The sequence below is a fragment of the Vibrio sp. 661 genome (genome assembly GCF_033339315.1).
Taxonomy (GTDB): domain Bacteria; phylum Pseudomonadota; class Gammaproteobacteria; order Enterobacterales; family Vibrionaceae; genus Vibrio; species Vibrio alginolyticus.
This window is the reverse complement of record NZ_JAWOUJ010000008.1, coordinates 1-115,343: the sequence shown is the minus strand read 5'-3', so window position 1 is coordinate 115,343 and position 115,343 is coordinate 1. Positions and strand designations below refer to the sequence as shown.

The following is a 115,343-nucleotide window of genomic DNA, read 5'->3' as shown; positions in this document are numbered from 1 at the left end:
TTTGCTTGATAGTGTACTTAGTTTTTTCTGCGCCGTCAGAATACGCTTTGTTTGCCAGAACTTGAGCTTGCGATGCCAAGTTGTCATTTTTTAAATGTGGGTAGCCTGCAATACTAAAACACAAAGAAGCAGTGAAGAGTTCATCCGCTGCCTCTTCTCCTTGCATTTCATTTGCTCGCTTCTGATGATCCATACCAAGCTTGATCCACTCAAATGTCCAGTTACCACTGTGATAACCCATTACAGTGTCTAACCAATCATCATTGGTTCGCGAGTGAGAAGATGAAGCAATTTTGGACAGTACGCCTTCCATTTCGATCGGAGACAATCCTTGCCAAGCCCATTGCAAGCGACGCAAATGACGATACCAAGCACGATCACCTTGCGCTTCTCGTTCATCAAGTATTTTTTTACTGGTCGGCATGTACTGGGTAAGCGCGGAAGTTTCTTTTGCTTGCTTATGTTTCACGAACAAAGTTTCGGAAAGATTTTTACTGACGTCTTCAGACATAGGAAGAACCCTAGGCTATTAGCATGATTTAATATCATAATAAAAAAAATGCCCCTATAAAGGGGCATTTCTCAATATTCTTTAACCGCGCTTATTTTTGCTTGCGGTTTACTGGCTCAGCATACTGGATTGACATATCCCAAGGCTGCTCGATCCAAGTGTCTTGAGCAATATCTACAACGTAATCATCCAGCAGCTCTTTGCCTGATGGTTTCGCACACACAGCGATCATTTTCGCTTTTGGATACATCTCACGTAGTTTGCGCGCTGTATCACCACTGTCTACTAGGTCTTCAACGATTAGGTAACCTTCGCCATCACCTTCAGGTGCTTTTAGTACCGTCATGTCGCGCTGATGATCATGGTCGTAGCTTGAAATACAGATTGTATCAACGTAACGAATACCCAGTTCACGAGCCAAAATAGCGCCAGGAACCAAACCGCCGCGGCTTACCGCCCAAATTCCTTTCCATTGCTCAGCTGGCATTTGTTTTTCAGCCAGTTCACGGCAGTAAGTCTGCATTGCATCCCAAGTGATAATGAATTTTTTACTCATTGTAATAACCTAATAATTTGAAAATATGCATCCTCAAAATCTAGCGAAGTCACTCAAAAGCGGAATGCTCACTAACTTCTCCAAAATGTTTGGAGACGAGGATTTCAAGCTGCGCAAACGATTATTCTACCGAAACACACCGCTAATACCAACGGTGATATCAAAATTCTCTGCCTATTCCGCAGAAAAACCGTCTTCTGTGAACAACGTAAAAAAAGAAAAAGCCAGCGTGAATAAATCCACACTGGCTTTTTGCTCGAGAAATTAACCGACGAGGTATTTAACGATGAAGATGGCTGACATCACCCATACACTCATCGACACTTCACGGCCCTTACCGCTGAATAACTTGATCGCCGCGTATGCGATAAAGCCTAACGTGATACCTTCTGCAATCGAGAATGTTAGCGGCATAACTAAACAAGTCACAACAACTGGGGACGCTTCAGTTAGGTCACGCCAATCAATGCTTACTAGCCCAGACAGCATCAAGATCGCCACATAGAATAGCGCACCTGACGTTGCATAAGCAGGGATCATACCCGCAAGTGGTGAGAACAATAGAGCAAGTAGGAAGAGTACACCAACAACCACGGCTGTTAGACCAGTACGCCCACCCGCAGCTACACCAGAAACGCTTTCAATATAAGATGTCGTGTTGGAGGTACCAAGTAATGCACCTACTGACGTTGCTGTTGAGTCTGCAAGTAACGCTTTGTTTAAACGAGGGATGTTGCCATTCTCGTCAGTTAGACCAGCTTTTTGAGAAACGCCAACGAGCGTACCTGCGGTGTCAAATAAATCGACAAATAGGAAAGCAAATACGACGGAAATCATGCCTACTTCAAACAAACCAGAGAAATCCAGTTGCATGAAAGTTGGCGCAATGCTTGGTGGCGTTGACATAATACCGCCCCACTGCACATCACCAAATAGAAGACCAAGCGCTGTAACGCCAAGAATGGCGATCATCACCGCACCTTTCACACCACGGTGAACCAGTGCAATCGTAAGAAAGAAGCCAATCGCGGCCAATACAGATGGCAATGATGTGATCTCTCCCATAGAAACTAATGTCGCTGGGTTATCAACGACGATACCTGCATTTTTTAATGCGATAAACGCTAAGAAAAGACCAATACCAGCTGAAATACCTGTTCGTAGAGAATGCGGGATCGAGTTAATAATCCACTCACGGATCTTAAATACGCTTAAAAGAATGAACAGAAGGCCAGAAACAAATACAGCCGCCAACGCAACTTGCCACGTATAACCCATTCCCAATACAACAGAGTAAGTAAAAAATGCGTTCAGGCCCATTCCTGGTGCCTGTGCGATTGGGTAATTGGCAACAAATCCCATGATAAAACAGCCGATTGCGGCAGCAAGACAAGTCGCGACAAAAATGGCGCCACGGTCCATACCGGTATCCGACAGGATCGCTGGGTTTACAAAAATAATGTAAGCCATAGTTAGGAAGGTCGTAACACCTGCAATGATCTCAGTGCGCACATTTGTGCCATTTTCACTGAGTTTAAAAAGCCTCTCGAGCATGATCGAATCCTGTAAAGGTAAAAAGTAAACGGTTGCGTAATCGATTGGCGGGAATTATAAAGTTATCAAATAGCAAATTCTAGATAGAATCTTCACTCTAATGCGTTTTTTTTCTTTGGATATGAAACACATTCTCTAATCTATCATAGCATGCAAAGAAATATATTCTTATAAAACAATAGGTAACCCAGATAACACAGTTCTCTAAAAGAGAATAAAAACTGAGCAATGTACTAAACTTTCAGATGAAAAAGGCCCATTTTAAACATGGTATCTAACAGATTTGATGGAAAAGTCGATAAAACCGAAGAATGGGGAATAGAAGAAGGCTTTGATGGCAATAAGTGAGTCAGGAAGAGAAAATAGAGATAAAAAAACGCCACCCAATTTGGGTGGCGGTGAATCATGTCAGCACTATCACTGAAAAAAAATTCCAATTTATAGGGGTGAACAAACTGTTCGAGTCACATGCGTTGACTTCACTTAGTAGCCAAAGCTTGTTGGGTATACAAAGTTACCGGTGTAAACAGACTTGCTATTCCAGAACATTGTACTTGGTAAACCTTTCATAACTATCACCTTTTAAATCAATTAAACATTCGTTGATTTCTCGGTTCCTTGGAGGCGATAAAACGGACTCATCCTTTGAGCATTTCATTCTTCTCTCAGAAGCTGGTTACAAATATACCACCAAGAAATTTAATTACAAGCATTTTAGTGATTGGAATCACAAAAAATGCACAAATTGACCTTTATCAAAGTTTATGTGTAATTAAATTACAACTTTATGAATTAAAAAATAAAGCCACTTTCAGAATATATGATAGAGAACACATAGTGCTTGTTATTGTATTCACAAACTGTGACAGTTCTGAGAGAAATCCTTGTGATCGCGACTACTCGTACTCCTTATCTGGTGGTATGCTAACGGCAATTTGAAGGCCAAATCGTCTAGCATTTAATGCTACCTTGATAATATTTTTACGGTATATATTTGGCAAAGCACATCAAAAGGAGTCCTCCGTGTCTGAGTTCCATTCTGAGATCAGTACCTTATCACCTGCTCCACTTTGGCAGTTTTTCGATAAGATTTGTTCTATCCCTCATCCATCGAAACATGAAGAAGCATTAGCACAGTACATTATCAACTGGGCAACAGAGCAAGGCTTTGACGTTCGCCGTGATCCAACCGGTAACGTGTTCATCAAAAAGCCCGCGACACCAGGAATGGAAAATAAGAAGGCTGTTGTACTTCAAGCACACATCGACATGGTGCCGCAGAAAAACGAAGACACTGAACACGACTTCACCAAAGATCCAATCCAACCTTACATCGATGGCGAATGGGTAACTGCGAAAGGCACGACGCTTGGTGCAGATAACGGTATTGGTATGGCTTCTTGCCTTGCTGTATTGGCATCTAAAGATATTAAACACGGTCCACTCGAAGTTCTGCTGACGATTGATGAAGAAGCAGGCATGACTGGCGCATTTGGCCTTGAAGCTGGTTGGTTAGAGGGTGAGATTCTTCTAAATACAGACTCTGAGCAAGAAGGCGAAGTCTACATGGGTTGTGCAGGTGGCGTTGATGGCACCATGACTTTCGATATTTCTCGAGAATCAACGCCTGCAGGTTTTGTAACACGCCAACTGACGCTGAAAGGCCTAAAAGGTGGTCACTCAGGTTGTGACATTCACACAGGTCGCGGTAATGCCAACAAATTACTTGGTCGTTTCCTTGCCGGTCATGCTCAAGAGCTTGATTTACGTTTAGTCGAATTCCGTGGTGGTAGCTTACGTAATGCAATCCCTCGCGAAGCGTTTGTTACTGTCGCGCTTCCTGTCGAAAACCAAGACAAACTTGCTGAGCTGTTCAACCACTACACTGAGCTGCTTAAAACTGAATTGGGTAAAATCGAAACAGGTATCGTAACCTTTAATGAAGCGATCACGACTGACGCGCAAGTATTTTCAATCGCCGATCAGCAACGATTCATTGCGGCACTTAACGCTTGTCCAAACGGCGTAATCCGTATGAGTGATGAGGTGGAAGGCGTTGTTGAAACTTCTCTAAACGTTGGTGTGATCAGCACAGAAGAAAATAAAGTCACCGTGCTTTGCTTGATTCGTTCTCTCATTGACTCTGGCCGTAGCCAAGTGGAAAGCATGCTGCGCTCGATTACTGAGCTAGCAGGCGCACAAATTCAGTTCTCAGGCGCTTACCCTGGCTGGAAGCCAGATGCAGATTCCGAGATCATGGCAATTTTCCGTGATATGTATGAAGGCATTTACGGTCATAAGCCGAACATCATGGTCATCCATGCTGGTCTTGAGTGTGGCCTATTTAAAGAACCATACCCACACATGGATATGGTTTCTTTCGGTCCAACAATAAAATTCCCTCACTCTCCAGATGAGAAAGTGAAGATTGATACTGTTCAGTTGTACTGGGATCAGATGGTCGCGCTTTTAGAAGCGATTCCAGAGAAAGCATAATTCAATCACGAAAAATGACAAAGGGTGCCATACGGCACCCTTTTTTTGGTGTAGTTGAACCCAACTACACACGGTTTTGCGCGTAAGCGGCTAATTCATCCATTGACGTTTGTGCAGCAACTTCACCATCAATGTAGTAAGTGACAAACTCACCATCGCGTACACCCATGAGTGTCGCCTTTTCACCGTTACTGTAAGTAATATCCATTTGAACAGTGTTCTCATCGATTTGCTGCATTCGCCCCTGCTCAATGACACGGTTATCCGCTAATGGTGCGATTGGTGCCGTCGTTAACGACTTATCTAACTGGTGGTTGACATCAATGTAAGTATCTACCTTTGTATCGAAGATATGTGGCTTACCATTTAACGGGTTCTTACCCGTCCAAAATTCTAGAGAGTTAAACACGATATAATCCGCTGCGATCGCGACACCATAAACAGGCGCTAAAAGCATATTTAGGCCACCTCGAGCGTAACGGTTGTCAACAGCTTTCAAGTTAAATCCCATGACATAACCTGTCACGGCATTACTACCTACGCAACCTGAAAGTGAAACTGCTACCGCAGTCAATGCACCAATTTTAGCAATTACCTTTTTCATCAAAACCTCTAGTTAGAAAGTGTGAAACCTCAAATTCGGCGCGGATATTATCGGATAAAAAGTAGGGTTAAAAGTCCGTTTTTTTGTCCTCCATGAACAGTATTATTTTTAATACAGTCACATTTTTTAAGGCTATTATTGCGCTCTCATCTCTATGTCTTGTTATGTATTAAACTGATAGAAAAGATCATATTGAAAACAAAAACTTCACACACACCAAAATTTCACGCATGACGATTAAAGTAATTTGTCGTGTCCTTAATGAGAATGATTAGTGCGATTTTGCAGCAATTGTTACATTGCTGGTGACGCATTTGACAGAGATGGTTTATGGCCAGAAGTAAAAAAAGCAAAGTGTTTGAGCTCTTAGGACATCAAATACAACCAGGACAACGATTAGAGATCGAATTTGAAGCAGCGAAGCTATATACACATTCGCCTTTATCTATTCCTGTGGAAATCATCCATGGGAAACAAGAAGGACCAGTGTTAATGGTGAATGCTGCTATCCATGGTGATGAGCTTAATGGCGTAGAAATCGTTCGTCAGATCATTAACCAACTGGATCCACAAAAACTGAAAGGCACTGTCATTGCAGTACCTATCGTTAACGTTTTTGGTTTCATCCATAAATCTCGTTACTTGCCCGACCGACGAGATCTCAACCGTTGCTTTCCTGGCAGTGAAAAAGGCGCACTTGCATCTCGTATGGCACACGGGTTCTTTAACAACATTGCCAAGCGTTGTGACTACATTTTGGATCTACACACAGGGGCAATTCATCGCACGAACCTGCCACAGATTCGCGCAAACTTAAGCAACCCAGAAACTCTACGTATTGCTCAAGCATTTTCGACGCCAGTGATTGTTGATTCAGCATTGCGTGATGGCTCTTTACGCAGTGAAGCAGAAAAATGCGATATTCCAGTGCTCACCTACGAAGCTGGCGAAGCATTGCGTTTTGATCCACTTTCGATAAGCGCTGGTGTACTCGGGGTTCGGCGCGTAATGCAAGCCATTGGTATGTTGCGTGCGAGCAGGAAAAAGCTGCCTGAGCCTATCATAGCGAAGTCCACCAGCTGGGTTCGCGCGTCAGGTAACGGCATTTTGCGTACTGTCGTTAATCTGGGAGATAAAGTAGAACAGGGGGAAACGCTCGCTTATATTAGCTCTCCTCTTGGTCATGATGAGATAGAACTAAAAGCCCCGAAGCGTGGTTTGGTTATCGGTCAACAAACATTACCATTGGTGAACGAAGGCGATGCAATTTTCCACCTTGCCTATTTTAACCAAGGTGATAATGCTTTAGAGCAAGCAGTCGAAAGCTATATTGAAGGCCTCACTGAATTCGATGCCGAGCCGCTGACCACCGGACAGATACCGTTAGAAACTCAGTAATTCCTACCAAGTAGGCGCCTGATTAGCTCAAAAGGAGCAACAGTGCTCGCACTATCTTGTTTAAAGCCAATAAGCTCAGCGTCCATGATGCTGGGCTTTTTGTTTTATGTAAGCTAACGATACTCATCGCAGTTTCCACGAATGGATAAAAAACTTTACAAGCCATCGCAAAAACACATTTGATAATTAATCTCATTATCATTTATTAATCGTAATAATGTTCTTATAATCCGAGCTTCATAAAAACACTATAAATCATCAATATGAAACGATTAAAAAGTCATCCATTCAAAGTAAATCTCATTTCACTGGCTTTGCTCTTCCCTCTTTATTCATATGCCGAGACAGCGCCAAATGAAGAGCTTGAAGTCATAGGCGTTCGTTATGCCAAACCTATTACCATTGCTGAGCCTGCGCAAACCACCATTAATTGGTCAGAGATTGAAGAGCAACAGTACTCTAATTTTGCCTCAATGATCGATGCCGTTCCCGGTGCATCAATAGATGGTGGCGGTCGTTCTGGTGGCGAACGTATTAACATTCGTGGTTTTGATGATCCAAGCGATATCGCCGTCTTTGTCGATGGCGCTCCAATTGGCTTTCAACAATACCGCTACGGTACCTTCTTTTTTGATCCGTTCTTAATTGGCGAAGCAGAAATTATCAAGGGCGCGCACGACTATCGAGCACTCAACGGGAAGTTTGGTGGCTCCATTCGCATTAAAACCAAAAGTGTCGATGATCTCCTTTACGGCGACAGAAACTTTGGTGCTCGCATCTCAAGTGCATACAACACTAACGGTGATGAGAACGCCTACACGCTAACACTCTATGGTAAAAACGATACTGGTTTTTATTTTCTAGCGAATGGCTCGGTAAAAGATTCTGATGACATTAAAGTCGGAGGTGGTGAAACGTTGGATTACTCAGGTTATGAGCAAGAAAACATGCTCGTAAAGGTCGGTTATGAAAACAACGATCACGAGTTTGAAATTAGCCACACTCGCTACAAAGATGAAGGTCGTAAACCTTGGGCTAACCGCCGCGGAAAAATGCCTAACATCACCGAATACAATATCAAGAAATACGGCTCATTAGAAAAAGCCCAATACGCTTACACCGTCGATAACAAATACACGGACAACACCACAACCATCTCTTACCACTACATGCCGACTAACCCGTATATTGATTTCAATATCAAAATGGCACGTTCCGAAAACGATCGTCATTGGGTTCGCCCTGACGTAGCATTCGAGAAAATGTTCGTTTCTGTTGGCAGTTACGGTCATGAGTCATGGCTGAGTTACGAGCGTGACTACGTTGATGTGTTTAACCAAGCACAATTCGGAGACCACACTCTAGTCACTGGGCTTCAATATCAAAAAACCGATAGAGACTCGTTAGTATTCAACGCATCATACGACAGTAATGAAGCGAAAAACTACGGTTGGTACACCCCTTACTACGAACCATCTGGCACGCAGTCAATTTATGCCGCTTACATTGCTGATCACTATCAAGCAACAGACCGCCTAACAATCACACCTTCTCTGCGTTACGAATACATCAAGAGTGAAGGAAAAGGGAACGCAGCGCCGGATTATAATGATCCAGCTGCCGGACATGACTATGGTGAAACGACGCATAAAGGCTTTAGCCCACGTTTGGATATCGACTTTGATGCGAGCAATAATACGCGTTTAAACGCCTCCTACGCCTACGCTTTAAAAGCACCAACCGTTGATAACATCTACTCAGTGCAATATGCGCGAGCTACCGCTACGGCTACTGCTTTGAATCTGGACGTGTCTCGTATCCATGCTTATCAAGCAAGCGTTATCAACTTAACGGAAGGGCTGGTGAACTCTCGCGATAACCTCGCAACAGAGTTAACTATGTTCTATAACGATGTTAGCGACACAGTTGATATACGAACGGGCGAAAACCTCGACAAAAATACTACTGAGTTACAAAGCTGGAATACAAACCTAGATGGCTTTAAAAACTATGGCTTTGAGCTAATTTCACAATACCGGATTGAAGATTTCTACAGTAATTTCTCAGCAAGTTACATTCGCGGCAAAAACAAAGGTAGCCTATCTGACTCTACAGGTTCAGATGATGATCATCCTGATGTACCGCCATTAAACATTAATCTGGGTTTAGGTTACGAATGGATTCCTGGTTTACGTACGGGCTGGGAAGTCCGCTGGTATGATGCGCAAACCAAAACCAAGGCAAGCGGTAATAATTTAAAAGTGAAATCGCCAAGTGAGCAATACACGCTACAAAACGCTTACGTGGTTTGGGAAATACAACAAGTCGAAGGCTTGAGCGTTGGCGCGGTTGTGAAAAACTTAACCGATCGTTACTACGAAGCATACCTATCTAATGGCGTGCCTTCGCCTGGTCGCGAAGTCAAACTGCACCTCACTTATCAATACTAACCATACCTAAAAGATGCAGGGCAGACATTAACTGCCCTGTTATATCGTATCCAATGGCCATAATTGCACGCCGTTTTATTTATCAGTATTATCATTTCCTTTTGCTTGCATACACATTATGAACAATCTAAAAACACGGCTTCTTCTGATTTGCTTCTTCCCTGTAGGTAGCCTAGCGCAAGCTTCTGAGAACATTGCAGACTACTTACAAGAACAAAGCAAGCACCAAGTTTCAGAAGATTTTTACGCACAGCCAACAGCAAATAACCTGAATCTAGATGCAAAAACTAACTCTTTAACTTGGCACGAAGATGGTAAGCCGGATCACTGTCGTTACGCCAAGCAGCCCAAAGACGTCGCAACACATTTCGACTACGGTGAAGCAAACGATCTATCTGACGGCTTACAACACTTTGATTTACCGGAAAGACATTCTGCAAAGGTCAAATCGACACATCGCACTTATGCTAATAACCCTCACCTTCTTCCTGGCAATAAACAATTTGCAGCCCCTGAAGACGGCACGTTTAGCTTGTCCGTATCGTCGGATTGTTTTTAGCCGATATAAATAAAAAATGCCCTGAGACAAAACTCAGGGCATTTTCACTATTTGTTTGATGGGTAACGTCACCATCTCACCGATTTAAACTTATTCTTCGTCAGTGTCTACTTCGATTTCACGTGCTTTGCGGGCTTCTTCTTTACGAACTTTTGCCGCTAGTTGTTCTGCTTCACGCTCTTGACGTTGCGCGGCTTTACGCTCGTTACGAACCACTTGGTTTTGGATAAATCCAGCCAGTTCTTGTTCAGCCCAAGCTTGTGCTTTCTCTTCGCTGTCAAAGCCTGTTTCACGCTTTGATACTACAGTCTTACGAGATGTCACTTGGCGAGTGATTTCTGCGCTCCAGCCGTTACGTTTTTCAGTGACGCGGATAGCAAATTTTGGATTCTTAGACATTTCTTTCATTTCCTAAGGGATTTAGGGATCAATCAGGGATTCGGTCAACTTGATAACTCCATCTAAGCTGAGCTGTTTAACACCATCCCTCGGTAAGCGCGGTATTAGAGCATAAAAGTAATCTAAACGCTGCAAGTTTTTTACGCTAGATAATAGATGACAAAGAAGAGGCAGAACAAAGCAACGTTTCGCCAAGTCACTAGAAAGAGCGACGAAGAAAAAAGAGTGATAAGAAAAAAGAAAGCGCTGGTCTCTCAACCAACGCTTTACTTAAGCTAGATTAACCTTTGGTTAATTAACCGATATTCTTACGGGCATTTTGGAACATACGCATCCAAGCGCCATTTTCACCCCAACCTTCCGGAGCCCAAGAATTTGCAACTGTGCGGAATACGCGCTCTGGGTGAGGCATCATGATAGTTACGCGACCGTCTGTTGTTGTTAAACCGGTAATCGCGTTTGGCGAACCATTCGGGTTGTTCGGGTATTGTTGTGTTGGGTTACCGAGGTTATCCACGTAACGAACCGCAACCGTACCTGATGCTTCAATCGCTGCTAGGTGCTCTGCATCACGTACTTCTACACGCCCTTCACCGTGGGAAACCGCGATTGGCATGCGCGAACCAGCCATTCCGTCGAAGAATACAGAATCAGATTTCTGAACTTCAACTAGACTAAAGCGCGCTTCAAAACGCTCAGATTCGTTGCGCACAAAACGTGGCCACAAGTCTGCACCTGGGATCAGCTCTTTCAGGTTTGATAGCATCTGACAACCGTTACATACACCTAAAGAGAACGTCTCTTCACGGTTGAAGAAGGCTTGGAACTGTTCACGAGCTTGTGCGTTAAACAGGATAGACTTAGCCCAACCTTCACCCGCACCTAGTACGTCGCCGTAAGAGAAGCCACCACAAGCTACTAGGCCATGGTATTCATCCAGTACCGCTTGGCCCGTTAGGATATCGCTCATATGGATGTCGGTTGCTTCAAAACCAGCTCTGTCAAACGCTGCTGCCATTTCGACGTGGGAGTTAACGCCCTGCTCACGTAGAATTGCCATCTTAGGTTTAGCACCTTTCGCAATGTACGGTGCTGCAACGTCTTCATTTACGTCGAAGCTGAGCTTAACGTTTAGACCAGGGTCAGAGTTGTCTTTCTTAGCTTCGTGCTCTTGGTCTGCACACGCTGGGTTATCACGTAGACCTTGCATCTTATGCGTTGTTTCAGCCCAGATAACGCGTAGTTCGGTACGTGAACGTTCAAGTACAACTGCATCACCAGAAGTGATAACAAAGTCGTCTGAAGCTTCAACAGAACCAATCACATGTGAGCATGCCTCTAAGCCGTTTGCCGCCAGAGTAGATAGAACTGAATCTAGATCATCATTCTTAACTTGAACAACCGCACCTAGCTCTTCGTTAAATAGAACGGCTAGCGCATCATCACCCAGCTCTGCGATGTTCGCTTTTACGCCACAGTGACCCGCGAACGCCATCTCAGCCAGTGTAACAAAAAGACCGCCGTCGCCTTTATCGTGGTAAGCCACTAGCTTGTCATCACGTACTAACGCTTGCATTGCATCAAAGAAGCCTTTTAGCTGCTCTGCATTATCTACGTCAGCAGGTTTGTCACCCAGCTGTTTGTATACTTGTGCCAATGCTGTCGCACCTAAGCGGTTTTTGCCGTTACCCAAGTCAACAAGAACTAGAGAAGTCTTTCCTTTGTCAGTGCGTAGTTGTGGAGTCACGGTCTTACGTACGTCTTCCACACGACCAAATGCCGTGATAACTAACGACAGTGGAGAAGTGACTTCTTTGCTCTCGCCGTTTTCTTCCCACTTGGTTTTCATCGACATGGAGTCTTTACCAACTGGGATAGTCAAACCTAACGCAGGACACAATTCTTCACCAACCGCTTTCACTGCTTCGTAAAGACCCGCATCTTCACCTGGGTGACCCGCTGGAGACATCCAGTTCGCAGACAGTTTAATGTGTTTAATATCACCGATGTCTGTTGCCGCAATGTTCGTTAGTGACTCACCAACGGCTAGGCGAGCCGATGCTCCAAAGTCTAGTAATGCCACTGGCGTGCGCTCACCCATCGACATTGCTTCGCCATGGTAAGTGTCGTAGCTTGCCGCTGTTACTGCGCAGTTTGCTACTGGTACCTGCCAAGGACCAACCATTTGATCACGAGCAACCAGACCCGTTACTGTTCGGTCACCGATAGTAATTAGGAATGTTTTTTCTGCAACAGCAGGAAGACGAAGTACGCGATCCACCGCTTCATTAAGCTCAATACCATCACGAACAATGGCAGGGCTTTCCACTTTTAGTGTGGTTGCGTCACGGTGCATCTTCGGTGGCTTACCAAGCAGGATATCCATTGGCATATCGATTGGCGTATTGTCGAAGTGAGAATCTTCTAGCGTTAGATGACGCTCTTCTGTCGCCACACCCACCACTGCATACGGTGCGCGTTCACGCTTACAGATGGCGTCGAATGCTTCCATGTTTTCTGGCGCTACCGCTAGAACGTAACGTTCCTGTGATTCGTTACACCAGATTTCCAGTGGGCTCATGCCCGGCTCATCGTTTGGTACATCGCGTAATTGGAACTTACCGCCACGCTCACCGTCGTCGACAAGTTCAGGCAATGCGTTAGAGATACCGCCTGCACCCACATCGTGGATAAATGCGATTGGGTTATCGTCGCCTAACTGCCAACAACGGTCGATCACTTCCTGACAGCGACGTTCCATCTCTGGGTTTTCACGCTGTACCGAAGCGAAGTCCAGATCTTCTGCTGACTGACCAGATGCCATGGAAGATGCCGCACCACCACCAAGACCGATGTTCATTGCCGGACCACCAAGTACGATTAGGCTCGCACCTACAGGGATCTCTTTCTTCTGTACGTGTTCATCGCGGATGTTACCCATACCACCAGCAATCATGATTGGTTTGTGGTAACCACGAATTTCTTCACCCGCATGAGAAGTGACTTTTTCTTCGTAAGTACGGAAGTAACCCAATAGATTTGGACGACCAAACTCGTTGTTGAATGCCGCGCCGCCAAGAGGGCCTTCAAGCATGATGTCTAACGCATTCACAATACGACCCGGCTTGCCGAAGTCGGTTTCCCATGGCTGTTCAAAACCAGGAATACGTAAGTTAGAGGTTGTAAAGCCAACCAGACCCGCTTTTGGCTTACCGCCGATACCCGTCGCGCCTTCGTCACGGATTTCACCGCCTGAGCCAGTCGATGCGCCCGGCCATGGAGAGATTGCCGTTGGGTGGTTGTGCGTTTCTACCTTCATCAAGATGTGCGTATCTTCATGGTGGTACGTGTATTGACGAGATTTAGGGTCAGGGAAGAAACGCCCCGCTTTAGAACCTGTCATAACGGCTGCGTTGTCTTTGTATGCAGACAGTACATAGTCAGGTGTCGTTTCAAAAGTGTTTTTGATCATTTTGAACAAAGACTTAGGTTGATCTACCCCGTCGATAGTCCAATCTGCGTTAAAAATTTTGTGGCGACAATGCTCTGAGTTCGCCTGAGCAAACATCATCAATTCAATGTCGTTTGGGTTACGCCCAAGCTTAGTAAAGTTCTCGACCAAGTAATCAATTTCATCTTCTGCGAGTGCCAAGCCAAGGGAAACGTTTGCCTCTTCAAGCGCAAGACGACCGCCAGCTAAGATATCAACATGTGCGACAGGCTTAGGCTCTGCAACAGTAAATAATGCTGATGCGGCTTCAAATTCTGTGAATACTGTTTCCATCATGCGGTCGTGAATTAACGCTTTAACAGCGTCAGCTTGAGCTTCTGATAGAACAACTGAAGACTCGACATAATAAGCCGTACCACGCTCTAGACGTTTCACTTTATCCAGACCACAGTTAACAGCGATATCGGTAGATTTAGAAGACCAAGGCGAGATAGTGCCAGGACGAGGCGTGACAAGAAGTAGAAGACCTTCAGGCTCATGCTCTTCGATGGTTGGGCCGTAAGTTAGTAACTTTTCAAGTTTTTCTAACTCTTGGTCATCAAGGTCTGACTTTAGATCGGCAAAGTGCATAAACTCGGCATAAATGCCAGTTACAGGCAGATCTTGTTCACGACAAAGTTCCAGTAGTTTATTAACACGAAACTCTGAAAGAGCTGGGGAGCCACGCAAAATTCTCATGTGCTTAGGTCTCTTATGCAATTGATTAAGGTGATATTGGAATAAATTCAGACACTTAAAATAAGCCCTGTCGAACCTATGCCGATTCCACCTCGTCATTGCGAGCGCATTATATAGTAATTGTTTTTGTGATGTAACACCAAAAGCAACCGTTTGCGTCATTTTTTTTGTCAAATTTGAATTACAACTAAAATGTCGATAAAACACACAATGTCACGTTATAAGTGTGTGATTCACTTTGCCCCATGAGCTCGCTTTGATATAAAGGCAAATAGAAATTTTCCAAGATGTACCTATTAATGCAAATAAGTCACTTCAACCGCCTCAAGCGCAGTGCTCTAATTTTAGTTTCTGTTCTTTTGCTCTCAGCTTGCCAGATTGAGTCGGAGCCCAAAAGTGAATTTGAAAAAATTCAAGAACGTGGTGTGCTTCGTGTTGGCACGCTAAACAATCAGCTTTCCTACTACATAGGTCCCGATGGTCCCGCAGGGTTGGATTACGAATTGGCGCGTCAGTTTGCGGAACAGCTCGGCGTCAAACTCGAGATTAAACCAGCCTTTCGCCAGGCTGAGCTTTTTCCTGCTCTTAAGAAAGGAGATATCGATATCATCGCTACGGGTTTAAATCAAACGTCACAAGCAGTCAAACGATTTAGACCAGGCCCTGCCTATTATTATGTAAGCCAACAAGTGGTATATAAAAAAGGGCAACTTCGACCACGTGATATCGAACAACTCATTGAATACCAAGCCTCGAAAGACGACGAGTCCGACGAAGATACAAATGCAGGCGCTCAAACATTAAAGATCGTTGAACAATCGCAATATGTTCCGACCCTAACAGCGTTAAAGAAGCAGTATCCAGAACTTCAGTTTGAAATTGTTGGTGATGCTGACACGAGAGACTTACTCAAATACGTATCGACGGGTGAGTTACGTTTTACTGTGACTGATTCGGTGGAACTTTCCCTTGCTCAACGCCTTTACCCCGATCTTGCGCTCGCGTTCGAACTTACAGAAGATCAACCAGTATCTTGGTTTACTCGACGTTCTGAAGACGAAAGTTTGTATGCGATGCTGATAGAGTTTTTCGGTAACATCAAACAATCAGGAGAACTGTCCACCCTCGAAGAAAAGTACATTGGTCATATTGAAGCATTTGACTACGTTGATACTCGCGCATTCATTCGAGCTCTGGATGACAAATTGCCTAAATGGGCACCTTTATTCCAAAAATACAGCGAAGAGTTCGACTGGCGCTTAATTGCAGCATTGGCTTATCAAGAGTCACACTGGAAACCAACAGCAAAATCGCCAACAGGTGTTAGGGGGATGATGATGCTGACTCTGCCAACAGCGAAAAGCGTCGGGGTAACAAACCGTTTAGACCCTGAGCAATCTGTTCGTGGTGGTGTCGAGTACTTACGTCGTATTGTAAGTCGCGTGCCTGATAGCATTAACGAGCATGAAAAAATATGGTTTGCGTTAGCTTCATACAATATTGGTTACGGCCACATGATGGACGCACGACGACTCACCAAAGCACAAGGTGGCGATCCGAACGCTTGGGCCGATGTAAAAGACAGGCTGCCTTTACTTCGTCAGAAGCGCTATTACAGCCAAACTCGCTATGGGTACGCCAGAGGCGATGAAGCGCGTAATTACGTAGAAAATATTCGACGTTACTACCAATCCATCATTGGTCATGTCAGCCAACAGCCAGCGATTGATGAGAATAGCGATGACTTACAAGTGATTCCGCCGCTCACCCCCGACATTTTGATATCGGGCGCAGTAGAGACCGTCGTAGAACAAGTCTCTGGCGCTTCTGACGTCACGGTTGAAGAAGACACCAAACAAGAAAGCATTGAAGAATAAACCCGCGGTAAACTAAAAAATGACGAGCCTATGAAGCTCGTCATTTTTATTGAGTCCTAACGAAAACTTATCTAGAATCCAATATTCTGAGTGACACCAACCACACTCAACCATTCCTTTGGTTGGTCGCCTTTTCTTCATCGTTAGTAAAACTGATTGCTTTGTAACAGATTACTTTACAACCAAATGGTTTAGCTCACTTGATGAAGCGGCGCCTTCGGCTACACTCTGCCGAAATAACGTCACTCCTATTATTAAGCATCGTATTGAAATTGTTTGCTGGCTCTATGCAATGCAGAAGTCAAATGAAGAACGTTTAAACCATACAATGTTTAGTGCGATTATCGAGCCTATTGCCAAGCATCGATGAGCCGCGCTTTACTGGTATAAGTCTTGTCTGCAGGAGGTTTTGAATATGAGAAGACGTAGAGTGCAGTCAAAGCGTTTAAATAACACAGTAGCTGCTATCCGACGTAAACGTAAACTGACATGTATGAAAAAGAAAGTAAGTTCACGTAATCGTGTTTTTGTACATTTAGTCAATCACTAGTGCGTCCAAGCAAACATCTACCACGTTGTAGGTGTTTGCTAGCCCTCACTACTCCCACTACCTTGTTCGCTCTCTCCATTTTCTAATGCTTTTTGTGCTTGCTTCTTCGCTTTAATTTCCTTTCGGCGGCGCTTAAAAAACGCTTGTAGCTGAGTGCGGCACTCATCTTCTAGCAGCCCCTTTTCAACTAAGGCGTAATGGTAAGCTGCTTGGCTTTCAAACAAATTAAGCACTGTTCCTGCTGCTCCAGCTTTTAAATCTGGCGCTCCAAAAACAACCCGCTTAACGCGGCTATGCAATAAGGCTCCGGCACACATTGGGCATGGCTCAAGTGTTACATATAACGTCGTATCCAGAAGGCGGTAATTTTCTAGCTTTTGGCCTGCTTTACGCAGTGTTTGGATCTCAGCATGTGCGGTAGCGTCATTAGTACCAATAGAGCGATTCCACCCCTCAGCGATAATTTCACCATCTTTGACAAGCACTGCGCCGACAGGTACTTCCCCCTCAGCTTCTGCTTGCTCGGCAAGCACCATCGCTCTGCGCATAAACAATTCATCTTGAGGGGTAAACGGATGGTTAGACAAAGGAGGCTCCAAAGAAACAAAAAACGATTGAAGTCGGGAATTTTATCACCAACTTCGGTTTCACTACAGCAACACATCACGGGACAAAGTCTGCAACCCCAAAAAACCTAGTTACAAGACCTATCGATGTTCGTTGTGCGAGAACAAAAAAGCGCAGATCGAAGACCTGCGCTTTTCGGCTGCCAATTAGCGGCTTTCACACCCTACACGTTTTTACATTGTGTAAGTGTAAGGAGCTTGAATGCCTAGCGGGATACCTACCATCCAATAAGCAACTAGGAAGATAGACCAACCGATCAGCATTGCGATCGAGAATGGCATCATTAGTGACGCAAGCGTACCGATACCAGCCGACTTCACATAACGCTGACAGTAAACCACTACAAGAGGGAAAAATACCATTAGAGGCGAAATGATGTTCGATACAGAGTCACCCACACGGTAAGCCGCTTGAGACAGCTCAGGCGAGATACCAACCGCCATTAGCATTGGCACTAAGATTGGACCAATTAAAGCCCATTTTGCCGATGCCGAACCAATAAGTAGGTTTACAGACGCGGTTAGAAGTATCATACCGATGATGGTCACTTCACCTGGTAGGTTCATCGCTTTTAAGCCTTCTGCGCCATACAACGCTAGCATCGTACCGATGTTTGACTGAGCAAATGCAGATAGGAACTGAGCACAGAAGAACGACATAACAATGTATGCGCCCATGGTTGACATAGTATCAGCCATCGCTTTGATAATGTCGTTGCTGGTCTTGAACGTTCCAGACACTTTACCGTAAACGTAACCAGGAATGATAAACAGAATAAAGATCAACGGCACGATAGACTTCATGATCGGTGCTGAGAAGGCAGTAATTTCACCTTCAGGCGAGCGAAGTGCTGATGTTTCTGGAATTAACGCTGCAACAAGTAAAGCAATACCCGCCATCATTGCCCAACCTGCATAACGGAATGCTTTTGATTCCAGTTCAGTAAATGAACCTAGGTTTGGCGCGGTTTCCGCATCATCATCAATTGGCATTTTTGATAAACGAGGCTCGATGATTTTCTCTGTCACGTACCAACCAATCCCCACAATAATGATAGAGGATAGGCCAGTGAAGAAGATGTTCGCTAATGGGTTAACCACATATTCAGGATCAAGAACCTGCGCCGCAGTTTGCGTAAAGCCTGCTAGTAGTGGATCGATACCTGAAGGGATAAAGTTTGCAGAGAAGCCACCAGATACACCTGCAAATGCTGCCGCAATGCCTGCTAGAGGGTGACGACCTGCCGCATGGAAGATAATACCGCCAAGAGGAATAACCAGAACATAGCCTGCATCTGCCGCAGTATGCGATACAATGGCAACCAAAATAAGCATTGGAGTAAGAAGCTTAGCTGGCGTGAAGTTCAGCATCTTCTTAAGACCCGTCGTAATAAAGCCCGAAGAATCTGCAACACCCACACCTAACATTGCGACAAGTACGATACCCAGTGGCGCAAAGCCAGTAAACGTCGTCACCATGTTAGCAAGGAAACTTGCTAGCGCTTCGCCCGTAAGTAAGTTGGTGATAGTAAGAGCTTCGCCCGTTCGAGGGTTTGGAAGATCGAATGATACATTCGACAAAAGTGCTGACGCCGCCCAAGTAATGATCAATGCCCAGAAGAACAAAATCGCAGGATCAGGAATTTTGTTACCTGTCCTCTCGATAAAGTTTAAAAAGCGCTCCATCCCGCTCGGCTTCGATGATGGTGCCTTATTTACAGCTTGGTTACTCATGGTAACTCCATAGTGAATGATGTTGGTGCCAAGGCCTATTTGAATAATTATAACGACCTACTATCCAACGAGTATTCTAGTAAACACTAATGGAGAAAGCACAAGGTTCTAGATTTTTTTTCATAATTGGAGACATATTTTGCAAAAAAACAAAACCAAAGATACAAGCCTGAAACATTATGGAAAAATCAACATATACATTTAGTAAACGAGCTGGCAAAAACAGAGGTTGCATAGAGCGATGAATAGATAGTTTTAAGAAAAGAAACTATACGTGATGAGAAGCAAGAAATAATTCTCTTCAATATAAAAAGGGCAACGCGGACAGTGAACACCTTATCCAGAACTCCAATCGGTTTTGATTGAATCGGCATAAAACAGGAACCTAGACTATTTAATCAAATTCGCTATGTTTAGAGATCATGGTTTTCAGCTCTACCGATTGTATTTTACCGTGGCGATCTTGCCATAGAGCTTCCATATGTATCGTTTTAAGTGCGCCCGACAGAGTTGCCGTTGGCACAGACCAAGATAAAGTATACAAGGGGTGCGTAGTATCTTCCCCAGAGACAATATTTGTATCAAAATTAGCGGCGGGCATCGAGGGGACTGCAGAAATAGCCCCACGCGTACGAAACCACTCTAATTTCTGCTCAGCAAGATTTAGCGCTTCAATGCTATGCATCGCGTAATCTGCCCGCAGCTCAATGTAAGCTTGCAACTTAACCAATCCAAGAGCACCGACACCAATTAAAATAAAAGAAATCATTATTTCAATTAAACTAAAACCATGTTGTTTACTTGGCATTCCAACTTCCCTCTTGCCAACGAACATCATTTCTCCTTGTTGTAGGTCTTTTGCTGGAATCAAATAGTAACTCCATTGAGCCCGCAATTGAGGTTTTTAACCCATCAGTATCAAAACCATAACCACCCGTTGCGTGAAATGCCCCTGCATCAACATAAACAGTTTGTGTAAGATCAGTATATTGTTTACCAATGGTAAAATTAGTCGGTGAGCCATCAGCATTCGAGAACAAACTTTCCCAATAGCTTTTTAACTCATTAGGAGCAAACTGTGGTTTAGTTTTATCGACTAAATGAAAAAGCGAACCCTGAAATGTTGTTGAACCAGTATTGATAAAAATACCATCTTGAATAACTAACGTATATTTCTCATGGTTGCCTTGAAGTGCTAAATTCCCGTGAATGGCGCAGTCACCAGTAATCCAAACCTTATCTACTTCCTTAAAAGCATTTTCGATAGCTGATTTACACTGTGTCGCATTTGACAAATTGATTTTCCCAGCTTTCGGAAATGAAGCTTTGACTTTATCAATATTTTCCGGTGTTTTTTTGTAATCAAAAAAGGTTTGGAATGGATCGACTTCAGAGTCATAAACAAAATCGCCTTTTAGCTGCGGATCAGAAGTTTCAGGTTTATTAGTTTTCGTAATTGCATTCCCAGCTTTTACTGTAACATTGGTTGTCGTTGCAGCGGTACACCCTCCAGAAGGAGAACCATCATATAAGCTATTCGCTCTTATTGATGCAGTGTTATATTTTGATCCTGTGCTTCCGCCTTCCATGGTATAACTATACCGATAAGTCAGTGATATGCATTCATACAGATTGTCAGAATTAAGATCACCTTTCGCATCTGGATGAACCTTTAAATCACCATAAGTAGTTAACTTGGATGTGGTTTGTATCGCTCCTTTTCCACGATTACTTAGTGTACTGAAAGTTTTATTGAGCTGGGCCCAACCATTGTGAGATATAGAATTAATACGATAGACTCCTGCCCCTATATCAGTAACGTTCAGCTGGCTAAGGTTTAATTCCCTCTTACATAAGGTATTTAAATTATTGTGATTAATTGGGATGAGCTCGTTCACTATGGATACATCATCTGTGACATAAGCAAATAGACACTCAAGCCCCCCTTCCGCTTCCCAGTGCTGTTGCCGAGAACTAACTTCATTCTGCGCACGCTTAATTTGATAAAATAGATTCTTATATGACCCTAACGTCACAACCAAAGCGACAGAGAGCAGTATGGAAGTAATAAGTAACGTGGCCACTCCTTGTTGATGCTTACGTATCATTGCCAATTCCTTTGCTGAACTTGTAATAAAATGGCGTGAGAAATTGCCGGATCATTTTTTAATTCAGCGGCCATTGAAATAGAAATAAACGCACTCTCTATTGACGAACCTGATAGTAATGTTCGACTAACACCAAATTGAGTTACTTTAATTTGCTTAGGATCAAAAAGATCAAAACATCCACTAGCAGCAGACACGACACTTAAAGGTGATGGTGAATCATCCTGGCAATATTCCAACATATTATCCTTTAACCGATATATCGTATTACTCACAGAGCTTGCTGTGTTTCGATAAACATAACCGATTTTTTCGGATTGTTGATATAGAACGCTAGGAGAACCGGAAAGCATCATTGATTTTGTCGTAATACCATCAAACCCTGCTCGTTGAATATCCTCTTTCACTTGTTGAATTACACTACTCATCTGCTGAAGTAGCATTATTTCCTTGCTTCGCTGCACAGCTGTTTTTTGGTTAGAAAGAAACACTGCGCCAACAATGCCCAAAGCGACAAGTCCTAACAACGCAGCAATCATAAACTCAACAAGTGTACTACCCTGCTGTTTAGCATTGTTCAAAGCCATATTTTGCCTTATTCATAGCGCACACTTTTACTCGCCCTGCTCCGTTATGAACAGTTACTTTTATCGGACTGGTATCCGCTTGAGATTTCTTCAGGTGAATACTTCCCGCATTTTTGGGATTCCCCATAACACGATCAAACTTGACGCTAGTTATATTACTCGACACCACCAGACCCCGATATAGATGACCTTGCAGCTCAGCAACAGTATTCATTGAAGTAATGTCAGTGACATTCGATACACTCGAGAGTGTGAGCTTCCAGCTTCCGGTGGATGAAGGTAAGCCTTGAATATGAACCCAAAAATCTTGATTTCTCATCACCGATTCCGATTTCGCTTGGATCAAAAAACCCTGTAATTCGTTGGCTAAATTCACTATTTTCATGTGTTGGCTAACTTTTGAAAAACTTGGGGCGACAAAAAGTAGTAGCACTGACAAGACAGCAACAGTAATAAGAAGCTCCAACAACGTAAACCCGCGAGGCATTTCCCAAATTCCTATGTAAACGGCAAAAGGGCCGTAATTCATCTTGCACAGATGCTATCACCTGCCAAAAATAGGCGGAAAAGTGAAAAGGAAACTACTCGTGATGATTCGAATTTCTCGTTGTAACGGCTACAAAAAAGGATTGAGAGGGATGACATTGATCGAATTACTGGTAGCTGTAGTGATTGTCGGGATCATTGCTGCAGTCGCATACCCCTCTTACACTAATCATGTAATCAAGTCTCATAGGACGGTTGCCTTGAGCGATCTTAGTCGAATTCAGCTAGAGCTAGAGACATCTTATGATGGTGGGTACGACTGGAGTCATATTCTCTCTGGAGGCACATGCACTCTATGTGACTCAGACACAAATAGATTTTCTTTCGATATTGCGAGCTCTGCAAGTACGGCCTATACCATTACAGCAACAGCAAAATCGGCTCTGGGACAAGACGACGACGAGTGCTTGACTGGTTCTAAAACGATTACTTTAACGTCAACAAATGTCGAAGAACCAAGTGATTGCTGGAATTAGGAAGAACACCGAGATGCAAAAAGGCCTGCATTTTAGCAGGCCTTTGTATTTGTGCTTTTCACTAACGTCTTAGCTGGTTAAATCATCAAAGAACTTTTTCACACCGTTGAAAAAGCCTTCTGATTTAGGCTTGTGCTTTGTCGCCGCTTCACCACCACAAGACTCTTCAAACTCTTTGAGCAGTTCTTTTTGGCGTGAGCTTAGGTTTACTGGTGTTTCAACAACCAACTTAACAATAAGATCACCAACACCGCCACCGCGAACGCCTTTCACACCTTTACCACGCATACGGAACATACGACCTGTTTGCGTTTCTGAAGGCACTTTTAGGCTTACGCGACCATCTAGGGTTGGTACTTCAACTTCACCACCTAGAGCTGCCATCGCAAAGCTTACTGGCACTTCACAGTATAGGTTGTTGCCATCACGCTCGAAGATATGGTGCTCTTTCACGTGCACTTGTACATACAAGTCACCCGCTGGTGCTCCCATTTCTCCCGCTTCACCTTCGCCAGATAGACGAATACGGTCGCCAGTATCAACACCTGCTGGGATCTTAACGTTAAGTGTTTTTGTTTTCTGCTTACGACCTTGACCATGACACTCATTACAAGGGTCTTTAATGATTTTACCTTTGCCGTGACAGGTAGGGCAGGTTTGTTGCACTGCGAAGAAGCCCTGGCGCATCTGTACTTGACCATGACCATGACAGGTACCACATGTTTCAGCAGATGAACCTTTCTTCGCGCCACTACCATCACAGGTATCACAGTGTACTAGTGTCGGTACTTCGATCTCTTTCGTTACACCACGAACCGCTTCTTCTAGCGTCAATTCCATGTTGTAACGTAGGTCAGCACCTCGCTGGGCACGGTGGCCACCACCGCCACGACGACCACCACCAAAGATGTCACCGAATACATCGCCAAAGATGTCGCCGAAATCAGCACCGCCGCCGCCAAAGCCGCCGCCACCGAAACCACCGCCGCCTTGTTCAAAAGCTGCATGACCGTATTGGTCGTACGCCGCTTTCTTTTGAGGGTCGGTCAGAACTTCGTACGCTTCTTTTACTTCTTTAAACTTGTCCGCCGCAGAATCATCACCCTGGTTTCGGTCTGGGTGGAATTTCATCGCTAGACGCTTATACGCCTTTTTGATATCGCGCTCTGAGGCATCACGGCTTACGCCTAATACTTCGTAAAAATCACGTTTTGACATGTTCTTCGTCACCAGTTAATTACTACAAACGGCATCGATTCACCGCTTGGTGTTTGTATCGTTCTAGGTAAGTGCACTTGTCTGCAACATACTTAACTAGAAAGACAGCGTTTACAAACAGACGGGCGTAAGAGTTGCCCCAAACGCCCGCACACGAAGTCTTATCGACCCCAGATGGCTATGCAGCCATCTGGTTAAGAAATATTATTTCTTGTCGTCTTTAACTTCTTCGAACTCAGCATCTACAACGTCGTCTTCTTTAGACTGTGCACCTGCGTCAGCACCTTGTGCTTGCTGCGCTTGAGCTTGTTGTTGAGCGATTTCCATCAGCTTTTGAGAAGCAGTCATTAGTGCTTGAACTTTAGCATCGATAGCTTCTTTGTCTTCGCCTTTACGTGCTGTTTCTAGCTCAGAAATTGCTGCTTCAATCTTCTCTTTCTCTTCTGCAGGTAGCGCTTCACCAGCTTCTTCTACTTGCTTACGAGTACCGTGAATCATTTGGTCAGCTTGGTTACGTGCAGTCGCTAGCTCTTCGAACTTCTTGTCCGCTTCTTTGTTAGCTTCTGCTTCTTGAACCATTTTCTCGATGTCTTCATCGCTTAGACCGCCAGAAGCTTGAATAGTGATCTTCTGCTCTTTACCAGTCTGCTTGTCTTTCGCAGACACGTGTAGGATACCATCCGCATCAAGGTCAAACGTAACCTCGATTTGTGGCATACCACGTGGTGCAGGCTGGATGCCTTCTAGGTTAAATTGGCCTAGAGACTTGTTGTACATCGCTTGCTTACGCTCACCTTGTAGAACGTGGATAGTTACCGCGCTCTGGTTGTCTTCCGCTGTAGAGAAAACTTGGTTCGCTTTAGTTGGGATAGTTGTGTTCTTCTCAACTAACTTAGTCATCACGCCACCCATTGTCTCGATACCTAGAGACAGTGGAGTTACGTCTAGTAGTAGTACGTCTTTAACGTCACCAGCAAGTACACCACCTTGAACTGCAGCACCCATTGCTACTGCTTCGTCAGGGTTTACGTCACGGCGCGCTTCTTTACCAAAGAACTCAGCAACTTTCGCTTGAACCATTGGCATACGAGTCTGACCACCAACTAGGATTACGTCAGTGATGTCGTTTACTGATAGGTCAGCGTCAGCTAGAGCTACTTTTAATGGCTCAAGAGAGCGTTGTACTAGGTCTTCAACTAGAGATTCTAGTTTTGCACGAGTCACTTTAATGTTCATGTGCTTAGGACCAGTTGCATCTGCAGTAACGTAAGGTAGGTTTACGTCTGTTTGAGAAGTAGAAGAAAGCTCGATTTTCGCTTTCTCTGCTGCTTCTTTAACACGCTGCATTGCTAGTGGGTCGTTCTTAAGGTTGATGCCTTGCTCTTTGTTGAACTCATCAACCAAGTAGTTGATTAGACGGTTATCAAAGTCTTCACCACCTAGGTGAGTATCACCGTTAGTTGCTAGAACTTCGAATGTTTTCTCGCCTTCAACTTCATCAATTTCGATGATTGAAATATCGAATGTACCACCACCAAGGTCGTATACCGCGATAGTGCGATCGCCGCCCTTCTTATCAAGACCGTAAGCTAGCGCAGCTGCTGTTGGTTCGTTGATGATACGTTTAACTTCTAGACCTGCGATACGGCCAGCATCTTTTGTCGCTTGACGCTGAGCATCGTTAAAGTAAGCAGGTACTGTGATAACTGCGCCAGTTACTTCCTCACCAAGGAAGTCTTCAGCAGTTTTCTTCATTTTCTTAAGAACTTCAGCAGAAACCTGAGGAGCTGCCATTTTTTGGCCTTTCGCTTCTACCCAAGCATCACCGTTGTCAGCCTTAACGATTTTGTAAGGCATGATTTCGATGTCACGCTGAACTTCTTCGTCTTCAAAACGACGACCGATTAGACGCTTAATTGCAAATAGCGTGTTTTCTGGGTTAGTTACTGCTTGACGTTTCGCTGGTTGACCTACTAGCGTCTCACCGTCAGTGTAAGCAATAACCGATGCAGTAGTACGTTCGCCCTCTGCGTTTTCAATTACACGTGGTTTGTCGCCGTCTAATACAGCAACACATGAGTTAGTAGTACCTAAGTCAATACCAATGATTTTACCCATCTGGCTATCTCCGAATAAATTCTATTTTCGTTTGGTTATAACCCCAATGTGGGGGGAGGAGAATCGGGTTTCAACCCTTGCTCACAAACAAAAATAATCAATGTTTGCTTCTCTATGCCACATAGATAAGGGCGGCAAAATGCTTTTCAAGGGCAGAATTAAAAAAAAGCGTCTTTTTTCGAAATTTATGTGTTTCTTTCTGATTAGTTGGGAACTCGTCACACTGCTGTAGCGCAACAAAACGTCATTTCCCAGATAAATTTATTTATGTCCGACTCTTCCTAAATAAAAAACGAACTCATAAGAGCTCGCTTCAATATTAGGGTTAAAATAAATGATTCAAGGTATTAGGCGTTCGCTTGAGCAGGCTCAGCATCAACACCTTCTTCTTTACCTATCTCACCTTCTGTTTTTGCAACAATGGTGTTCACTGCCGTGTCGCCGACAACGTTAGATGATGTACAGAACATATCATTAATACGGTCGACCGCTGCAATGATTGCTAAACCTTCAGGTGGTAAACCTAGTTGGTGAAGCAAAACGCCTACCATTACCACGCCGCCCCCAGGAACGCCGCCAGCACCAATAGATAACAGAAGAATAGTTAAGCCAAGTGTGAAGATGTCTGCGGTGTTAATTGGCTGGCCAAAAGCGTTCGCAACAAACATCGTTGCTAGAGCAATATAGATAGACACACCAGACATATTCATCGTTGCGCCCAGTGGTACACCGAAGCCAGCAACCGATTTAGAGACCTGAAGCTTTTCTGTCAGTGTGCGCATCGTTACCGGGATAGTCGCGTTTGAGCTCGCGGTAGATAGAGAGAAAAGAATCTGCTCACGAGTTGCACGTAGGAAAGTCTTTGGAGAAGTTCCTGTCGCAATACTCACTGCCATTGGGTAGAAGAAGAAGATCCAAAACACCAACATCGCAACCACCAAAGCCACGTAACCAGCAACGGACATTAATGTATTGGCGTTTAGCGTTGCACCTAGTTGAATCATTAGTGCGAACACACCATATGGTGCAAGACTCATCACTAATCCAACCAATTTCATCATGATTTCATTTGCCATTTTGAATGTGCGAATAGCTGGGCCACCACGAGAATCCAAAGCTTGAATTGCAAGCCCCGTCAAAATTGCCATAAAGATGATTTGCAGCATGTCGCCGCTAGCAAACGCTTGTACAGGATTGCTAGGAACAATGTTAACAACTAAAGAGAAAATGTCCGGCGTCTCTGTCGTTGTCAGCTGTACAGCCTCAGATACCGTTCCTGCTAGATTAGCGCCCGCTCCTGGCTGGAAGATCAAGCCGACAGTCAAAGCCGCCGTAATCGCAATGATGGTGTTAAGAATGTAAAGGGTAAAAGTTTTTCCACCAAGACGACCAAATGCACTGATGTCTTTCAAGTCAACAATGCCGCATACGATTGAAACGTAAACTAAAGGAACAACAAGCAATTTGATCAGTGAGACGAACATGCCGCCAACACCTTCTGCTGCTCCAAGTAGGTATGTATCAAAAATCGCAATACCGCTAAATAAGTACTGAATTGCTGTCCCCAGCACAAGGCCGGCAAACAAGCCTATAAAAATCTTACTAGAAAGCGATTTATCCATTATAAATCTCCGATATGTTGTGTTTACTATTTACATTTTTGTAGTTATATATGCTTACTTTTAAAGCATTAGTCGCAAATCATACACACCGAAGTTACAAAATAAAGTGATAATTTACATTTTTGTTAACGAAATTGTTTTGGAAAAAATGACTATATTTACATTCCTATGCAGAACAAACATTCACACAGCGAATGATTACAACCACTTATAGCCCTTTCCGTTAATAAACACGCAGCGAGATGAGAGAAAATCTCCTATAGGAAAATAATTAACCAATAGGAAAAAATATGAAGGGGATCAAATTTTCATTTATCGATATACAACGAAGTTCGATGCAGTCATTTATGTTTAAAACAAAAAAGCGCCCATCAAAAATGATGGGCGCTTTTATATTTAAAAAACAGGTAGTTAAAGTTACTTAGCAACCATTACCATTGCCGGACGAATCACACGGCCGTTTAGTTCGTAACCTTTTTGCATAACAAACATAACAGTGTTTGATTCATGATCAGGGCTCTCCTGAATCGACATCGCTTGATGGAACTCTGGATTGAATGCTTCACCTTCAGGGTTGATTGCTTTCAAGCCAAATTTCGCGACAACGTCTACAAACGTTTTATGTGTTAGTTCAACGCCTTCTAGGAACGGCTTCACAGTTTCATTCTCTGTATCTGCCGCTTGAATTGCACGCTCTAGGTTATCAATAACAGGAAGCAGCTCTTCTGCAAACTTGTTCAACGCAAACTTACGTGCTTTATCGATCTCTTGCTCAGTGCGACGACGCATGTTTTCTACTTCAGCTTTAGAACGCAACACCGCATCTTGTTGCTCTTTTACTTTTGCCTCGCTAGACAATAGTGCCGCTTCTAGTTGAGCAATCTTAGCGTCTGTCTCATCACCAAGCTCTTCAAGCTCAGCTTCAACTTCTTGTGCTTCAGCTTCTACTTTTTCAGCCTCTTCGATGATTTGATCAAGCTCTTCTTCTGTAACTTTGTTTTCTTCGTTGCTCATGATATCTCCAGAATTCAACATAATGCCCTTAAAGCCATGCGCGTTTTTGCGGGCTTTAACCACATAAAAATTCGCATATTTAGGTGACTTGCCATTATTATGGGGATGAAGATTCCTGATTCAAGCCTCTTTAATGCGGAAATGCTATGAAAAATCCATGTAACGTGATCGCGATTATCGGAAAACCAAGAGATCAACAAGCAATTCAAACTCATAAAGAGTTGTACCAATGGTTGACCTCTGAGGGCTATAAAGTATTCATTGACGATCGCCTTGCCGCAATACTGGATGATATCCCACAGAGTCAGTTTGCTAGCTTAGTTGAACTAGGAAAAAATGCCGATCTAGCCATTGTGGTTGGTGGCGATGGCAACATGCTAGGTGCAGCAAGAATTTTATCCCGATTTGATGTACCAGTTATAGGCGTGAACCGCGGAAATTTGGGCTTCTTAACTGACTTGAACCCAGACGACTTCCAAGCGTCTCTGCAAGCGGTACTCGACGGTGAGTACATTGAAGAGGAGCGTTTTCTTTTAGAGGCGGAAGTACACCGCCACGGACAAATAAAGAGTCATAACGCTGCGCTAAACGAAGCCGTACTTCACCCAGGGCAAATTGCCCATATGATTGAATTTGAAGTGTACATAGATGAAAGCTTCGCCTTCTCTTTACGGGCCGACGGTTTGATTGTCTCTACTCCGACTGGCTCGACGGCATATTCACTTTCTGGCGGCGGCCCAATTCTTTCTCCTAGCTTGAATGCCATTTCACTCGTGCCAATGTTCCCGCATACATTGTCGAGTCGACCTTTGGTGGTTGATGGAAAACGTCGAATTAAATTGGTGGTATCACCAGAAAACCGTGGAACACAAGAAGTTAGCTGTGATGGACAAGTCTCACTTCCAGTTACCCCTGGCGACGAAATTCACATCTATCAAAGTCCAAATGTACTAAAGCTCATCCATCCAAAAGACTACAGCTACTATCACGTCTTACGGAATAAGCTTGGCTGGTCTAGTAAATTGTTCTAACACTTGTTACTCAGGGTAATAACTTCAATAAAAAAGCCAGCAGCTCAATTGCTACTGGCTTTTGGCTTTCTTAGACAAGAAATAGACACAAAGTAGTGAGGCGACACGATATTTGTCATCATTAAAGAGAAGCTTATAAATTTTGATCCTGTGGGCAAACTTTACACAAAAGATAGAAAAGCAAATTCAATGATCTATGTCCGGTGATATTCTCACCATGAATAGAGTATCAACTCTATTTCATACAATCAATAAAGGACATATTATGAAGAAAACCATCATTCTGTCTGTTCTCAGTACATTAGCACTTATTGGCTGCCAATCAGAGGAAACGCAAGTCAACAGTGTGTCCAATGCAAAAGCGGAAGATATCACTAAGACGAAACGGGCCCTAGCTCAACAATTGAGTGAGAATTATGCTGCCATTGAACCCATGCTGAGAAGAGATATTACTCCGCAACAGACTAACGTGTCTGTATCAGCATTTGTTAAGCAAAACCCTAACTCAGAGTTCAGCCGCCAGCTTGTACAAGCTGACACTCAAATTCGTAGCTGGAAAGGTATTTCTGAATACTCTGATCAGTTGTTAGAAGTTCGCTTGGCAAATGAAGCCATGATAACAGCATGGCAAAGTGGCGAGGTCGAGCCATTATTTGCATTTGAACCAAGTGGTGATGATGAGAATTGGCAATACATCGAAGCATTTGATGTTTATGGCAACATCCATCAACTCGATGTTTACCAGCTCCCTGAGGTACCTGTACTTGTCGTTGATAACAATAGCTCTGCAGAGCTAAAAGCAGGCTTGCAAGCTATGCAAGCTGAGATGAAAAAACTCGGTCAACCAGCTTTAGTTCAACCATATATTGCTGATGAACAACGCCAAAATACACCGCTATTGTCAAGTAGCGCAGTGGGCGAAGCGGCTCCAATTCAAACCACGCAGTTGAAAAAGATCCGTCTAGCCGATGACAAAGAACCTTGGATCTCTGGCAAGGCAGAAATCTACGCTATCGTAACGGGCGTCAATCCAAGTCGTGATGAACCTACTCTCGATTTGGTGGAGCTTCCATACTTAGACTACGATAACCAAGATTACTATCCAAATCAGATCATTATTCACTGGTCTCGTTACCGCTGGGGTGCGGCAGACATTGTGCTCATGGAGCAAGATGACGGCACAGACTATAAACAATTGGCAAAACTCCTTGTTCAAGTTGCCGAAGAAGTATTGAAAGCGATTCCAGATCCAGAAGTTCAGGCTTACGCGATTATTCCGCAAATCACGAACAAGATCATCGACACTATCCCCGATGGTGTACTCACGAATGATGATGACTTCGTCGACGTTTACTACACTCTAATGCAAGATACTTCATACGTAGATCACCCAGGTGCAGGTGTGAATGCAGTCGTCACACTAGAACCACTAACGATTAACCCAACTCGTCCGTAACCTGTTCAATTTTAATGAGTCGTTGTAATCACATCGGCTCATTTTTCCCACTTCATCACAAAAAAACAGCCTACAAAGAAAATTTTCCTTACCTGACTTTACTGTATAAAGAAACAGTATATACTGTTCTCTTATACAGTATTGTTCAGTTATACAGGTAAATAAAATGCTGGCTCATCTAAGTGTTAATAATTTTGCGATTGTTAAGTCTTTACAACTCGAGCTTTCTAAGGGCATGACCACCATTACAGGTGAAACAGGCGCGGGTAAATCCATTGCTATCGATGCTTTAGGGCTCTGCTTAGGCGGACGAGCCGATGCCGGCATGGTGCGACAAGGTGAAGAGAAAACCGAAGTTAGCGCCGCCTTTTTATTGGACAACAACTTACATGCAACACGTTGGTTAGAAGATAACGATCTGCTAGATGGCAGTGAGTGTATTTTGCGTCGTATTATCACAAAAGAAGGCCGCTCAAGAGCCTTCATTAATGGCAGCCCTGTTCCACTATCACAACTCAAATCTCTAGGGCAGCTACTTATCAATATCCATGGGCAGCACGCTCATCATCAATTGATGAAAAGTGAGCACCAAATGGCCATGCTCGACCAATATGCTGGGCATTTAAACCTACTAAAAAGCACACGAAGTGCTTACCAGCATTGGCGTCAGGCAGACAATAACCTCAAGCAACTAAAAGAAAATAGCCAGCAAAACCAGGCGCAAAAACAATTGCTTGAATACCAAATCAAAGAACTGAATGAGTTATCGCTAGGTGAAGAAGAATTTGCAGAGCTCGAGCAAGAGCATAAACGACTATCCAACAGTGGTGAACTCGCCACTACCTGTCAGCAAGCCATCGAACTTATTTACGAAGGTGAAGAAGTCAATGCGCTTGGTATTTTGCAATCGGCCAATCACTCCCTAATTCAATTAGCCGAATTAGATGAAAAGCTATCTGAGCTACCTAACATGCTGTCAGAAGCGATGATTCAACTTGAAGAAACGAAGAATGAATTACGCAGCTACTTAGATGGCATCGATGTTGATCCTGCTCGTATGGCTTATGTAGAAGAACGTTTTTCTAAAGTGATGTCTGTAGCTCGTAAACACCACGTAATGCCAGAAGAACTCTACCAGCATCATCAAGATCTTCTGGCCCAAGTAGAAGCGTTAGATTGCTCCGATGAACGTTTAGATGAGCTTGCTCAAGAAGTAGAACACAAGTACCAAAGCTTTCTAACACAAGCAGAAAAACTGCACAAATCACGCAGCCGTTACGCAAAAGAACTGAACAAACTGATCACACAAAGCATGCACGAATTGAGCATGGAGAAAGCAGTATTCAGTATCGAAGTTAGCAATGACAACACGCACCCATCGCCGCTTGGCATGGACAGCGTGTGCTTCTTAGTATCGACCAACCCGGGACAACCATTGCAACCTATAGCAAAAGTTGCGTCAGGCGGTGAGCTATCACGTATCTCTCTAGCTATCCAAGTGATCACCGCTCAGAAAGTAGATACACCAAGTTTAATCTTCGATGAAGTGGACGTAGGTATTAGTGGCCCAACAGCTGCCGTAGTGGGCAAAATGCTACGCAAGCTTGGCGAATCTACTCAGGTATTGTGTGTCACTCACCTCCCTCAAGTTGCCGGATGCGGCCATCAACAAATGTTTGTAGCTAAGCAAACCAAAGCAGGCCAAACCGAAACCCAAATGCACGCATTAGATGAACAACAACGTGTGGCAGAATTAGCTCGCTTACTTGGGGGTAGTCAAATAACCGACTCAACGTTGGCAAACGCAAAAGAACTGCTTATCGCAGCTTAATAAATCGACAAGGGATGAGAAATGGATATCAGAGCAATACACAAAACCAACTGCTTAGATCTCATCCCTATTTTTATTGAGTTAGAACATTACTACTTCAAAGAAAAAGCTTCATCAAAACACGATCTGGTCCATTATCTAAAGAACCAAGTTTTCTCTGAACATTCTGGCGTTCATATCATTGCGGTTTACGATAATGATGACGTCGTAGGCTTTGCATCTTATACCGTCATGTTCCCTGCCCCAAAGCTCTCAGGGCAGATGTACTTAAAAGATCTGTTCGTATCTTCGAAGGTTCGAGGAAAAGGGGTTGGTCTCAAGTTAATGAAGTATCTGGCATCTTTGGCGATCAAGTGTGGATGCCAAAGGTTGGACTGGACAGCTGAAAGTAGTAACCCTACCGCAGGTCAGTTTTACCGCTCAATTGGTGCAACACTAATTCATGAAAAAGAGTATTATCGTTTTTCAGGTGATGCATTACGCGAATTCGCCAAAACCGACTAACGAGTCACTAGGCTTGGCTCACCGCTGAAAGCGTCCATCACCCTACTTCCGATTGAAATTTGCTCTTCGTCACCTAACTAATACGTCATGTGGTGACATTTACCGTCTAATATCGGTGAATAAATGCAACTCAACTCAAAATTCGTTGTCAGATTGTCTACCATACGACGCATAGCTTTTTACATCTGCGTCGAGCTTGTTTATTATCAGCGCAGTATTTTAAAGGTTACTAAGAAATTATTATGCAATTAAAGAAGTGGTTAGTTGCCGTACCATTAGCAATGACATTGCTGACAGGATGTTCGGTATTGGAAAGACTGGTTTATCGTATTGATATCAACCAAGGCAACTATGTAGAACAAAGTGCGGTTGATAAATTAAAGTTTGGGATGACTAAAGCACAGGTTCGCTTCGTATTAGGGTCGCCAATGCTTATTGAAAACGGCTATCCAAACACTTGGTATTACATCTATCATCATACTCCTGGCCATGGCGAACCAGTACAGAAAGATCTGATTGTAAACTTTAATGACCAAGGCACGCTCGCAGACATCAGTGGTGACTTTCCAAAAAGTGACGCATTTTACGAGCAAATTCAGTAAACTGACTTTTGCAAAAAAACCTCCCGTTTGGGAGGTTTTTTATTATATAGAAATCATGTTAGTCAAACTTTGAGTAACTCACATGAGCTATTGGGTTAATATTAATCCTGCTTATTTTTACGTACAGAACTAGGCTTGCCACCGGTGACTGGGTCTGCACTCCCCTCGGTTTTAGCATGCTCCGCCCGCTTACGGCGAATCTCTTTCGGATCGGCAAGTAACGGACGATAAATCTCTATTCGATCTCGATCTCGAACGGTCGCATCCAACTTCACGTTACGACTAAACACACCCACTTTGTTCTTGGACAAATCAATTTCAGGGTACAACTCCAATACACCGGATTGTCTAATGATCTCTTCTACCGTTGCGTGATTATTTACCACTAAGTTAAATACACGCTGTTCATGAGGAAGAGCATAGACAACCTCAACGTGAATCATATCTGACTCAATACTCATAACACTCGTAGACCTGTTTTGCGCGTTTAGTAAATGCATTTACCATATTACTAGTAAGCTCGTTAAAAATCTTACCGAAGGCCATCTCAATCATTTTACTTGAGAATTCAAACTCAAGCTTTAGTTCAACCTTGCAAGCTTGCTCATCTAGCGCGGTAAAAATCCAACCACCACGCAACGTCTTAAACGGGCCATCCACCAAGTTCATCATAATTGCCTGACCGGGGATCAACTCATTTGAAGTCGTAAACGTTTTGCTGATTCCAGCCTTCGCCACATCGACAGAAGCCACCATACCATTCCCCGAAGACTCAATGATTCTAGAGCCCGAGCAACCAGGCAGAAATTCAGGGTATTTAGCAACATCATTAACCAGATTGAACATCTGTTCGGCGCTAAAAGACACAAGCGCAGAACGGCTGACTTGCTTCATACATACTCCTATCGATACATGTACAGATTTAAAGCTACTCGCCAATTTTACTTTTATTCCACGATTGCGCAAATAAAAGGATTTCCTATCCGATATCCAACCCGTATAATGACGCTATTATGGCAAAGAAAAAAACGAAACAAAAAGCGGGTAGCAATACTATCGCGCTGAATAAAAAAGCTCGCCACGAGTATTTCATCGATGATGAAATCGAAGCTGGCTTGGAGCTCCAAGGTTGGGAAGTGAAAGCCCTTCGCCAAGGTAAAGCCAATATTTCTGAAAGTTACGTATTTATGCGTGACGGTGAAGCCTTTGTGAGTGGCATGACAATCACTCCTTTAAATCAGGCATCGACACACGTTGTGGCGAACCCTACACGTGTGCGTAAACTACTAATGAGTCGTCGTGAGCTGGATAACCTATTCGGACGTGTAAACCGTGAAGGTATGACATTAACGGCCCTCTCACTGTACTGGTCTCGCTCTTGGGTGAAACTAAAAATTGGCGTAGCAAAAGGTAAAAAGCTGCACGATAAACGTACGGATCTAAAAGAAAAAGCCTGGGCAAGAGAAAAAGCACGCGTAATGAAGAGCGCGCTGCGTTAATCTTGACCACTTAAACGCATAGTACTGGACAGCCAATGCTTTTCTGTTACTATGCGAATATTACCTGGGGCTGATTTAGGATTCGACGGGAATTCAGAAGTCTGAGGTGCATGCCGAGGTGCGGTAGGCCTCGTTAACAAACCGCAAAAAAATAGTCGCAAACGACGAAAACTACGCACTAGCAGCTTAATAACCTGCTAAGAGCTCTCTCGCCCTAGCTTCCGCACGTAAGACGGGGAATAACGAGGGATCAAACCCAAACGCGCTAGCCCGGATTCTCCCGCCTGAGAGATGAACGGCGAATTTTAATTCAGGCTAGTCATTCATTAGCGTGTCGGTTCGCAGGTGGGTGGCGAAATTAAAGATCGACTAAGCATGTAGTACCAATGATGAACGGTTTTCGGACGCGGGTTCAACTCCCGCCAGCTCCACCAAACGTTTGGAAAAGGCCACCCTCGGGTGGCCTTTTTTGTATCAACTAAAATAGTCTCTTTTTTCAAACGTTCATGCTTTCTGAAATCTTACTACATGGATTACCGCATACCTTTGGCCCATGTAGGTTTACAAACTCGTTGAGTATTAATCAGTAAACAAGAAGTTCATAAGTACTAATCAAAAAGGCAGAGAGCATGGTACTAAAAGCCCTGTAACTTAAAAGTCTTCTGCTTACCTATCCTTTCTAAGAGATAACTAGATCTAAGTCTAAAGTCTATACTCATCTCCCTCGATGAATTGATTGATGTATTCATTGTTAGTCCCTACTCGCTTGTTTCATTACAACTCTATAGATGTAATGACTACAAACAGTAGTTACAAAAAATAATGTAACTCTAATCACAAAGTAACCTTAGATATTGAACAGAAACACAACATATATAGATTTTTAAATTTCAAAATGAAAATATTGTTGTGAAAAATTAAGTTGCTGGAATTATTACAGTCATATTAGTGAGCATTGTAATGAATTTTGAAGAAAGTAAATTGAATGACGAACACGTTAATCAATACACACCGCAAATCAATGGTGTGTTAACAAAGAAAGGAAAACCCCTTAGTAGCCTGAAGGTTAGCCTTAGTATTGGTTTAAGCACGTCAGGGAAATCAATAGACTTATCAACATTCACAGACAGTACTGGTCGCTTTGAGTTTTCTCCAGTCTATGAAAATAAAAACATCATAAGCACTCCTCTTATTGAACACTATGTAACTATTGTTTTAGTCGCAGAACTCAGCAATGATGAAAGTACTATTATTTGGGAAGGAAGCTTTGATGGTTATAAAATAGAGGATTACGTAAAAAATAACATGGCTAACCTTGCTTGTGACACTGAGAACCCTCTTAAGTACTTTGCTTTTTCAATTTGATGATGAAGAAAACGATGACTACTACGTAAACAGCCAATGTAATTTATTTGGTTATATAGACTCTGACTTGTATGGAAATTAAACAATGCACTCATGATACAACTCCAGTTCCTATGTCTCCTCTTTGGCCATTTATTTACGGAGGATATTGAGTATCGGTTAGAAGGAGGTTCTGGTATCGACTTCCACGCTCATGGACTAGGAAAAAATCTATTCCGGGTTATGTCAATACCGCTACAAGTAATGAGTGATCGGCACTACAATCTAAGCCTTAAACTTACCTAGAACGTAACATATTTCTTGACTTCAACAATAGATATAACGCTCGGATGACTGATGGTCTGGTAATTAAAATAGCTCTTCACCTTTGAATTTACTAAGAATTTCAGGTTTGGGTCATATAATACAACAGATGCGACTGCAGGCCTTACTACTTGGGTTCAATTAGCTAATTTCAGATCTAAAAATAAATGTAAAGAACACGTTCTCGGTATTATAGGCCACATAAATGTAATGTCAGACAATGCGGAAATTGACCTATCTAATATTACTTGCAGAGCAATAAAGCTTTGTTTTTCAAGGTTAGTAAAAAGGCTAGACAGTCATGCTAGTAATGTATTAAATACCCTGGAGTAACAATAAAATAAATTAGCCATCGTTTTATATATACGCTTCATCGGCCTTAAATTATTTGAGTGATAAATAATAAAAGTGCGAAGCTATTCTGCTTCGCACTTTTATTGGGTCCAGCACGGCTAACTATATTAGAAGCGATACTCTACACCTAGTGATGCTTGGTTAAAGTCTGTTTCCGTGTTTGCACCGTTCGCGACATTCTCCGCATTGAGTTCTACGTCGTACCACATATATTCTGCGTTAACTAAGAAGTTATCAGTAACTTTAAAACCCACACCGGCACCAGCGAATACACCTTCATCATCTTTGTTGCCTTGGAAGCCCGCAACGTTGTAATCCGTCGAGTACCACATTTGACCGCCTTTTGCGTAAAGGTCGACACGATCAGCAATGGGAGCGGTAACTTTTAGAGCCGCTGTATAGCCGTCCGTTTCGGCATTTGCTAGGTTATTACCATAGCTACCGAAATCAATGTAACCACCTTCCAACGCTAAGTAAGGATTAAAACGGTAACCAACTAAACCTTGAATAACATCGCTGTCATCATCAAAGTCATCTTGTCCATCAACTTTTAAGTAACCGTAGTTGGCGCCAACATATACACCATGATCGTTGGAGTCCGCAGCATGTGATAAAGTACTAAACGTTGCTAAAGAAAAAAGGCTAATCAAAGTAACAACATTGCTTTTCATTTCGTTCTCCTAATATAAGTTCCATTGAAGGTCCGAATAGTAAAGAGCAAATGCAATGCCAACTTTAAATTAATGAAAAATATATTTAATTTTATAGAATACTGACAATCCTCTAAAGAACGCCGAACAAAAACAGAAAAAAAGATCTGTCTGTTTACTTTATATAAACAATACTAAATTGAGGTTAATCGATGATGTGAAAAAGATTCTTGTCAATTTGTAGATTTTTCAAAGAAATTAAATAAACATCTAAAATACTCTTGTAGATTAATCAGTCAAAAAACGCTTAGCTAGTTTTTATAAGAAAGGAAGCTAATCACACATACGTTGCATCTTACTTTGCTTCAAGCCGTGAATACTCTACTCTTTGCCTAAGCAGAGTTTAATGGAACTGAAGTATGTTAAAAGGCAGTGAATACCCTTCTATTCGAGCATTAAGGACGTTTGTCGCGGTCTCTAATTACCTCAGTTTCTCTAAAGCAGCGGATGCCCTATGTATTACGCAAAGCGCAGTAAGCAAACAAATCGCATCGCTGGAGCAATTGGTGGGTTTACCTTTAATACAAAGAAGGGCGAGTGGTATTGAGTTAACCGAAGAAGGCAAGCGTTATCTGCCGCAAGTCACAGAAGCTTTGGAGCTTATTCAGCATGCAACTGCCAACTTAATCCAGTCAGATTCAAAGCAAGAATTACTCACCGTGGACGTAACCCCTTCTTTTGCCAGTCTTTGGTTGATACCTAATATTGATGACTTCCACCAGCAACATCCTAACATCCGAGTAAGAGTCTGTACTGGGGATGGGAACGTCAAAGATTCGAGCAACGAAAGTGACTTACATATTCGCTGCCTTCCATTATCCACGCATTATGAATACAGCCACTTACTATGCGAAGAAATACTACTATTGGTCGGTACTAACGCTCCTGCACTCAAGAATGTGCACGCTGTTAGCGACTATCCGCTGATACCTCAAATCACTCGTCCTCAGTTGTGGGAGCAATTTAAGGCGGCACATGCAGTAGAATCAACCGTTACCTATCACTCTGTAGGCTTTGAACATTTTTACCTAGCTTACGAAGCCGTCAAAATGGGAAAAGGACTCGCCTTACTTCCTGATTTTATGGCGCAGAATTCTATTTTAAGAGGGGATATCCAGCATGTTCTCAACCTTTCTTTACAGAGCGGTTATGGTTATTACGTGATGATCCCAAATTATCGCCTTTCGGCTAAAAAAGTAGCGGTGTTTCACGAATGGCTGAAGAGCAAGCTAAGTTAATGTTGTTTCTTTAAGCTCGTTTAGGTAAACCAAAACAACTCAAAGACTTCGGTATCTGTCTGCTCAAATTTATGGCATTCTCATCCATACTATTTAAAAAGGATAAATGGATAGTAGGATATGGACAGCAACACGCCAAGACTCTCTTTACGCACCATTGAGCCGACCGATTACCCAGAGCTCGCGGAATTAATGGACCTTGTTTTTCCTGATGTTGGTGGCTCATGGCCACGCCTGACCATCATGGATCTCATTCATCAGTTTCCTGATGGACAAATCTGTATTGAGGATAACGGAAAAATTGTCGGCGCAGCGCTAACAATCAAAGTGGACTACAACCGATTTTCACTTCCTCACCTATACACCGACATCATCACCGAGAACAACGTCATCCAAAACCAAGTGACCGGTGACGCCATGTATGGTCTCGATGTATTTGTTCACCCGGACTACCGTGGACTGCGTTTAGGTCGCCGTCTGTATGATGCGCGTAAAGAACTTTGCCGGAGTAAGAACTTCAAAGCAATTTTGGCCGGTGGCCGCATCCCGAATTACCACAAATATGCTGACGAATTGAGCGTGGCTGAATACATCGACAAGATAAAACGCCGTGAGCTTCACGATCCTATTTTGTCTTTTCAGCTTGCAAATGACTTCGATGTAAAGCGTATTATGCGTGGTTACTTGCCAGAGGATAGTGCTTCTAAAGGCTACGCAACTCTACTGGAGTGGGATAACTTCTTCTACGAAGAGGATATTCAATCCGTCCATGATGTAGAAAAAACGCTGATTCGTATTGGTGTTGTGCAGTGGCAAATGCGCGCCATGAATGACTTAGAGGACTTGCTCGATCAGGCTGAGTTCTTCATCTCTTCTCTTGCGAACTACAAAGCCGATTTCGCCCTATTCCCTGAATTCTTTAACGCGCCGCTGATGGGATTGCAAAACGACCAAAATTCCGTCGAAGCAATTCGCTTTTTGGCTAGCTTTACAGAAGAGATCAAAAACCGCTTCTCGCAGATGGCCGTCACCTACAACATCAACATTATTGCAGGCAGTATGCCCGTCATCGAGGATGGCAAGTTGTATAATGTGGCCTACTTGCTGCAACGAGATGGTGAAATAAACGCTCAATATAAAATCCACATCACGCCTCATGAACAAAGAGACTGGGTGATCGACGGTGGTGACAATGTTCAAGTGTTCGAAACCGATGCAGGCAAAGTCGGCATACTGATTTGTTATGACAGCGAGTTCCCAGAGTTGGGAAGAATGCTCGCCGAGCAAGGCGCACAAATTGTGTTCGTTCCTTTCTGGACAGACACAAAAAATGGCTACCAACGAGTACGAATCTGTTCCCAATCACGAGCCATCGAAAACGAATGCTACGTTGCAATTGGGGGCAGTGTCGGCAACTTACCTCGTGTTGATAATGTCGATATCCAGTACGCACAATCTGCCGTATTTTCACCGTCGGATATCTACTTCCCGCACGATGCGACCTTGACAGAAGCAAGCGCCAACACCGAAATGATAATCTTCGCCGATGTTGATTTGACTAAGTTGAAGCAACTTAATACCGAGGGTTCAGTAACCAACTTACGTCACCGACGCCTTGATTTGTATGGCGCATTTACTAAAGCTAAAGAGTCATAAGGATCTCCCTAATTCGCCGCTACCAAAGAGCGTGGCGGCGAATAAAGCCTGCTGCAGGTTGATTCTGCGCAATTATTAGAGGCATGTCAGTTTTTCTCAATGGTGAGAAACAAGAATTGACCCAATAGGACATTCGGAGTATCACTCCAACTTCGTTCCGCTTTTATTAGGGGAAAGCTTTTGGAACATATTAACGAACTTCTCATGTCAATGAAGCCTTTGCTTGAGCAATACGGCTACGTTGCTCTGATTGTCAGTATATTTCTAGAAGGGATAGGTATCCCGATGCCTGGTCAATCACTGATGATCGCGGCATCTTTGCTCTCGTCAGAGCAAGTCATGAACCTAAGTATGGTAATGATGGTATCGTGGCTGAGCTGCTTTTTTGGTAATACCTGTGGCTACTTAATCGGTTATTACTTTGAGGGGTGGTTAGATAAAAAAGGCTACATTTCCGGCCCGAAGATGCAAACGCTTCAATTGACTATCCAGAAATACGGCCCTACGTGCTTGGTCGTCAGCCGCTTTATTGAAGGAATGAAGCAATTTATGCCTCTTGCATGCGGTATCGCGAAAATGCCACGTAGAGAGTTTTTGCTCGGTAACGCCCTCGCGGCGACGGTTTGGGTATTGGTATTCAGCTTGTTAACTCACTTTGCATTTGAGCATTTAAGCGTGCTGAGCAACCTGTACACCGAATACAAATATCTGGTATGGGCATTTGCTGCTGTCTTATTTACGTGGATGGTTTTAGGTATTGTTAAACGCAAAAAAGCCAAATCAATGCAATAACGACAGTCTCTTCATTAGCGCATAACTAAAGCTCGTGGTATCAGTGAGATACGCAACACGAGCTTTTATCTTTTTCTTTACGTGTAAAACCTAAGCAGCCATTTAGACGTCTAGACGTTGACAATGTAGAAATGTGATATTAGTCTGCTCTTCTCTCTTATCATTAACATTGTCGTTTACATGTCCGGTTCCCAACAAACTACTAAAACAGTTGCACCGTCTGCGGTCGCACTGATCCCATTAATTGTATTCCTTGCGCTATTTATTGGCGTAGGCACTTACTTATCTTTGCAAGGCGTGGAATTTGCCTTCTACCAGCTGCCTGCACCCATCGCGGTATTACCAGCCATCATCATTGCGTTTCTTTTAAGTAAAGAGAGGCTTAACCGCTCAATCGAACACTTCATGCGTGGTGTTGGCCACCCAGACATCATCGCAATGTGTATGATCTATCTGCTTGCAGGTGCCTTTGCTGCGGTAGCAAAAGCCTCTGGCGGTGTTGATGCAACAGTAAACCTTGGTTTATCCGCTATTCCAACCAGCATGATTTTACCGGGCATTTTTCTGATTTCTGCTTTTATCGCAACAGCAATGGGGACTTCGATGGGTACCATCGCAGCCGTTGCCCCCGTAGCGTTGGGTATTGCTGAATCAGCAGGAATGAGCTTACCGTTAACCGCAGGCGTTGTACTGAGCGGCGCTATGTTTGGTGATAACCTTTCTATCATCTCTGACACCACCATCGCGGCGACACGCTCTCAAGGTTGTGAGATGAAAGACAAGTTTAAAGAGAACATTCGTATTGCTTTACCTGCGGCGTTGATCGCGATTGCAGTGTTCGCTTTCAACAGTACCGCGACTCAAGTGCCTGAAACTGGCGATATTGAGTGGCTAAAAGTCTTGCCGTACATCACTATTTTGATCCTAGCGGTATCTGGTGTAAATGTGTTTGTGGTTCTGTCGATTGGCATTCTTTTGGCTGGCGGCGTGAGCTTGGCATCGATTGACAATTACGGACTGACTAATCTAGCCCAAGACGTTTACAAAGGCTTTGGTAACATGCAAGAGATCTTCTTGTTATCCATGTTGATTGGTGGTTTGAGTGAACTGATGCGCCGCCAAGGTGGCCTTGCTTTTCTAACAAATTTCGTTAGTAGCCTTATCCACGCGTTTGGCTCTAGTCACTCTAAGCATGCGAACAGTCGTGCAAGCGAGCTAGGTATTGCAGGTTTGGTATCAATGGTCAATGGCTGTACGGCAAACAACACCGTAGCCATCATTGTATCGGGCAGCGTTGCTCGCCAACTGGCGGAAGAGAATAATGTCTCTCCTCGCCGCTCAGCAAGCTTGTTAGACATTTTCTCATGCGTGGTGCAAGGCGTGTTGCCTTACGGTGCTCAAGTATTGCTGCTAGGTTCCGTGTTCAACCTCTCGCCACTTGAAGTAGTTGCCAATTCTTACTACTGTTTTGCATTAGCGATAGCGGCTATTGTCGCGGTGTTTATCAAACATCCCGCTCGTCAACCTGTAGCGCAAACTGAGAACTAACGACAAATACCGAAAAGGCTCCGATGGAGCCTTTTTACTTTCCTTTCTTCTTTTTTTCTTTTCCGCGAGCAGATTTACTTCAAAGCTGAACGCAAACTTTGCGCACTGTGTAAAGGAATCGCAAAGCGATGCGCCACATCGCGTAGAGCTTCCACCTGAGCCGCGTTACTGATTGCTAATTCGCCTGCCACATCGACGTGGTTATTCTCAAACCCCACTCTCACATCGAATCCAAGTAACATCGCACTCGCTAAACAGTCTTGCTCTCGCGCGCCAAAAGCACAAATGGCACATCGAATTTCTTCCTCGACAAAATGCGCCAAATTCAAACCTCGTAAATCCCATGGCGAAGACTGTTGAGCTTGGTGATAACGCCCTAACACCACTAATGCATGCTGATACGTTTTAGGTAACACGCCCGCATCACGCAGTTGGAAATAACGTTCAATGTCGGTTGCATCGTAGAGAATAATTTGGCTCACGATGTTGTTTTCTGCCACCCAATGGAAAAAGGCATACCCTTCTTTCTCACTTGCTCGATCAGGGATTAACTCCCTCAATGCGAAAGAAGCCGCTTCTGGTTTCACAGCTTTAACTAACGCCATCTGTTGTGGCGGAGAATACAAGCCCACCGCCTCTGTGGTGAGCTGTACCATCATGTTTTGTCCCACCGCTTCTTTCACGGCATAGTAAATTGCCATGTTGTCGTCGATGTCTAATGAATGACGTCCGTTGGCGTCTCTAGCATGTAAATGGATCATGGCAGCCCCTGCCGTTTGACAAGCGATAGCCTCTGCAACCAGTTCGTCTTTTGTCATGGGTAAGCTGGCGTGATCGTGCTTAGTTTTTCTTGCACCGTTTGGGGCCACGATAATAGCGATAGGCTCTCGTATACATCGATTTTCTAATTCCATTCCTTCGCTACCTCTTTTAGCGTTAATGAGAGTTTGCCAACTAGCTCATCAATATGGTGAGGCTGAATAATGAATGGCGGTGCAAGCAAGATATGGTGCCCATTAACGCCATCAATCGTTCCGCCCATTGGGTAGCACATTAAGCCATTTTCCATTGCTTGCTGTTTGATGCGTTTGTCTGCCAATGTGGCTTTACTCAGAGGCGCCTTGCTTTCTTTATCCGCCACCAGCTCAATGCCAAAAAATAAGCCTTTACCACGAATGTCGCCAATGTACGGTAAATGGGCCAATTCAGAAGTAAGCTCATTACGCAGCAAAGCACTTTGCTGATTCACCGCCGTTAATAAATCATCTTGGAAGATGGTTTGAATGGTTGCCACGGCAGCAGCGCACGCCACAGGGTGCGCCATAAAGGTATGGCCATGTTGGAAAAAACCGCTTCCACCGGCAATAGCTTGGTAGACTCGATCATTCGCAACCACCGCGCCAATAGGTTGATAACCCGCACCAAGCCCTTTAGCCATACACACCAGATCGGGTTCTGCCTCTTCTTGCTCAAATGCAAAAAAACTACCACTGCGTCCAACGCCACACATGACTTCATCCAAGATCAATAACACATCGTATTGGTCGCATATTTCGCGAATACGTTTGAAGTAACCTTGAGTCGCAGGCACAGCTCCAGCGGTGGCTCCCACAATGGGCTCAGCGACAAAAGCCATGACATTCTCAGCCCCCAACTCAAGAATTTTTGCCTCTAGTTCATTCGCCGCTCGCAATGAGTAATCCAATTCCGACTCATGACTCTGCTGACAACGATAAGCATAGCAAGGGGCAATGTGATGACTCGGATGCAAGATAGGTTTGAACGGTTCACGTCGCCATTCATTACCACCGACCGCCAGAGCTCCCAACGTATTGCCGTGATAACTTTGCTGACGCGCAATGAATTGCTTCTTCTCTGGCTTACCTGATTCCACAAAATACTGCCGCGCCATTTTTAGTGCCGACTCCACCGCTTCTGATCCGCCACTGACTAAATACACATGGTTGAACTGCTCAGGCATATGCTGACAAATCAATTCCGCTAGTCGCTCACTGCTGTCACTAGTAAAAAATCCAGTATGAGCAAACGGCACTCGCTCGATCTGTTCCAACATCGCTTTTTTAACGGCTTGATGACTGTGGCCAAGGTTTGATACCGCAGCCCCACCACAAGCATCGAGATACTGCTTTCCATGCTTATCGAATAGATAAACACCTTCACCTCTATCGATGATTGGCAGCGTGGCATGGCAGTGACGGTGAAATACGTAAGACATTTGAGTCCCTTCCAATGTGTAATACATGCACACATCATCAGGAACAACCCCAAACGTGACAAGAGAATAAATCTCACCCTCTATGAGCTTTTGGAATACCACAAACCAAAAACACCAAAACCCTTGATATTTAAACAATAAAATAAAAATAGGCCAGCTTTTTTAAAGACTGGCCTATGGGTAACCCAAAGCTAAAAAAAGAATCGTTTTACGCGTTTAGTGCCTGTTCTAAATCGGCTAGAATATCGTCAATATGTTCAATACCCACCGATAAACGAATCATCTCTGGAGACACACCAGCTTGTTTTTGTTCTGCTTCGCTCAATTGACGATGAGTCGTCGATGCAGGATGGCAAGCCAATGATTTTGCATCGCCAATGTTCACCAAACGCTTAAAGATTTTCAAAGCATCATAAAAACGCACACCAGCGTCATAACCATCTTTTAAACCAAACGACAAAATCGCAGAAGGCTTACCTTTCATGTATTTTTCGGCGAGATGGAAGTGTTCAGAACTTGGCAATCCGGCATAACTTACCCAACTGACTTTGTCATTCTGTTCCAAGAATTCAGCCACTTTGAGTGTGTTCTCGGTATGGCGCTCCATACGCAGCGGTAACGTTTCTAACCCTTGCATAAGCATAAATGCATTCATCGGTGATAATGCTGCTCCGGTATTACGCAGTGGTACGGTACGCGCACGCCCGATAAACGCCGCCTCACCAAACGCTTCGGTATACACCACGCCGTGGTAAGAAGGTTCTGGTTGGTTGAAAACAGGAAAGCGGTCTTTGTGCTGTGCCCAAGGGAATTTACCGGAATCCACAATCACGCCACCTAATGTGGTGCCATGCCCACCAACGTATTTAGTGAGAGAGTGAACTACGATATCCGCACCAAATTCGATGGGTTTGCAAAGCACTGGCGTCGCAACGGTGTTATCCACAATCACAGGTACGCCTTGTGCATGAGTAAGCTCCGCCACACGTTCTAAATCGATGATATTACCCGCAGGGTTACCAATGCTCTCGCAGTACACCGCTTTGGTATTTTCATCAATTAATTCGGCCAAACTTTCTGGCTTGTCATCTTTAGCAAACTTCACCTGAATACCTTGATTTGGGAGCATGTGCGCAAACAAGGTATAAGTACCGCCATAAAGTTGCGGCGTAGAAACGATGTTATCGCCCGCTTGCGCTAACGTCAGAATCGCATAGTTAATCGCTGCACTCCCCGCACTCACGACCAATCCAGCAATGCCGCCTTCTAACGCTGCCATGCGTTTTTCCAGCACGTCATTAGTCGGATTCATGATGCGAGTGTAGATATTCCCCGGCACTTCCAAGTTAAACAGATCAGCGCCGTGCTGCGCGTTATCAAACTCGTACGCGACCGTTTGATAAATCGGTGTCGCGACAGATTTGGTGGTCGGGTCAGTTTCGTAACCAAAATGGATAGATAGCGTTTCGTCTTTCATGTTCTTCCCTGTCTTTCATCACTCAAATAGCGGCAAGCAAAGCACTTACCTTGCTTATAAAACTTATATTGCCCAATTTTTCAACAAATAACGTAGGGATGAATCACAGAGATAAAACGCTAATTCAACTGTCCAAGTAACCAGTGACGAAACGTTTCTGTCGCATTCGTACGTGTGTTCATGATCAAGTAATACCCTGCATTGGCAGGAATCGGTTTGAATGGAGAAACCAAACGCTCTGTCGTCAATTCATCCTCAATCAATGCCATTCGAGCCATCGCAATCCCAACGCCAGCTTCGGCTGCAGACATCGCCATATCCGTTCGATTAAAAAAGTGTCCGATATCGGTTTTAAAATCCAACCCCATCGCTGACGCCCAATATAGCCACTCATAGTCACGCGTCGCTTTTTCCCATGGCATCGCATCGTGTAGTAGCGTCGCCTCTTGCCATTGCTTCACTGGCATTGAGTTTTTTTGCTCACCAAACAACGTTTTTAGCCAGCCATGATCCTCAAGGTATTTTGGACTCATCACCGGTAGCAGATGCTCATCCAAAATCAGCTCCGCGTTAGCATTTCTATAAGGATGAAGACCATAGTCAATTGCGACGTCATAGTCTTTTATCTCACTATTTACCAGCGCACCTTCCGCAAAGATTTGTACTTGGATATCCGGATTATCATGATGGAAGCTTTCGAGCTTTGGGACTAACCATTTGAAAGCAAAAGAAGGCGTCAACTTCAAACGAATTTCATTGGTTTGCTTTTCTACTTTGAGCTCATCAAGCAATTTGCTCAGTTCCGAAAAGTGAAACTGCGTCGCTTGGTGTAACTGAGTGCCTTTTACGGTTAAACGAATACCGCGAGAGTGGCGTTCAAATAAAGTAAAACCTAATAACGCTTCTAAATGAATAATTTGTTGGCTTATGGCACCAGTGGTGAGGTGTAAATGTCTTGCGGCACCAGTAAAGCTGCTGTACTCCGCGACTTGGCTAAATAGGCACAAACCACTTATCAGATTACTTTTCATCCTTGAGCCTATAGTTTTTCTAAACGCAGTGTGTAATTTATATCGATTGTTAACAAAAGGTAAAGAAAAGAAACTGAGCACTCTGATAAATGTGTGGAGTGCATCAATGGAAGTCATCGTATTAGGCAGCGGCGTTATCGGCTTAACCTCTGCTTGGTATTTATCTCAAGCAGGCTATCAAGTTACCGTCATTGACCGCCAACCAAGCAGTGCCATGGAAACGAGCTTCGCCAATGCCGGGCAGATCTCATATGGTTACTCTTCACCTTGGGCTGCGCCTGGTGTTCCTGTTAAAGCCATTAAGTGGTTAATGGAAGAGCATGCTCCACTTAAAATCAAACCCACCCTGAATGCCGACATGATCCGCTGGGCGAGTAAAATGGTCGCGAATTGCACCCTACCTCGCTATCAAGTTAACAAGGCTCGCATGCTTTCTATCGCTAACCACAGCCGTATTTGCTTAGAACAGTTACGCCAAGAACACGCCATTGAGTATCAAGGGCGTCAGTTTGGGACCTTGCAAGTATTCCGAACACATCAACAGCTGCAAGCTATTGAAAAGGACATGCAGCTCCTTGAACAAAGCGGAACCCGATTTAAGCTAATGGACGTCGAACAATGTATTGAACAAGAGCCAGGGCTTGCACTTGTGAAAGACAAACTGGTTGGTGGCTTGCATCTACCTGATGACGAAACGGGCGATTGCCATCAATTTTGCCAACAACTAACGGAGCTTGCTAAGGCACACGGTGTCCGATTTGAGTTCGATACTGAAGTAAGCAATTGGGTTACAGTAGGCAAAAAGATCATAGGTGTCCAAACGAACCGAGGACAATTTAAAGCAGACCAATATGTGGTGGCCTCTGGCAGCTACTCTACAGCGCTACTCAAGCAACTCGATATTGATATTCCGGTCTACCCTGTCAAAGGCTATTCACTCACCATCCCGATGGAAGATGAACACTTCTCTCCTCGATCTACTGTGATGGATGAAACCTATAAAGTCGCTATGACTCGATTTGATGACAGAATTCGCGTAGCTGGCACCGCAGAATTAGCAGGGTTTGATGCTTCCCTTCCACAAAAGCGCAAAAACACCATCGAAATGGTCATCCGTGATCTTTTTCCTCGTTGTGGTGACTTCAGCCAAGCTGAGTTTTGGAGCGGCTTTAGGCCAATGACGCCTGATGGCACACCAATTATCGGTGCGACTAAATACGATAACCTTTTTACTAACACCGGACACGGAACTCTGGGCTGGACGATGGCTTGTGGCTCAGGTCAATTGCTAGCAAGCGTAATGAAAGGTGAAAAAGCAAAAGTGATGGATAATGCGGAGCTTAACCTTTGTCGTTACGCCTGAGGACATGACTGAACAAAAAACAGGCAGACACTTACTCCACAAAATGCATAACCACTGGCATTTTTAACTCATCAAAATCGCAGCACATTTAAATGACAATGTGCTGCATAATTAATCATCAGGCAAATCTTCTACCTAAAAGGAGCAAATAAGCAACAAGAACCAAATTTTAACAACTACTCTCCATTCTGTGTTCATCATCACGCTACAAAGGATTTGTAGCTAAAAAAGTTAACAATTGCATTACATAAAGGGTAATGTATTGTGTGAAAAACAACCACAAACACAACTAACAGGGAAAATACTCATGCAGTCATTAGTTGATTTTCTGAATGGAATTATTTGGAGCCCGGTACTGATCTATTTGTGCCTTGGCGCAGGTTTGTTCTATTCAATCATGACGCGTTTTGTACAAATTCGTCACTTCTTTGAGATGTGGCGCTTATTACTTTCAGGGAAGAGTTCAACAAAAGGGATATCATCATTTCAGGCACTTGCCGTTTCACTATCTGGCCGTGTAGGTACAGGTAACATAGCTGGTGTTGCCGCTGCTATCGGTTTCGGTGGCCCAGGCGCCGTATTCTGGATGTGGGTCGTTGCCTTCTTTGGCGCTGCAACCGCATACGCAGAATCAACACTTGCACAAATTTATAAAGAAGAAGACGAAGGCGAGTTCCGTGGTGGCCCTGCTTACTATATTGAGAAAGCAATGGGACAAAAATGGTACGCTTGGATCTTTGCTATCGCGACCATCTTTGCTTGTGGTGTTCTACTTCCTGGCGTTCAATCGAACAGTATCGGTAACGCAGTAGAAGCCGCATTTGGCTCAGGTGACATGATTGAAACCGCTATTGGTACCTTCAGTTTTGCTAAAATTTTCACTGGTACGGTTGTTTGTGTCATTTTGGCTTTCATCATTTTTGGTGGCGTAAAGCGTATCGCGAACTTTACCCAAGTCGTTGTACCATTTATGGCGTTAGCTTACATCATTACTGCGTTTGTCATCATCCTTCTAAACATTGGTGAGGTTCCGCGCATTTTCGGCATGATTATTGGTGACGCGTTCACACCAATGGCAGGCGTTGGTGCAGCAATCGGCTGGGGTGTAAAACGTGGTGTCTACTCCAACGAAGCAGGTCAAGGTACTGGTCCTCACGCAGCAGCAGCAGCGAGTGTTGATCACCCAGCTCAGCAAGGTCTTGTTCAATCTTTCTCTATTTACATCGATACACTACTTGTGTGTTCAGCAACCGCGTTCATGATTCTTATCACTGGCGCGTACAACGTAAATGGTGCGATTGAAGGTACATTCCTGGTTCAAAACCTACCAGCGGATATTGGTGCAAATGGTCCTGTGTTTACACAGATGGCGATCGAAAGCGCACTACCTGGCGTGGGTAAACCATTCATCGCAATCGCTCTATTCTTCTTCGCGTTTACGACCATTCTGGCTTACTACTACATTGCAGAAACGAACATTGCTTACATTCGTCGTACGTTCAAAGTAAATGGACTGATGTTTATTCTGAAAGTCATCATTATTTCATCCGTGTTCTACGGAACCGTGAAAACCGCCAACTTAGCATGGGCGATGGGTGATGTAGGCGTAGGACTGATGGCGTGGCTAAACATCATCGGTATTTTGATCATCTTCTTTATGTCGAAGCCTGCACTCAAAGCACTGAACGACTACGAAGAGCAACAAAAACGTGGTGTGACCGATTTTACATTTAACCCTGTTGCACTGGGCATTAAAGGCGCAGATTACTGGGAAGATAAGTACCGACGTAAAACGGGTAAAGCACCAACGGCAGACAGCAATAGCGCAGAAACTGTTGAGCAACCATCAACATAGCGTTATCACATAAATAAGAAAAAGCAGTGGTCCGATTGAGGACATAAAAAAGGGGGATTAACCAATGGTTAATCCCCCTTTCTTCATTATGAGTAACAGCTTAGGCGATAACCGCTTCAACTTTACGAGCGATTTTTGCTTTACCTACAGGTAACACTTCACGACCAAATTCGTTGTTCAGTACTTGTGCCATTGCGAAGTAAATTGCACTTGCGCCACAGAAGATACCCTCGAAGCCAGCGATAGCACCGATCACTTCGCTACCAGTGAAATCACGAGCAGCAAGCAAGAAGAATAGGATAGTTAGAGAGCCAAATACCACTTGCTTCGCTGTTGGGTAACATAGAGAACCAATGAACATGAAACCAGTGAAGATGCCCCAAAGCGCTAGGTACCAACCCATAAAGCTTGCAGGGCTTGCAGGAAGACCCATGTGAGGCATTACGATTAGACCAACCAATGTTAGCCAAAATAGACCGTAAGAAGTAAACGCAGTTGTGCCGAACGTATCACCGCGTTTAAAGCACATGATGCCAACGATTACTTGGCTAAGGCCACCGTAAAAGATGCCCATCGCTAGGATCATAGAGTCAATTGGGAAAAATCCTGCATTATGAATATTGAGCAGAATAGTGGTCATACCGAAACCCATTAGACCTAGCGGTGCTGGGTTAGCCAGTTTTGTCGACATGTACAAATACCTTTTTTCAAAAATGTTGATAAAAAATGCGCGCGAATTTTAATGGGCTGCAGAACAAAAGAGAAAAGCTGTTATTGAAAACTTAGATTCCATAAATAAACCACTACATATATAAAAAAAGACCCTGCAAAAAAGCAGAGTCTTTATAGATGGTTAGGTTGTTTTTTACTCGATCACTGACAAGAAATCTCGTCCCAGAACCAGTTGCTTTGCGTTGGGCTTTCCCATACTCCAGGGCCATTTTTTGCGACAAAACATTTGTTTTGGTACGTCACTTTATCGCCGTTAGCGACTTGCGTTACACCCGGCTCCCACTGAATAAAATTGCCTGTCACTGGTGGTTCTGGCTCGGTTACTGGCGGCTCTGGCTCAATCACCGGTGGTTCAGGTTCCGTTGTAGGCGGCTCCGTAGGAGTGCCTGAAACCAGCTTCCAAGGGTCTCCTTTCGTTGGCTCATTACCTTGTGACCACCATTTCGCTTCGTAAACAGCACCTTGGTAAGAAACTTGATCACCCGTGTTATATACTTTGCCAGAATCCCAAGCTGCCACACCACCTACAGGCGGATCGACCGGATCCACTGGGTCTAACTTGTCAACTACACGAACTTCTGGCCAACCCGCATGAGATTGGTAGAAGTTAGTTACACATTTCTCATAATCACCCGCAACTAGCGCAGAGTAAGCCGTTTGGAAACCAACAAGCTCACATTCAAATGAGTGACCTCCAGGACGATCTGAGTAGTATTTCCAGTTACCATCCCAGTTGGTGTAAAGCACGTCTGTCGCACCATTTAGATTTAAGCTGCCGTAAGGCGTCTGCTGCCAACAGGTATTGGTCTCATCGGCTTCAATTGGAATTTGATAATGAGCGGCAAGTCCTTCCCAATAGCGAATACGGTTAACAGGTTGACCTTTATCTTTGTTTTGCTCCCCACACTCAATACCACCATTGATCACGTTGATGGTCGTACCAAAGCCGTAACCAATGCCAGCATCAAGCTCACGCTGTGAAGGCACCCAAGTACGGTCAATCACATGTAGCATTGCTGGTTTCGGTGCTTGTGGGGTTAGGAAGAACCAGATAGCCGATGCTAAGTTCAGCCACGAATCCGCAACCAAGCCTGGATTTTTCAACAATACAGATGCATCGCCATCAAACATCACTTCAGAGAACGCGCCATAGTTAAAATGGTAAGAAAGCTGTTTTGCACCACGTCCAAAGTAACCTTGTCCAGGTTCACATGGCCAGCGTTTGTTTTGCCAGTCATTTTGACCACAACCTGTTGTGTAACCTTCTTGCCCTTCAGACCATCCCATTTCTCGCACATGAACCAAAGCTTGCTGCCACTCTTCCAACCCTAGCGGATTATCCGATACGTTATCGATCGAAATATGGCCACCGGTTTCCTGTGCAAAGTGAGCAAACGCTGTCACGATCGATTTTTTACAAATCGCATCCGAATCACGACTGTCTGTGTACTCACCACAGAATGCTGGGAACTTGCCAATTGCACGTAGGAAACGCGTGTAAGTGTATTCAGGTGCCGCCATTTGAGTCAGGAAGTCCCACTCACTTTCGGGGAATACACGCTCTACACGCTTCACGTTTTCTGGGTTGGTTGTCGCCCCTGGAACAATCGCTTCAACCACTGAGTTCGGGCGTGTCTCTAATGCTTGTGACCAAATGGCATACATAGGATCAGAAGTTTTGCTTTGCTCTACGGCTTGAACGTCACCACGAGCAATAACATAACCATTCGGATTTTGCGGATCGGGCTGAATATTCATACTCGCATTCACTTGTGCTGCTAAGACACAACTCAATGCAAGAGGAAGATGTTTGAGTGCAAACATGTCTAGTCTCCGGATTTCAACAATACAATATACGAGGAATAACTAGACATATAGTGGATCATATATACGAAACACCGAGCCAAGTACGTTGATTCTGCGAGACAAAATGAATAAATAGGTCCTCACACACATTTTGTCACAAGAAAAATGTTACCTTGACTCAAAAGAAAAGCGGAGACCCTGTGAGCCTCCGCTTTGTGATGCTTCTCTCTTTATTGTTCTGCCGAAACCACCTCTAGCTTCGCGGTTGACTTTTGTTTAGACAGCACAAAATAAACCACACACTGAGAAATAATTGCGGCAAGCACAATCACTGGTGAGGCGTTAATTCCAGCTAAAAGAAAACACCCCAATGCGATCATTCCATTGAGTAATGCGTAAGGCAATTGTGTACGGAAGTGCTCATACTGTTCACACCCCGCTCCTGTCGACGACAAAATCGTAGTTTCAGAGATGGGAGAACAGTGATCGCCAAACAAGCCACCAGATAATACCGCACCAATACAAACCAACAGTGGTGCATCAATCGCGACGGCAGTTGGGATCACTAATGGCATCATGATGGCAAACGTCCCCCAAGATGATCCCGTAGCGAACGAGATAATACCGGCCAGTAAAAACGCAACCGCTGGCAATAACCAGTAAGGGAAACCGGCTTGAGCTTGTTCAGCAATGTATGCAGCTGCACCTAATTCTTTCCCAACCGAGCTAAGCGCCCAAGCCAATACCAGAATCACCGCCACTGACATCATGTTTGACATCCCTTTCAGATAAACCTGAATACCATCCGAAAGCTTTCTTACTCCATAAAACGCCATCAGCGCAATTAAAGTGAAGGCCGCGAAGAAATATGCAGAAGAAAGTGCAGCCCTAAACGTTGATCCTGCCACTTTTTGAAATGGAAAACCGTGTGGCACGAGGATGGTACATAGAACCACCAGCATAACGAGCAAAGGTGCCCATACAAAACTAGATTTTGCATTTTTATGCGTAAACACATTCATGGACTCCTGCACTTTCCCAAAGTCGGAGCCCTGCTCTGCTAGTTGTTCAGCCTTCGCCATCGGTCCGAAATCTAATTTGAAGAAAGAGACAATCGGCACAATCGCGATCGCAAGAAAGGCGTAAAACTGATACGGGATCGCACCAATGAAAGCATCCCAATCACTCATACTGACATTCAGGGCAGTAAACTCTTTTTGAATCAATCCCATGATGTAAACGCCCCATCCGATAAAAGGGATCAAGATTGCGACGGGAGAGGAAGTAGAGTCGATAATAAAAGCTAATTTTTGGCGTGATACTTTTAACTTATCAAATAAAGGGCGAAAAACAGGGCCAACAATCAGTGGTGTACCAAGGTCTGAGAAGAAAATAACCACACCACCGAACCATGCGGACAGTTGAGCTTGGCATTTACTCGCAACCCATTGAGTAACCTTTTTAGCAAACGCCACACCACCGCCAGATTTCTCCATCAAGGCAACAAAGCCACCAATAAAGACCAAGAGCAAAATGACGCCCGCATTGTAGCTGTCAGTTAATTGCGGCAGTAGATAGCTTTTCATCAATGCACTAAACGAGTCTAGTGGCCCTTTTTCGACAAATGTCCCTTCGAGCATAGCGACACCACTCACCACACCCGCGAATAAACCAACAACGACATTTCTTGTGGTCAGCGCGAGGAAAAGAGTAATAAGGATGGGAATGAGAGAGGTAACGTCAGCCTGTTCCATAGCAATACCATTTATGATAATCAAACAATTAAAATGAATATATATTTAATTTAACCGCATGTATATATCTCTCACAAAAAAGTTGAGCCACCTCTTCACAAACTTGAAGTACAAAAAAACCAGCCCGAAGGCTGGTTCTTATAAACTCAACAGTCTAGAGGAAAATTATTCCCACTCGATAGTCGCTGGTGGCTTACCTGAAATGTCGTAAACAACACGAGAAATGCCATCAACTTCGTTGATAATACGGTTAGATACCTTACCTAGGAAGTCGTATGGTAGGTGTGCCCAATGAGCAGTCATGAAGTCGATAGTTTCTACCGCACGTAGAGACACAACCCAATCGTACTTACGGCCATCGCCCATTACACCAACAGAACGTACTGGTAGGAATACCGTGAACGCTTGAGATACTTTGTTGTATAGATCAGCTGCGTGCAGTTCTTCAATAAAGATAGCATCAGCACGGCGTAGCAAGTCACAGTATTCTTTCTTGATTTCACCAAGAACACGAACACCTAGACCTGGACCTGGGAATGGGTGGCGGTAAAGCATGTTATAAGGCAGGCCTAGCTCTAGACCAATCTTACGTACTTCATCTTTGAACAGCTCACGTAGTGGCTCAACAAGACCCATTTCCATGTCATCTGGAAGACCGCCTACGTTGTGGTGCGATTTGATCACGTGCGCTTTACCAGTCTTAGATGCAGCTGACTCGATTACATCAGGGTAAATCGTACCTTGAGCTAGCCATTTCGCGTTTTTCAGCTTCTTAGACTCTTCATCGAATACATCTACGAATACGTGACCGATAGTCTTACGCTTCTCTTCTGGGTCAGACTTGCCTTCAAGTGCTTTTAGGAAGCGTTCTTCAGCGTCAACTTTGATGATGTTCAAACCAAATTGGTCGCCGAACATATCCATTACTTGTTGACCTTCGTTTAGACGAAGTAAACCGTTATCAACAAATACACACGTTAGCTTGTCGCCGATTGCACGGTGAACCAGCATCGCGACTACCGATGAATCAACACCACCAGATAGACCTAGGATAACTTCGTCGTCACCCACTTGCTCTTTAATGCGAGCAACCGCGTCTTCGATGATAGATTCCGAAGTCCATAGACGCTCACAGCCACATACGCCAAGAACAAAGTTCTCAAGCATTTGTAGGCCACCTTTTGTGTGTGTCACTTCAGGGTGGAACTGAACACCGTAGTATTTCTTCTCTTCGTTCGCCATCGCAGCGTAAGGACAAGTGTCTGTCTCACCAACTTTTACGAAATCGGCTGGGATCTCTACTACTTTGTCGCCATGGCTCATCCAAACGTCTTGAGTTGCTTCAAGGTCTTTAAATAGAGCACATTCACCAGAAACTTTAACCTGAGCGTAGCCAAACTCACGTTCGTTAGAGCCCGCTACTTTGCCTCCTAGCTGTTCCGCCATGGTTTGCATGCCGTAACATACGCCAAGCAAAGGAACACCAGAATCAAACACATATTGAGGCGCGCGTGGAGAGTTCTCTTCCGTTACGCTTTCTGGACCGCCAGATAGGATAATGCCATCTGGGTTGAATTCGCGAATATCCGCTTCTTCTACATCCCAGCTCCATAGTTCACAGTAAACGCCGATTTCACGTACGCGGCGTGCTACTAATTGAGTGTACTGAGAACCGAAGTCCAAGATCAGAATACGTTGGTCATGGATATTTTTAGTCATTTTGAGCAGTCTTTTTAAGGCTAAGTGATTAAAACCGAGGCGAGTGTACTCGCCTCTTCTTAATGCTTCAAGGAAAAAGCAAACGTTTCCGTTGGGTAATTAGTTCCCTAGACGGTAGTTCGGTGCTTCCTTAGTAATTTGAACATCGTGTACATGAGACTCTTGCATACCAGCACCAGAGATACGTACAAATTCAGCTTTCGTACGCATATCTTCGATAGTTGCAGAACCAGTTAGACCCATGCTTGAACGTAGACCACCCATTTGTTGGTGTACGATCTCTTTTAGACGGCCTTTGTATGCGATACGACCTTCGATACCTTCTGGTACTAGCTTGTCCGCTGCGTTGTCAGACTGGAAGTAACGGTCAGAAGAACCTTGAGACATAGCACCAAGAGAACCCATGCCGCGGTAAGACTTGTAAGAACGGCCATTGTATAGAATCACTTCACCCGGCGCTTCTTCAGTACCAGCAAACATAGAACCAACCATCACACATGATGCGCCAGCTACGATTGCTTTACAGATATCACCTGAGAAACGGATACCACCGTCAGCAATAACCGGAATACCATAATCATTAGCCACTTCTGCCGCATCTGCGATTGCAGTGATTTGTGGAACTCCCACACCCGTTACAATACGAGTTGTACAGATAGAACCAGGGCCGATACCAACTTTCACTGCGCTTACGCCAGCTTCGATTAGTGCTTTAGCACCAGCACCTGTTGCTACGTTACCACCGATGATGTCTAGATCTGGGTAAGCAGCGCGAGTTTCGCGGATGCGGTTTAGTACACCTTCAGAATGTCCGTGTGAAGAGTCGATAAGTAGAATGTCAACGCCTGCTTCAACTAGAGCAGCAACACGCTCTTCGTTACCCGCACCAGCACCAACTGCTGCGCCAACACGTAGGCGACCACGCTCATCTTTACATGCGTTTGGTTTACGTTCTGCTTTGTGGAAGTCTTTCGCAGTAATCATACCGGTTAGTTGGAACTCATCATTCACAACCAATACTTTCTCTACACGAGCTTCGTGCATTTTCTCTTGCACTTCTTCTCGTGTTGCACCTTCTTTAACTGCTGCCAACTTCTCTTTTGGCGTCATTACTGAAGATACTTTCTTAGAAAGGTCCGTCACAAAACGAACGTCACGACCAGTGATAATACCAACAAGCTCATTGCTCTCAGTGACAACAGGGAAACCTGCAAAACCATGCTTTTCAGTGAGTGCAACAACATCAGCGATGGTCGCGTCAGGGTTTACAGTAACCGCGTCAGTTACCATACCAGCTTCGAACTTCTTAACTTTACGAACTTCGGCTGCCTGCTGCTCAATAGACATGTTCTTGTGGATAAAGCCAATGCCACCCTCTTGCGCTAGCGCAATTGCTAGACGAGCTTCAGTAACAGTGTCCATAGACGCTGAAATCATTGGGATGTTTAGGGTGATGTTCTTAGTTAGCTGAGTGCGAAGATCAGCTGTGTTTGGGAGAACGGTGGAGTGTGCTGGCACAAGTAGTACGTCATCGAATGTCAGCGCTTCTTTGGCAATTCTTAGCATTTGCAATATCTCACAATTAGAGGAGTAAAAAGACAATCCAATCTCATCGTTTCGCATAATGAGGGTAACCAGTTTTAGGTTGTTGGCTACATTTGGATTAGATATTGCGGAGGGATTATACGGTTAACGCAATCGCTTGACCACAAATTTTTTAATTTTTTTCTTGCAATTACCCCCTTGCTATGTATTATATTGCCGCTAATTTCCATACTCACGTCTAAGAGATTAGCTGTGCTCTCCAAGACCAATCAAAACATCTTTACTGTTTCTCGTCTCAACGCAGAAGTTCGCTTACTCCTTGAAAACGAAATGGGGATCGTTTGGCTCGTCGGAGAGATATCCAACTTTTCAGCTCCTGTCTCTGGTCACTGGTACCTCACTCTTAAAGACTCTCGCGCTCAAGTTAAATGTGCCATGTTTCGTGGTAACAATCGCCGCGTTACTTTCAAGCCCGCTAACGGTAATCAAGTCCTAGTAAAAGCTCGTCTTTCTCTTTATGAGCCTCGCGGTGACTACCAATTGATCATCGAAAGCATGCAACCGGAAGGTGATGGCCGTCTTCAACAAGAGTTTGAAGAGCTGAAAATGAAGCTTGCAGCAGAAGGGTTGTTCGCGCAAATCAATAAGCAATCTTTGCCTGAGCACCCTAAACGTGTTGGCGTCATCACATCGAAAACTGGTGCCGCGCTTTACGATATCTTAGACGTATTGAAACGTCGTGATCCTTCCCTACCTGTTGTGATTTATCCGACAGTGGTACAAGGTGAGGACGCAGCCATTCAAATTGCACAAGCCATTGGTCGCGCTAACAGCCGTGATGAATGTGATGTGCTAATTGTGGGCCGAGGTGGTGGTTCATTAGAAGACTTATGGTGCTTTAACAACGAGATATTAGCTCGCACGATTGCAGCAAGCCAAATTCCTATTATTAGCGCCGTTGGACATGAAGTTGACGTGACAATAGCTGATTTTGTCGCCGACGTACGCGCGCCTACTCCATCAGCAGCCGCTGAGCTAGTAAGCCGTGATAACAGCCACAAAGATCAAGCTTTAGTTACCCGCCAGCATAAGTTAGCGAGCGCGATGCGTTACTACCTAGCACAACAAAAGCAGCAATCTGCTCAATTAGTGCACCGTCTAGAGAGACAGCACCCAAGCTATCGCTTGCAACGTCAGACGCAACAGTTAGATGAGTTGGACATGCGCTTACAGCGAGCGATGAGTCGTTTTATTGCCTTGCGTCAACAGCGAATCGAGCGTCAACATTATCGGCTGCAATTAAATTCTCCTGTAACACGCCTTGCCGAGCAGAAGTCGAAGCTAGAACGTGTTGAGCAAAAGCTCATGGATGCAATGGATCGCAAGTTACTGACTATGCGCCATCAACTCGCGATTGCTGCAGAGAAGTTAGACACCGTCAGCCCACTAGCGACATTGAAACGAGGTTACTCAATTACTCAAACTGAGCAAGGAAAAGTAATTACGCAATCTTCAGATGTAAAATCGGGAGATGTATTGATTACTCGATTAGCCGAAGGCGACGTTCGCTCTACCGTTAACTGAATACAAACTCTGGTTAACTGATTTTCTGGAACTCAAATCGGACACGTGATTTTGACTTGAGTTCATTACACACATTGCAAAAGTAACTCGCAGCACCGCATGCTTGCAGCTTCTCCAGCTCCGCCTCACAATCAGGGCAAAAACCTACTTTTTTAAAATCCGATTCACACTGTGCACAATGGTATTGTCCTGTCCATTCCAGTTCGACATTGCAAGTCGGGCAAATGTTCTGCTGCATATCCCGTTCCTCTCTCTAAACTAAGCAATTTCGAGTAACGCATGCTACTCAAAATAACGAACAAGTATGTTGATCTTCATCACCGCCCCAACAAGTTTCACGAGGCGTTAACCATACTTGATACGTAGGATCTTATACTGATCGTCTGATATTTACTCCTTGATCAGCGATCACCCCTTAAAAGAATATTTATATAACCACACACCGAAAGCATAAGTTACATATTCTGCATTCCAATTTAAGACAGAATAAAAAACCTTAGAGAGATTTAATTAAACGAAAAATCAGAATTTAATAAAAAGATCTTATTCAAAAAGCAGTGTTTACATTGGTGTGCATTTCGATAGTTTGAGCGTCGAGCTCAACGAGTTTAACTTGGATAAAAGCAAACTCATTTAAATGGCTCGCATGCGTTCCACCACAAGGGATTACCGCTAATTGACCTTCCCCTAAATCGCACTTCCAATAGCGAGAATCCGTTAATCTATCGCCGTGGCATTCCATGGTGATCATCGCATCTCTTTGAAGCCATTCAACCAGTTGGCCATTCACTTTTTCTGCAATCGCCTGGAGGTCATTCAGCATATCTGCACTGTTTAATCCTCTTTTACGGAGTGTTTTGCCTAAACGGTACGTATCGAGGCACTTGTCTGGAGTGACATAACTCGTGACTTGCGCATAGCTATTAAAGTCATAATAACCATGTGGGTCTTTGCGGTCTGCGTCTTTTCGCCAATAGTCTTCCGCTAGTACTTTATTCAACGCCAAATACGCTAAGTGTCCTGCTGTGTGGCCTCGACTCAAAGCATTTTGATAGTCTTTATCTACCGCTAATGTTACCAAGTCATTAATTGCAAATGATTCCGTACGTGATAAAACATGCACGACGACAAACACCCAACCTTCAGCATCACGCTTTACAGGGATGTCACTACCCACATACAAAGCACCACTCTCCTGCTCCACTGCTCCAACTTGGCAATCTACTACGTCATGCTCAGCCCCATTCACCTTCAACGTTCCTTTGTCTGCAGGGTGATCCGGCCATATGTGACTAACGGGATGGAACGGCGTGACATCTGTAATAACGTAAGTCACTTCTTCCGTAGATTGAACGAGCTGTATTTGTGCTTCTAATTGCCATGTTTGATGACAAAAACGAGTCTTTGTTGCTGTGATAGTCATTTTTACGATTACTTTTGATAAAAAAATACCCAAGTAGAAACTTGGGTATTCGAATTTCATTATTTATTGCGGTTTTTCACCATCGACATCATACGCTTACGTTTACGCTCTTGTGATAGCGTAAGCTTATTCGTACGGTTCTCGTATGGGTTATCACTGTTGTGGAAGTTAATGCGAATCGGTGTTCCCATAATTTCCAGAGACTTACGGAAGTAGTTCATCAGATAACGTTTATACGAATCTGGTAATTCACGAACCATGTTACCGTGGATAACAACGATCGGTGGGTTGTAACCACCTGCGTGTGCGTATTTGAGTTTGATACGACGACCACGAACCATTGGCGGCTGGTGATCATCCACTGCCATCTTCATGATACGCGTCAGTACTGACGTACCCACACGCGTTGTCGCCGAGTTATATGCTTCTTGAATAGATTCAAATAAGTGACCAACGCCAGTACCGTGCAACGCAGAGATAAAGTGGATACGCGCGAAATCGACGAATCCTAGACGGCGGTCCAGTTCTTTCTTCACGCTTTCTTTCACGTCACTGTCTAGACCATCCCACTTGTTAACGGCGATGACAATTGAGCGGCCAGCATTCAGTGCAAAACCAAGCAAGCTTAGGTCTTGGTCTGAAATATTTTCACGTGCATCAATCACCAGTAGAACGACGTTTGCATCTTCTACCGCTTTCAGCGTCTTAACAACAGAGAACTTTTCAACCGTTTCATTGATACGACCACGACGACGAACACCTGCGGTGTCAATTAGTACGTATTCGCGTCCATCACGTTCCATCGGGATGTAGATAGAATCGCGCGTTGTACCTGGCATATCGTATACAACTACACGTTCTTCACCCAGAATACGGTTAGTCAGTGTCGATTTACCTACATTCGGACGACCGATGATCGCCAACTTAATCGGCTGCTCTTGAAGGCGCTTGAATTCAGCTTCTGCGTCTTCTTCAGTGTAATCTTCAACAAGAGGCTCTTCGTCTTCGAATCCAGTCAGGTCTTCAATCTCACCTTCTTCAGATTCACTTGTTAATAGATCATCAAAGAATGGAGATAAAGCACGCTCAAGCAAAGCGGTCACACCACGGCCATGAGCAGCCGCAATCTGGTACATATCATCCACTCCGAGCTGCCAAAAATCAGCACACGCCGCATCGGCATCAATACCATCGATTTTGTTTACTACCAGCATCGCTGGCTTTTCAATTTTACGCAGATGCGCAGCAATTGCTTCATCTGAAGGTGTCAGACCAGCACGACCGTCAACAAGGAACAACACAACATCAGCCTCATCAATCGCGGCTAATGACTGTTCTGCCATCTTTGTTTCCACGCCTTCTTCTGTGCCATCGATACCACCGGTATCAATCACAATGAATTCGTGCTCTTCACCAAGTCTCGCCTGGCCATATTTACGGTCTCGCGTTAGGCCTGGAAAGTCCGCAACCAACGCGTCACGAGTGCGAGTCAATCGGTTAAATAGTGTAGATTTACCTACGTTCGGACGCCCTACTAGAGCTACAACAGGTACCATAACAACCTCTACAATAATCTTTCTTCTGTAGTTATAGGTAACGACTTGCTCGATGCCAAATCAAACCAGATTTTTACCTATAACCACGTCAGGGTTAATAAATTCAAACAACAAAACGGCTCCTAGCTGTCACCAGCCAGGAGCCGAATGTGAATTATATCACGATATTATTCGTTAATGGTTAGTTTCTTTACATCGCCGTTGCGAGTTGTAATCACATAACCATCCGACAATAACGTCGGGCCAACTGCCAAGCCACTATCATCGACAAACTGCTGCGCAACAAATTCGCCCGTTGAACGATCCATCCAGTGAAGGTAACCAAGCGTGTCACCGACAACGAGATAATTGCCAACAATAACTGGCGCTGTAAGTTGTCGGTGCTCAAGCAAGCTGTTTTCCCACAACTCAGTTCCGCTTCGTGAATCAACGGCAACAACATGATCTTTTTCCGTTATCACAAAGATGCGACTACCATCTGTAGAAATGTCTGTCGCAGATGAGTAATTACGCTTCCAAATCGGGTTCGCTGAACGCAAGTCAATAGCGATAAGTTGGCCATTGTATCCAATGGTGAAAAGAGTACCGCCTAGCACAATTGGCGATGAATCAACGTCAACCAAACGATCAATTTCTGTCGCGCCTTTTGGCGTACCAACAGGCTGTTGCCAAATCAACTGACCACGCTCAACGATAGCAGCTGCGAGTCGGCCATTTGCCGTTCCCCAAAATACACCGCCACCAATTGCAGTCGGAGTACTGTCGCCACGTAAAGTTAAGTTCGGCACTTCTGTACTCAATGCCCAGCGTTGCTCACCTGTACTCTCATTAAGGGCAATCAACATGCCTCGGCTAGTATTGATGATAATAAGGCCTGAATCTGCAACTGGCTTCGCCAGTACCTCACCACCAACTTTTACACGCCAAACAATTTCACCTGTTTCTTGGTCAAGAGAGATGACTTCACCATTCTCAGAGCCAATGTAAAGGTTTCCGTATGCCGCTGTGATACCACCAGAGAGACGAGCAATGACATCTTCTTCTAGGTCCGTTTGCCAACGTTGTTTACCATTCTCAGGATCCAGCGCTTTTACTAAGCCATCACGACTTGCCACGAACAATGTATCATTCGCAAATACAGGGGATAGCTTTGAAAAGTAATGACCGACACCATCGCCAACCGATGTGCTCCACTCACTACTGGTTGTAAACTGACTGTCTACCTGAGGTAGTGGCGCCATTACAATGGTGTCTTTCTCACCTGCACAACCGGCAAGTACTCCCATTGTTAACGCCCCTAGCAAGGCTTTCTTAAAGACTCTTTTCATCCAATGCGGTCCTTATTTCGCCAGATCGTCCAATTTCATTTGTAGTGTCGGGCTTGCATCTGCCGCTTGCTGAGCTTCAGTATACGCAGCGTACGCAGCATCTTTGTCACCTTGGCGAATCGCAATATCGCCACGAAGTTCAGCAATACGACCTGTCCATGCTGTATCAGTGACGTTACTTAGCTCTGCCGTTGCAGCGTCGAAGTTACCCATTTCCGTCTCAATACGCGCAATGCGGTAACTAATCAATGGTAACAACGCAGCATCTTGAGTGTTGCTTTGCGCCCACTTCAGTTGCTCCAATGCAGCAGAAAGGTCTTGAGCTTCAACTTGTGCTTTAGCAAGTTGTAGCGCAGCCAATACTGAATATTCTTTTACTTCATTTGACTCAATGAAAGCTTTCACGTCAGATTGAGCATCAGTGCCTTTGTCTTGCAAAGCATTCATTGCTGTCGTGTAGCTTTGAGAAGCTGCTTCACTCGCCTGAATCACAGAATCCTGGTAGTAACGCCAGCCGAATAGACCACCTAAACCAACAACCGCACCGATGATGACGGCTTTGCCGTTTTCCTTCCACCAGTCTTTAATGGCTTCAACTTGTTGTTCTTCAGTATCGTAAAGTTCCACTTCCTGTCCTCTTAAAACATGTAAATGGCAGCTTAGCTGCCATTGTTCCTATTTCGTTTAAAGGCTCCACATTTGGGAGCCTTAGCTTACGAACTAGGATGTAATTTTGTTAGATTACTAAAAGACTTAAATCAGTGCTGCGATCTTTTCTGCAACTTCTGCTTGGTTGTAAGTCTCTTGCTCACCACCAGCTAAGTCTTTCAGTACTACGGTATTATCCGCAACTTCGTTTTCACCCAGAACTAATGCTACAACAGCACCAACTTTGTCTGCGCGTTTAAACTGTTTCTTGAAGTTACCGCCACCGAAGTGATTCATCACACGAACGCCTGGAACAGACTCGCGAAGCTGTTCTGCTAGCTTCATTCCTGCCATCATGGTGCCTTCACCCGCTGTGACTACGTACACGTCAACACTGCGACGAACGTCTGTCAGTTCCAACGTTTCTAGCATCAGTACTAGACGCTCTAGGCCCATTGCAAAGCCAACCGCTGGTGTTGGTTTACCACCTAATTGCTCTACAAGGCCATCGTAACGACCACCACCACATACAGTGCCTTGAGCACCTAGGCTCTCGGTGATCCACTCAAATACCGTGCGATTGTAGTAATCCAGACCACGAACTAGACGTTCGTTAACTGTGTATTTGATACCTGCGGCGTCTAAAAGTTCACATAGACCTGCGAAGTGTGCTTTAGATTCTTCACCCAAGTAATCTGAAAGGCGAGGCGCATCACCTAAAATAGCTTGAACGTCTGGGTTCTTCGTATCCAGAACACGCAGTGGGTTCGTGTGCATGCGACGCTTACAATCTTCATCTAGCACATCAATATGTTGCTCAAGGAATGCAACCAGTGCAGTACGGTAGTCTGCGCGGTCTTCTTGAGAACCGATAGAGTTCAGCTCAAGACGAACATGTTCATTGATACCTAGCTCACGCCATAGACGCGCCGTCATCATGATAAGCTCTGCATCAACATCTGGACCATTTAGACCAAACACCTCAACACCACACTGGTGGAATTGACGGTAACGACCTTTCTGCGGACGTTCATGGCGGAACATAGGCCCCATGTACCACAGACGCTGTTCATCACGGTTGATCAGGCTGTTTTGGATACATGAACGTACACAACCCGCCGTACCTTCTGGGCGAAGTGTTAGGCTGTCGCCGTTACGGTCATCAAAAGTGTACATTTCTTTTGAAACGACGTCTGTTTCTTCACCAACAGCGCGGCTGAATAGGTTTGTTTCTTCAACGATTGGCATGCGCACTTCGTTATAACCGTATGCGCTAATTACATTTTTCACTGTGTTTTCTAATTTTTGCCACAGTGGCGACTGAGTTGGGAGGCAATCGTTCATGCCTCGAATTGCTTGAATTGTTTTTGCCACAATACTTACCGTAATTCTCGTTGAGATTAATCTTGTACTTTAACTTCGATGCGGTTTTCGCCATTCATCATAGCTGCTTTCGCACGGATCTTAGCTTCTAGCTTATTCACAAGGTCATCGTTATCAAAGCGCTCTTTCTGGCGTTTACCATCTTCGTAGAATGCGCTCTTCTTGTTACTACCTGCTAGACCTAAGTGAGAAACTTCTGCTTCACCAGGGCCGTTTACCACACAACCGATGATAGACACATCCATTGGAGTGATGATGTCTTCTAAACGTTGCTCCAGTGCATTCACCGTACCAATCACATCGAATTCTTGGCGTGAGCAGCTTGGGCACGCAATAAAGTTGATGCCTCGAGAGCGAATGCGCAGAGATTTAAGGATGTCGAAACCAACTTTGATTTCTTCAACTGGATCGGCAGCCAAAGAGATACGCAGCGTATCGCCTATCCCTTCAGATAACAGCATACCTAAGCCAACAGATGACTTAACAGCGCCAGCTCGAGCACCACCCGCCTCTGTGATACCTAAATGAAGAGGCTGATCGATTTTCTTCGCCAGCAGACGATATGAATCCACCGCAAGAAAAACGTCTGAAGCTTTCACGCTAACTTTAAATTGGTCAAAGTTAAGACGATCGAGATGATCTACGTGACGCATCGCCGACTCAACCAAGGCTTCTGGCGTAGGCTCACCGTATTTCATCTGTAGATCTTTTTCCAAAGATCCACCATTGACACCAATACGGATCGGGATGTTTTTATCGCGAGCGCAATCAACAACAGCGCGAATGCGCTCTTCATTGCCGATGTTACCTGGGTTGATACGTAAACAGTCAACTCCGTACTCCGCAACTTTCAGCGCGATACGATAGTCGAAATGAATATCAGCCACTAATGGTACAGAAACTTGCTGTTTAATCAGTTTGAAAGCTTCTGCTGCGTCCATCGTAGGTACAGAAACTCGAACGATATCTGCGCCGACTTTTTCTAGTGCTCGGATTTGAGCGACTGTCGCTTCTACGTCAGTCGTGCGAGTGTTAGTCATTGACTGTACTGCAATTGGCGCACCATCACCAATTGGCACATCACCCACATAAATACGCGTCGATTTACGACGAATAATTGGAGATTCGTGTTGCATAATTTTTTATAACGGTAGAGTGAATCTAGCTACTTTGCCTGAAGTATACCCAGAAAGGTCGACAGGTTCACTTGCAAATGTCATTGTAACCCCTTCCGGTGCGCCTAATATCACTTTAAATGGCGCTTTTCCGGTAAGTTCTACATCTTGTCCTGGCTTATGAGTACCACTTACCAGCGTTTTACCATTGGTGTCTTTTACTTGAATCCAACAGTCCGCTTTAAACTTCATAGTAAGAAGTGTCATGCCTTCAGGTACTACTGGCGCAGGCTGTTCCTCTTCCGCCGCTTCAATCACGGCAACAGGTTCTTCAGAATCTACGCTTGTTGTATTTTCAGTTTCAGTCAGCAAAGGATCCGCCCCTTGCTCAACGGGTGCTTCAGTCAATTCAGCAACACCTTCATTAGTTGAAGCAACTTCTTCAGGAGTGCTTGCGATTAACTCTTCAGCCGTCATCAAATCGATATCAGCTAATTCTTGAGCAGTGGGCTGCGGCGCTTCAACACTTGAATCCGTTACTTCCTTAGTTAGGCTATTCTCTTGTTGGTTTTGCCACCACCATGCAGCTGAAATGCCAATAATGACTAGCCCGATAACCCAAGTAAGGAGCATAATACGGCTATTGTGCTTCTCGTCTTTTGTTTTACGAGAGAAGCTTTGCATTTCAATTTCTTGCTCTTGAGGCTGAGCATCGGCAGTCTGCTCTAACGCCGTCAAAACCACCTTCTCATCAAGACCTACGAATTTAGCGTAAGAGCGTAAGTAACCACGCGTAAATGTCGCGACTTGTTGAGATTCAAATCGGTTATTTTCAATATCTTCAATCACAGAAATGCGAAGCCTCAGGCGATCGGCAACTTGCTTTTGGCTCATTCCCAAGGATTCACGTTTGTTTTTCAGTAATGTGCCAGCTTCAATAGAGAGTGGCACTTCATTCGTATTTTCGTGTTCTGTCATAATGGCGGTATTTAATCTGTTTTAGTGGCTAACGTGGTCATGTATTTTCGTTATTGTTCTTAAGCCTCTTTAAAAGATAGCTAGCCTAAACGCGTTAACCAAAAATAATAATTTTAAGAAACTCTCAGCGATCTGAGTGCGAATACCCGTTTTGCAAAAATCAGCAAAACGTATGTGAGAAAGTGCTGAGAATTATCGGTGTCATCGTTAGTGTTACATATCATGATAAGCGAATGCGCAACGAAGACAAAAACTCTTTACACTCAAACTAACAGATAGCTCAAGCTTTTGTCCAAACTTTGACAAAGGAATTCGAAATTATACCCAAATAACCTTAGGTTGAAGAGTGATAGTCCCAAATCTTGGCGAAAATGTCCTAAACAATAAACAAAATAGCCAGAGCGAATGGCTCTGGCTATTTTTGAATTCCGGTCGTTTATACAGCTTTCACTTCAATGGTATCGGCACCGCGTGACGCTTTCAGCATTGCCGTACGTTTAGTTCGGTCAATTACATCACCGACCAACTGACCACATGCGGCATCAATGTCATCACCACGTGTTTTACGAACCGTAACTGTGTGCTCGTATTGCATCAATGTTTTTTGGAAGCGATCAATACGTGAGTTACTTGGTTTCTTGTAAGGTGAACCTGGGTACGGGTTAAACGGAATCAAGTTAATCTTACATGGTGTGTCTTTCATCAATTCAGCCAGCTCGCGTGCATGGTCCATGTCATCGTTCACATGATCAAGCAACACGTACTCGACTGTTACCTTGCCACGGTTTGCATTCGATGAAGCAATGTAACGACGAACGGATGCTAGGAAATCTTGAATATCCCAACGATCGTTAATCGGCATGATTTCACTACGCAGCTTATCATTTGGCGCATGAAGAGAGATCGCCAACGCAACGTCGATTTTGCCCGTCATCTGATCAAGACCAGAAACCACACCTGATGTTGATACGGTTACGCGACGCTTCGACAAACCAAAGCCAAGATCATCCAACATTAACTCCAGTGCTGGAATCAAGTTCTTCATATTAAGAAGCGGCTCACCCATGCCCATCATCACCACGTTCGTAATTGGGCGACGGCCTGTTTCTTTCTCAAGACCAATTTCACGTGCAGCACGCCACACCTGGCCGATGATCTCTGAAACTTTCAAGTTACGGTTAAAACCCTGCTGTGCTGTTGAGCAGAACTTACATTCCAATGCACAACCTACTTGAGAAGATACACAAAGCGTTGCGCGATCATCTTCTGGAATGTAAACCGTTTCTACATCCTGATCACCAACCTTCATTGCCCACTTGATCGTGCCGTCTGAAGAATGCTGAGCTTCTGCTACAGTTGGTGCTTTAATTTCACACTTGTGTAAAAGCTTTTCGCGCAGCTTCTTGTTGATGTTTGTCATTTTTTCGAAGTCATCTACACCGAAATGGTAGATCCACTTCATAACCTGATCGGCACGAAACGCTTTCTCGCCAAGTTCTTCCGCGAAAAACTGACGCATGCCTTTGCGATCAAAGTCGAGTAGATTGATTTTTTCAGTGGTCATGTTGCCTCTCAATGACTGAAACAAGAATAAGGGCGCGAATTGTACAGCCTTTATTCAGCTACAACAAGGGGTGTAAGACCCTGAGTTTGCTAAGGCATTAAAATAAAAACGATTAAATTTTAATCAGACTTTACGGTGAGAATAATGATTAGACAACCGACAGCAAAAGCGTAGAAGTGGTGCAGAGAAAGCAGTGAGAAGAAACACACGTAACTAAGCTTTCCCCCTGTAAGGTGCTCAGATTAGCCAACGTCTTCGCGAGTACTTACGAATGAACTCGCCGATGAAATGGAGAACACGGAATAAAAAACCTCGGACAAATCCGAGGTTGTTACGAACTAGATCATCACGCAAAAGTGATGCATGAACGAGTTAGCGAGAGAAAACTTCTGATTCAGGGAAGAAAAACTCAATTTCACGAGCGGCAGACTCAGGGCTATCGGAACCATGAACTGAATTGTGACGCATGCTGAGTGCGTAATCAGCACGCAAAGTGCCGCATGCCGCTTCCTCTGGGTTGGTTTTACCCATTAGCTCGCGGTAACGTGCAATCGCATTTTCACCTTCCAATACCTGAACCATAATAGGACCAGATGTCATGAACTCTTTTAGAGGAGGGAAAAACTCTTTACCTTCATGCTCTGCATAAAAGCCGCTTGCCTGATCTTCTGTCAGGTGAACCATTTTGGCAGCGATGATACGTAGGCCAGCCTTTTCAATACGATTGTAGATTTCACCAATTAGGTTTCGCTCTACAGCATCAGGCTTAATGATTGAAAATGTTCTTTCTAGAGCCATAAAATTTCCTTTCTGTACTTGTAATAATAGTTGTGCTTTTAAAGTGACTTACTGGGTAAGAGCAGCACTCAAACAAGAGAGTGCTGCAATCAATCTTATTTTCCAGCTTGCTCATTGAGGAAACGAGCAAGTGTACGGACACCCATACCCGTTGCTCCCGCAGCCCATTTATCAGAAGCGGCTTTACGATACGTACCCGCACAGTCGAAATGTAACCAGCCTTTTTTGTAGTCCTCAACGAAGTAAGACAAGAACGCAGCTGCAGTACTTGCACCTGGAGAATAATCACCAGAGCTGATATTCGATAAATCGGCAAAATTAGATGGCAACATTTCTCGATGGAAATCAGCAAGTGGTAGCGGCCACAAGCCTTCTTTTTCCTGGCTTGCCGCCGTAAGCGCTTGATGCGATAGCTCATCATCAAAGCTCATTAGCGCATGGTAATCGTTACCTAACGCATTCTTCGCTGCGCCTGTTAGCGTCGCGCAGTCAATGATTAACTCAGGCTTTTGCTCACTGGCGTAGATAAGACCGTCTGCAAGCACCAAGCGACCTTCCGCGTCGGTATTCATAATCTCAACGGTTTTGCCGTTTTTGTAAGTGATGATGTCGCCAAGCTTAAGGGCACGGCCAGAAACCATGTTCTCAGCACAACACAAGATCAGTTTTACGCGCTTGTTTAAACCGCGCAAGATAGCTAATCCTAGGCCACCAGTGATAGTACCCGAGCCACCCATATCTGCTTTCATAGCACTCATGAAGGTAGAAGGCTTCAAGCTGTAACCACCGGAATCAAAGGTGATGCCTTTACCCACAAGACATGCGAATACAGGTGCGTTTTCGTCACCAGTTGGGTTGTAGTCTAACTGAAGCATCGCAGAAGTACGCTCAGAACCACGGCCTACTGCGTAAATACCTTCCCAACCTTCTGCCAACAAGTCTTTGTCTTTGACGATACGTGCTGTCACCGTGCCTTTCGGCGCAACAGATTTGATGAATTCAGCAGCCATTGTCGCTAGCTGACGAGGAGCAACTTCTTCTGCCGTTTTGTTGATAATATCGCGGGTAAAATCAGTCGAAGTAATACGAGCTTGAAGCTCTGCTTGATCTTCATCAGACAATGCTGCCCACTCAACTGAGCCATGTTTTTTAGGGTTACGGAACCCTTGGTGGAAAGCCCATACGCTCTCTAGATCCCAGTTATCACCAGAAAGAAAAATAGGACGAATTCCTTGGCCATCTAGCTGACGAGCTGCACGTTGAATTGCGCCGAGATCATGACCTTCACCTAAGTGAATAGTTGCGCCGTTTTCAGCGAATGAAAGCAGTGCTTTTTCACCCCAATGTGGTGCTGCCGACTCTTGACTTAAAAATACAGACATCTGTGTAGACATGGTTTCTCCTTGTCTTATAGCAGCGTTGCCTACGCTGCTTCTTTTTAATAACTCACGGATGTTAGCATTATGTAGGGCAAAAATGTCAATTGGATAAAAAAACGGACCTAAAGGTCCGCTTTTTTTAGTAAGAATTGTTAACTAGGCTGTGTTTTACAGACTTAGTCCGCTTCGTCCATCCAGCACATGATAACGGCTTCTAGAATCTTTTCATTAGAACGGTTTGGCTCATCGTCAAACTCATCTAACTCCATGATCCATTGATGAAGATCGGTAAAACGCACTGTTTTTGGATCGACATCTGGAAACTTGTCACAAAGTTCAATCGCGATATCGCGAGAATCTGTCCATTTCATTGCTCATCTTCCTTTTGCTTCTTCCCTATATTGGGGAGATAGTTTTAGTGATCTTCTGAAGCGTGGTTGAGTGTGTATTTAGGAATTTCTACTACCAAGTCTTCATCAGCAATTCTCGCCTGACACCCTAGGCGTGACTCAGGCTCTAGACCCCACGCTTTATCTAGCATGTCGTCTTCTAGTTCTTCACTTTCTTCGAGTGAATCAAAACCTTCACGGATGATTACGTGGCAGGTAGTACACGCACATGACTTCTCACACGCATGTTCAATACCGATACCGTTTTTTAGCGCTACGTCTAGAACGGTGTCACCAGAGTTTGCTTCCAACACTGCACCTTCTGGGCACAAATCGTCGTGTGGTAATACAATAATCTTAGGCATAACTACTTATCTCTTATATATCGTCTACTGATTGACCTGACAACGCAGCTCGAATCGATTTATCCATACGGCGTGATGCGAAATCTTGGCTCGCTTTATCGGTATCTTTAATGCCTTGCTCTATCGCATCTGCATCATCACCATTACGCAGCTCAATCAAGGCTTCGATGGCTTTAATCAAGTTTTGTTTCTCTTGTTCTGATAGTAAGTCATCACCATCAGCTTGCATCGCTGCAATCAAACCTTCTATCACTCGGTCGGCTTCAACACGCTGCTCAGCTAAGGCACGAGCTTGCATATCTTCTTTTGCGTGCGTCATTGAATCACGCAACATATCCGCCACTTCATTGTCACTTAAGCCGTAAGAAGGTTTTACTTGAATCTCTGATTGAACACCAGTGCTCTTCTCCATTGCCGTAACAGAAAGAAGGCCATCTGCGTCAACTTGGTAAGTCACGCGAATATGTGCCGCACCCGCTGCCATCGGAGGAATACCTTTTAACGAGAAGCGAGCAAGTGAACGACAGTCATCAACCATTTCACGTTCACCTTGTACCACATGAACACTCATCGCCGTTTGGCCATCTTTGAATGTGGTAAATTCTTGCGCACGCGCAACGGGAATCGTAGTGTTGCGGGGGATGATCTTCTCGACCAAACCACCCATGGTTTCAATACCGAGCGACAGTGGAATCACATCAAGAAGCAACATTTCAGAGTCAGGTTTGTTACCCGCTAGGATATCAGCTTGAATACCCGCACCGATTGCAACAACTTCATCTGGGTTAATGCTTGTCAGAGGTGTGCGACCAAAAAACTCGCCTACCATTTCACGAACCAACAATGTACGGGTTGAGCCGCCAACCATGACGACCTCGAGTACTTCATCTGCGTCGACATCCGCATCTTTTAATGCGCGACGACAAGACATCAGTGTTTTCTTCACTAGCGGACGAATCAGATCTTCGAACTGCTCGCGAGTCACGGTGCCTTTCCAACCAAAAACGTCAACGTCAACACTGTCTTGCTCAGAGAAAGCAATCTTAGCTTCAGTAGCAATGTTCAACAGTGTACGGTTCTTTTCTGCAGAAAGCGGCGCTTCTAGACCCGCTTGCTCCATTAAATAATCGGCAAATAAATGGTCGAAGTCGTCACCGCCTAATGCAGAATCGCCACCTGTTGCTAATACTTCAAATACGCCTTTCGATAAACGTAGGATAGAGATATCAAAAGTACCGCCACCTAGATCGTAAACCGCAATCACACCTTCTTGACCTGAGTCTAGGCCATAAGCAATTGCCGCAGCGGTTGGTTCGTTAAGTAGACGGAGAACATGAAGACCAGCTAATTTCGCCGCATCTTTTGTACCTGCACGTTGCGCGTCATCAAAGTAAGCAGGAACGGTAATAACGACACCTGCTAACTCACCACCTAACGTATCTTCAGCTCGCTTACCCAATACTTTTAGGATGTCCGCAGATACTTCAATCGGGTTTTTGTCACCTTGAGGTGTTTGCAAAATTGGCAGGCCGTTTTCACTCTCTTTAAAACGATAAGGAAGTGAAGAGTAACGGGACTGAATGTCCTTTAATGAACGACCGATCAAACGTTTTACAGAGATAATCGTGTTCTCTGGTTCAAACTCTGCTTTGGCTTTGGCTTCGTGGCCGACCGTTAACGTTTCCTCAGCGTAATTAACGACTGAAGGTAAAATAGTACGGCCCTGCTCGTCCGCAAGTGGAGTTGCATCGCCGCTACGTACAGAAGCAACCAAAGAGTTGGTAGTACCTAAGTCGATACCCGCTGCTAACTTATGCTCATGAGGTGCCGAGCTTTGGCCCGGTTCTGCGATTTGAAGTAGTGCCATGATAGGTCCTTGTCACGCTTACTAGCCGAGGAGTTTGTCTTCGACTAGCTCAATTTCGTTCTTTAGTTTGGCAATGAATTTTAGCTTACGAACTCGGTCTGCGGCTTCAGCCCATAGACCATCATCAAGCTCTTGCTCGACGCTTGCCAGATGCTGTTTGTACATTTTGCTGACCTTAGAGTCGAAGTCAAAAAGCGCCGATTCAGGATCGGAGTTGTCAGCAATCTCTTCCAGTTCTTCGCGCAGTTCCATTTGCTCCATTAAGAACATCGGATCTTGCATTGTTTGCTGTTCACCTCGGATCTCAACACCTTGCTCAGCGAGGATATACTCGGCGCGAGAAATAGGATTTTTCAGAACTTGATAGGCATCGTTGATTTGCGCCGCCTTTTGCACCGCCATCAAACGGTCACGTTCTGAGCCCGTTGCAAAGTTATCCGGGTGGAAGCGTTTTTGTAGTTCTCGGAACTGAGAAGAAAGAAGGCTACCATCCAGCTTAAACTGACTTGGTAGCCCAAATAATTCAAAGTGATTCATTAAGTTCGGGTCCTAGTAAAGCCTTCCGGACTCGTTTGCCCAGAAGGACAATCAATTAGACGTTGAAGCTTTCACCACAACCACATTCACTTTTCGCGTTAGGGTTGTTGAATTCAAAACCTTCATTCAACCCTTCTTTCACGTAATCCAATTCAGTACCATCTAGGTACACTAAGCTCTTTTGATCGATGATAATTTTCACTCCAGAGAGTTCAAATACTTCGTCTTCTTCATTGAGCTCATCAACAAACTCAAGTACGTATGCCATGCCGGAACAACCAGTCGTCTTCACTCCAAGACGTAAACCGATACCTTTGCCTCGGTTATCTAGGAATGCTCTTACGCGACTTGCCGCTGATTCTGTCATTGTGATGGCCATACTGCACCTTAGTCTGTCTAAATTTCGATTGGAATGGGAGCGTCAAAGCTCCCATTATATTACGGAATAATTATTCTTGGTGTTTTTTCTTGTAGTCAGCAACCGCTGCTTTGATTGCATCTTCAGCAAGAATAGAACAGTGAACTTTCACTGGTGGAAGCTCTAGCTCTTCAGCAATCTCAGAGTTTTTAATTGCTGCCGCTTCATCAACTGACTTACCTTTTACCCACTCAGTTACTAGTGAGCTTGATGCGATTGCACTACCACAACCGTATGTTTTGAACTTCGCATCTTCGATGATACCTTCAGGTGTCACTTTGATTTGAAGCTTCATTACGTCACCACACGCAGGAGCGCCAACCATGCCGCTACCTACTGATGGATCTTCTTTATCGAATGAACCAACGTTACGTGGGTTCTCGTAGTGATCAATTACTTTTTCGCTGTATGCCATGATAAATTACCTCGAATCCTCTATTTCAATCCCTGAGATTAATGGTGAGCCCATTCAACAGTGCTCAAATCAATCCCTTCTTTGTACATATCCCATAGAGGAGACATGTCGCGTAGCTTAGTCACTGCAACGCGGATTTGTTCAATTGCGTAATCAATTTCTTCTTCAGTCGTGAAACGACCAAACGAGAAACGAACCGAGCTGTGAGCCAATTCGTCATCCATGCCTAGGGCACGAAGAACGTAAGAAGGCTCAAGGCTTGCAGACGTACAAGCACTACCAGAAGATACCGCTAGATCTTTAAGCGACATTAGTAGTGATTCACCTTCTACGAATGCGAAGCTGATGTTTAGGTTGTGTGGTACACGCTGCTCAAAGTCACCGTTTACCGTCACTGCTTCTAAGTCTTTCACGCCATCAAAAAGACGGTTACGAAGCGCTAAAGCATGATCGTAATCTTTTTGCATGTCTTCTTTTGCAATGCGGAATGCTTCACCCATACCTACGATTTGGTGAGTAGGAAGTGTACCAGAGCGGAAACCACGCTCATGACCGCCACCGTGCATTTGCGCTTCAAGACGAATACGAGGCTTACGACGTACGTAAAGTGCACCGATACCTTTAGGACCGTAAACTTTGTGAGCAGAAAGTGAAATTAGATCAACTTTCATCTCTTGAACGTCGATTGGTAATTTACCAGCAGATTGCGCAGCATCCACGTGGAAAACAATTTTACGCTCACGGCACAGTTCGCCGATCGCTGTAATGTCTTGAACCACACCAATCTCGTTGTTTACATGCATAATAGACACAAGCACGGTGTCATCACGCATGGCTGCTCTAAGCTTCTCTAGATCGATCAAGCCATTTGATTCTGGCTCAAGGTAAGTCACTTCAAAGCCTTCACGCTCAAGTTGACGACATGGGTCAAGAACGGCTTTGTGCTCTGTTTTACAAGTGATTACGTGCTTGCCTTTCTTCGAGTAAAAGTGCGCTGCACCTTTAATCGCAAGGTTGTCTGATTCTGTCGCACCAGATGTAAATACGATTTCGCGAGGATCTGCATTTAGAAGGTCAGCAATTTGCTCACGAGCAGTATCGACCGCTTCTTCTGCCTGCCAGCCGTAACGGTGCGAACGTGACGCTGGGTTGCCAAATGTGCCATCCATTGTCATGTACTGAACCATTTTTTCAGCAACACGTGGATCAACTGGACATGTAGCGGAATAATCAAGATAAATCGGCAGTTTCATTCTCTACTCCAATGTAAAAAGCTGACCGCTAAGAGCGGACGTTTACACCGATGGGCGCGGCGGTTGTATTTTTGTTTGATAGCCCATGGGTTACCGCCAGATCAATGTCCTGACGATCAGAAATTTCGAGTACTTCATTGTCTGTCATCAACTCACCAAGAGTGATGTTATTCAAAAAGTCACTAATGCGAGAGCTTAGGTCACGCCACAGCGTGTGAGTAAGGCAACGTGTTCCACCTTGGCAATCTCCTTTACCTTGGCATTTGGTTGCATCTACTGACTCATCAACGGCAGCAATCACGGTACCAATAGCGATACTGTGAGCGTCGGCACCAAGTCGGTAACCACCACCAGGACCACGAACGCTGGCAACGAGACCTGCTTTACGCAATTTTGAAAATAGCTGCTCTAAGTAAGAGAGCGAGATCCCTTGACGCTCTGAAATATCAGCTAGAGGTACAGGGTTTTGTTGCGAATGCAGTGCCACATCCAGCATGGCTGTCACCGCATATCTTCCTTTAGATGTAAGTTTCATACCACACCGTATCCACATGGTTTGTAATGGTTAAGATTTTTCCATACCTGAGTAATTTGGTCAAGTATTTATTTGACCATTTTACTCAGGTATTCATCCTCACATCTAAAGTGGTTATTATTCACTCAGAACTTCTTTTCTATCGAAGTCAAAACGCCTCGTAGAATATTAAGTTCTTGGGTTTCTGGTCGAGCACGAGAGAACAAACGGCGCAACTTATTCATCACCTGTCCAGGTTGCTCTTTGTTAATAAACTGGGTCTCAACCATCACCTTTTCAAGATGCTCGAAGAACAATTCGAGTTCTCGATGACGCGGGTATTCTTCCGATTCATTTGGGGAAAACTGGCTTTGCTCTAAGTTCAAGTGTGCAACTCGCACTTCGTAACTGAGAGTTTGTACAGCCATCGCTAGGTTAAGCGAGCTGTACTCAGGATTAGCGGGAATACAAACATGGTAGTGGCACTTTTGTAGCTCTTCGTTTGTCAAACCAGTTCTTTCTCGGCCAAACACGAGCGCAACCGGATGCTTTCGGCCTTCAACTGCAAATTTCTCACCGCATTCACGTGGCTCGAGCATTGGCCATTCTAATGTACGAGAGCGGGCGCTAGAACCCACAACAAGGCCACAATCTTCAACCGCTTCTTCTAATGTGCCGACAATCTTTGCATTTTGAGCAATATCACCAGCACCCGCAGCTAAAGCAAGAGTTTGTTCATCCACTTCACATTGTGGATCGACTAATACTAGTTGGTTTAAACCCATCACTTTCATTGCTCGAGCTGCTGAGCCAATATTGCCTGAATGAGAGGTACCTACGAGTACAATTTTTACTTGATCCAACATCTGTGTTTGCTACCTAAATTAAAACCGCAGAATGTTATCATAGTTTTTTAAGACACCCTAGAGGCAAGCAGACCTCTCTTCTCATTCTTGGTTATTGTTCTCGTCCGCAGTATGATCTGTACACTCAGTCGGCCGCAATTAGAGTAAAAAATAACCACTTCCCTTTTTGATTATCTCTGGTATACTCGCCGCCGCTTTCATTTGTTCTTTAACATCCGTTGGGAAATTCGTATGCATCCAATGCTAAACATTGCTATTCGCGCTGCGCGAAAGGCAGGCAATCATATTGCTAAATCATTAGAAAACACTGATAAAGTAGAATCTACTCTTAAAGGCACTAATGACTTTGTCACTAACGTAGACAAAGAAGCAGAATACATCATCATCGATACTATCAAGCAGTCTTACCCTGAGCACTGTATCGTTGCTGAAGAACAAGGTCTTATCGAAGGTAAAGATAAAGACGTACAATGGATCATCGACCCTCTGGATGGCACCACTAACTTTGTAAAAGGTTACCCAACTTTCGCGGTTTCTATCGCTGTTCGTATTAAGGGCAAAACTGAAGTTGCTTGTGTTTACGATCCAATGCAAAACGAGCTATTCACTGCACAACGCGGTGCCGGCGCTCAACTAAACAGTGCACGTATTCGTGTTGCTCAACTAAAAGACCTTCAAGGTACTGTTCTAGCAACAGGCTTCCCATTCAAGCAGAAACAACACGCTGAGTCTTACATCAAGATCGTTGGTGCGCTATTCACTGAATGTGCTGATTTCCGTCGTAGCGGCTCTGCTGCTCTTGACCTTTGTTACGTGGCTGCTGGCCGTGTTGATGGTTACTTCGAGCTAGGCCTAAAACCTTGGGATATGGCAGCAGGTGAGCTTATTGCTCGTGAAGCTGGCGCAATCCTAACAGACTTTGCTGGCGGCACTGACTACATGAAGTCTGGTAACATCGTTGCTTCAAGCGCTCGTGGCGTAAAATCTATCCTTAAGCACATCCGCGAAAACGGTAACAGCGCGATCCTTAAGTAAGATTTGAAAGTCATATATAGCCCGTCACGCTGATGACTTTAGAAAGCCCCGCTCATTGAGCGGGGCTTTTTTATTTCGAACAATCAGCCTGTTTGTAGAAACGGTCGTAGTCAGATAAGTGGTCTATTTTTACGTGCTTAACCTTCCATATTTGTTCCTTCATTAAAAACTGCAGCGAAACCGTGACTGGCTGGTATACATCACCAAAGCCATTTACAGAAAGACATCCAACTCCTCCATCCTCACTGTACTCTTCAAAGTAAGACAGCTCTGTAACCAAACTTGATGGGATAGATGATAAAAATGGAAATTGATGACCAAATTTTATTGGGTGAGACTTAATACTGTTCAGCTCTTCAATCGATAGATTTGGTCCTGCCATAGCTTCTACCACCTCTATATACTGCATCTTGTATAAATTATTACGTATATCAAGGTAAGTATCGTGGAGTGGACTTGCGATGCAGGGCGTTGAAACACTTAGTAAAACCGGAATAGGTAGAATTCTATTTAGCATAACCAACTAAACCCCAGCTTCACGGAGCGCTTGATCAATTTTACTCGGCTTAAATCTGTACTTACAAAGCCCCCACTCGCACTGCTCTAAAAGCTCACGGACATTTACCTGCCCAGTAACTCCAAAGGAAACAACACCAAAAAGAGAAACACTCCCACTGTATGTCAAAACACCATCACGAGTAGTTTTAAAAGTAACAGAAACGGCTTTTAATTTTATGCCCAGCTCTTCAACCATTTCTTTTGAAACTTCAAACTTAGTAAATCCAAGCTCACCAGATAAAGTTACTTTACCTGACTCATCAACTGCTAACTTGAACCTTTTCCCTCCAGTAACTAGCTTGGTGGTAACACCTTTATTGTGCTTGTAAGAAATCTCTACAAACTTCAGTAACTGTACTTTTATTTCAGCTTGCCTTGACATTATTTCCTCCCGAAATTGTTGAACATACTTCCGATATTCAACTCAATCAAAAAACTACAATTCAAGCTGGAAGTACCTCAAAAAAAAATGAAACTTTCAAATCTATCAGGCATAAAAAAACCGCTGATTGTTCAGCGGTTTTTGTTTTCGGTTCTCAATCTGCCTTATGGCATTTCGTCGAACTCTGCACCTTCTTTTTCTACTTGAGGTGGCATCAAGTGCTCTTTCTGGATGCCCAGTTTTAGCGCTAGTGCTGATGCTACGTAGATAGAAGAGTAAGTACCAACAGTGATACCTAGTAGTAGTGCAGTTGCGAAGCCGTGAATCATCGCACCACCCTGCATGAACAGTGCAATTACCACGAACAGCGTCGTACCAGATGTAATCAATGTACGGCTCAACGTTTGAGTGATTGAGGCGTCCATAATGTCTGAAGGTTCACCCTTACGCATCTTACGGAAGTTTTCACGAATCCGGTCAAATACAACTATGGTATCGTTGAGTGAGTAGCCCACAACCGTCAGTAGCGCAGCTACGATGGTCAGGTCAACTTCAATTTGTAGAAACGAGAAGACACCTAGCGTGATAATTATATCGTGAGCCAATGCCATTACCGCACCAGCCGCTAGACGCCATTCAAATCGCATCGATACATAAAGCAGGATACAGATCAGCGATACCAAGATCGCTAGACCACCAGCTTCTGTTAGCTCATCACCAACGTTGGGACCTACGAACTCAATACGACGCATTTCTACGCTTTCGCCAGTACCATCTTTGATAGCACCAATGATTTGGTTACCTAGCGTTTCACCAGAAACGTCATCACGTGGACGAAGACGGACCATGACTTCACGAGCACTACCGAAGTTTTGTACTGTCGCATCACCAAAGCCTTTGGAATCTAGTGCTGCACGAATCTCTTCAAGGTTTGCTGGCTGTTCAAAACCTACCTCGATAAGCGTACCGCCAGTGAAATCTAGACCCCAATTAAGCCACTTGGTTGACAAAGTGAAGATAGAAGCAGCAATCATTATAATTGAAAAAACGAATGCTACTTTCGACCAACGCATAAAGCCGATCGTCTTCTCTGCTTTTAGAATTTGAAACATATTAATTCCCAGCCTTAGATCGACAATTTATCAACGCGTTTGCCACCGTAGATCAGGTTCACGATACAACGTGTACCAATAATGGCGGTGAACATTGAAGTTAAGATACCGATAGATAGAGTAACTGCGAAACCTTTCACCGCACCTGTACCGACCGCAAATAGAATGATTGCAGTAATTAGTGTTGTGATGTTCGCATCAGCAATCGTGCTGAATGCATTCGCGTAACCTTGGTGAATTGCTTGTTGTGGACTGCGTCCATCACGAATTTCTTCACGGATACGCTCGAAGATCAGTACGTTCGCATCAACCGCCATACCGACTGTTAACACGATACCGGCTATCCCTGGAAGCGTCATGGTAGCGCCTGGAATCATCGACATAACACCAATGATAAGCACCAAGTTTGCCATTAGAGCGATGTTTGCAATCAAACCAAAGCCGCGGTAGTAAAGCAGCGTAAATAGCATTACGGCAACCATACCCCAGATACATGCTTGGATACCCATATCGATGTTTTGCTGGCCCATTGATGGACCAATGGTACGTTCTTCAACGATAGAGATAGGTGCAATCAGTGCACCAGCACGTAGTAGAAGTGCTAGGTTGTGTGCTTCTGCAGCAGAGTCGATACCTGTGATACGGAAGTTACGACCAAGAGCCGATTGAATCGTTGCTTGGTTGATGACTTCTTCATGCTTATCCAGAATAACTTTGCCTTCAGGCGTACGACGGCCACTGTCTTTGTATTCTGCAAACACGGTAGCCATTAGCTTACCAATGTTCTTCTTAGAGAACGCAGACATCTTATTACCACCTTCGCTGTCTAGCGAGATGTTAACTTGTGGACGACCATATTCATCAACACTTGAGCTTGCATCTGTGATGCTTTGACCGCCAAGAATAACGCGCTTCTTAAGCACAACTGGGCGACCATCACGGTCCATCTTGATTTCACTACCTGCTGGCGCACGACCATTTGCCGCTGCCGATAGGTCAGCTTTATCATCAACTTCACGGAATTCAAGCGTTGCCGTAGCTCCGAGAATTTCTTTTGCACGAGCAGTGTCTTGAACACCAGGCAGTTCAACCACAATGCGACTAGCACCTTGACGTTGAACCAATGGTTCCGCAACACCTAGTTCGTTGACACGATTACGTAAAATCGTAATGTTTTGCTCAACAGCATAGTTACGGATCTCTTGTAAACGTTGCTCAGTAAAGGTTGCAGTAAGAGCGTAACGGCCATTTGAATCAGAATCGACAAAAACCATGTCCGGGTGATTCTTTTCTAGCGTTGCTTTCGCTTCTGCTAATTGCTCTTCGTTACGCAACAACACTTCTACCGCTTCTTTTCCAGAAGGGCGGATTGCACGGTAACGAATCTTGGCGTCACGAAGTTCGCTACGGAAAGCTTCTTCTTGTTGACCAACAAGCTTTTCCATCGCTGCATCCATATCCACTTCCATTAAGAAGTGAACACCACCGCGAAGGTCAAGACCTAGCTTCAATGGTGACGCGCCAATCGCTTCTAGCCAATCGGGTGTAGAAGGTGCAAGGTTAAGTGCAACAATTGTGTCTTTGCCTAGCGCTTCGCTGATGACATCACGAGCACTGATTTGTGTGTCAGTGTCGTTAAAACGAACAAGAATTGATCCATCTTCGAGAGCAATGGATTTATGAGAAAGTTGCTCTTTGTTAAGAGCAGTAGTGACAGCATCCAGCGTTGACATATCTACAGAGGCGCCACGCGCCCCTGTAACTTGAATAGCCGGATCTTCACCGTAGATATTTGGAAGTGCGTATAACGCAGCGGTGATGATGGCAAAAAGCACCATCAAGTACTTCCATAATGGATAACGGTTTAGCACAGCGAGGATCCTTTAGCTGTTTTATAGAGACTTAAGCGTACCTTTTGGTAGCACTGCAGTGATGAAGTCTTTCTTGATTACTACTTCATTGTTCGCGTTAAGCTCAATTGAAATGTAGTCATTGTCTTCAGCAATCTTAGTGATTTTACCCACTAGGCCACCGCTAGTTAAAACTTCGTCGCCTTTGCCCATAGAAGCCATTAGGTTTTTGTGTTCTTTTACGCGTTTCGCTTGTGGGCGGTAAATCATGAAGTAAAAGATCACTGCGAACATGCCAAGCATGATTAGCATTTCAAAACCACCGCCTGCTGGCGCGCCTTCTGCTGCTGCGTGAGCCTGAGAAATAAACATTAAAACATCCTCATTATATTTTATTGATAATCAAACAAATTGGGCTTTCGCATTTTAGATTCAAGTCTGAGAGTAACTAATAGAGATCGCTCTCTCAAAAATAACGTGCGTTAGCCTACTTTATTAGCAAAAGCCTCTGGCGACATGCCAAAGGCTTTAATTCTTTTAGTTTTTCAATTACTGCTCTTTTGCTAGTGGTGGCACTTCACGACCACGACGCTCATAGAACTCAGTAACAAATTCATCGAAGCGATCTTCATCAATTGCTTTACGAATGCTTTCCATCAGACGCTGGTAGTAACGCAGGTTATGGATTGTATTCAAGCGAGCGCCTAAGATTTCATTACAACGCTCTAAATGGTGAAGGTACGACTTGCTGTAGTTTTGACAAGTGTAACAGTCACAATGCGGATCCAATGGTGTTGTATCCGTTTTATGTTTCGCATTACGGATCTTGATCACACCACCAGTCACAAATAAGTGACCATTACGTGCGTTACGCGTTGGCATTACACAGTCAAACATGTCGATACCACGACGAACACCTTCAACCAAGTCTTCTGGCTTACCTACGCCCATCAAGTAGCGAGGTTTGTCTTCAGGAAGTTGAGGACAAGTATGCTCAAGAATACGGTGCATGTCTTCTTTAGGCTCACCTACTGCCAAACCACCAACCGCATAACCGTCAAAACCGATTTCCGTTAGACCTTTTACCGACACATCACGTAAATCTTCGTAAACACCACCTTGAACAATACCAAATAGGTTGTTTGGGTTTTCTAGCTTCTCGAAGTGGTCACGTGAACGCTGTGCCCAGCGTAATGACATTTCCATCGATTTCTTCGCTTCATCATGTGTCGCTGGGTATGGCGTGCACTCGTCAAAAATCATAACAATATCAGAGCCCAGGTCTTTTTGAATTTCCATCGACTTTTCTGCGTCCATGAAAATCTTGTCACCGTTTACTGGGTTACGAAAGTGAACACCCTCTTCAGTGATCGTACGCATCTTACCAAGGCTGAATACTTGGAAGCCGCCTGAATCAGTAAGAATAGGACCGTGCCAGTTCATAAAATCGTGCAGGTCACCGTGCATTTTCATCACTTCTTGACCAGGACGTAGCCACAGGTGGAACGTATTACCTAGCAGAATTTCTGCACCAGTACCTTTTACTTCTTCTGGTGTCATACCTTTAACGGTACCGTAAGTACCTACTGGCATGAACGCAGGAGTTTGAACAGTGCCGCGTTCGAAAGTCAGTTGACCACGACGTGCATTGCCGTTTTTCTTCTTAAGATCGAATTTTAATTTCACGATGCCTCCGGGTGTCAGAGAAACAGTCTGACTGAGTGTTTAGGGCTCTACCCTACTTTAAGGAGCGGTCGCTTTTCCTTGCGAGAGACAAAGCAATGGATGCTTTATTTCCTAGCTTACTGCTAGCACTCGTAAATCTATTTTTAACTACGCCGTTTTCTTCTTGATGAACATTGAATCGCCATACGAGAAGAAACGGTATTTGTTTTCCACCGCATGTTTGTAAGCATTCATGGTGTTCTCGTATCCAGCAAATGCACTCACCAACATGATCAGTGTTGATTCAGGCAAGTGGAAGTTTGTGATCAAGCAATCCACCAACTGATATTCGTAACCAGGGAAAATAAAGATTTCTGTATCGCCAAAGAATGGGGCCAGCTCAGTCCCTTTTTGCAATGCGTCTTGCGCTGCACTTTCAAGTGAACGCACAGATGTGGTACCAACAGCAATAATTCGTCCGCCACGCGCTTTCGTCGCTTTAATTGCGTCGACGACTTCTTGTGGTACTTCTACGTACTCGGCATGCATGTGGTGATCGTTGATATTTTCCACTTTTACTGGCTGGAATGTACCCGCCCCAACGTGCAAAGTAACGTAAGCAAACTCTGCACCTTTCGCTTTGATTTTCTCCAAGAGAACATCATCAAAGTGAAGGCCCGCCGTCGGTGCCGCAACCGCACCTGGCTTTTGATTATATACCGTTTGGTAACGCTCTTTATCTGCATCTTCGTCTGGACGGTCGATGTAAGGAGGAAGCGGCATATGGCCGATTTCTTCCAGAATTTCTAGTACCGTCTTATCAGAACTAAATTTCAGTTCAAATAAAGCATCATGGCGTGCAACCATTTCTGCTGAATATTCATCATTCTCGCCAACAATAATGGTTGTACCTGGTTTTGGTGATTTAGAGCAACGAACGTGCGCGAGGATGCTTTTCTCATCCAACATGCGCTCCACCAGCACTTCTAATTTACCGCCCGATTCCTTGCGGCCAAAAAGACGAGCAGGAATAACACGAGTATTATTAAACACCACTAAGTCACCGGGTTGAACTTGGCCCAATACATCAGTAAATGTGCCATCAATGAGCTCTCCGGTATTGCCGTCCATTTGCAGCAGTCGGCTAGCGGTACGCTCTGGTTGAGGGTAGCGAGCGATGAGTTCATCTGGAAGGTCGAAATGGAAATCTGATACTTGCATGTTACTTGTCTTATCTATTGGTCAAATCACGTCTAGGCGACGATAAAATTGCGACGAGTTTTTCGCAGCAGACTAGTATATGTTTACATGCTGCAATAGCAAGCAAATCACCAGAATATAGCAGTAAAAGCCATGGTGAAGAGTGTAATAAAACGTGAAAAGCCTCGATTACTTGGCACTATTTTTAATTTGAGCCCCAAAGAGAGAACATGAAAAAAGCAAAGCAACGTATACCGCTGCTTATTAGTTTGGCATTCCAATCGCCCTATCAAACCTCACGCTTTCGCCACAAGAATAACGGCACGAATAAACCCAATAACCAAAACCCTAGACTGCCACCTTCATCATCTGAGCCTTTGAAATCACAGTTATTGGTCGCAATGCCATCGTGACACTCTTTATTGTCACCACTTTCATTGTTAGCACTTTTGATAAAATTCGGCGCAATGATGTAACGACTTGGTGGCGCATCGGCAGTGATGTAAGACTGTACCCAGTCGTAATAGTGGCTCACCTTGGTGTAGAAACTTGGGATCGTCAAAGAGCCACACGTTGGTAGAATAAGGGGGCCGCCACTAACAATACCAATTTGTTTGCCGGTCGCCACATCGACCAACGGGCCACCACTGTCACCTTTACATGCAGAGTTGCCATATTGAGTATGGCTATCTGGCTCCAATACATGGTTTTGTGTTGGTAGCGTACAAATTTTGGTTTGGTTGTCTCTTGAATCAATGATCCCCGGAAAACTGCTGCCAATTTCTAAACGCTCATAACATTTGTCGATGGGTAAAAATGTGCTAATGGTGGTTTTGAGCGTATTAGAAGGTTCAGAAGCATCCGGCTGAGTAGCCCCCCATCCAAACACTTGCACATTTTCGACACGTTGATTGGTCAGGTAATTATCGTTCCAATCCGCCACCAAACGTGCTTCGATACTCTCCATGTCAACTTTACTCGCTAGGTCAGCAAAGTTCGCGTTTGCCACTGGGCGCGTGAGATACAGCAACGCGATGTCTGAATCTAAACCGGTTTGGATAGGTTTCACGTTGCCATTACTGTCGGTCTCAGCTTTTGAAATCCGGGTGTAATCCGGATGAACCACAACGTGAGACACCGGATAAAAGTTATCAAGCCCTGCAGAATTAAGTTCATACGCATTCGCATTCACCGACAGCTCACCCGGCGGGGTCACATAGTAGGTTGCTTCATTGGTTCCTTGTCCCATCACCACACAGTGCGCCGCAGTCAGTACCCATTGCTCTGTCAGCATCGTTCCACCACACAGCGGAAACTCTGCCATGTTACTTGCTCGCAAAGTAACGCGGTCAACAGGATCGGTTTGTTCATCTCCTAACACAATCGCCTGTGTTGATGGCACACTGAATGCCGCCACTGCCAGCGCAATAAGTTTGTTACACGTTGTTCGTTTCATCTAGGTTGCTGTCTTCAATTTGGTAAGCCTGGACGTATCTTCTTCGAGAGAAGAATCTTGGAAAATCCAGCGAATAAAAATGTGCGATTCAATTCATTGGATTACCTTGGGAACACATTCAATATCAACTAAAAATGCCAACTGACTCGCACACAAACCGACTTATTCAAATTAATAAAAACACCAATAAAACACAGATTACGCAGCCCATCAGCATTGTGCTATTTAATTGATGAAAAACGAGTTAGCTCCCAGATATACAGAAAAATATTCTCTATATTTAAGAGAAGGACAATGCCGCTGGAGGTCTCTATGATCAAGGTTGAAGACATGATGACTCGTAATCCTCATACCTTACTGCGCACGCACACCTTGCGTGATGCAAAAAGCATGATGGATGCGCTTGATATTCGACACATTCCGGTTGTTGATGCCAATAACCACTTACAAGGCTTGGTGACTCAACGCGACATTCTTGCTGCTCAAGAATCGAGCTTGCACCCAGATGAGGCTGAACAATCTTTTACTTTAGACACACCGCTCTACGAAATGATGCACACCAATATCATGACGGCAGAGCCTATCGCGGGGCTCAAAGAGAGCGCTATCTATATGCAAAAGCATAAAGTTGGCTGTCTACCTGTTGTCACCAAAGGTCGATTGGTCGGCATCATTACTGACAGTGACTTTGTGACCATTGCGATTAACTTATTGGAACTGCAAGAAGAAGTGGAACCTGAAGAAATCGAGCAGGAAGAGTAGTACGCAAGCGTATTCTCTTTGTTGTAAGTTTCGTTTTTACACCGGTTAAACGAAAAAAGAGCGGCAGGGTTGCCGCTCAAAATGCCATTACTGACGCTGATTAAGGAAGTGTTTCTCTGCCAATTAGAATTGGTCTTCTTCGGTCGAACCTGTCAATGCTGTCACTGAAGAGTTACCACCTTGGATAGTATTGGTCATTCTATCGAAGTAACCTGTACCTACTTCTTGTTGGTGCGCAACAAACGTATAGCCTTTTTCAGCTGCTTGGAATTCAGGACGCTGAACTTTCTCAACATAATGACGCATACCTTCACCTTGAGCGTAAGCGTGCGCCAGTTCAAACATGTTGAACCACATGTTGTGAATGCCTGCTAGCGTGATGAATTGGTACTTGTAGCCCATGTCTGCCAACTCTTGTTGGAACTTAGCAATGGTTTCTGCATCTAGGTTCTTCTCCCAGTTGAAGGACGGCGAACAGTTGTACGCCAACAATTGATCTGGGTATTCAGCGTGAATTGCTTCTGCAAACTTACGTGCTTCTTCCAAACATGGCGTAGCCGTTTCACACCAAATCAAGTCTGCATATGGTGCGTAAGCCAGGCCGCGAGAAATCGCTTGGTCGATACCCGCGCGAACGCGGTAGAAACCTTCTTGAGTACGCTCACCTTCGATGAAGTCTTTATCATATGGGTCACAATCTGAAGTAATGAGATCCGCCGCATTCGCATCAGTACGAGCAATAACTAATGTTGTTGTACCCGCTACGTCAGCAGCCAAACGAGCTGCAACGAGCTTTTGTACCGCTTCTTGCGTAGGAACTAATACCTTACCACCCATATGGCCACACTTTTTCACCGATGCTAACTGGTCTTCAAAGTGAACGCCCGCGGCACCGGCTTCGATCATCGATTTCATTAGTTCGTAAGCGTTAAGCACACCACCAAAGCCCGCTTCAGCATCCGCTACGATAGGTAGGAAGTAATCAATACCACCTTCATCTTCAGGCGTCTTACCAGCAGCCCACTGAATTTGGTCTGCACGACGGAATGAGTTGTTGATACGCTTTACTACTGACGGTACAGAATCTACTGGGTAAAGAGATTGGTCTGGATACATCGTCGAAGCGGTGTTGTTATCCGCCGCTACCTGCCAGCCTGACAAGTAAATCGCTTCAATACCTGCTTTAGCTTGTTGAACCGCTTGACCACCCGTTAGCGCACCAAGACAGTTTACATAACCTTTTTTCGCACTACCGTTGACCAGTGACCAAAGTTTGTCTGCACCACGTTGTGCAATTGTGTTTGCAGGCACCATAGAGCCACGCAGTTCCACCACTTCCTCGGCAGTGTAAGTACGCTTCACATTTTTCCAGCGTGGGTTAGTTGCCCAGTCTTTTTCCAGAGCTTCAATTTGTTGGCGGCGAGTTAAGTTAGTCATTGGTCTATCCCTCTTTATAATTTGCACTTTATGCGTGTGCGTTGAGTTTCCGTTCTCAGGCAGTACTTCCCTATCTGCCTTGAAAATCCTTCACGTTATTGGTGTTACAGTTATTCTTTATTAATCCAGGTAGTCATAACCAGGAACTGTCAAAAAGTTGGTCAGTTCATCGCTCGTCGTGAGCCTTGCCATTAAGTCTGCTGCTTCTTCAAATCGACCCGCATGGTAGCGCTGCTCGCCAATTTCTTGCTTCACGACTTCAATCTCCTCTTTGAGATAGAGCTCGAACAGCTCTTTAGTGACCTTTAATCCGTTGTCTAGCGACTTGCCGTGTTGAATCCATTGCCAGATAGAGGCGCGTGAGATTTCTGCCGTTGCTGCGTCTTCCATCAGTCCGTAAATCGGCACACAACCATTGCCAGAAATCCAAGCTTCGATGTATTGCAGCGCAACGCGAATATTGTGGCGCATTCCGCCTTCAGTGCGCTCGCCTTCACAAGGCTCAAGCAGTTCAGCTGCTGTAATAGGCGCATCCTCTGCACGGCTCACATCCAACTGGTTGGTGCGTTCACCCAGCACAGCACTAAAGACTTCCATAGCAGTGTCAGCCAAACCTGGATGAGCCACCCAAGTACCGTCGTGGCCGTTGTTAGCTTCTAACGATTTGTCAGTCTGGATCTTGTCTAATACTTTTTGATTCTCTTTCGGGTCTTTAGCTGGGATAAATGCGGCCATTCCTCCCATCGCGAAAGCACCTCGTTTATGGCAAGTACGTACCAATAATCGCGAGTAAGCGTTTAAGAATGGCTTGTCCATCGTTACCACTTGGCGATCTGGCAGTACTCGGTCTGAGTGTTTTTTCAATGTTTTGATATAGCTAAAGATGTAATCCCAGCGACCACAGTTCAAACCAACGATGTGTTCTTTAAGCGAGAACAGAATCTCGTCCATTTCGAATACCGCTGGTAAGGTTTCAATCAGCACAGTCGCTTTGATGGTGCCTGTATCCAAACCGAAATAGTCTTCCGTGAAATGGAACACTTCGCTCCACCACTTCGCTTCGTGATGCGATTGCAGTTTTGGAAGGTAGAAATAAGGGCCGCTGCCTTTTTGAAGTAACGCTTTGTAGTTGTTATAGAAATACAGAGCGAAATCGAATAGCGCACCTGGAATGATCTGACCGTGCCACGTAACGTGTTTTTCTTTTAAATGAAGGCCGCGAACACGGCAGATCAACACCGCTGGGTCATCTTCCAGCTGATAATGTTTGCCATTGCCAGGATTGGTGTAACTGATGGTGCCATTAACAGCATCGCGCAAGTTAATTTGACCATCCAGCACTTTACTCCATGCAGGAGACATTGAATCTTCGAAGTCTGCCATGAACACTTTTACATTCGCATTCAGTGCGTTAATCACCATCTTGCGGTCAGTTGGTCCGGTAATCTCCACACGGCGATCTTGCAGATCTTGTGGGATTCCTAGGATCTTCCAACTTCCTTCACGGATGTCTTGTGTCTCTGGTAGAAAATCTGGTAGCTCACCAGCATCAATACGTGCTTGCTTCTCTTCTCTTGCTTCCAGCAACTGTTCAACACGTCCGGCAAATTTTTCACACAGTAGAGATAAAAAGGTTTGGGCTTCAACAGGGAAAATTGCTTGATGTTCTGGAGCAACGACTCCATTCACCTCAAGCATGCCTTGGGTTTGCTTTAGTTGTTGTGTTTTTTGTTCTGTCTGAGCAAGCATAATCATTCATCCTTAACGTGCTTTATCAATCTTGGGCAGTCAGCGTAAAGCTACATTTGTAAGTTATGAACAACAAATTACATCCTTTAACTTTGTGTTCAACTCGTCTAGCCATGCCGATAGATTGCGTAATGCTACGTGTGTTTTCAATCTAGACATAAGTCGTATCGGCCTTTAAATAAGCTATATCAACAAAGGGTTTAGTGAAACCCCCAATATAAACAAAACAGAAAATTCAAAGTTTTATTCCGCAAGGTAAAAACCATCTATCAAGCGCCTTATTTTGTAAGTTATTACGTAATAAAATTACATTAAATTTAAAGTCGTTTTATCATTTCAAACAAGCGTATGAATATTGACAGGTAAACAAACACCTTGTATTCACAAGGGCTGAAGAGATGGATTTAAACAGGGGTCAAACAAGGTATGCAGGGCTTTGTGTAAAATTAACATTGTGAAATTTCACTATTTTATGAAAGCTTCATCAAAGAAGAGCTGTAAAATTTTACAAGTCAAAGTTTACCAACAGAATAAAATACTAGAAAGCGCACTGTTTCCAGTGCGCTTTTAGATAAATAATGGAGAAGTAAGGGCTAATACTAATAGCTAAAGCAGCTCTGAAACGACTTCTGCAAGTTGATTAAATGTTTTCGTTCTTGACGAGCTCGGACGCCAAACTAAGCCGATTTCGCGATAAGCTTGTTTACCTGGAGGATCGATCACGACTAAATTCTGGTTATGCAGCAAGCCATGGTCGATAGCCATTTGAGGAATGAACGTTGTTCCCAAACCATTCGCAACCATTTGCACCAGTGTATGGAGACTGGTTGCCGTAAACGGATTGATTTTTTCTTTGTCTGTTAATTTACACGCTGATACCGCATGTTCCGTTAAGCAATGTTCTTTCTCTAGTAGAAAGACGGATTCGTCAGGTAAATCCGCGTAACGAATCGGCACAGGGACCGATTGGGCTTGATTAGCGCTTATAACCATTCGAAACGGATCCTTACCCACTACTCGGCTTTCCATCCCATCAATTTCGACTGGTAACGCTAAAATAAGCACATCCAGCTCACCATGTCTGAGCGCTTGGAGTAAGTTTGTCGTCGTGTCTTCTCTTAATAAAAGGTTCAGTTGTGGGAAACGGTAGTTCACCTCTTGTACCAAATCACACAGTAAAAACGGAGCAATTGTTGGTATGCATCCTACTTTTAGCTGGCCTTGCATATCGTCGCCTTGGCACATACGTCCAAGCTCGACCAAATCTTGCCCTTTTGCTAACAGCTCTCGCCCCTGCTTTACTACCATTTCTCCTGTTTGGGTAAAAACCAGTGGACTTTTCTTGTCTTTCTTTTCATATAATGGACAGCCAATCAACTCCTCTAAGTTTTGAATACCCTTACTTAAAGTCGACTGACTGACAAAACAACGCTCTGCAGCGTCACTAAAATGTCTTGTTTCATGCAGTGTGACTAAATAGTGTAACTGCTTCAAACTGGGCCATTTATTCATAATTGTATTTGTATCTACCGCCGTTCCAGTGATCGAGTTAAGAGTTTTGTTATTATCGTTTTTTTCGATTAACTCAATCTATTTATTTCGCTTTTTTCAATACTACAATCTGTACTATAGTTTGTCTCGTACAAACACGAACCAAACCGACACAACTGAATTCGGTTTGGAGCTAACCATACTTTTTAGGAGCAAAAAAATGGTACTAGTAGGTCGTCAAGCCCCTGATTTTACTGCAGCAGCTGTTCTAGGTAACGGTGAAATCGTTGAAAACTTCAACTTTGCAGAGTTCACTAAAGGTAAGAAAGCAGTAGTATTCTTCTACCCACTAGATTTCACTTTCGTTTGCCCATCTGAGCTAATCGCATTCGACAACCGTCTAGCTGACTTCCAAGCTAAAGGTGTTGAAGTAATCGGTGTTTCTATCGATTCTCAGTTCTCTCACAACGCATGGCGTAACACTGCTATCGAAGATGGCGGTATCGGCCAAGTTAAGTACCCACTAGTTGCTGACGTTAAGCACGAAATCTGTAAAGCTTACGACGTTGAGCACCCAGAAGCAGGCGTTGCTTTCCGTGGTTCTTTCCTAATCGACGAAGAAGGCGTTGTACGTCACCAAGTAGTTAACGACCTACCACTAGGCCGTAACATCGACGAAATGCTACGCATGGTTGACGCTCTTAACTTCCACCAGAAGCACGGCGAAGTATGTCCTGCACAATGGGAAGAAGGTAAAGCAGGTATGGACGCATCTCCAAAAGGTGTTGCAGCGTTCCTATCTGAGCACGCAGCTGACCTAGGCAAAAAATAATAGACCTTCACCCTAGCTCAACGGGTGTGATGGTTGGATGTATATAAAGCAATAAGCTAATGCGGAAAACCGCAAACGCCAATCAGTCTAAGTAAAGTCCTATCAAAGCCCAGAGCCTCTGCTCTGGGCTTTCTTTTTCCTTCAGATAAACCGCCAAAATGAGGTAACGCTTTAGCGTAAACTTTACCTCTATTTATCATCTCCTCCATACAGATTCTGCTTACTGGCCCTGTTAATATCTTAGCCACAACACTTATTTGTAACGTTAGCAGGATGAATGAACGTGGTTACTCACCTAGAAGTCTGTATTGATAATATTGAATCTCTGCACTACGCCATTGCTGGCGGCGCCACTCGGATTGAACTTTGCTCCTCTTTGGCTTTAGGCGGACTAACACCCAGTTATGGTTTTATGCAGCAAGCGGCTAAGCTTTCGAGTGTTCCAGTTTATGCCATGATCCGCCCACGCCAAGGTGACTTCTTCTACAATGAAGAAGAGATCGAAATGATGCGTTGGGATATTGAAGCGGCTCACCAATCAGGCTTGAGCGGTGTCGTGTTCGGCGTGCTCACTCAAGACGGTGATATTCATATGCCTTACGCGGCTGCGCTGTGTGAATTTGCTCAAGCGCTTGGCTTAGGCGTGACCTTCCATCGTGCCTTTGACCAGTGTCGTGACGCTGAAAAAACTTTGGAAGAAGTGATCAGCTTAGGTTGTGAACGTATTTTAACCTCCGGTCTTGCGCCTTCAGCACCACAAGGGATCGATGTGCTTAGAGCTTTGGTTAGGCAAGCCCAAGGACGCATAGCAATCATGGCGGGGGCTGGCGTTAATGCGAGTAACGTACGTGCGTTAGTAGAAGACACTCAAGTTCCTGAAATCCATCTGTCAGGCAAAACCACACGCCCTAGCCAAATGACCTTTGTTGCTGAACAAAGCAAAATGGGCGCATCCGATGTCGATGATTTTTTAATCCCCATCACAAGTACACAAGCCATAACCGATGTCGTAGCAACTCTCAAATAGACCACCGTAACCTCACGCGCATAGCTTTTGAGTGCTAACATATTGTTTATCAAGGAGTGAGGAAAGGTGTATGTCTAAATTGAAGAAAAAGGAATACGAAAAGGAGCTCAAAAACCTTCAAGTTGAGCTCGTAAAACTTCAAGAGTGGGTCAAACACAAAGGGTTAAAAGTGGTGGTTCTGTTTGAAGGCCGTGATGCTGCGGGCAAAGGCGGAGTGATAAAGCGAATTACAGAAAAGCTAAACCCGCGTGTTTGTCGCGTAGTGGCTCTGCCTGCACCGACCGAAAAAGAAAAAACGCAATGGTACTTCCAACGTTACGTCGCTCATTTACCATCTGCTGGTGAAATCGTTTTATTTGACCGAAGTTGGTATAACCGAGCAGGTGTCGAAAAAGTCATGGGGTTCTGTACTCCAGACGAATACGAGGAGTTTTTACGCTCTTGCCCTGAATTCGAGAGAATGTTGCAACGCTCTGGGATTATTCTGATTAAGTATTGGTTTTCGGTTTCAGACGAAGAGCAGGAAAAACGTTTTCTAGGTCGAATTAATACGCCGATCAAACGTTGGAAATTCAGCCCCATGGATTTGGAGTCACGTCATCGCTGGGCGGAGTATTCGGAAGCAAAAGATAAGATGTTTGCCTATACAGACACGAAAAGCTGCCCTTGGTGGGTCGTCCCTTCAGATGACAAAAAGAAAGCGCGCTTGAACTGTATCAGTCATTTACTAAGCCAGATTGATTACAAAGCACTTGAGTACTCACCCATCGAATTACCTGAACTCAATAAAGAAGGTTACGTCAGAGCGCCCATTGATGATCAGACCTTCGTTCCTGATAAATATTGACGTGCTTTCCTTCTCTCTAATAAATAGACCAGCCTAAAAGCTGGTCTATTTATTGAAGTCAGTTACTTCAGTACGTCATCAATACTTTGATCACCTAGATGGCGTACATCTTTCCCTTTCACGAAGTAAATAATGTATTCACAGATGTTCTGGCAGCGGTCCCCCACGCGTTCAATCGCGCGCGCCGACCACATCACTTGCAGAATATTAGGGATATTTTTTGGATCTTCCATCATGTAAGTCATCAACTGACGAATCACCGCTTCATACTCGGCGTCTAGTTTGTCATCTTGTTTATGCACCTCTGCTGCCGCTTCTACATCCATGCGGGCAAACGCATCTAAAACCTGATGCAGCATATTAATTGCCTGACGGCAGAGAGGCTCTAACGACACTTGGAATTGTCGTTCTTTTGATGATGGGCTTTCAATGGCAACGTAAGCAATGCGTGTCGCCACATCACCGATGCGTTCTAAATCCGTGATCGTTTTGATGATAGCCATGATTAAGCGCAAGTCTTTTGCCGTTGGCTGACGCTTAGCAATAATGCGTGTACAGGCGTCATCGATCGAGACTTCCATCGCATTCACTTTATGATCGTCACGCACAACCTTACGCGCCAGTTCGATGTCTTCTTTATGCAAGGCTTGAATAGCATACGAAAGCTGCTGCTCTACCAAGCCTCCCATGGTTAATACATGAGTACGAATCGATTCTAGCTCTACGTTAAATTGTCCTGAAATATGACGTCCAAAGTGCATGATGTTCCTTATTCCGTATAGAGTCGCGACTTAACCGTAGCGACCCGTAATGTAATCTTCGGTCTGTTTCTTCATTGGCGAAGTGAAGATCGAGTCCGCGTCAGAGTATTCAATTAACTTACCCATATGAATGAATGCAGTATGATCGCTCACTCTCGCCGCTTGTTGCATGTTATGGGTAACGATAACCACAGTATATTGAGTCTTCAGCTCATTGATAAGCTCTTCAATAGTTAAAGTTGAGATTGGATCCAACGCTGATGTTGGCTCGTCCAATAACAGGACTTCCGGCTCAATCGCCACCGCGCGCGCAATGACCAAGCGCTGTTGCTGACCACCAGATAAGCCAAATGCGTTCTCATGCAAGCGGTCTTTTACCTCATCCCACAACGCCGCCGAGCGCAAGGATCGCTCCACTGCGTCATCTAAACTGCGGCTGTTTTTTACACCTTGTAAGCGTAAGCCATAAACTACGTTTTCATAAATTGACTTAGGAAATGGATTGGGTCTTTGAAACACCATCCCCACTCGGCGTCGAAGTGTCGCAACATCGACATTAGGATGATAAACATTCTTGCCGTGGAGACGCACTTTACCTGTGACTCGACACCCTTCCACTAAGTCGTTCATGCGATTGATGCAACGTAATAACGTCGACTTTCCACACCCTGAAGGACCGATAAAAGCGGTGACTCGCCCTTTGGGAATTCGCATCGAAATATCATGCAGCGCCTGAGTTTGACCATAGAACAGATTAAGGTTCTCGATTGAGATGGCTGTTTGTTCATCCGTTAAATTATGAACATCCAATGGTGGCTCATAACCTAATGTACTATCAAAATTAAACATACTTAATCTTGTCCTAACGTTCTGTATTTTTCTCGTAAATTATTGCGAATACTGATTGCTGTTAAGTTTAGCCCGACAATCACTGTCACGAGTAAGAAAGAGGTAGCATAAACTAATGGTCGCGCCGCTTCGATGTTGGAGGTTTGAAAGCCAACATCGTAAATGTGAAAACCTAAATGCATGAACTTTCTATCCAAATGCACATAAGGGAATTGTCCGTCAACCGGTAAACTGGATGCCAATTTCACGACCCCCACCAGCATCAGTGGCGCTACTTCGCCAGCTGCACGCGCAATCGCAAGGATCAAACCTGTGATAATAGCTGGCGTCGCCATAGGCAAAACCACGCGCCATAGCGTTTCGAACTGAGTTGCACCAAGTGCCAGAGAGCCATGTCGTACGGAGCTCGGAATTCGAGTTAAACCTTCTTCTGTCGTCACAATCACAACTGGAAGCGTCAGCACGGCAAGAGTTAGTGCTGACCATAGCAAACCCGGCGTACCAAAGGTTGGTGCTGGTAGCTTCTCCGCATAGAATACGTTGTCGATAGAGGCACCAATCGTATAAACGAAGAAACCTAAACCAAACACGCCATAAACAATCGATGGAACACCCGCTAGGTTTATAACCGCAATACGAATAACTCTGGTTAGAGCGTTATTCTTAGCATATTCATGTAGATAGATAGCGGCGATCACCCCGAGTGGCATCACAATGATCGACATGATGAGTACTAAGAAAACCGTACCAAATATCGCAGGGAACACGCCTCCTTCGGAGTTAGACTCTCTTGGATCTTCAGATAAAAACTTCCAAACCTGTTTTCCCCAATGCATGACTTTATCAGGCAGTGACATTTGGTTTGGATACCAATAGTCCAAAATATCTTCGAGCGGAATCGATACTTGTGACCCCGTCATATCCTCGGCAATCAAGGCATAGTCAGAGAGCTGAAGTCGTAAACCATCAAGTTGCAAATCTAACGTCGCAAGCGCTTTTTCTATCTGCTCTTTTTTCGTCTGATTTTCCTTTAAGAAGCTTTCTGTCAGCGTGTCATTCAATTCATGCTTGCGCTTTTCTAATCGCAACTGCTCTAGCTTCCAACCAAGCTCTTTAAGCTGATCGACCACCAAAGAATCAATCTCATGGCGCAGAGTTTCTGCATCATCAAGCTTTTTATTTAGTACCGATTGAATATCACTGGTGTATATATTATCGCCATCTTGAAACGCCACCAGCTTACCAAAGAAATAACCACCGCTACTGCGCTCTATCACCGCCCACTCTTTTGGCGTCGTGGGCTCATCCAACTGCATTTGCAATACGGAGATAAAATCGGCGGGATACAACTCTCGGTTAGCGATTTTGATGTTGAGTCGCGTGGCAAAATCTTCATCGTCTTCTAACTGTTGTGCTGCGCTTTCAGGCAAATAACTCTTCGGTACAAAGCTGCGCTCATACACTTGACCAATCAGAATAGTATTTTCATGTAGCACTTCGCCTTGTACAGGAGTCAGCGCTGCAACATTCCACTGATACAAAGGCGCTGGCCAAAAGTAAGTCAGGCCTTTCCAGCCGATAAGGAGTAACAACCCTAATACCGACAACAAACTGATGCTGACTGCACCGCCTGTTAACCATATCCACGGTGCGCCAGAACGAATCCAATTTAACACGTTATTACTCGCTCTTTATTCAAACCATTATTACAACGCACGGTACTTATCTCTCAGTCTCTGACGAACCCACTCCGCAAGCGCGTTTACTGCAAACGTAAACACAAATAAAATCAATGCAGCTAGGAACAGCAGGCGATAATGCGAACTTCCAACTTCCGACTCTGGCAACTCAACGGCGATGGTCGCCGACAGGCTGCGCAATCCTTCCAAAATATTCCAATCCATTAATGGCGTATTGCCCGTTGCCATTAACACAATCATGGTTTCGCCAACAGCGCGTCCCAGGCCCATCATAATGGCAGAAAAAATACCTGGGCTTGCAGTAAGCAAGACAACATAGATTAAAGTTTGCCAAGGCGTGGCCCCTAATGCCAAAGAGCCATCCGATAAATGCTTCGGTACAGAGAAAATGGCATCTTCGGCAATGGTAAAAATCGTCGGGATAACAGCAAACCCCATCGCTAACCCCACCACCAATGCATTACGTTGATCGTAACCAATACCATGCTCGGTTAAGAATAAGCGCATATCGCCACCAAAGAACGTCTGCTCAATCGTAGGCGAAATCCACACTCCAAGCCCAATCAGTACCAATATGACAGGCATGAGCACTAAAGCATGCCAACCATTAGGCAGACGATTCCGCAAAGGCTGCGGTATTAATGCCCATAGCCCGCCCATAATCATGGTGCTCAAGGGCAAAACAAACAGCATAACGACGATCGTAATCAAATGATCTTCGACAATAGGCGCGAACCACAATCCCGCGAGGAAACCTATGATCACCGTCGGCAGTGCTTCCATTAGCTCAATCGACGGTTTTACTACACGACGCATGCGTGGCGACATAAAGTAAGCCGTATAAATAGCACCTAGCACTGCGAGCGGTACTGAAAACAGCATCGCAAACATCGCCGCTTTTATCGTTCCAAACGCAATAGGTACTAGGCTGAACTTAGCCTCAAAGTTATCGCTCGCCGAAGTCGATTGCCACACAAATTCAGGCTCAGGATACCCTTCGTACCACACTTCTTGCCATAATGAAGACAATGAAATTTCCGGATAGGCATTGTCCACTTCCGCAACATTTAACGCATTATTTTGCCAAGTGATTAAGTAGCGTTCATTGTTAGACATTGCTGCGATTGCGGGCGCTTGATTGTACGCACGCTTAAACAACACCAGTTTTTCACTGGTTGTATAATGGCTTTGCAACGTGCCGTTGGTGTAAAAGCTATAAAATCCTTTTCGATGAGAATCCGGCAACAAATACTTAAGCTCTGATGCCAATTTAAAATCACGAATATGCGTTAACGTGCGTTTTTCTTCTTGCAGCGTATCAAACCATTGCGACACCCGACCATCGTTGTGCGTCACCAAAAGCGAGTAAGCACCAGCCAATAAGTCTATCGTACGAACGGAATGCTTCTTATCACCTTGAGTGAGATCGACCACCTCTCGCACAGCAAATTTACGTGCGGTTTTCTTTAACACGATCAACTCAGAGCCATCGCGCAAATAAAGCGTTTCACCGTCAGGTGTCAACAACATTTGCTGAGGCGTATTAAAGCCTGAAGAGAACGTAAAATCGATCGTTGTAGGAGGCGTACCCAAAGACGAAGCCACTTGCCAGCGAGCTTTCACTTCACCACTTTGCGTCTGCCAAACAACCGTTGGTAAGGGCGTCGAAGCTGCAAATACAAACTGAGTCACAGGATCTTGAGGCGTACTTAGTGTCAGATCCATGCTGGTGTCTAGCTCAATCACTTCCGGAGGACGTGTATTTTCTCTCAATGTGGCATTAAATTCTGGCTTGAAAAGGTTCGCTTTACCCTGCCCATCAACAAATCCATACCAACCTAGCCCAGGAGCAGATTGAGAGAAAGCGACGGGTTTCTGGACGATTTGCTGTGTATACACCGCAGGTTTCGTAGGATCGTCCATCGACAAATATTGAATCTCACCACTTTGGGTTAGAACGAACGCGAGCTGAGCGTAATCATCCACTGAAATCGCAAGTGGTGTTTCAATATGAGTGGCTCGAATGGCTTGGTTGGTTTTGATCTCCGCATCAGAAAAAAGCGGAATGATCACCATAGCGAGGTAGACAAAGATCAAAATAAGCGCCGCGAGTACGCCGACACCACCGGATGTCACTGCAAGTCGAACTAAACGATCTTTTATCAGTCGTTTCTTATCTTTTTCCTGCAATGAAAACTCGGCTTGTGCCATTTAAATCTCTACCTTTTTTGACTTAGTACTAGAATATGTCGTTAAGATGACAATTATATTACAGATCACATTAAACACCTGAAAAGAATACAACTCTTATGCAATGCGTGGTATGAAATAAATCTGTAATGAAAATCTCATAATGTTCTCACTCATCCATTTTTCCAAGATGAGTACGTATTACTTCACTTTTGGCTAGGTAAGGTTATGAGCGCAGAAAAACTATATATAGAAAAAGAACTGAGTTGGTTGTCTTTCAACGAACGAGTATTACAAGAAGCTGCCGATAAAACCGTCCCTTTGATCGAACGTATTCGCTTTCTTGGGATCTTTTCCAACAATTTAGATGAATTTTACAAAGTACGCTTTGCGGACGTGAAGCGCAGAATCCTAATCAGCCAAGAGCGCGGTGGCAGTGATAGCCCTAAACGACTGTTAACCAAAATGCAGTCGAAAGCACTAAAGCTTAACGAACAATTTGATGAGCTTTACAGCGAATTGATTCGAGAAATGGCGCGACGTCGCATTTTCTTGGTCAACGAACAACAACTGGATGAATCGCAACAAAAGTGGATCGCGAAATACTTCCGTAGAGAGGTAATGCCGCATATCACTCCCCTCCTAATGAAAGACGAGATCGATGTTCTGCAATTTCTCAAAGACGAGTACGCTTACATCGCCGTGGAACTGCGTAAAGAAGAACATTACCAGTATGCTCTGATCGAAATTCCGACCGATCACCTTCCCCGCTTTGTGATGGTACCAGAACAGAAAGGAAAGCGTCGAAAAACCATCATCTTACTTGATAATATTATCCGCCACTGTTTGGACGAGCTGTTCAAAGGCTTTTTTGATTATGATGAGCTTAGCGGCTATGCGATGAAAATGACGCGTGACGCTGAATACGATTTACGCAATGAAATCGAGTACAGCTTGCTTGAACAAATGTCAGAGGGTGTCAATCAGCGACTGACAGCAAAGCCCGTTCGCTTCGTCTACGAACGCGATATGCCGCCTCAAATGTTAGAGTTTCTGTGTAACAAACTTAATATCTCTAACTACGATAACCTTATCCCCGGCGGACGCTATCACAACTTTAAAGACTTCATCGGCTTTCCAAATGTTGGACGAGAGTATCTTGAAAATAAACCTCTCCCGCCAATGAAATGTGCCGATTTCGAAGGTTATGCCAACAGCTTTGACGCGATTAAAGCGAAAGATATTCTGCTCTATTATCCCTACCACACTTTTGACCACATTAGTGAGTTAGTGCGCCAAGCCTCCTTCGATCCCAAAGTACTTAGTATCAAGATTAACATTTATCGCGTCGCGAAAGATTCTCGCTTGATGAACTCTTTAATTGATGCGGTGCACAACGGCAAAAATGTCACTGTGGTCGTCGAACTGCAAGCTCGCTTTGATGAAGAAGCCAATATCGAATGGTCAAAAGTATTAACCGAAGCGGGTGTGCACGTCATCTTTGGTGCGCCTGGTCTTAAGATTCACTCAAAGCTACTGATGATTAGCCGCCGCGAAGGTGAAGAAATTATTCGCTACGCACACATCGGCACAGGCAACTTCCATGAGAAGACGGCACGAATTTATACCGACTTCTCCCTGCTTACGGCAGATCAAGAAATCACTAATGAAGTCCGTAATGTCTTCGGTTACATTGAGAATCCATACCGACCAGTGAAGTTCAATCACCTTATGGTATCTCCTCGTAATTCTCGAACCCAAATCTACCGCTTAATCGATAATGAAATTGCGAATGCCAAGCTAGGGAAAAAAGCCGCTCTTACGATCAAGGTCAATAACCTAGTCGATAAAGGCATCGTCAATAAGCTTTATGGAGCAAGTACTTCCGGTGTAAAAATAAACATGATCATTCGAGGCATGTGCTCATTAGTACCGGGCATTGAGGGGATCAGCGACAATATTCGCATCATCAGTATTGTTGACCGCTTTCTTGAGCACCCTCGCGTGGTGATCACCCACAATGATGGCGATCCGCAAGTTTATATCTCCTCCGCAGACTGGATGACAAGAAATATTGATCACCGTATCGAGGTAGCAGTACCAGTCCGTGATCCACGTTTGAAACAGAGAATTATTGATATAACGAATATCCATTTTACCGATACAGTAAAGGCTCGTTTAATAGATAAAGAAATGAGTAACGCTTACGTACCACGAGGTAATCGCAAAAAAGTTCGCTCTCAAATCGCTATCTATGACTATCTTAAAAATATAGAAAAGCAAACTAGAAAACAAAATTCAGATGCCTCAAATACTTGAACAAGATACTCGCTACATTGCCGCGATAGACCTCGGCTCAAACAGTTTCCATATGGTGGTGGCCAAAGTTGTCGGCAGTGACCTACAACTGGTTAGTCGTCATAAACAACGTGTTCGCTTAGCATCAGGACTCGACAGTGAATTGAACTTAAGTCACGCCGCAATGGAGCGTGCGCTAGAATGCTTAGCCATGTTCGCTGAAAGGTTGCAAGGGCTTGATGAGTCAAATGTACGTATCGCCGCCACACACACACTAAGACGCGCTAAAAATGCCCACCTTTTCATCGAGCGTGCGAAAGAAGTGATGCCTTTCCCAATAGAAATTATCCCCGGAGAAGAAGAAGCCCGCCTGATTTACTTAGGCGTCGCGCACACTCAAGTAGAATCCAACTCCAAACTAGTCATCGATATCGGAGGCGGCAGTACCGAGATGATTATTGGACAAGAATTTGAGCCTGAGCTTCTCAACAGTAAACAGATGGGATGCGTCAGTTTTACAGAGCAATACTTTAAAAACGGCAAACTGTCAGGAAAAAACTTCAGCAAGGCGATGTTAGCGGCCGAACAAAAACTCGAGTCCATCGCTTCAACATATCGTAAAAAGGGCTGGGATATTGCTCTCGGCTCATCAGGAACCATCAAAGCGATTCAAGAAGTGCTAGTAGGATTAGGTTTTGAAGATGGCCTGATCACAGCGAGTCGACTGGATACACTTATCGAAACTCTGTGTAAATTTGATTCCATTGAAGATATTGAGCTGGCGGGTCTAACAGAAGAACGTAAACCCGTATTCGCAGCAGGCGTAGCGATTTTGTCCGCGATTTTCAAAGCGCTTCGCATTGAGCAAATGTTTTTCTCCGATGGTGCTCTACGCGAAGGCCTGTTGTACGAAATGGAAGAGCGTTTTGCACGCTCCGATATTCGCATGCGCACCACAGAAAATTTAGCCAACAAGCACCGAGTCGACTTAGAGCATGCCGCTCGTGTTAAGGGGCATGCACGTGAGATGTTATGTCAGGTACGCTCTGAACTAGGCATTAAGAAAAAGAGTGAATTATTTGACTTACTAGAGTGGGCAGCGTTGCTTCATGAAGTCGGATTAAGTATCAACTTGCGTAGTTTCCATCGCCACTCTTTTTATATTCTGTTGCACTCCACCCTACAAGGCTTCAACCGTGAGCAGCAATTAGTGCTTGCAACATTGGCTCGCTTCCAGCGTAAAGCGCTCAAATTGCAAGAACTACCAGATTTCAACCTCTATAAACAGAGTGACGTTATAAGCCTCATCAAAATATTACGACTTTCTATCGTATTAAATGGGCAGCGTAATGAAGATCCATTGCCTGATATCACCTTATCTATCAAAAATGACGAATGGATTCTCACATGCACAGATGAAGCATGGCTAGAAAACAATAAATTACTTCACGCGGATTTACAGGAAGAACAAGAACGTTGGGACAGCGCGAAGTGGACACTCACTTTCTGATCTCGTACTGCCCATACCTAAATAAAAAGTCGGCTTACAGGCCGACTTTTTTTAACTCTTCTTCTGCAAAGTCTGCCGTAATGGGCACATAACCATCTTTCTCAACCAACGCTTGTCCCTGAGCAGAAAAGATAAAGCGAATAAATTCAGCTTCAATTGGTGTTAATGGGTAATCAGGGTGCTTATTCACGTAAACATATAAGTAACGTGATAGTGGGTACTTACCACTAACAATATGTTCTCGCGTTGGAGTCACGTAGTCATTTCCCATTTTAGCCACAGGGACTAAGCGCACGCCTGCCACTCGATAACCGACACCGGAATAACCAATTCCACTGATGGTTGACGCTACAGCTTGCACAACTGACGCGGAGCCTGGCTGCTCGTTAACTCGAGTCTTGAAATCGCCGCCACACAAGGCATTACTTTTGAAGTAACCATAAGTTCCAGACACGGAGTTACGACCAAACAACTGTACGTTTCGCTTTGCCCACTGTGATTCAAGACCGAGTTGCTGCCAGTTTGTTACAAATTGACTTTCGCCACAGCGTAGCGTGGCAGAAAACAAAGCATCTAATTGACTAAAGTTAAGACCTTGAATTGGATTATCTTGATGAACAAAAATACCGATTGCATCGATGGCTACCCTAAGCGCCGTTGGCTTGTAGCCATGTTCACGCTCAAACGCTTCAACCTCTCTTAAACGCATAGGGCGACTCATGGGACCAAACTGAGCTGTTTGTTCGGTCAATGCTGGAGGGGCAGTAGAAGAGCCAGATGCTTGGACTTGCGCATTAATATTCGGGTAAATGGATTTAAACTCTTCAACCCAAAGCGTTGTCATACCCGCGAGTGTATCGGAGCCAACAGAGAGCAAGTTCCCGACAATCCCCGTCGTTTTATGATAACTCGGCAATGGTTTATCTTGAGCGCCAGCCATACAGGAACAAACAAGCGCGAATAAACTGAATGTTTTTGCCAATCGTAACACCATTATTTCACCACCAAACGCTCAGGCAATACGAAAGAAAACTTGCTGCCCACGCCTACTTCACTGTGAATTTCTAAATGAGAGTCATGGTGACTCAGCGCGTGTTTTACAATGGCTAGCCCTAAACCACTTCCTCCAGTATCACGTGATCTTGCTTTATCTACTCGATAAAAACGCTCGGTAAGTCGGTGTAGGTGCTGAGGTTCAATACCATCACCGCTATCTTCCACCTCTAAGCATGCGCCTTGAGAGGTCTGGAACCAACGAACATTAATGTTCGCACCAGGTGGTGTGTATTTGACGGCGTTATAAACGAGGTTAGAGATAGCACTACGTAACTGGTCATCATCGCCCAACACGCGTAGGCTTGCATCAACATCAAATTTCAATTTATGTTGGTTGTCCCCACTAAGGCTAACCGCCTCTTTTTCTAACACTTCAAGCATCGCGGGCACATTCACGACTTCCTCAAGCTCATGCATAGGTGCCGCTTCAATTTTAGATAATGTCAGTAGTTGGTTCACCAAACTGTTCATGCGGTTAAGCTGCTCCGTCATGACACCATGAGCTTTGCTCCACATTGGACCCACGACCATATCAGGGTCTTCAGTCATCTCCAAATAACCTTGTAGCACCGTCATTGGTGTACGCAGTTCATGAGATACGTTGGCAAAAAAGTTGCGACGCATTCCCTCAAGTTGTTTTAATTGGCTCACATCACGCACTACCATCAAGTGCTCACCCTCGGTATACGGTACGATACGCAATTCCAGCATCCGTTCGACGTTGAGTGGTGAACGCATTTCTAATGGCTCTGAGAAGTCTTTCTTGTTGAGGTACTTGATAAAATCAGGTGTACGAATGAGATTGGAGATAGGTTGACCTGAATCTTCTGGCCAATGGAAGCCCAGTAAGTGCTGAGCCAGCTTGTTGCACCAAACAATATTTCCTTCAGCACGGAATACCACTACCGCATCGGGTAGCGATTCTGCACCATTTCGGAATCGACGAATAAGATTAGTAAGTTCTTTTCGTTTGCGGCGTTGGCGCTGTTGTAAGCGATACAACCCATTGAACAAAGATTCCCAGTTACCGCTACCTGACGGTGGCGTGAGGCGTTTTTCATCCCATAACCAAGAAGATAAACGTACTTGGTTATGCAAATGCCACACAAGCTGCAATGCCGTAGCAGCCAAAAGCAACCACGGCATATAACCGAATATCCAACCTACTATCACCCATGGGGTGTAAAAAAAAGCCAGCTCCCAGGCCAGCTTTTTCCACGTTAATCTTTCAACCACTCATAACTCCAGAAATGGTACCGATAAGCTGCGTGTTAATTTATGCTTTCGTCGAGAAGCGGTATCCAGCACCACGAACAGTTTGGATCAGCTTATCATGCCCTGCAGCTTCCAATGCTTTACGCAGGCGGCGAATGTGAACATCGACCGTACGGTCTTCGACATACACGTTAGTGCCCCAAACATTGTTTAATAGCTGCTCACGGCTGTATACGCGTTCTTGATGCGTCATGAAAAAATGAAGCATCTTAAATTCTGTTGGACCCATGTCTAATGGCGCATCATTAGCCGTAACACGGTGCGATACAGGGTCAAGCTTCAATCCCTGTACATCAATTACATCTTCTAGTGCAGTCGGGGTAACGCGACGAATCACCGCTTTTAAGCGTGCAACCAACTCTTTAGGAGAGAATGGCTTGGTAATGTAGTCATCCGCACCGACTTCTAAACCGCGCACTTTATCTTCTTCTTCACCACGAGCGGTAAGCATCACAACTGGAATGTTGCGCGTTAATTCCTCTCGCTTCATATGTTTGATGAAGTTAATGCCACTACCGCCTGGTAACATCCAATCCAGTAAAACTAAATCAGGGAAGGGTTCAGCCAGTTTGGTTACTGCAGTATCATAATCTTCCGCTTCTACCGCTTGGTAACCTTTCTGCTCAAGTACGAAGCACAGCATTTCGCGAATAGGAGCTTCGTCTTCAACAACCAGAATCCTTCTAGACATAATTGAGTAACCTTATGTTCGTTGAGCTAATGAATTTAAGAGACAAAGCGCCTCTCTATGCATAAGCATTATCACTACCAATTATGACACTTTTGTGACCTTTGAAAACAAATTTTCATATAACTTTCTTTTGAGGTTCATTCGGATATTTTTCATTTCTATTAAGACATCAGCACAAAAATTCCCTATGATTAGTCCCTTGTCATCAAGCCTAGAGAAGATTTATGTGGTTTAAAAACTGTCTGGTATACCGCGTTAACCGCGAGGTTACTTTTAACGCCGAACAACTAGAAACTCAGCTGTCTGAATTCCGATTCACCCCGTGTGGCAGTCAAGACAAACAGAAATTTGGCTGGGTCAGTGCAATGGGTAGACATGGCGATATGATGACTCACGTGTCAGAAAACCGCATTCTGATTTGCGCCAAGAAAGAAGAGAAAATGCTACCTGCCTCTGTGATCAAAGAATCATTGAATGCAAAAGTAGAAGCAATGGAAGCGCAAGAAGGTCGTCCTCTGAAGAAGAAAGAGAAAGACAACCTGAAAGATGACATCGTAATGGATTTACTGCCGCGCGCATTCAGCCGCAGCAGCCACACTCACGTGCTCATCATGCCAAAAGAAGGTTTTATCCTTGTTGATGCAAGCAGCTATAAAAAAGCAGAAGATGTATTAGCATTGCTTCGTAAAACCATGGGTAGTCTACCTGTTGTTCCTGCTATTCCAGAAGTGGCGATTGAAACTACGCTAACCGAGTGGGTGAAAAGCGGTGACACACCTCAAGGTATCAGCATGATGGACGAAGCTGAGCTAAAATCCGTACTTGAAGAAGGTGGTGTGATTCGCTGTAAGAAGCAAGAGCTAACCACTGATGAAATCCGCAACCACATCGCTGCGGATAAAGTCGTGACGAAACTTGCGCTTAATTGGCAAGATCGTATTGAGTTCATTATGACGGAAGATGCGGGCATCAAACGTCTAAAATTCTCTGATGAATTGAAAGATCAAAACGATGATATTCCACGTGAAGATCAAGCAGCTCGATTTGATGCAGACTTCTCTCTAATGTGTGGAGAGTTCAGTGCTTTCCTTCCCAACCTATACGACGCGCTAGGCGGCTTACCGAATCCTAACGCATAATATTGTATAAAGGTTAACCATAACGCCCTCACTTTTTTTGAGGGCGTTTTTCTATCTGAAGCACAATTACCCTAGTCACAGTTCACATTTTGACGTAAAATTTGCGCCCCATTTCCATTAGGTGGAATTGGCCTGACTTGTGATCAGATAAAAGAGAATTGAGTAATGACAACTGAGAAAGCATTCGTGCCTGAGCTACTATCTCCAGCGGGCAGCCTCAAAAACATGCGTTACGCATTCGCCTACGGGGCAGATGCAGTTTACGCTGGCCAACCTCGCTACAGCCTTCGCGTACGTAACAACGAGTTTAACCACGAGAACCTAAAAATAGGTATCGATGAAGCCCACGCCCTAGGCAAAAAGCTTTATGTGGTATGTAACATTCAACCACACAACTCGAAGCTAAAAACGTTCATCCGTGATCTGAAGCCAATCGTAGAGATGGGTCCTGACGCATTGATCATGTCAGATCCAGGCCTAATTATGATGGTTCGTGAAGCTTTCCCAGAAATGCCAATTCACCTTTCTGTACAAGCGAACGCTGTAAACTGGGCGACCGTTAAGTTCTGGGCAGCGAATGGCGTGGAACGTGTGATCGTTTCTCGCGAGCTATCTCTAGAAGAAATCGAAGAAATTCGTGAGCATTGCCCTGAAACTGAGCTTGAAGTATTCGTTCACGGTGCATTATGCATGGCTTACTCTGGTCGTTGCCTACTTTCTGGCTATATCAACAAACGTGACCCTAACCAAGGCACTTGCACTAACGCATGCCGCTGGGAATACAAAGTTGAAGAGGGTAAAGAAAACGACGCTGGTGACATCGTAGAGAAATTCGACCCGACTGAAGCACAGCCTGTCGAAGTACAAGACGAGCGCCCTGAAACCACAATTGGTCGCGGTAAACCAACAGATGAAGTCGTTCTGCTTTCTGAAGCGCACCGTCCAGAAGATAAAATGGCGGCTTACGAAGATGAGCATGGTACTTACATCATGAACTCTAAAGACCTACGAGCGGTTCAGCACGTTGAACGCTTAACTAAGATGGGTGTTCACTCATTGAAAATTGAAGGTCGTACTAAATCGTTCTACTACTGCGCACGTACCGCTCAAGTTTATCGTAAAGCAATTGATGATGCTGTAGCAGGTCGACCATTCGATGAAAGCCTAATGGGTACACTAGAAAGCCTAGCTCACCGTGGCTACACTGAAGGCTTCCTACGCCGTCATACACACGATACTTACCAAAACTACGATTACGGTTACTCAGTCTCTGATGCTCAACAGTTTGTTGGTGAATTCACTGGCAAACGTCGTGGTGACATGGCTGAAGTAGAAGTAAAAAATAAGTTTCTTGTCGGTGATAGCCTTGAACTAATGACGCCAAAAGGCAATATTGTTTTCACGCTAGAGGCAATGGAAAACCGCAAATCAGAGTCTATTGAAGACGCGAAAGGAAACGGTCACTTTGTATTCATTCCAGTACCAGCAGAGCTAGATTTAGAATATGGCCTATTAATGCGTAATCTAAACTCAGGGCAGGACACCCGTAACCCGACTGGTAAGTAACCATGGCCTTGCTCATTACTGATAAATGCATTAACTGCGACATGTGTGATCCCGAATGCCCCAATGGGGCAATCAGTATGGGAGAGAGCATTTTCGAAATTGATCCAGCGCTATGTACAGAGTGTAAGGGGCATTACGAAAAGCCGACCTGTCAGTCAGTGTGTCCAATTACAAAATGCATAATCACTGATCCGAACCATGTCGAAACTGAAGAGCAGTTGCTTGAAAAATTCGTGATTATTCAAGGGTTAGCATAAGAGCAATTAGGTTCAACTTTGACATCAAAGTTGAACCTTTTCTCAACCTGATTTTTCAATAGGGATAATATTGCAGAATAGCTCTTTTTCAAAATGATACTCTAGTCTCTCACGCCAATTCTCCGCTTGAGAAACAGGTATTAAATAAAAGTTTTCTCGGCTCGTATCAGTAACGAAAGCCATCCCATATTGCATCAGCTCATAATGCACATCATTAACAAAACCCGGATCAAGGCGTTGACGCCCAGTCAGGTGATTCACATCCTCTCGAGTCAAAGAGACTCCTTTAGTATCACTGCTAAATCTGTGTCTTAACCACTCTGCAAATTCTTTTGCACAAATCATAGTCATGGTTTTGTCCTTGATTTACTCTTCTAACAGGAAAAGGGTATATCCCTGCCTTACACACTTGTCTGCGTTGTTATCGCTTTTTAGCCAACTGACAGACATATTGCTAAGAAACCAGAGTATCGTGACGAAAGATCTTTTTCTAAACAGAGAAGTTACAACTTACCCATACTACAACTCTTTGTTTAATTTAGATTTCTATAATATGTCCCCAAAACTAATTGGGTTAGTTTTTGTATTGGTACTATTCAATGTAGACAAAAGTATGATGTTTCTCCAGTTTCATAAAAGAGATCACCAAGTACAGATAAACCTGAAGAGTAACACTAATTAGGATTGATAAGCGGCAAGCATTGAGGTGGAACGACTTTTTTTCGTTTGGGCTTAGAGGTTGTTTTTACCCGTGGAGAGATATCAATAGGTTTCGCTTTCGGGGCCCAACTTGCAAGCTCAGCACCGCAGCCATCGCCTACTGGAGGTGGTGCTTGATCAACACAATAGTCGCTCGAATCAGGACAAGACAACCTGACGTGAAAGTGGTAATGATGCCCCCACCATGGACGTACTTTACGTAACCAAGAACGATCTTTGCCGTTTTCTTGCAAGCAAAGTTGCTCCTTAATAACAGGATGTACAAAAATTCGTGCAACATCCTTACTTTTTGAAGCGTACCGAATTAGCTTAAAGTGCCGTTCTTCCCAGCGATGATTAAGTATGGAATAACCTTTTAAATCCACCACACTCATGGGCTTAGGAAGTTGTAATTCGTTATAAGAAAGCGGTTGATCAGCAAGCCTTAACCAGATATCGATATCTAACCCGGTTTGATGACTAGAATGACCAGAGGAGAACCTTCCACCTCTAGGTAAAGACAAATCACCAATCAACAGAGTGGTGTTGAGATTTTGATGAGCTTTAAGCGCCAGATTTTCAATAAACTCTATCGTTTTAGGGTGCCCATAGTAGCGCTTCGTTTTACTACGTAAGACTTGATAACCAACGCCATCGAGAGGCAAGGGTAATGCACCATCTAAACAACCGTTAGCATAACTACCAATAGAGGAGGAAGAGTTTCGGGTAGGATTAACCGCAGACTCCCAAGGAGTAGAACATACTGAAGCTGAGAAACATAAACCCAAAGTTACAATGAAACTCAGCCTCATAGCCTTTAACCTTTAGTAGTGTTCGCCATTATCGTAATAAGCTTTAGGAGATAAGGCGGAAAAGATAACTGCAACATCAATATCGGCACCAGCGATACCGCGCACTTGTTGCGTAATAAGCTTGGCAACTTCATCTTGCACTTCCTGGCCACGGTCGAACCAAAGCACTTCGACAAAAGGATATGCAGCACTCACTTCACCCTCATTGAAAAACGTAGTGTAGATATACTCAAAAGTAAAATCCTCACGCGGACAGTCCATTAGAGGCTGAAGTTCATCCGTAAGGGGTTTTGATAATGCCTGAACAGCTTGTGGCTCTACAGCACGGAATCGAAAATGTGGCATAAACTTACTTCCTAATTATTAGCATCAATGCATGATGATAACAGGAACCAAGTCAGTAATCATCCAAGCCAATGTAACCACTGACCTTTCAATAGATTGTGAATCAGATGTGCTCGATAACGAAGAAAAAGCGTTATGAAAATTCGAAGGTAAAACAGAAAGAGCAAAGCGATACATCAACATTTAATAATTACATTACTAGAAAATAAAACTATCTGAAGCAAAGGTATGCCATATTCGTTGGATAAACATACACCTGACGTCGAAACTATACGTTAGGAATAAAAGAGCCCCTGACCTAAGCCAGAGCTTATGAACATGGGGGATAGGTGAAGTGGACCAATATCCCGGAGATATGAACTTTCAATCCCCCGATACTTTGGTATCAGAGGAATCGACAACTCTCCAACTAGTCAGATTCTCTTTTCTTCAGATGCAAAAAAGCCCCAGCATTACTGCTGAGGCTTTAGAGTATGGCAGGGGTGGAGAGATTCGAACTCCCAACACGCGGATTTGGAATCCGCTGCTCTGCCAATTGGAGCTACACCCCTGTAATTCGTGTTTATTGAGACGACGCTCAAATAAGTGGCGGAGTGGACGGGACTCGAACCCGCGACCCCCGGCGTGACAGGCCGGTATTCTAACCAACTGAACTACCACTCCGCAGTGGTATCACTCGCTTTAATAAGCAAGCGTCCGCTTTTGTCTTCACTTTTCGAAAAAGTGAAAATAAAACTAAAGCCTGGCGATGTCCTACTCTCACATGGGGAAGCCCCACACTACCATCGGCGCTATTTCGTTTCACTTCTGAGT

At 44.4% G+C, this 115,343-nt stretch carries 99 protein-coding genes, 2 tRNA genes and 1 other RNA gene (1 of these 102 running past the window's edge); 31 read left to right on the top strand and 71 right to left on the bottom strand.

The genetic code is table 11. The annotated features are described in order from the left end of the window. From frsA to R7P69_RS15200, 3 genes are all read right to left on the bottom strand, one after another. Nucleotides 1-511, bottom strand: the 5' portion of a protein-coding gene (gene frsA / locus R7P69_RS15210) for an esterase FrsA (protein WP_238952223.1). It extends 737 nt beyond the left edge of the window; 511 of the gene's 1,248 nt are visible here — the first part of the coding sequence; its start codon is at nucleotides 509-511; its stop codon lies off the left edge, out of view. Nucleotides 512-602: 91 nt separating this feature from the next. Continuing rightward, nucleotides 603-1,067, bottom strand: coding sequence for an oxytetracycline resistance phosphoribosyltransferase domain-containing protein Tet(34) (tet(34), locus tag R7P69_RS15205; protein ID WP_005381590.1), 465 nt, complete (start codon nucleotides 1,065-1,067; stop codon nucleotides 603-605). A 264-nt stretch (nucleotides 1,068-1,331) separates the two neighbouring features. Further along, nucleotides 1,332-2,621: an NCS2 family permease gene (locus R7P69_RS15200; protein WP_005381592.1), complete on the bottom strand. Its 1,290-nt coding sequence runs from the start codon at nucleotides 2,619-2,621 to the stop codon at nucleotides 1,332-1,334. Between the two features lie 1,023 nt (nucleotides 2,622-3,644). On the opposite strand from R7P69_RS15200, the gene R7P69_RS15195 reads away from it, so the two are divergent. Further along, nucleotides 3,645-5,117, top strand: a complete 1,473-nt coding sequence (locus R7P69_RS15195) for an aminoacyl-histidine dipeptidase (RefSeq protein ID WP_005381594.1) — start codon at nucleotides 3,645-3,647, stop codon at nucleotides 5,115-5,117. A gap of 64 nt (nucleotides 5,118-5,181) precedes the next feature. Here the strand turns inward: R7P69_RS15195 and R7P69_RS15190 are convergent, their stop codons facing one another. After that, entirely contained in the window at nucleotides 5,182-5,721 is a 540-nt protein-coding gene (locus R7P69_RS15190; RefSeq protein WP_104975925.1) for a DUF3332 domain-containing protein, read from the bottom strand. Between the two features lie 330 nt (nucleotides 5,722-6,051). Between R7P69_RS15190 and R7P69_RS15185 the strand changes: the two genes are divergently transcribed. The 3 genes from R7P69_RS15185 to R7P69_RS15175 all read left to right on the top strand — a co-directional run bounded on the left by R7P69_RS15185 (nucleotide 6,052) and on the right by R7P69_RS15175 (nucleotide 10,128). Next, nucleotides 6,052-7,119, top strand: coding sequence for a succinylglutamate desuccinylase/aspartoacylase family protein (locus R7P69_RS15185; RefSeq protein ID WP_042521202.1), 1,068 nt, complete (start codon nucleotides 6,052-6,054; stop codon nucleotides 7,117-7,119). A gap of 263 nt (nucleotides 7,120-7,382) precedes the next feature. Continuing rightward, nucleotides 7,383-9,569 carry a TonB-dependent receptor domain-containing protein gene (locus R7P69_RS15180; protein WP_171346003.1) on the top strand — a complete coding sequence of 729 codons (2,187 nt, stop codon included), beginning with the start codon at nucleotides 7,383-7,385 and terminating at the stop codon, nucleotides 9,567-9,569. 118 nt (nucleotides 9,570-9,687) lie between these two features. Further along, nucleotides 9,688-10,128: a hypothetical protein gene (locus tag R7P69_RS15175; RefSeq protein ID WP_005381599.1), complete on the top strand. Its 441-nt coding sequence runs from the start codon at nucleotides 9,688-9,690 to the stop codon at nucleotides 10,126-10,128. Nucleotides 10,129-10,218: 90 nt separating this feature from the next. Here R7P69_RS15175 and R7P69_RS15170 read toward each other — a convergent pair whose 3' ends face one another. Together R7P69_RS15170 and purL are read right to left on the bottom strand one after the other, a co-directional pair. Beyond that, complete coding sequence (locus tag R7P69_RS15170; protein ID WP_005381600.1) at nucleotides 10,219-10,527, bottom strand: DUF3622 domain-containing protein; 309 nt, start codon at nucleotides 10,525-10,527, stop codon at nucleotides 10,219-10,221. A gap of 295 nt (nucleotides 10,528-10,822) precedes the next feature. Then, nucleotides 10,823-14,716 carry a phosphoribosylformylglycinamidine synthase gene (gene purL / locus R7P69_RS15165; protein WP_005381601.1) on the bottom strand — a complete coding sequence of 1,298 codons (3,894 nt, stop codon included), beginning with the start codon at nucleotides 14,714-14,716 and terminating at the stop codon, nucleotides 10,823-10,825. 299 nt (nucleotides 14,717-15,015) lie between these two features. Between purL and mltF the strand changes: the two genes are divergently transcribed. Continuing rightward, on the top strand, nucleotides 15,016-16,593 hold the full coding sequence (mltF, locus tag R7P69_RS15160) for a membrane-bound lytic murein transglycosylase MltF (protein ID WP_053303011.1): 1,578 nt from the start codon (nucleotides 15,016-15,018) through the stop codon (nucleotides 16,591-16,593). A 588-nt stretch (nucleotides 16,594-17,181) separates the two neighbouring features. Here the strand turns inward: mltF and tadA are convergent. From tadA to R7P69_RS15130, 6 genes are all read right to left on the bottom strand, one after another. Next, nucleotides 17,182-17,691: a tRNA adenosine(34) deaminase TadA gene (gene tadA / locus R7P69_RS15155; RefSeq protein ID WP_064376798.1), complete on the bottom strand. Its 510-nt coding sequence runs from the start codon at nucleotides 17,689-17,691 to the stop codon at nucleotides 17,182-17,184. A 252-nt stretch (nucleotides 17,692-17,943) separates the two neighbouring features. Next, on the bottom strand, nucleotides 17,944-19,503 hold the full coding sequence (locus R7P69_RS15150; protein ID WP_017635695.1) for an AbgT family transporter: 1,560 nt from the start codon (nucleotides 19,501-19,503) through the stop codon (nucleotides 17,944-17,946). 394 nt (nucleotides 19,504-19,897) lie between these two features. Further along, a complete protein-coding gene (locus tag R7P69_RS15145; RefSeq protein ID WP_017635696.1) occupies nucleotides 19,898-20,311 on the bottom strand; it encodes a prepilin-type N-terminal cleavage/methylation domain-containing protein in 414 nt (137 codons plus the stop codon). Continuing rightward, nucleotides 20,301-21,611, bottom strand: a complete 1,311-nt coding sequence (locus R7P69_RS15140) for a hypothetical protein (protein WP_053302988.1) — start codon at nucleotides 21,609-21,611, stop codon at nucleotides 20,301-20,303. The genes R7P69_RS15145 and R7P69_RS15140 overlap by 11 nt, the downstream gene beginning before the upstream one ends. Next, complete coding sequence (locus R7P69_RS15135) at nucleotides 21,608-22,198, bottom strand: PilW family protein (RefSeq protein ID WP_017635697.1); 591 nt, start codon at nucleotides 22,196-22,198, stop codon at nucleotides 21,608-21,610. The genes R7P69_RS15140 and R7P69_RS15135 overlap by 4 nt, the downstream gene beginning before the upstream one ends. Next, nucleotides 22,179-22,685: a GspH/FimT family pseudopilin gene (locus R7P69_RS15130; protein ID WP_017635698.1), complete on the bottom strand. Its 507-nt coding sequence runs from the start codon at nucleotides 22,683-22,685 to the stop codon at nucleotides 22,179-22,181. Before R7P69_RS15130 ends, R7P69_RS15135 begins: the two co-directional genes overlap by 20 nt. Nucleotides 22,686-22,788: 103 nt before the next feature. Between R7P69_RS15130 and R7P69_RS15125 the strand changes: the two genes are divergently transcribed. After that, nucleotides 22,789-23,220, top strand: a complete 432-nt coding sequence (locus R7P69_RS15125) for a type IV pilin protein (RefSeq protein WP_017820588.1) — start codon at nucleotides 22,789-22,791, stop codon at nucleotides 23,218-23,220. A gap of 69 nt (nucleotides 23,221-23,289) precedes the next feature. Here R7P69_RS15125 and dnaJ read toward each other — a convergent pair whose 3' ends face one another. The 4 genes from dnaJ to grpE all read right to left on the bottom strand — a co-directional run bounded on the left by dnaJ (nucleotide 23,290) and on the right by grpE (nucleotide 29,192). Continuing rightward, nucleotides 23,290-24,438, bottom strand: a complete 1,149-nt coding sequence (gene dnaJ, locus R7P69_RS15120) for a molecular chaperone DnaJ (RefSeq protein WP_005381620.1) — start codon at nucleotides 24,436-24,438, stop codon at nucleotides 23,290-23,292. A 204-nt stretch (nucleotides 24,439-24,642) separates the two neighbouring features. After that, nucleotides 24,643-26,556, bottom strand: coding sequence for a molecular chaperone DnaK (gene dnaK, locus R7P69_RS15115; RefSeq protein ID WP_005381623.1), 1,914 nt, complete (start codon nucleotides 26,554-26,556; stop codon nucleotides 24,643-24,645). 347 nt (nucleotides 26,557-26,903) lie between these two features. Beyond that, entirely contained in the window at nucleotides 26,904-28,178 is a 1,275-nt protein-coding gene (locus tag R7P69_RS15110; protein WP_005381625.1) for a dicarboxylate/amino acid:cation symporter, read from the bottom strand. 417 nt (nucleotides 28,179-28,595) lie between these two features. Continuing rightward, nucleotides 28,596-29,192, bottom strand: a complete 597-nt coding sequence (gene grpE / locus R7P69_RS15105; protein ID WP_021034134.1) for a nucleotide exchange factor GrpE — start codon at nucleotides 29,190-29,192, stop codon at nucleotides 28,596-28,598. A 146-nt stretch (nucleotides 29,193-29,338) separates the two neighbouring features. Here grpE and nadK point away from each other — a divergent pair, with 146 nt between their 5' ends. The 5 genes from nadK (at nucleotide 29,339) to bamE (ending at nucleotide 34,616) form a co-directional block, all read left to right on the top strand. Beyond that, nucleotides 29,339-30,223, top strand: coding sequence for an NAD(+) kinase (nadK, locus tag R7P69_RS15100; protein WP_005381631.1), 885 nt, complete (start codon nucleotides 29,339-29,341; stop codon nucleotides 30,221-30,223). Between the two features lie 265 nt (nucleotides 30,224-30,488). Further along, the gene (locus tag R7P69_RS15095; RefSeq protein WP_005383752.1) at nucleotides 30,489-31,679 is read left to right on the top strand and encodes a DUF3103 domain-containing protein; all 1,191 of its coding nucleotides are present in this window, start codon (nucleotides 30,489-30,491) and stop codon (nucleotides 31,677-31,679) included. 166 nt (nucleotides 31,680-31,845) lie between these two features. Next, nucleotides 31,846-33,510, top strand: coding sequence for a DNA repair protein RecN (recN, locus tag R7P69_RS15090; protein WP_005383750.1), 1,665 nt, complete (start codon nucleotides 31,846-31,848; stop codon nucleotides 33,508-33,510). Between the two features lie 21 nt (nucleotides 33,511-33,531). Further along, nucleotides 33,532-34,014: a GNAT family N-acetyltransferase gene (locus R7P69_RS15085; RefSeq protein ID WP_025768876.1), complete on the top strand. Its 483-nt coding sequence runs from the start codon at nucleotides 33,532-33,534 to the stop codon at nucleotides 34,012-34,014. Nucleotides 34,015-34,256: 242 nt separating this feature from the next. Then, entirely contained in the window at nucleotides 34,257-34,616 is a 360-nt protein-coding gene (bamE, locus tag R7P69_RS15080) for an outer membrane protein assembly factor BamE (RefSeq protein WP_017820585.1), read from the top strand. A 101-nt stretch (nucleotides 34,617-34,717) separates the two neighbouring features. Here bamE and R7P69_RS15075 read toward each other — a convergent pair whose 3' ends face one another. Together R7P69_RS15075 and R7P69_RS15070 are read right to left on the bottom strand one after the other, a co-directional pair. Next, nucleotides 34,718-35,077, bottom strand: a complete 360-nt coding sequence (locus R7P69_RS15075) for an RnfH family protein (RefSeq protein WP_238952222.1) — start codon at nucleotides 35,075-35,077, stop codon at nucleotides 34,718-34,720. Beyond that, on the bottom strand, nucleotides 35,067-35,510 hold the full coding sequence (locus R7P69_RS15070; protein ID WP_005381641.1) for an SRPBCC family protein: 444 nt from the start codon (nucleotides 35,508-35,510) through the stop codon (nucleotides 35,067-35,069). The genes R7P69_RS15075 and R7P69_RS15070 overlap by 11 nt, the downstream gene beginning before the upstream one ends. 119 nt (nucleotides 35,511-35,629) lie before the next feature. Here R7P69_RS15070 and smpB point away from each other — a divergent pair, with 119 nt between their 5' ends. The 3 genes from smpB to R7P69_RS15055 all read left to right on the top strand — a co-directional run bounded on the left by smpB (nucleotide 35,630) and on the right by R7P69_RS15055 (nucleotide 37,480). Next, nucleotides 35,630-36,115 carry an SsrA-binding protein SmpB gene (gene smpB, locus R7P69_RS15065; protein WP_238952221.1) on the top strand — a complete coding sequence of 162 codons (486 nt, stop codon included), beginning with the start codon at nucleotides 35,630-35,632 and terminating at the stop codon, nucleotides 36,113-36,115. A 66-nt stretch (nucleotides 36,116-36,181) separates the two neighbouring features. Next, nucleotides 36,182-36,549, top strand: a transfer-messenger RNA (tmRNA) gene (gene ssrA / locus R7P69_RS15060). Between the two features lie 526 nt (nucleotides 36,550-37,075). Next, the gene (locus R7P69_RS15055) at nucleotides 37,076-37,480 is read left to right on the top strand and encodes a DUF6795 domain-containing protein (protein ID WP_225496920.1); all 405 of its coding nucleotides are present in this window, start codon (nucleotides 37,076-37,078) and stop codon (nucleotides 37,478-37,480) included. Between the two features lie 764 nt (nucleotides 37,481-38,244). Here the strand turns inward: R7P69_RS15055 and R7P69_RS15050 are convergent. After that, entirely contained in the window at nucleotides 38,245-38,808 is a 564-nt protein-coding gene (locus tag R7P69_RS15050) for a porin family protein (protein WP_005381668.1), read from the bottom strand. Between the two features lie 398 nt (nucleotides 38,809-39,206). Here R7P69_RS15050 and R7P69_RS15045 point away from each other — a divergent pair, with 398 nt between their 5' ends. The 4 genes from R7P69_RS15045 to R7P69_RS15030 all read left to right on the top strand — a co-directional run bounded on the left by R7P69_RS15045 (nucleotide 39,207) and on the right by R7P69_RS15030 (nucleotide 44,081). Then, nucleotides 39,207-40,085, top strand: a complete 879-nt coding sequence (locus R7P69_RS15045; RefSeq protein WP_238952220.1) for a LysR family transcriptional regulator — start codon at nucleotides 39,207-39,209, stop codon at nucleotides 40,083-40,085. A gap of 120 nt (nucleotides 40,086-40,205) precedes the next feature. Next, nucleotides 40,206-41,741 (top strand): bifunctional GNAT family N-acetyltransferase/carbon-nitrogen hydrolase family protein, encoded by a 1,536-nt coding sequence (locus tag R7P69_RS15040; RefSeq protein WP_161440932.1) that lies wholly within the window; start codon nucleotides 40,206-40,208, stop codon nucleotides 41,739-41,741. Nucleotides 41,742-41,945: 204 nt separating this feature from the next. Further along, nucleotides 41,946-42,533 carry a DedA family protein gene (locus R7P69_RS15035; protein ID WP_005383738.1) on the top strand — a complete coding sequence of 196 codons (588 nt, stop codon included), beginning with the start codon at nucleotides 41,946-41,948 and terminating at the stop codon, nucleotides 42,531-42,533. Nucleotides 42,534-42,713: 180 nt separating this feature from the next. Next, a complete protein-coding gene (locus tag R7P69_RS15030) occupies nucleotides 42,714-44,081 on the top strand; it encodes a Na+/H+ antiporter NhaC family protein (RefSeq protein ID WP_053302976.1) in 1,368 nt (455 codons plus the stop codon). 74 nt (nucleotides 44,082-44,155) lie between these two features. Here R7P69_RS15030 and R7P69_RS15025 read toward each other — a convergent pair whose 3' ends face one another. The 4 genes from R7P69_RS15025 to R7P69_RS15010 form a co-directional block, all read right to left on the bottom strand. Further along, the gene (locus R7P69_RS15025; protein ID WP_053302975.1) at nucleotides 44,156-44,995 is read right to left on the bottom strand and encodes a 3-keto-5-aminohexanoate cleavage protein; all 840 of its coding nucleotides are present in this window, start codon (nucleotides 44,993-44,995) and stop codon (nucleotides 44,156-44,158) included. After that, nucleotides 44,986-46,317: an aspartate aminotransferase family protein gene (locus R7P69_RS15020; RefSeq protein ID WP_238952219.1), complete on the bottom strand. Its 1,332-nt coding sequence runs from the start codon at nucleotides 46,315-46,317 to the stop codon at nucleotides 44,986-44,988. The genes R7P69_RS15025 and R7P69_RS15020 overlap by 10 nt, the downstream gene beginning before the upstream one ends. A gap of 208 nt (nucleotides 46,318-46,525) precedes the next feature. Further along, nucleotides 46,526-47,794: an O-acetylhomoserine aminocarboxypropyltransferase/cysteine synthase family protein gene (locus tag R7P69_RS15015; protein WP_238952218.1), complete on the bottom strand. Its 1,269-nt coding sequence runs from the start codon at nucleotides 47,792-47,794 to the stop codon at nucleotides 46,526-46,528. 119 nt (nucleotides 47,795-47,913) lie between these two features. Further along, nucleotides 47,914-48,825, bottom strand: a complete 912-nt coding sequence (locus R7P69_RS15010) for a LysR substrate-binding domain-containing protein (RefSeq protein ID WP_137281744.1) — start codon at nucleotides 48,823-48,825, stop codon at nucleotides 47,914-47,916. 106 nt (nucleotides 48,826-48,931) lie between these two features. On the opposite strand from R7P69_RS15010, the gene R7P69_RS15005 reads away from it, so the two are divergent. Next, nucleotides 48,932-50,188 (top strand): D-amino acid dehydrogenase, encoded by a 1,257-nt coding sequence (locus R7P69_RS15005; RefSeq protein WP_047102136.1) that lies wholly within the window; start codon nucleotides 48,932-48,934, stop codon nucleotides 50,186-50,188. Between the two features lie 307 nt (nucleotides 50,189-50,495). Then, nucleotides 50,496-52,043: an alanine/glycine:cation symporter family protein gene (locus R7P69_RS15000; RefSeq protein WP_005381681.1), complete on the top strand. Its 1,548-nt coding sequence runs from the start codon at nucleotides 50,496-50,498 to the stop codon at nucleotides 52,041-52,043. Between the two features lie 100 nt (nucleotides 52,044-52,143). Here R7P69_RS15000 and R7P69_RS14995 read toward each other — a convergent pair whose 3' ends face one another. The 5 genes from R7P69_RS14995 to guaB form a co-directional block, all read right to left on the bottom strand. After that, nucleotides 52,144-52,734, bottom strand: coding sequence for an acetate uptake transporter (locus R7P69_RS14995; RefSeq protein ID WP_005381682.1), 591 nt, complete (start codon nucleotides 52,732-52,734; stop codon nucleotides 52,144-52,146). 182 nt (nucleotides 52,735-52,916) lie between these two features. Continuing rightward, nucleotides 52,917-54,599 carry a chitinase gene (locus R7P69_RS14990; RefSeq protein ID WP_258488054.1) on the bottom strand — a complete coding sequence of 561 codons (1,683 nt, stop codon included), beginning with the start codon at nucleotides 54,597-54,599 and terminating at the stop codon, nucleotides 52,917-52,919. 212 nt (nucleotides 54,600-54,811) lie between these two features. Beyond that, nucleotides 54,812-56,335, bottom strand: coding sequence for a Na+/H+ antiporter NhaC family protein (locus tag R7P69_RS14985; RefSeq protein WP_005381684.1), 1,524 nt, complete (start codon nucleotides 56,333-56,335; stop codon nucleotides 54,812-54,814). 165 nt (nucleotides 56,336-56,500) lie between these two features. After that, nucleotides 56,501-58,054 (bottom strand): glutamine-hydrolyzing GMP synthase, encoded by a 1,554-nt coding sequence (guaA, locus tag R7P69_RS14980; RefSeq protein ID WP_005381685.1) that lies wholly within the window; start codon nucleotides 58,052-58,054, stop codon nucleotides 56,501-56,503. Between the two features lie 99 nt (nucleotides 58,055-58,153). Then, a complete protein-coding gene (gene guaB, locus R7P69_RS14975; protein ID WP_017633908.1) occupies nucleotides 58,154-59,620 on the bottom strand; it encodes an IMP dehydrogenase in 1,467 nt (488 codons plus the stop codon). Between the two features lie 231 nt (nucleotides 59,621-59,851). Here guaB and xseA point away from each other — a divergent pair, with 231 nt between their 5' ends. Beyond that, on the top strand, nucleotides 59,852-61,183 hold the full coding sequence (gene xseA, locus R7P69_RS14970; RefSeq protein WP_017633909.1) for an exodeoxyribonuclease VII large subunit: 1,332 nt from the start codon (nucleotides 59,852-59,854) through the stop codon (nucleotides 61,181-61,183). A gap of 13 nt (nucleotides 61,184-61,196) precedes the next feature. Here the strand turns inward: xseA and R7P69_RS14965 are convergent, their stop codons facing one another. The 20 genes from R7P69_RS14965 to trmJ form a co-directional block, all read right to left on the bottom strand. Further along, on the bottom strand, nucleotides 61,197-61,421 hold the full coding sequence (locus R7P69_RS14965) for a zinc ribbon domain-containing protein (RefSeq protein WP_012842112.1): 225 nt from the start codon (nucleotides 61,419-61,421) through the stop codon (nucleotides 61,197-61,199). A gap of 309 nt (nucleotides 61,422-61,730) precedes the next feature. Continuing rightward, nucleotides 61,731-62,606, bottom strand: coding sequence for an alanyl-tRNA editing protein (locus R7P69_RS14960; protein WP_115386389.1), 876 nt, complete (start codon nucleotides 62,604-62,606; stop codon nucleotides 61,731-61,733). Between the two features lie 59 nt (nucleotides 62,607-62,665). Beyond that, complete coding sequence (gene der / locus R7P69_RS14955; protein WP_017820569.1) at nucleotides 62,666-64,162, bottom strand: ribosome biogenesis GTPase Der; 1,497 nt, start codon at nucleotides 64,160-64,162, stop codon at nucleotides 62,666-62,668. A gap of 167 nt (nucleotides 64,163-64,329) precedes the next feature. Beyond that, nucleotides 64,330-65,490 carry an outer membrane protein assembly factor BamB gene (gene bamB / locus R7P69_RS14950; protein ID WP_005381696.1) on the bottom strand — a complete coding sequence of 387 codons (1,161 nt, stop codon included), beginning with the start codon at nucleotides 65,488-65,490 and terminating at the stop codon, nucleotides 64,330-64,332. A gap of 12 nt (nucleotides 65,491-65,502) precedes the next feature. Next, nucleotides 65,503-66,117, bottom strand: coding sequence for a YfgM family protein (locus R7P69_RS14945; RefSeq protein WP_238952216.1), 615 nt, complete (start codon nucleotides 66,115-66,117; stop codon nucleotides 65,503-65,505). 126 nt (nucleotides 66,118-66,243) lie between these two features. Continuing rightward, complete coding sequence (hisS, locus tag R7P69_RS14940; protein WP_005381698.1) at nucleotides 66,244-67,512, bottom strand: histidine--tRNA ligase; 1,269 nt, start codon at nucleotides 67,510-67,512, stop codon at nucleotides 66,244-66,246. Between the two features lie 26 nt (nucleotides 67,513-67,538). Further along, nucleotides 67,539-68,657, bottom strand: a complete 1,119-nt coding sequence (gene ispG, locus R7P69_RS14935; RefSeq protein WP_005381699.1) for a flavodoxin-dependent (E)-4-hydroxy-3-methylbut-2-enyl-diphosphate synthase — start codon at nucleotides 68,655-68,657, stop codon at nucleotides 67,539-67,541. A gap of 6 nt (nucleotides 68,658-68,663) precedes the next feature. Continuing rightward, nucleotides 68,664-69,614, bottom strand: a complete 951-nt coding sequence (gene rodZ / locus R7P69_RS14930; protein ID WP_005383707.1) for a cytoskeleton protein RodZ — start codon at nucleotides 69,612-69,614, stop codon at nucleotides 68,664-68,666. Between the two features lie 436 nt (nucleotides 69,615-70,050). Then, a complete protein-coding gene (locus tag R7P69_RS14925; protein ID WP_017633913.1) occupies nucleotides 70,051-71,178 on the bottom strand; it encodes a bifunctional tRNA (adenosine(37)-C2)-methyltransferase TrmG/ribosomal RNA large subunit methyltransferase RlmN in 1,128 nt (375 codons plus the stop codon). Between the two features lie 372 nt (nucleotides 71,179-71,550). Continuing rightward, the gene (gene ndk, locus R7P69_RS14920) at nucleotides 71,551-71,976 is read right to left on the bottom strand and encodes a nucleoside-diphosphate kinase (protein WP_042521171.1); all 426 of its coding nucleotides are present in this window, start codon (nucleotides 71,974-71,976) and stop codon (nucleotides 71,551-71,553) included. A 95-nt stretch (nucleotides 71,977-72,071) separates the two neighbouring features. Then, entirely contained in the window at nucleotides 72,072-73,370 is a 1,299-nt protein-coding gene (gene pepB, locus R7P69_RS14915; protein ID WP_238952215.1) for an aminopeptidase PepB, read from the bottom strand. Nucleotides 73,371-73,531: 161 nt separating this feature from the next. Then, a complete protein-coding gene (iscX, locus tag R7P69_RS14910; protein WP_005381711.1) occupies nucleotides 73,532-73,726 on the bottom strand; it encodes a Fe-S cluster assembly protein IscX in 195 nt (64 codons plus the stop codon). A gap of 44 nt (nucleotides 73,727-73,770) precedes the next feature. Beyond that, nucleotides 73,771-74,109: an ISC system 2Fe-2S type ferredoxin gene (gene fdx / locus R7P69_RS14905; protein WP_005381713.1), complete on the bottom strand. Its 339-nt coding sequence runs from the start codon at nucleotides 74,107-74,109 to the stop codon at nucleotides 73,771-73,773. 13 nt (nucleotides 74,110-74,122) lie between these two features. Continuing rightward, the gene (gene hscA / locus R7P69_RS14900) at nucleotides 74,123-75,976 is read right to left on the bottom strand and encodes a Fe-S protein assembly chaperone HscA (RefSeq protein ID WP_017820567.1); all 1,854 of its coding nucleotides are present in this window, start codon (nucleotides 75,974-75,976) and stop codon (nucleotides 74,123-74,125) included. 21 nt (nucleotides 75,977-75,997) lie between these two features. Then, complete coding sequence (gene hscB, locus R7P69_RS14895; RefSeq protein WP_042521163.1) at nucleotides 75,998-76,513, bottom strand: co-chaperone HscB; 516 nt, start codon at nucleotides 76,511-76,513, stop codon at nucleotides 75,998-76,000. A gap of 55 nt (nucleotides 76,514-76,568) precedes the next feature. Beyond that, on the bottom strand, nucleotides 76,569-76,892 hold the full coding sequence (gene iscA / locus R7P69_RS14890; protein WP_005381717.1) for an iron-sulfur cluster assembly protein IscA: 324 nt from the start codon (nucleotides 76,890-76,892) through the stop codon (nucleotides 76,569-76,571). Nucleotides 76,893-76,962: 70 nt separating this feature from the next. Continuing rightward, on the bottom strand, nucleotides 76,963-77,346 hold the full coding sequence (gene iscU, locus R7P69_RS14885) for a Fe-S cluster assembly scaffold IscU (RefSeq protein WP_005381718.1): 384 nt from the start codon (nucleotides 77,344-77,346) through the stop codon (nucleotides 76,963-76,965). Between the two features lie 38 nt (nucleotides 77,347-77,384). Next, nucleotides 77,385-78,599, bottom strand: a complete 1,215-nt coding sequence (locus R7P69_RS14880; protein ID WP_005381719.1) for an IscS subfamily cysteine desulfurase — start codon at nucleotides 78,597-78,599, stop codon at nucleotides 77,385-77,387. A 28-nt stretch (nucleotides 78,600-78,627) separates the two neighbouring features. Then, the gene (gene iscR / locus R7P69_RS14875) at nucleotides 78,628-79,134 is read right to left on the bottom strand and encodes a Fe-S cluster assembly transcriptional regulator IscR (RefSeq protein ID WP_005381720.1); all 507 of its coding nucleotides are present in this window, start codon (nucleotides 79,132-79,134) and stop codon (nucleotides 78,628-78,630) included. A gap of 125 nt (nucleotides 79,135-79,259) precedes the next feature. Beyond that, complete coding sequence (gene trmJ, locus R7P69_RS14870; protein ID WP_017633919.1) at nucleotides 79,260-79,979, bottom strand: tRNA (cytosine(32)/uridine(32)-2'-O)-methyltransferase TrmJ; 720 nt, start codon at nucleotides 79,977-79,979, stop codon at nucleotides 79,260-79,262. Nucleotides 79,980-80,210: 231 nt separating this feature from the next. Here trmJ and suhB point away from each other — a divergent pair, with 231 nt between their 5' ends. Further along, nucleotides 80,211-81,014 carry an inositol-1-monophosphatase gene (gene suhB, locus R7P69_RS14865; protein ID WP_005381722.1) on the top strand — a complete coding sequence of 268 codons (804 nt, stop codon included), beginning with the start codon at nucleotides 80,211-80,213 and terminating at the stop codon, nucleotides 81,012-81,014. Nucleotides 81,015-81,084: 70 nt separating this feature from the next. On the opposite strand, the gene R7P69_RS14860 is transcribed toward suhB, so the two are convergent. From R7P69_RS14860 to R7P69_RS14825, 8 genes are all read right to left on the bottom strand, one after another. After that, on the bottom strand, nucleotides 81,085-81,396 hold the full coding sequence (locus R7P69_RS14860) for a hypothetical protein (protein ID WP_017633920.1): 312 nt from the start codon (nucleotides 81,394-81,396) through the stop codon (nucleotides 81,085-81,087). Nucleotides 81,397-81,537: 141 nt separating this feature from the next. Further along, a complete protein-coding gene (locus R7P69_RS14855; RefSeq protein ID WP_017633921.1) occupies nucleotides 81,538-81,954 on the bottom strand; it encodes a hypothetical protein in 417 nt (138 codons plus the stop codon). 164 nt (nucleotides 81,955-82,118) lie between these two features. Beyond that, nucleotides 82,119-83,066: a protein translocase subunit SecF gene (gene secF, locus R7P69_RS14850; RefSeq protein ID WP_005383689.1), complete on the bottom strand. Its 948-nt coding sequence runs from the start codon at nucleotides 83,064-83,066 to the stop codon at nucleotides 82,119-82,121. Between the two features lie 14 nt (nucleotides 83,067-83,080). Beyond that, entirely contained in the window at nucleotides 83,081-84,937 is a 1,857-nt protein-coding gene (gene secD, locus R7P69_RS14845; RefSeq protein ID WP_081248148.1) for a protein translocase subunit SecD, read from the bottom strand. A 21-nt stretch (nucleotides 84,938-84,958) separates the two neighbouring features. After that, complete coding sequence (yajC, locus tag R7P69_RS14840) at nucleotides 84,959-85,288, bottom strand: preprotein translocase subunit YajC (protein ID WP_005381725.1); 330 nt, start codon at nucleotides 85,286-85,288, stop codon at nucleotides 84,959-84,961. 177 nt (nucleotides 85,289-85,465) lie between these two features. Beyond that, on the bottom strand, nucleotides 85,466-86,602 hold the full coding sequence (gene tgt, locus R7P69_RS14835) for a tRNA guanosine(34) transglycosylase Tgt (RefSeq protein ID WP_005381727.1): 1,137 nt from the start codon (nucleotides 86,600-86,602) through the stop codon (nucleotides 85,466-85,468). A 147-nt stretch (nucleotides 86,603-86,749) separates the two neighbouring features. Continuing rightward, nucleotides 86,750-87,802: a tRNA preQ1(34) S-adenosylmethionine ribosyltransferase-isomerase QueA gene (gene queA, locus R7P69_RS14830; RefSeq protein WP_025768859.1), complete on the bottom strand. Its 1,053-nt coding sequence runs from the start codon at nucleotides 87,800-87,802 to the stop codon at nucleotides 86,750-86,752. A gap of 268 nt (nucleotides 87,803-88,070) precedes the next feature. Further along, nucleotides 88,071-89,237, bottom strand: coding sequence for a trypsin-like serine protease (locus R7P69_RS14825; protein WP_017820563.1), 1,167 nt, complete (start codon nucleotides 89,235-89,237; stop codon nucleotides 88,071-88,073). Between the two features lie 312 nt (nucleotides 89,238-89,549). Between R7P69_RS14825 and R7P69_RS14820 the strand changes: the two genes are divergently transcribed. After that, nucleotides 89,550-89,999, top strand: coding sequence for a CBS domain-containing protein (locus tag R7P69_RS14820; RefSeq protein WP_017820562.1), 450 nt, complete (start codon nucleotides 89,550-89,552; stop codon nucleotides 89,997-89,999). 123 nt (nucleotides 90,000-90,122) lie between these two features. Here the strand turns inward: R7P69_RS14820 and aceA are convergent, their stop codons facing one another. From aceA to R7P69_RS14805, 3 genes are all read right to left on the bottom strand, one after another. Further along, on the bottom strand, nucleotides 90,123-91,436 hold the full coding sequence (aceA, locus tag R7P69_RS14815; RefSeq protein WP_005381733.1) for an isocitrate lyase: 1,314 nt from the start codon (nucleotides 91,434-91,436) through the stop codon (nucleotides 90,123-90,125). A gap of 120 nt (nucleotides 91,437-91,556) precedes the next feature. Next, nucleotides 91,557-93,185 (bottom strand): malate synthase A, encoded by a 1,629-nt coding sequence (gene aceB, locus R7P69_RS14810; RefSeq protein WP_017820561.1) that lies wholly within the window; start codon nucleotides 93,183-93,185, stop codon nucleotides 91,557-91,559. A gap of 606 nt (nucleotides 93,186-93,791) precedes the next feature. After that, nucleotides 93,792-94,697 carry a hydrogen peroxide-inducible genes activator gene (locus R7P69_RS14805; protein WP_005383681.1) on the bottom strand — a complete coding sequence of 302 codons (906 nt, stop codon included), beginning with the start codon at nucleotides 94,695-94,697 and terminating at the stop codon, nucleotides 93,792-93,794. A gap of 199 nt (nucleotides 94,698-94,896) precedes the next feature. Between R7P69_RS14805 and R7P69_RS14800 the strand changes: the two genes are divergently transcribed. The 3 genes from R7P69_RS14800 (at nucleotide 94,897) to ppk2 (ending at nucleotide 97,382) form a co-directional block, all read left to right on the top strand. After that, nucleotides 94,897-95,508, top strand: a complete 612-nt coding sequence (locus R7P69_RS14800) for a peroxiredoxin C (RefSeq protein ID WP_005381738.1) — start codon at nucleotides 94,897-94,899, stop codon at nucleotides 95,506-95,508. A gap of 283 nt (nucleotides 95,509-95,791) precedes the next feature. After that, nucleotides 95,792-96,535, top strand: a complete 744-nt coding sequence (locus R7P69_RS14795) for a copper homeostasis protein CutC (RefSeq protein WP_158174221.1) — start codon at nucleotides 95,792-95,794, stop codon at nucleotides 96,533-96,535. A 70-nt stretch (nucleotides 96,536-96,605) separates the two neighbouring features. Then, the gene (ppk2, locus tag R7P69_RS14790) at nucleotides 96,606-97,382 is read left to right on the top strand and encodes a polyphosphate kinase 2 (RefSeq protein WP_047102160.1); all 777 of its coding nucleotides are present in this window, start codon (nucleotides 96,606-96,608) and stop codon (nucleotides 97,380-97,382) included. Between the two features lie 62 nt (nucleotides 97,383-97,444). Here the strand turns inward: ppk2 and phoU are convergent, their stop codons facing one another. From phoU to R7P69_RS14770, 4 genes are read right to left on the bottom strand one after another with little or no spacing between them, the layout of a single operon-like run. Next, on the bottom strand, nucleotides 97,445-98,143 hold the full coding sequence (gene phoU, locus R7P69_RS14785; RefSeq protein ID WP_005381744.1) for a phosphate signaling complex protein PhoU: 699 nt from the start codon (nucleotides 98,141-98,143) through the stop codon (nucleotides 97,445-97,447). A 30-nt stretch (nucleotides 98,144-98,173) separates the two neighbouring features. Beyond that, the gene (gene pstB / locus R7P69_RS14780; protein ID WP_005381745.1) at nucleotides 98,174-98,992 is read right to left on the bottom strand and encodes a phosphate ABC transporter ATP-binding protein PstB; all 819 of its coding nucleotides are present in this window, start codon (nucleotides 98,990-98,992) and stop codon (nucleotides 98,174-98,176) included. Between the two features lie 2 nt (nucleotides 98,993-98,994). Continuing rightward, a complete protein-coding gene (gene pstA / locus R7P69_RS14775) occupies nucleotides 98,995-100,668 on the bottom strand; it encodes a phosphate ABC transporter permease PstA (protein ID WP_151514535.1) in 1,674 nt (557 codons plus the stop codon). 30 nt (nucleotides 100,669-100,698) lie between these two features. Next, nucleotides 100,699-102,903, bottom strand: a complete 2,205-nt coding sequence (locus R7P69_RS14770; RefSeq protein WP_053350236.1) for an ABC transporter permease subunit — start codon at nucleotides 102,901-102,903, stop codon at nucleotides 100,699-100,701. Nucleotides 102,904-103,110: 207 nt separating this feature from the next. Here R7P69_RS14770 and ppk1 point away from each other — a divergent pair, with 207 nt between their 5' ends. Together ppk1 and ppx are read left to right on the top strand one after the other, a co-directional pair. Next, a complete protein-coding gene (ppk1, locus tag R7P69_RS14765) occupies nucleotides 103,111-105,201 on the top strand; it encodes a polyphosphate kinase 1 (protein WP_005381748.1) in 2,091 nt (696 codons plus the stop codon). Next, nucleotides 105,185-106,690 carry an exopolyphosphatase gene (ppx, locus tag R7P69_RS14760; protein ID WP_033905789.1) on the top strand — a complete coding sequence of 502 codons (1,506 nt, stop codon included), beginning with the start codon at nucleotides 105,185-105,187 and terminating at the stop codon, nucleotides 106,688-106,690. The genes ppk1 and ppx overlap by 17 nt, the downstream gene beginning before the upstream one ends. Nucleotides 106,691-106,724: 34 nt before the next feature. On the opposite strand, the gene R7P69_RS14755 is transcribed toward ppx, so the two are convergent. The 3 genes from R7P69_RS14755 to phoB are packed head-to-tail and all read right to left on the bottom strand — an operon-like array spanning nucleotide 106,725 to nucleotide 109,712. Continuing rightward, nucleotides 106,725-107,684 carry a PstS family phosphate ABC transporter substrate-binding protein gene (locus tag R7P69_RS14755; RefSeq protein ID WP_238952214.1) on the bottom strand — a complete coding sequence of 320 codons (960 nt, stop codon included), beginning with the start codon at nucleotides 107,682-107,684 and terminating at the stop codon, nucleotides 106,725-106,727. Further along, nucleotides 107,684-108,982, bottom strand: coding sequence for a phosphate regulon sensor histidine kinase PhoR (phoR, locus tag R7P69_RS14750; RefSeq protein WP_005383667.1), 1,299 nt, complete (start codon nucleotides 108,980-108,982; stop codon nucleotides 107,684-107,686). The genes R7P69_RS14755 and phoR overlap by 1 nt, the downstream gene beginning before the upstream one ends. Before the next feature lie 40 nt (nucleotides 108,983-109,022). Then, nucleotides 109,023-109,712 carry a phosphate regulon transcriptional regulator PhoB gene (gene phoB / locus R7P69_RS14745; protein ID WP_005381752.1) on the bottom strand — a complete coding sequence of 230 codons (690 nt, stop codon included), beginning with the start codon at nucleotides 109,710-109,712 and terminating at the stop codon, nucleotides 109,023-109,025. Nucleotides 109,713-109,936: 224 nt separating this feature from the next. Between phoB and rdgC the strand changes: the two genes are divergently transcribed. From rdgC to R7P69_RS14730, 3 genes are all read left to right on the top strand, one after another. Further along, nucleotides 109,937-110,851 carry a recombination-associated protein RdgC gene (gene rdgC / locus R7P69_RS14740; RefSeq protein ID WP_005381753.1) on the top strand — a complete coding sequence of 305 codons (915 nt, stop codon included), beginning with the start codon at nucleotides 109,937-109,939 and terminating at the stop codon, nucleotides 110,849-110,851. Nucleotides 110,852-111,016: 165 nt separating this feature from the next. Beyond that, complete coding sequence (gene yegQ, locus R7P69_RS14735) at nucleotides 111,017-112,417, top strand: tRNA 5-hydroxyuridine modification protein YegQ (RefSeq protein WP_085569939.1); 1,401 nt, start codon at nucleotides 111,017-111,019, stop codon at nucleotides 112,415-112,417. A gap of 2 nt (nucleotides 112,418-112,419) precedes the next feature. After that, nucleotides 112,420-112,674 carry a YfhL family 4Fe-4S dicluster ferredoxin gene (locus R7P69_RS14730; RefSeq protein ID WP_005381763.1) on the top strand — a complete coding sequence of 85 codons (255 nt, stop codon included), beginning with the start codon at nucleotides 112,420-112,422 and terminating at the stop codon, nucleotides 112,672-112,674. A 42-nt stretch (nucleotides 112,675-112,716) separates the two neighbouring features. On the opposite strand, the gene R7P69_RS14725 is transcribed toward R7P69_RS14730, so the two are convergent. The 5 genes from R7P69_RS14725 to R7P69_RS14705 form a co-directional block, all read right to left on the bottom strand. Beyond that, complete coding sequence (locus tag R7P69_RS14725; protein WP_005381765.1) at nucleotides 112,717-113,025, bottom strand: hypothetical protein; 309 nt, start codon at nucleotides 113,023-113,025, stop codon at nucleotides 112,717-112,719. 323 nt (nucleotides 113,026-113,348) lie between these two features. Beyond that, a complete protein-coding gene (mepA, locus tag R7P69_RS14720; RefSeq protein ID WP_054575102.1) occupies nucleotides 113,349-114,185 on the bottom strand; it encodes a penicillin-insensitive murein endopeptidase in 837 nt (278 codons plus the stop codon). A 12-nt stretch (nucleotides 114,186-114,197) separates the two neighbouring features. Continuing rightward, entirely contained in the window at nucleotides 114,198-114,530 is a 333-nt protein-coding gene (locus R7P69_RS14715; RefSeq protein ID WP_005381768.1) for a DUF1904 domain-containing protein, read from the bottom strand. A gap of 474 nt (nucleotides 114,531-115,004) precedes the next feature. Further along, nucleotides 115,005-115,081 (bottom strand) — tRNA-Trp (locus R7P69_RS14710). A 35-nt stretch (nucleotides 115,082-115,116) separates the two neighbouring features. Then, nucleotides 115,117-115,193, bottom strand: a tRNA-Asp gene (locus R7P69_RS14705). Between the last annotated feature and the right edge of the window lie 150 nt (nucleotides 115,194-115,343).

Bases quoted from the DNA above. Each gene is read 5' to 3' on its own strand.
- R7P69_RS15200 (WP_005381592.1), bottom strand. From the start codon at position 2,621: ATGCTCGAGAGGCTTTTTAAACTCAGTGAAAATGGCACAAATGTGCGC.
- R7P69_RS15190 (WP_104975925.1), bottom strand. From the start codon at position 5,721: ATGAAAAAGGTAATTGCTAAAATTGGTGCATTGACTGCGGTAGCAGTT.
- R7P69_RS15185 (WP_042521202.1), top strand. From the start codon at position 6,052: ATGGCCAGAAGTAAAAAAAGCAAAGTGTTTGAGCTCTTAGGACATCAA.
- R7P69_RS15180 (WP_171346003.1), top strand. From the start codon at position 7,383: ATGAAACGATTAAAAAGTCATCCATTCAAAGTAAATCTCATTTCACTG.
- R7P69_RS15175 (WP_005381599.1), top strand. From the start codon at position 9,688: ATGAACAATCTAAAAACACGGCTTCTTCTGATTTGCTTCTTCCCTGTA.
- R7P69_RS15170 (WP_005381600.1), bottom strand. From the start codon at position 10,527: ATGTCTAAGAATCCAAAATTTGCTATCCGCGTCACTGAAAAACGTAAC.
- purL (WP_005381601.1), bottom strand. From the start codon at position 14,716: ATGAGAATTTTGCGTGGCTCCCCAGCTCTTTCAGAGTTTCGTGTTAAT.
- mltF (WP_053303011.1), top strand. From the start codon at position 15,016: ATGCAAATAAGTCACTTCAACCGCCTCAAGCGCAGTGCTCTAATTTTA.
- tadA (WP_064376798.1), bottom strand. From the start codon at position 17,691: ATGCGCAGAGCGATGGTGCTTGCCGAGCAAGCAGAAGCTGAGGGGGAA.
- R7P69_RS15150 (WP_017635695.1), bottom strand. From the start codon at position 19,503: ATGAGTAACCAAGCTGTAAATAAGGCACCATCATCGAAGCCGAGCGGG.
- R7P69_RS15145 (WP_017635696.1), bottom strand. From the start codon at position 20,311: ATGCCAAGTAAACAACATGGTTTTAGTTTAATTGAAATAATGATTTCT.
- R7P69_RS15140 (WP_053302988.1), bottom strand. From the start codon at position 21,611: ATGATACGTAAGCATCAACAAGGAGTGGCCACGTTACTTATTACTTCC.
- R7P69_RS15135 (WP_017635697.1), bottom strand. From the start codon at position 22,198: ATGGCTTTGAACAATGCTAAACAGCAGGGTAGTACACTTGTTGAGTTT.
- R7P69_RS15130 (WP_017635698.1), bottom strand. From the start codon at position 22,685: ATGCCTCGCGGGTTTACGTTGTTGGAGCTTCTTATTACTGTTGCTGTC.
- R7P69_RS15125 (WP_017820588.1), top strand. From the start codon at position 22,789: ATGATTCGAATTTCTCGTTGTAACGGCTACAAAAAAGGATTGAGAGGG.
- dnaJ (WP_005381620.1), bottom strand. From the start codon at position 24,438: ATGTCAAAACGTGATTTTTACGAAGTATTAGGCGTAAGCCGTGATGCC.
- dnaK (WP_005381623.1), bottom strand. From the start codon at position 26,556: ATGGGTAAAATCATTGGTATTGACTTAGGTACTACTAACTCATGTGTT.
- R7P69_RS15110 (WP_005381625.1), bottom strand. From the start codon at position 28,178: ATGGATAAATCGCTTTCTAGTAAGATTTTTATAGGCTTGTTTGCCGGC.
- grpE (WP_021034134.1), bottom strand. From the start codon at position 29,192: ATGAGCAACGAAGAAAACAAAGTTACAGAAGAAGAGCTTGATCAAATC.
- nadK (WP_005381631.1), top strand. From the start codon at position 29,339: ATGAAAAATCCATGTAACGTGATCGCGATTATCGGAAAACCAAGAGAT.
- R7P69_RS15095 (WP_005383752.1), top strand. From the start codon at position 30,489: ATGAAGAAAACCATCATTCTGTCTGTTCTCAGTACATTAGCACTTATT.
- recN (WP_005383750.1), top strand. From the start codon at position 31,846: ATGCTGGCTCATCTAAGTGTTAATAATTTTGCGATTGTTAAGTCTTTA.
- R7P69_RS15085 (WP_025768876.1), top strand. From the start codon at position 33,532: ATGGATATCAGAGCAATACACAAAACCAACTGCTTAGATCTCATCCCT.
- bamE (WP_017820585.1), top strand. From the start codon at position 34,257: ATGCAATTAAAGAAGTGGTTAGTTGCCGTACCATTAGCAATGACATTG.
- R7P69_RS15075 (WP_238952222.1), bottom strand. From the start codon at position 35,077: ATGAGTATTGAGTCAGATATGATTCACGTTGAGGTTGTCTATGCTCTT.
- R7P69_RS15070 (WP_005381641.1), bottom strand. From the start codon at position 35,510: ATGAAGCAAGTCAGCCGTTCTGCGCTTGTGTCTTTTAGCGCCGAACAG.
- smpB (WP_238952221.1), top strand. From the start codon at position 35,630: ATGGCAAAGAAAAAAACGAAACAAAAAGCGGGTAGCAATACTATCGCG.
- R7P69_RS15055 (WP_225496920.1), top strand. From the start codon at position 37,076: ATGAATTTTGAAGAAAGTAAATTGAATGACGAACACGTTAATCAATAC.
- R7P69_RS15050 (WP_005381668.1), bottom strand. From the start codon at position 38,808: ATGAAAAGCAATGTTGTTACTTTGATTAGCCTTTTTTCTTTAGCAACG.
- R7P69_RS15045 (WP_238952220.1), top strand. From the start codon at position 39,207: ATGTTAAAAGGCAGTGAATACCCTTCTATTCGAGCATTAAGGACGTTT.
- R7P69_RS15040 (WP_161440932.1), top strand. From the start codon at position 40,206: ATGGACAGCAACACGCCAAGACTCTCTTTACGCACCATTGAGCCGACC.
- R7P69_RS15035 (WP_005383738.1), top strand. From the start codon at position 41,946: ATGTCAATGAAGCCTTTGCTTGAGCAATACGGCTACGTTGCTCTGATT.
- R7P69_RS15030 (WP_053302976.1), top strand. From the start codon at position 42,714: ATGTCCGGTTCCCAACAAACTACTAAAACAGTTGCACCGTCTGCGGTC.
- R7P69_RS15025 (WP_053302975.1), bottom strand. From the start codon at position 44,995: ATGGAATTAGAAAATCGATGTATACGAGAGCCTATCGCTATTATCGTG.
- R7P69_RS15020 (WP_238952219.1), bottom strand. From the start codon at position 46,317: ATGTCTTACGTATTTCACCGTCACTGCCATGCCACGCTGCCAATCATC.
- R7P69_RS15015 (WP_238952218.1), bottom strand. From the start codon at position 47,794: ATGAAAGACGAAACGCTATCTATCCATTTTGGTTACGAAACTGACCCG.
- R7P69_RS15010 (WP_137281744.1), bottom strand. From the start codon at position 48,825: ATGAAAAGTAATCTGATAAGTGGTTTGTGCCTATTTAGCCAAGTCGCG.
- R7P69_RS15005 (WP_047102136.1), top strand. From the start codon at position 48,932: ATGGAAGTCATCGTATTAGGCAGCGGCGTTATCGGCTTAACCTCTGCT.
- R7P69_RS15000 (WP_005381681.1), top strand. From the start codon at position 50,496: ATGCAGTCATTAGTTGATTTTCTGAATGGAATTATTTGGAGCCCGGTA.
- R7P69_RS14995 (WP_005381682.1), bottom strand. From the start codon at position 52,734: ATGTCGACAAAACTGGCTAACCCAGCACCGCTAGGTCTAATGGGTTTC.
- R7P69_RS14990 (WP_258488054.1), bottom strand. From the start codon at position 54,599: ATGTTTGCACTCAAACATCTTCCTCTTGCATTGAGTTGTGTCTTAGCA.
- R7P69_RS14985 (WP_005381684.1), bottom strand. From the start codon at position 56,335: ATGGAACAGGCTGACGTTACCTCTCTCATTCCCATCCTTATTACTCTT.
- guaA (WP_005381685.1), bottom strand. From the start codon at position 58,054: ATGACTAAAAATATCCATGACCAACGTATTCTGATCTTGGACTTCGGT.
- guaB (WP_017633908.1), bottom strand. From the start codon at position 59,620: ATGCTAAGAATTGCCAAAGAAGCGCTGACATTCGATGACGTACTACTT.
- R7P69_RS14965 (WP_012842112.1), bottom strand. From the start codon at position 61,421: ATGCAGCAGAACATTTGCCCGACTTGCAATGTCGAACTGGAATGGACA.
- R7P69_RS14960 (WP_115386389.1), bottom strand. From the start codon at position 62,606: ATGACTATCACAGCAACAAAGACTCGTTTTTGTCATCAAACATGGCAA.
- der (WP_017820569.1), bottom strand. From the start codon at position 64,162: ATGGTACCTGTTGTAGCTCTAGTAGGGCGTCCGAACGTAGGTAAATCT.
- bamB (WP_005381696.1), bottom strand. From the start codon at position 65,490: ATGAAAAGAGTCTTTAAGAAAGCCTTGCTAGGGGCGTTAACAATGGGA.
- ispG (WP_005381699.1), bottom strand. From the start codon at position 68,657: ATGCAACACGAATCTCCAATTATTCGTCGTAAATCGACGCGTATTTAT.
- rodZ (WP_005383707.1), bottom strand. From the start codon at position 69,614: ATGACAGAACACGAAAATACGAATGAAGTGCCACTCTCTATTGAAGCT.
- R7P69_RS14925 (WP_017633913.1), bottom strand. From the start codon at position 71,178: ATGACCACTGAAAAAATCAATCTACTCGACTTTGATCGCAAAGGCATG.
- ndk (WP_042521171.1), bottom strand. From the start codon at position 71,976: ATGGCTCTAGAAAGAACATTTTCAATCATTAAGCCTGATGCTGTAGAG.
- pepB (WP_238952215.1), bottom strand. From the start codon at position 73,370: ATGTCTACACAGATGTCTGTATTTTTAAGTCAAGAGTCGGCAGCACCA.
- iscX (WP_005381711.1), bottom strand. From the start codon at position 73,726: ATGAAATGGACAGATTCTCGCGATATCGCGATTGAACTTTGTGACAAG.
- fdx (WP_005381713.1), bottom strand. From the start codon at position 74,109: ATGCCTAAGATTATTGTATTACCACACGACGATTTGTGCCCAGAAGGT.
- hscA (WP_017820567.1), bottom strand. From the start codon at position 75,976: ATGGCACTACTTCAAATCGCAGAACCGGGCCAAAGCTCGGCACCTCAT.
- hscB (WP_042521163.1), bottom strand. From the start codon at position 76,513: ATGAATCACTTTGAATTATTTGGGCTACCAAGTCAGTTTAAGCTGGAT.
- iscA (WP_005381717.1), bottom strand. From the start codon at position 76,892: ATGGCCATCACAATGACAGAATCAGCGGCAAGTCGCGTAAGAGCATTC.
- iscU (WP_005381718.1), bottom strand. From the start codon at position 77,346: ATGGCATACAGCGAAAAAGTAATTGATCACTACGAGAACCCACGTAAC.
- R7P69_RS14880 (WP_005381719.1), bottom strand. From the start codon at position 78,599: ATGAAACTGCCGATTTATCTTGATTATTCCGCTACATGTCCAGTTGAT.
- iscR (WP_005381720.1), bottom strand. From the start codon at position 79,134: ATGAAACTTACATCTAAAGGAAGATATGCGGTGACAGCCATGCTGGAT.
- trmJ (WP_017633919.1), bottom strand. From the start codon at position 79,979: ATGTTGGATCAAGTAAAAATTGTACTCGTAGGTACCTCTCATTCAGGC.
- suhB (WP_005381722.1), top strand. From the start codon at position 80,211: ATGCATCCAATGCTAAACATTGCTATTCGCGCTGCGCGAAAGGCAGGC.
- R7P69_RS14860 (WP_017633920.1), bottom strand. From the start codon at position 81,396: ATGGCAGGACCAAATCTATCGATTGAAGAGCTGAACAGTATTAAGTCT.
- R7P69_RS14855 (WP_017633921.1), bottom strand. From the start codon at position 81,954: ATGTCAAGGCAAGCTGAAATAAAAGTACAGTTACTGAAGTTTGTAGAG.
- secF (WP_005383689.1), bottom strand. From the start codon at position 83,066: ATGTTTCAAATTCTAAAAGCAGAGAAGACGATCGGCTTTATGCGTTGG.
- yajC (WP_005381725.1), bottom strand. From the start codon at position 85,288: ATGTTTATTTCTCAGGCTCACGCAGCAGCAGAAGGCGCGCCAGCAGGC.
- queA (WP_025768859.1), bottom strand. From the start codon at position 87,802: ATGCAAGTATCAGATTTCCATTTCGACCTTCCAGATGAACTCATCGCT.
- R7P69_RS14825 (WP_017820563.1), bottom strand. From the start codon at position 89,237: ATGAAACGAACAACGTGTAACAAACTTATTGCGCTGGCAGTGGCGGCA.
- R7P69_RS14820 (WP_017820562.1), top strand. From the start codon at position 89,550: ATGATCAAGGTTGAAGACATGATGACTCGTAATCCTCATACCTTACTG.
- aceA (WP_005381733.1), bottom strand. From the start codon at position 91,436: ATGACTAACTTAACTCGCCGCCAACAAATTGAAGCTCTGGAAAAAGAC.
- aceB (WP_017820561.1), bottom strand. From the start codon at position 93,185: ATGCTTGCTCAGACAGAACAAAAAACACAACAACTAAAGCAAACCCAA.
- R7P69_RS14805 (WP_005383681.1), bottom strand. From the start codon at position 94,697: ATGAATAAATGGCCCAGTTTGAAGCAGTTACACTATTTAGTCACACTG.
- R7P69_RS14800 (WP_005381738.1), top strand. From the start codon at position 94,897: ATGGTACTAGTAGGTCGTCAAGCCCCTGATTTTACTGCAGCAGCTGTT.
- ppk2 (WP_047102160.1), top strand. From the start codon at position 96,606: ATGTCTAAATTGAAGAAAAAGGAATACGAAAAGGAGCTCAAAAACCTT.
- phoU (WP_005381744.1), bottom strand. From the start codon at position 98,143: ATGCACTTTGGACGTCATATTTCAGGACAATTTAACGTAGAGCTAGAA.
- pstB (WP_005381745.1), bottom strand. From the start codon at position 98,992: ATGTTTAATTTTGATAGTACATTAGGTTATGAGCCACCATTGGATGTT.
- R7P69_RS14770 (WP_053350236.1), bottom strand. From the start codon at position 102,903: ATGGCACAAGCCGAGTTTTCATTGCAGGAAAAAGATAAGAAACGACTG.
- ppk1 (WP_005381748.1), top strand. From the start codon at position 103,111: ATGAGCGCAGAAAAACTATATATAGAAAAAGAACTGAGTTGGTTGTCT.
- ppx (WP_033905789.1), top strand. From the start codon at position 105,185: ATGCCTCAAATACTTGAACAAGATACTCGCTACATTGCCGCGATAGAC.
- R7P69_RS14755 (WP_238952214.1), bottom strand. From the start codon at position 107,684: ATGGTGTTACGATTGGCAAAAACATTCAGTTTATTCGCGCTTGTTTGT.
- phoB (WP_005381752.1), bottom strand. From the start codon at position 109,712: ATGTCTAGAAGGATTCTGGTTGTTGAAGACGAAGCTCCTATTCGCGAA.
- rdgC (WP_005381753.1), top strand. From the start codon at position 109,937: ATGTGGTTTAAAAACTGTCTGGTATACCGCGTTAACCGCGAGGTTACT.
- yegQ (WP_085569939.1), top strand. From the start codon at position 111,017: ATGACAACTGAGAAAGCATTCGTGCCTGAGCTACTATCTCCAGCGGGC.
- R7P69_RS14730 (WP_005381763.1), top strand. From the start codon at position 112,420: ATGGCCTTGCTCATTACTGATAAATGCATTAACTGCGACATGTGTGAT.
- R7P69_RS14725 (WP_005381765.1), bottom strand. From the start codon at position 113,025: ATGACTATGATTTGTGCAAAAGAATTTGCAGAGTGGTTAAGACACAGA.
- mepA (WP_054575102.1), bottom strand. From the start codon at position 114,185: ATGAGGCTGAGTTTCATTGTAACTTTGGGTTTATGTTTCTCAGCTTCA.
- R7P69_RS14715 (WP_005381768.1), bottom strand. From the start codon at position 114,530: ATGCCACATTTTCGATTCCGTGCTGTAGAGCCACAAGCTGTTCAGGCA.